The following is a 112,079-nucleotide window of genomic DNA, read 5'->3' on the forward strand; positions in this document are numbered from 1 at the left end:
TGTCCGCGTGGCTCAGCGAGTCCTCGCACTGACCGCCGCGGTGTGGCACAACTTCCACACCGGCCAGGCGGTCAGCCGCTCACTGACCGCCTACGACCACTGAACGTGTTCGGAAAGACTCGTCTAGTGCCCGGCCTCGGCGTCCTCGCGGGCCCGCTTCGGCATCAGGAACGCCGCGGCCCAGGTCACCGCGAGGACGCCGGCCATGATGAGCAGGCCGTTCTCGATGCCGTGGCTGAAGGCGGCGACCGGGCCGCGCGCCATGCGGTCGTCCGCGTAGCCGAAGAACAGCGTGCCGAGGACCGCGATGCCGGTCGCACCCGCGAGCTGCTGCACGGCGTTGAGGGTGCCGGACGCCGACCCGGTCTCCTCGTGGGTGACCCCGGCGATCGCGATGTCGAAGAACGGGGCCATGAACAGGCCGACGCCGAGCCCGGTCAGCGCCATCGCCGGGGTGAGCCCCCAGCCGGAGACGCCCGACGGGTGCCGGTCGACCGTGAACCAGATGGCCAGCAGGCCGAGGATCTGCACGACGAGCGCGAGGTGCAGCACCTTGCGGCCGAACTTCGGCGCGAGCAGCCCGCCGGACAGTCCGGCGCCGACCGTGGTGCCGAGCGACCACGGGATGAGCGCGATCGCCGCGTCGGACGCCGACCAGCCGAGACCGAACTGCAGGTACACGGTGACGACCATCATGAAGGCGATCATCGTGCTGAAGAACAGCAGGCCGACGCCGAGCGCGCTGGTGAAGGCCTTGTTGCGGAACAGGCTCAGCTCGACGAGCGTGGACCGCTCGGCACGGCGGCGCCGCGCCTCCCACCACGCGAACAGCCCGAACACCGGCAGCGACGCCGCCATCGACACGAACGTCCAGACGGGCCAGCCCGCTTCGCGGCCCTGCACGAGCGGCAGGATGACCAGCACCATGGCGGCGCTCAGCAGCACCATGCCGACCAGGTCGAGGGTGACCGTGCGGCGCTGCCCCGCCGCGCCGTCGCCCTTGGGCAGGATGAGCAGGCCCGCCGCGAACGCCACGATGCCGACCGGCAGGTTGACGAAGAAGATCGCGCGCCACCCGAGGCCGAACAGGTCGGCGTCCACCAGGAAGCCGCCGATGATCGGGCCGGCCACCGCGCCCAGGCCCATCACCGGGCCGAAGATGCCGAACGCCGCCGCCATTTCCTTCGGCGGGAACAGGTCGCGCAGGATGCCGAGGCCTTGCGGGATCATCATCGCCGCCGCGATGCCCTGCAGGGCGCGGAAGGCGATGAGCGTCTCCGGCGATCCGGCCATCCCGCACAGCAGCGACGTCGCGGCGAAGGACGCGGTGCCGACCAGGAACATCGTGCGGCGCCCGAACATGTCGCCCAGGCGGGCGCCGGTGACCAGCAGCATCGCGAACGCGAGCGTGTAGGCCGCGGACATCCACTGCAGCTGGCTGTAGGTGCCGCCGAGCGCGCTTTCGATCTTCGGGCCGGCGATCCCGGTGATGGTGCCGTCGAGCAGGTCCATCAGCTCGGCGCCCAGGACGACCGCCAGGGCGAACCAGCGGAGCCGGTAGGGACTCCGCTCGGGCGGATCGGCCGCCGTGTCCGGTGCCGCGGAGGACTCGGCGGCGGGACCGCGTTCGGCGAGGTCGGTGAGGTCGTTGAGGTCGGTGCTCGTCATGGGATCCCCCTTGCGGGAACGAAGCTTGATCGAACACCGTTCCTATGACGAACGCTGTTCGTTCTACGAACACCGTTATAGGGACGAACGCTGTTCGCGTCAAGTACAGTGTTCGAAGAACCTCCGGAGGTGACCGATGCGTGCCGAGCCCCCGCCCACCGCGGACCAGCCCGAAGTCCCCACGCCCGGGTGGCGCACCCCGCGCAAGGCGGCCCGGCCGCCCCGCCGCGCGCCGCTGACCGTCGACGCGATCGTGGACGCGGCCTTGGAGATCGTCGACACGGAAGGGCTGGACGCGCTGTCGATGCGGCGCGTCGCGCAGAAGCTCGACACCGGCGCGGCGTCGCTCTACGCACACGTCGCGAACAAAGAGGACCTCATCGAGCTGGTGCTCGACCGGGTCAGCGGCGAGATGTCCTTCCCGGAACCGGATCCGGAGCACTGGGGCGACCAGATGCAGGACGGCATGCGGCAGGTCCGCGACATCTACGCCCGGCACCGGGACCTGGCGAAGGCGAACTTCGGGCGCATCCCGACCACGCCCCACTCGCTGGAGGCCATGGAGGGGATGCTCGCCATCCTCAAGGCCGGCGGTCTCCCGGACAAGGTCATCGCCTGGTCCGCCGACCTCATCGCGCTGTACGCCACGTCCGCCGCCTACGAGATGGGGCTGCGCGAACTGCGCGAGGAACAGGATCCCGGCTGGACGGAGCGCTACTTCGGACAGATCGGCGCGTTCTTCGCGTCGCTGCCGAAGGAACGTTTCCCGGTCTCCGTGTCGATGCTGGACGCGCTGACCCAGGGCGACGACAACGACCGCTTCGGCTTCGGCCTCGACGTGATCATGCTCGGCATGCAGGCCTATGCCGACCGGATGCGCGCGAACGGCGAGGCCTGACATGGCCGTCAAGCTGCCGCCGCCGGGGCCCGGGGCGCGCAACGCACTCACCGACGTGCCGGGGCTGCGGGTCGGCCACGCGACGCGGATCGGCGGCGGCGCACTGACCGGGGCGACCGTGGCCCTCGGGCCGCCCGGCGGCATGGTCGCCGCGGTGGACGTGCGCGGCGGCGGCCCGGGCACCCGGGAGACCGACGCGCTCGACCCGCGCAACCTCGTCCCCCGCATCGAAGCGGTCGCCCTCACCGGCGGCAGCGCCTACGGACTCGACGCGGCCTCGGGTGTCATGGCCTGGCTGGCCGACCAGGGCCGCGGCTTCCCGGTAGGCGCCGAACCGCACGAAGTCGTCCCGGTGGTGCCCGCCGCGACCATCTTCGACCTGGGCCGCGGCGGCGACTTCCGGCAGCGCCCGGACGGCGCCCTCGGCCGCGAAGCCGTCGAGGCCGCGGCCGGCACGCCGGAGCACGCCCCGGTCCGCACCGGTGTCGTCGGCGCGGGGGCGGGGGCTATCGCCGGCGGGCTCAAGGGCGGTGTGGGCACGGCCAGTTGCCTGCTCGACGGCGGTGTCACCGTGGCCGCGCTCGCGGTGGTCAACGCGGCCGGGTCCGCCGTCGACCCGACGACCGGACTGCCGTATGCAGCCGCCCTCGGCCTGCCCGGCGAATTCCCGCTCGACCCGCCGTCGCACGACGAACACGCCGCCGCCCTCGCGCAGTTCGCCGAAGCCGATCCGCCGCTGAACACCACGCTCGCCGTGGTCGCCACCGACGCGGTGCTGACCCGGGCGCAGGCCCACAAGACGGCCGGCGCCGCGCACGACGGACTTGCCCGGGCGCTGCGGCCCGCGCACACCCTGTACGACGGGGACACCGTCTTCGCGCTGTCGACCGCCGTGCGGCCGCTGCCGCCGGTCGACGCCGAGACCCCGTACGGCGTCGACGCGGAAGCCGCCGCGCTCACGGCCATACACGCCGCCGCCGCGGACGTCGTGGCCCGCGCCATCGTGGACGCGGTTCTTGCGGCGGAATCGACGGATATGGTGCTCGGCGGAACGCGCGTCACGGTGCCCTCTTATCGCGCGCTGTACCCGCGCGCGACAGCGCGTTACCGCCCGCGCGGCTGAATTCGCCACCATTCCCCGGAGTTCGGCCGAGACACGGACGAATTCCGCCGCGGAACGGAATCCAAATTTCCGGTATCCGGCCCGACTGTCGGGCCTTGGCGGTCGATTTCCCGACGCACGTTTGGTGCAGTGCACAACTGCTTCGCCACGCCCTATTATCGGCGCGCACGGCGGCTTTCCCGGTTATCCACCACACCCCCCGCGGCACCGGACACCGCCTCGATATCTGCGCGCTTCGGGGGAGTCGGCGCGCGCATGATCGGGAATTGACCCGTGGAGGTCGGCGAATTGGGGACCATCGACCATTTCTCCGCAGGACCGCTGACACCGGTACTCGCGTATGTGATGTCCTGCCTGGGCTCCGGTCTCGGGCTGCTGTGCACGGCCCGGGCCCGCGCGGCCGTGGGCTGGGCGCGCGGGCGGTGGCTGATTCTCGCCGCGGTGTCCATCGGCGGAACCGGAATCTGGGTCATGCATTTCATCGCGATGCTCGGCTTTTCGATCCAGGGCATGGCGATCCGCTACGACGTCCAGCGCACGATCGCGAGCCTGATCGTCTCGGTCGGCGTCGTCGGCCTGGGGCTCACCATCGTCGGCTACGCCAAGCACCGCACGCCGGCGCTGCTGGTGGGCGGCATGGTGACCGGGCTCGGCGTGGCGAGCATGCACTACATGGGCATGTCGGCGCTTTGGCTGCGCGGTTCGGTGGACTACGCGACCGGCCTGGTGGCCGCGTCCGTGGTCATTGCCGTGGTCGCCGCGACGGCCGCGCTGTGGATGGCGTTCAACGTCCGCGGCACGACGGCCACCGCGGTGGCCGCGCTCATCATGGGTGTCGCGGTCACCGGAATGCACTACACCGCAATGTTCTCGATGAGCATCGACACCGGCGGGTCCAGCGGCATGCTGCACGGCGCCGAACCGGTGCAGTTCCTGGCGCCGCTGATCACCGGCATCAGCCTGTTCACCTTCGTCACGTTGTTCATCGTGGCTTTGTCACCGACCGAAGACGAAATGCAGGAGGAAGCGGAACTCGGTGCTCGACTTGATCGTCTGACGGAAGATCAGGACTTTCGGCGGAACGCCAGGGCCCGCGTGAATGCGACGAACCGCCCCAACGACTATTTCCGACGGTGACCATTCGTCACCCGTTGGTGTGAAGCAGGAGGTTATCCACAGGCTGGGTGGGCCTTCGGCCCGCGGAGGGCCCGATTGCGTCATGCTGACGGGGTCGGGTGCTGCGGGTCCGATGGCGGAGGGGGCGGGGGAGGGGCCACCGACGCGAGTGGTGGGAGGAGGGAGGGCCCTCTGGCGAGCCGGGCGAACTATACGCCGCCCACCGCCCTCCGCACACGAAATCGGGTACTTCACGAAAATCCCGACTCTCCCCCGGCCACGCTGTTGGCCGAGAGGAGGGCTGCCGCCGTCGTCTCGTGGAGGACGGGTCGGCCGGCGGCGCACATCATGGACCACTTCACGTATGGCCCGCTCACGCCCGGCCTGGCGTTCCTGATGTCCTGCACAGGGGCCTGCCTGGGACTGCTGTGCAGTGCGCGGGCCCAGGCCACCGCGGGCGCGGTGCGCGCGCGGTGGCTGGTCTTGGCCTCGCTGTCGCTCGGCGGCACCGGCATCTGGGTCATGCACTTCATCGCCATGCTCGGCTTCAGCATCCCCGGGCAGGAAATCCGCTACGACATCCCGTTGACCCTGGCCAGCCTGGCCATTTCCGTGATCGTCGTCGGCATCGGCCTGGCACTGGCGATCCGCGGGGGATCGCGCATGTCGACGCTGCTGGCGGGCGGGATCATCACAGGCACCGGGGTGGGGTCGATGCACTACCTCGGCATGTACGCCATGAAGAGCACGCAGCCGGTCTCGTACGACCCGAAGCTCGTGGTGCTGTCCATGGTGATAGCGATCGTCGCGGCAACGGCCGCGCTGTGGGCGGCACTTCACGTGCACGGCTTCAAGGCGCTGAGCGCCGCGGTGCCGATCATGGGGCTGGCCGTGTGCGGCATGCACTACACCGGCATGTTCGCGATGCACCGGGAAGGCGCCGCCGCCCAGGGGCACGTGCACGGCTCGGACATGACGCAGTTCTTCGCGCCGATGATCATCGCGATCAGCCTGGTGACGATGATCATCCTGGTCATCGTGGCGATCTATCCGAACGTCGAACAGATGGAAGACGACCGGGACTTCGAACACCGGATCACGCGCCTGACGGCGAACACGGCGCGTTCGACGGTGTGATCGGCCGCGGACGCGGCCGGCGGCGGAGGTGCTTCCCGAGCGCACCTCCGCCGCCGGCCTCCGTTCAGTCCTCGGACAGCAGCTTGCCGAGGCGCTCGGTGGTCTCGACCCACTCTTCTACCATGTCCAGGACGACCTCCTGGGTCGGCCGCACGCGGTCGATGGCGCCCACGATCTGGCCGACCGGCCAGCCGTTCAGCTCCTTGTTCTTGGTGCGGGTGAAGCGCCGCGAGGCCTTGTTGTAGATGAGGCCCTGGAGCGGCATGGGCAGCGGGTCCGGGTTGGCCGGGTCCTCCCAGGCCTCGGTCCACGCGGAACGCAGCTGGCGGGCCGGCTTGCCGGTCATCGCGCGCGAGCGCACGGTGTCGGTGGACTTGGCCTCGATCAGGTTCTGCACGGCGGTCTCGTGGGTGTCCGCCTCGGCGACGGTCAGCCAGATGCTGCCCGTCCACACACCCTGCGCGCCGAGTGCGAGTGCCGCGGCCATCTGCCGGCCGCCGCCGATGCCGCCCGCGGCGAGCACCGGGACGTCCGGGCCGACGGTGTCGACGACCTGCGGGATCAGCACCATCGTGGAGATCTCTCCGCAGTGGCCGCCGGCTTCGGTGCCCTGCGCGACGATGACGTCGACCCCCGCCGCGACCTGCTTCTCCGCGTGCCGCGGGCTGCCGCACAGCGCGCCGACCAGCACGCCCGCGTCGTGGCACGCGTCGATGATGTCCGCCGGGGGCGGGCCGAGCGCGTTGACGAACATCTTGACGAGCGGGTGCTTGAGCGACGTGGCGATCTGCGCCCGGGATTCGAGGTCGACGTTGAGGCCGGCCGCCTTCGCCGCCTTGTCCTCCAGGTCCGCGGGCAGCTCGGGGATGCCGTGCGCGGCGAGCAGGTCGTCGACGAACTTCCAGTGCGCCTCGGGGATGAGGGCTTCCAGGTTCTCCGGCATGGCGGCGTCGCCGCCGCCCTTGCCGAGGTAGTTCATCGGGATCGCCAGGTCGACGCCGTAGGGGCGCCCGTCCACGTGCTCGTCGATCCACGCGAGTTCGACTTCGAGCTGGTCCGGGCTGAAGGCGAGCGCGCCGAGCACGCCGAAGCCGCCCGCGCGGCTCACCGCGGCGACGACGTCCCGGCAGTGCGAGAAGGCGAAGATCGGGAACTCGATCCCGAGCTTTTCGCAGATGGGTGGCTTCATGCCCAGGAGCTTAGACAGGCTCCTTGACCAAATCAAGGTCAGGAAGCCTGACAATTCCCGTCCGGCATTCCCGCCGGGCGATTCCCGTCCGCCGCCTGCCCGTTCCCGGACGTGCGCCGGGCCGGAACGCTTCCCACGCGCGTTCCGGCCCGGCAAGCCCTATTGGGCTGATCCGCGGCCCCCGAGACCGGGGGGCCGCGGCGGAGGCGTCAGCTCGACGGGAGCTCCGAGCCGACCGCCCACATCGCGAAGTACTGCGCGGCGGCGCCGTAGGCCTGCGCCAGCGCCACCCGTGCGCCGTCCACCTGGTGCTCCCCCGCGGCGCCGCGCACCTGCAGCGCGGCCTCCAGGAAGCGCAGCATGCCGGACGCGCCGATCGGGTTCGACGACAGCACCCCGCCCGACGGGTTCACCGGGAACGAGCCGTCGAACGCGGTCTCGCCGCGGTCGACCATCTTCCAGCCCTCGCCGACCGGTGCGATGTCGTGGCCTTCCAGCCACATCGGCTCGTACCACGAGAACGGCACGTACAGCTCGGCCACGTCGATGTCGCGGCGCGGGTCGGTGATGCCCGCCTGCTTGTACACGTCCCACGCGCACTGCACGCCGGCCTGCGGGCGGATCGGGTCGCGGCCGTTGAACGACGACGGCTCCGAACGCATCGACGTGCCCAGCACCCACGCCGGCGGACGCCCGTCCGCCGCCGCGGCCAGGCCGCCTTCCTTGTCGGTCACGATGATCGCGCCCGCACCGTCCGACGACGGGCAGGACTCCAGGAAGTGCAGCGGGTCCCACATCATCGGCGACTCGCGGACCTTGTCGATCGAGATGTCCTTCAACTGCAGGTGCGCGTACGGGTTCCGCAGCGCGTTCTGCCGGTCCTTGACCGCGATCTGCCAGCCGATGTGCTCCGGCGCGCCGGACTTGCGGATGTACGCGCGGATCCACGGCGCGAACGCGCCGCCCGCGCCGATCGACCCGGACTTGCCGCCGCCGAGCCCGAACTGCGCGTTGCCCTCGGACTGCTTCTCCCACGCGACCGCCAGCACGCGCTTGTGCACGCGCGACGACACCAGGTGGGATGCGACGATCGCCGTCGACCCGCCGACCGAGCCGGCGGTGTGCACCCGGAACACCGGCTTGCCCGCGCCGCCGAGCGCGTCCGCGAGGTACAGCTCCGGCTTCATGACGCCTTCGAAGATGTCCGGCGCCTTGCCGATCACGACCGCGTCGATGTCCGCCCACGTCATGTGCGCGTCGTCGAGGGCGCGCTGCGCCGCCTCGCGCACCAGGCCGGCGATCGACAGGTCGTCGCGGCGCTTCTTGTGCTTGGTCTGGCCGATGCCGACGACCGCAACTGGTTCGTGGCCCATGTCAGTTGTCACCTTCCAGAATGCACACCAGGTTCTGCTGCAGGAGCGGGCCGGAAGTGGCGTGCGCCAGCGTGCGGTTGCGGCCGTGGGCCAGGATCTGCTCGGCCGCCTCGGCGACCCGGACCAGGCCGGTCGCCATGAGCGGGTTGCCGGTCAGGGCGCCGCCCGACGGGTTGACGAGGACGTCGTCGCCCAGGCCGAGGGCGCGGCGCAGGACGACCTCCTGCGACGTGAACGGCGCCATCAGCTCGGCCACCTCGACGCCCGCGATGCCGCCCGCGCGCTCCGCGGCGGTCCGCGTCGACGCCGAGTCGGTGAGGTCGCGCAGGGCCGGGTTGTGCACCTCGCTGCGGTGGTCGATGCCCGCGATCCACGCGGGGCGCGCGACCAGGTCGAGGGCCCGGCGCCGGGTGGCGAGGACGACCACGGACGCGCCGTCGGAGATCGGCGGCAGATCGCTCTTGCGCAGCGGTGTGCGCACGTACGGCTCGGCGAGGATCTTGTCCACGTCGGTCTCCGCCGAACGCACCTGCTGCTTCGGGTTGTTCGCGGCGTCGCGGCGCGACCGGGCGGCGATCTCGGCGAGTTCGCGCTCGGTGGTCTTGCCGCTGTCGATCAGCTGCCGGGCCTGGAGCGCGGCGAGCGACACCGGGTCGGGGCCGAGCGGCGCGAGGTAGTACGGGTCCAGCTCCAGCGGGTAGATCTCCGCCGGGTCGCCGGTGGAGGACTTGCCCGAGCCGAGCGCGACGGCGATCTCGACGTCGCCGTGCTTCATGCGCACGAACGCCTCGTACATCGCCCACGCGCCGTCCATCTCGACGTGCGACTCGTGGATCGGCGGCCAGGCGCCCATCGCGTCGAGGTTCGGCACGAAGGAGAAGGTGCCGCCGGAGATGTAGTCGCACGATCCCTGGCAGCTGAAGCCCACGTCGGACCGTTTGAGGCCGACCTTGCCGAGCGCCTCGTCGACGACCGCGATGAGCATCTCGGTCTCGGTGATGTGCTCGCGCCGCACGGCGGGCAGGTAGGCGGTGGACACCACCGCGATGTCGGTGTCGCTACGGGGGTCGTTGCTCACGTTGCCTGTCTCCAAGCCTGGTTCCTGAGTGGCCACGGTCAGAACACCCGGTTCAAGTACTGCTCGGCGGGCTCGTCGGGTTCGCCGGTGTGCAGCCAGCCCTCGATGAAGCCCGCGACGGTGCCCCAGCCCTTGCTGGTGATCTCCGCGGCGTCGCGCTCGGCCTCGGGGAACCACTGCGCCTTGACGCGCATGCCGACCCGGATCTCGCTCACCGGAATGCCGATGATCTGCTGCTGGGCGATGACCATTTCGTCGCCGTCGAGGACCACCGAGGCACGCGCGAACGGCTCGGTCTCCTTCTGCCCCGGGTACGGCGTCGGCGTGACGATCGTGTAGTTCGACACGACGCCGAAGTCGGGCAGGGCCTCTTCGTGCTCCTCGCCGAGGATGATGGCGTCGACCGAGCAGTAGCCGCGGCCGAGGAACACCCGGTTGCACTGCGGGCAGCGCTGGCCCTTGAGGACGCCCGCGCGCATGCTCGCCGCGTAGCGCTCCGCGGTCGGCGACAGCACGTCGGTGTAGGTGATCGTGGAGAAGAAGTCCATGGTCTGGACGTCCTGCGCCTCGCCCGCGGCGGGGCCCTCCGCGGTCTCGCCGGGGACGAACGCGACGATGTCGTCGATGCGGCCGACCGGCTCGTCCCGCCAGCGCGGCGCGACGCGCATGCCGGTGGACACCGCGTCCTCGCTGCCCGCGTCGAGCACGTGCAGCAGGTTGGTGTCCGCGCCGTCCAGCTTGATCAGCGCGTACGCGAACGGCCGGTCGAGCGGGTGGTGCTTGCCGGGCTCGGCGACCCAGGTCCAGGACACCACGGTGCCCGCCGGACCGACCTCGACGAACTCGCGGGCGAGTTCCTCACCGGTCTCCGGGTCGTACTCCATCGGCGGCACGATCACCCGGTCGCCGCTGCGGATGCCGACGATCCGCTGGGCGGTCAGCTCCGAGAAGAAGCGGCTGATGACCGGGCCCAGCGTCCGCTTGTACGGGAATTGGATGGTGCTGCTTGTCTGTGTCGACACGCGGTCGTCCTCTCGGCACTGCGCTTGGCGGGGTGCTGATGGCGGGTCAGGAGGCTCGGGTCAAGAGGCTTGGGCCGCCACGCGGGAGGCCCAGGCGTAGTCGGCCTTGCCGACGTTGGTGCGGCCGATCTCTTCGGCGAGGACGACCGCGCGCGGGACCTTGTAGCCGGCCAGCAGGGTGCGGCAGTGCTCGGCGATCTCGTCGTACGTCGGCGCCGCTCCGGCGCGCGGTGCGACGACCGCGACGACGCGCGACCCCCACCGCTCGTCGGGTACGCCGACCACGATGCAGTCGAAGACGTCGGGGTGCGCCTTCAGCGCCGCCTCGACCTCCTCGGGGTAGATCTTCTCGCCGCCCGAGTTGATGCAGACCGAGCCGCGGCCGAGCATGACGATCGTGCCGTCCGCCTCGATCAGGCCGAAGTCGCCCGGCACGACGTACCGGACGCCGTCGACGACCGGGAAGGTCGCGGCGGTCTTCACCTCGTCCTTCCAGTAGCCGAGCGGGATGTTCCCGGAGCGGGCGATCTTGCCGACCTGGCCGGAGCCGGGCACGACGGGCTTCATGGTCGTCTCGTCGAGGACGGTGACCTGCGGGCCCATCGCGAAGCGCGGGGCGTTGCCGGCCGCGCCGTCCTTGTCGCCGGCGTCCTTGGTGTCCTTCTGGACGCCGCTGCCGCCGGCTCCGAGTTCCGAGCTGCCGTAGCTGTCGTTGATCATCAGGTGCGGCACGACGGACTTGAGTTCGTCCTTCACCGCCTCGGAGAGGATCGCGCCGCCGGAGCCGACGACGTACAGCTTCGACAGGTCGTAGCCGCCGCCCTTGGCGGCGTCCGCCAGCGGGCGGCCCATCGCGTCGCCGACGATCTGGATCGAGGAGACCTGCTCCTTCTCGGCGATCGCCAGCAGGTCGTCGGCGTCGAACTTGCGCGACGTGTAGAGCACGATGCGGTTGCCCGCGAGGAGGCCGCCGATCGCGAACCACTGCGCGGCGCCGTGCATGAGCGGCGCGCTGGGCATGAAGGTCAGCCGGAAGTCGCGCTCGGCGTTGCGGGTGATCTCCTCGGGCGCCGCGATCGGGGTGCCCGGCCAGCCGCCGCCGCCCATCGCGCCGAAGAAGACGTCCTCGTGCCGCCACATGGTGCCCTTGGGCATGCCGGTGGTGCCGCCGGTGTAGACGACGTAGCGGTCGTCGGCACTGCGCGGGCCGAACTCGCGGGCGGGGGACGCGGCGGCGAGGGCTTCCTCGTAGTCGACCGCGCCGGGGACGTCGGCGACCTCGGGCTGGTCGTCGGCGATGGAGACGTACGTGGTCAGCGCGGGGAATTCGGCGGCGAGAGCGCTCAGCCGGTCCGCGTAACCGCGTTCGTACACCATCGCGACCACGTCGGCGTCGCCGAGCAGATACCGCAGCTCGGCCTCGACGTAGCGGTAGTTGATGTTCACCGGGACCGCGCGCAGCTTCCACGCGGCGAGGAGCGCCTCGACGAATTCCACGCGGTTGAAGCTGTAGAGCCCGATGTGGTCACCGGGGCCCACGCCGCGGGCGGCGAGGTGGTTGGCGAGCCGGTTGGCCCGTTCGTCGAGCTGTCGGTACGTGCGGCGCCGGTCGCCTGCGACCAGCACCTCCGTGTCGCCGCCCGCGTCGGCGAGCAGCTCCCAGAGGTCCGCGAGATTGAAGTCGGCCACGGCCGCACGATAGGTAAGGTTCCTTGACCACGTCAATGGTTATGGAAAACGCGTAGTCGTGAAGAACCCCACGCGGCCGAGCCGGTCCGGAGCGCTCCGGACCGGGTCGCGGCTGCGGCGGCGGCTACTCGAAGGTCAGCGGGACGACCTCGAAGGAGGCCGCGAAGCGGGTGCCCAGCCGGGTCCCCGCGGTGCGTGCGAAGCCCTCGAGCCACTCGGCGGCGTCGGCCATGTTCCCGGCGCTGCCGCCCAGGCCGGCCAGGTAGGCGGCGTGCGCTTCGAGCGACGCGACGCCCTTGGCGAAGGTCTCGGTGGTGTCGACGGCGTGCGCCGCGTCGGGCGATCCGGCGGCCCAGATCTGCTTGACGCCGTTCCACGGCTCCAGGCCCTCGTCCTCGGCCAGCTCGCGGAAGATCCACCGGTTGCCGGCGTCCCGGACGCCGTCGAGCACGGCGCGGCCGGTGGCGATGTGGTCGGCCTGGTTCGGCATGACGCCGCCGTAGGTCTCCCGCCAGTTGCCGGTGATCACGATGTCCGGGCGGTGCCGGCGCACCACGCGGGCGACCTCGCGGCGCAGCGGGAGACCGTACTCCAGGACGCCGTCCGGGAGGCCGAGGAACTCCACGGTGTCCACGCCGACCACCGCGGCCGAGGCGACCTGCTCGGCCTCGCGGACCGGGCGGGCCTCGTCCGGGTGCATGCCGTCGATGCCGGCTTCGCCGCTGGTGACCATGACGTAGACGACGGTCTTGCCCTGCCCGGTCCAGCGGGCGACGGCCGCGGCCGCGCCGTACTCCATGTCGTCGGGGTGGGCGACGATCGCCACCGCGGTCGACCAGTCCTCGCGGAGCGGTTCGAACGGCGGGGGTGCCTGGTCAGTCATGGTTCTGCCCTTCGTACGGGTCGGGAGCGGCGGCCCCGCGGCCCCGCCGGTCACTGTCCCGGACGCGGCAGCAGGCCCTGTTCCATGGCCGCGGTGACGGCGGCGGTGCGGTCGTCGACGCCGAGCTTGGCGAACGCGCGGAGCAGGTGCGTCTTGACGGTCGCCTCGCCGATGTACAGCTCGCGGCCGATCTCGGCATTGGTCATGCCCCGGGCGACCAGTCCGAGAACCTGGGTCTCGCGCGGGCTGAGCGCGTCGCGGGCCGGGGCGCGCATGCGGGTCACCAGCTTGGCGGCGACCGGCGGGGCGAGCACGGTCTCGCCGCGGGCGGCGGCGCGGACCGCGGCGGCGAGTTCGGCGCGCGGGGTGTCCTTGAGCAGGTAGCCGGCGGCGCCCGCCTCGACGGCGCGGACGATGTCGGTGTCGGTGTCGTAGGTGGTGAGGATCAGCACCTGGATGCCGGGCAGCTCGCGGGTGATCCGGCCGGTCGCGGCGACGCCGTCGGTGCCGGGCATGCGCAGGTCCATGAGGACCACGTCGGGGCGCAGTTCGGCGGCCAGCGCGACGGCCTGCGCGCCGTCGTCGGCGGCCCCGACGACCTCCAGGTCGGGTTCCCCGGCGAGCATGCCCGCGAGGCCTTCGCGGACCACCGGGTGGTCGTCGGCGAGCAGCAGCCGGATGGGGGTGCCGGCCATGGTCAGGGAACCTCCGCGCATACCGTCGTGCCCGCGCCGGGGGCGCCGGCGATGTCCAGGGTGCCGCGTGCCTGTTCGATCCGGGCCCGCATCCCCCGCAGACCGTATCCGGAGGTGCCGGGTGCCGCGGCGGCGTGGTCGCCGTCGCGCGGGACGGCGAATCCGCGGCCGTTGTCGGCGACGGTGAGGCGGACGCCGATCGGGCGGTAGGCGAGCTCCGCGTGCACCTCGGTGGCGGCGGCGTGCTTGCGGATGTTCGCCAGGCACTCCTGGAGGGTGCGGACCAGCACCACCTGGGTCGCGGCGGGCAGGTCGCGCGGCGTGCCGGCGACCCGGAAGTCCGCGGCGATGTCGAGTTCCTCGGCGAGCCCGGCGACCGCGCGGCCCAGGGCGTCGGCGAGCGAGCCGCCGGCCAGCTCGACCGGGTCCTGGGCGGCGACCAGCGCGCGTGCCTCGGCGAGGTTCTCGCGGGCCGTGCGGGCGGCGAGGTCGAGGCGCCGCCGGGTGCCTTCCGGGTCGGTGTCGAGGGACGCGTCGGCGGCCTGGACGAGCATCAGCAGGCTGGTGAAGCCCTGCGCGAGGGTGTCGTGGATCTCCCGGGCCATCCGCTGGCGCTCGGCGAGCACGCCGGCCTCGTGGTTGGCCTCGGCGAGCTCCGCGCGGGTGCGTTCCAGCTCGCCGATGAGCTTGCCGCGGCGTTCCGATTCGCGGATCAGCACCGCGGTGACGAACCCCATGCCGAGGCTGGTCAGCACGGCGGCGGTGACCGTCACGAACGCGTCCAGGACGGAGCCGCCGCTCGCGCCGTCGTGCGCGACCGACCCGGCGAACGCGGCGGCCGCGGTGGCCGCGACTCCGGCGAGCTTGGTGCGGAAGCGGTCGAGGACCGCGAAGAAGTGCGGGAAGGCCACGTACAAGATCACCAGGCCGCCGGGCGCGAGCAGCGCGAGGGTGGTGACCGTGGCGAACGTCAGGGCGAGGAAGACGTAGGCGCGGTAGCCCTCGGGCTTCTGCATCGCGGGGGCCATGAGGTACACGTAGCCGACCGCGTACGCGCCCATCACCAGGTAGGCGGCGGCGGGCGCGTGCCGGTCCACCATGATCAGCGTCGAGACGGTGACCACCATCGCGAACGAGAAGTGCCACACCGTGAGCACTTGCCGCCGCCACACCCCGGGGTCTACGGGGATGGACGTCTCCCAGGGAGTGGTCACCCTTCGTCACGGCCCTTCCATCGGAACCACTTCGTGCACACCACGAACCCGATGATCACCCATGCGGTCAAGACCAGGGCGATACGGCCGTGCTCCCAGGTCCCGGCGGGCTCCATCGTGGCGTACGCGTCGGGCAGGAACACCGACCGCATCCCCTGGCACATCCACTTGAGCGGGAACAGCGCGGACACCGTCTGCATGCCCTTGGGCAGCTCGGCGAAGACCACGAAGACGCCGGAGATGAACTGCAGCACCATGATCGGCAGCAGCACGATCGGGCCGCCGTTCTCGCCCCGGATCAGATTGCTCGCGCCGATGCCGAGCAGCGTGCACGCGGTCGCGCCGAGCAGGTAGACCCACACGAAGGTGACCCAGTGCCCCGGCGCGGTCGGCAGGTCGAGCCCGAAGAACGCGGCGCCCAGACCGAGCAGCACCGCGGCCTGCCCAAGACTGCTCACCACGACCAGCGCGATCTTGCCGAGGAAGTACGACGCGGGCGGCATCGGCGTGGCCCGCAGCCGCTTGAGGGTGCCGTTCTGACGCTCGCCGCCGATCTGCAGCGCCAGGCCCTGGAAGCAGGTGGACAGGATGCCGGTCGCCAGCATGCCGGTCACGTAGATCTGCTGGGTCGTGACCCCGACGTCCTTGTACGTCTCCCGGAAGATCGAAGCGAGGAGCAGGAACATCACGATCGGCATCGAGAACGTGAAGAAGACCTGCCGCCGGTCGCGGAAGAACTGGCGCAGTTCCAGGGCAGCCCGGGCCCGGCCGATGCGCAGCACCGACGGGGCGGCGTAGGCCGCCGTGCGCTGCCGCGGACGCGGAGTGCGGGGCTTCGAGTCCGCGGCGGGCGCGGGGGCGGTGGCCGGGGTCGCGGTCATCGGGCCTCTCCGATCAGCGTGAGGTAGACGTCTTCCAGGGACGGGCGGTACACCGACAGGCCGGGCACTTCGCCGCCGAACCGGGCGGACAGCGCGGCGATTTCCGCGGTCGGCGCGTCGGTGGCGATCTCCTGCGGCGCGCCGGCTTCGGTCCAGCGGACGGTCGCGGGGGCCAGGTGGCGGCCGCCGAGCCGGGCCGGGGTGTCGACGTCGACGAGGCGTCCGGCGGCGAGGACGCCGACCCGGTCGGCCAAGTGCTCGGCCTCGTCCAGGTAGTGGGTGGTGAGCAGGATCGTCGTGCCGTCCGCGCGCAGTCCGGCGATCAGGTCCCAGAAACGGCGCCGCACTTCGGGGTCGAAGCCGGTGGTCGGCTCGTCGAGGAACAGCAGCTCGGGGTCGCCGAGGATGCCGAGTGCGACGTCGAGGCGGCGGCGCTGCCCGCCGGACAGCTGCGTCGTGCGGCTGCCCGCCTTGTCGGCCAGGCCGACCGCGTCGATCACCTCGTCGGGGTCGCGCGGCGCCGGGTAGTACAGCGCGAAGTGCCGCACGATCTCCGCCACGGTCAGTTCGGCGAAGTCCTTCGACTCCTGGAGCACGATGCCGATCCGGGCCCGCCACGCGGCGCCGGCCCGCGCGGGGTCCTCGCCGAGCACGGCGACCTCGCCCGCGTCGCGGCCGCGCTGGCCTTCGAGGATCTCGGTGGCGGTGGTCTTCCCCGCGCCGTTCGGGCCGAGCAGCGCGAAGATCTCGCCGGTCCGCACGTCGAGGTCGACGCCGTCGACCGCCGTGTGCGACCCGTATGCCTTGCGCAGTCCCCGGACCCGGACCGCCGTGTTTCCCGGTGTCGTCTCCATGCCCTCGACTCTGCCGGGGGGCGGGGGTCCGCAGGGACGTCCGGCCGACGTACACCGGTTGTCCACCGATCGGTGGACAGAGGCGGTCCGGTGGACGCCGCGGTGATCCACGTCGTACCGATCCGCGGCATTCGGTGGCAGCATCGGCGGAGCAGGGGGAGTACCAGCACGGACCTGAAGGGGAGGCCATGGCGGCCATCGACCTGACGACCACGCAGCCGGCCGCGGACGCCGAGCTGTTCGACCCCACGGTGGCCGCGCCGCCGGTGGTCGACGTCGCCGAATACGGCTTCGAAGGGCGCCTCGACGCGCTCGCCGAAGACTGGTCGGCCGACGCCCGCTATTGGGAGTACAGCAAGGCCGCCAACCCGATCGGCGCCGGCCTCACCACCGAAGTCCCCGCCGTGGCCTTCCCCGCGGCCCTGCACAGCGGCGGCGAGACCCGGGTGGTCCCGCTCGACCTGTCCGGACCGCTGCGCATCGCGGGCGGCCCGGCGACGAGCCCGGCGCTGCTGGCCAACTTCGTGCGGATCAACCGCGGCGACCGGCTCGCGGTCGACGTCGACGCGACCTCGCAGCTGTACTACGTGATGTACGGGCGCGGCACGTCCGTCGTCGGCGGCCGCGTCGCGCGGTGGGAGAAGGGCGACTTCGTCGTGCTGCCCGCGGTCGGCGAGGTCGTTCACCACGCCGACGCGGACACCGTCATGTACTGGGTGCACGACGAACCGCTGCTGCGCTACCTCGGCGTCGTCCCCGCCGGTCCGCGCTTCAAGCCGACGAAGTTCTCGCGCGAGCGCGCCGTCGCGGAACTGACCGCGATCGCCGAAGCCCCGGGCGCCAATGCCAAGAACCGGGTCAGCGTGCTGCTCAACAACGCCGAGCAGGACCAGACGCTGACCGTCACACACGTGCTGTGGGCGATGTTCGGGCTGCTGCCGGTCGGCCAGATCCAGCGCCCGCACCGGCACCAGTCGGTCGCGCTCGACCTGATCCTCGACTGCAAGCCGGGCTGCTACTCGCTGCTCGGCGACCGGCTCGACGAGCGCGGCGAGATCGTCGACCCGGTGCGGGTGGACTGGGAGCCGGGCGGGGCCTTCGTGACGCCTCCGGGCAAGTGGCACGCGCACCACAACGAGTCGGGTGCGCCCGCGCACCTGATCCCCATTCAGGACGCGGGGCTGCAGACGTACTTGCGGAGCCTGGACATCCGGTTCACGGACCGCCGCTGACCAGGTCCCCAAGCATGCGGCAGGCCCGCCCGCACCCCGGTACGAGGATGCGGGCGGGCCTGTCGCGTTCCCGGCGGAAGCCGTGGGAACAGGGGTGCCCACGGGCCCGCCTCACGCCGCGGCCGACCGTCCCTCGGCGGCGGGTGGTCCGGGTGCGGCGGCGGCCGGGAACCGGCCTCCGCCTCGGCTCCTGGATCAGCCGGAGATACCTGCGTACGCGCCCTTGTAGAACAACAACGGGGCGGCGTCGCGGGGAAGTTCGAGTTCGCTGACGCGGCCGATCACGATCTCGTGGTCGCCGCCGGGCAGGATGTGGTCGACGTCGGCTTCGATCCACGCGATGCTGCCCGCCAGCCGCGGCGCGCCGTTGCGGGCCGGCGCCCAGTCCACGTCGGCGAACTTGTCGCCGCCGCTGCGGCCCATCGCCCGGCACACGTCCTGCTGGTCGGCGGCGAGGACGTTGACGACGAAGGTGCCCGCGGCGCGGATTCTCGGCCACGTGGTCGAGGTCAGCGCCGGGGCGAACGATATGTACGCCGGTTCGAGCGACAGCGAGGTGAAGGACTGGCAGGCCATGCCGACGGGTGCGCCGTCGTGGACGGCCGTGATCACCGTGACGCCCGTGCAGAAGTGGCCCATGACCTGGCGCATGCGCGCGGGGTCGATCGTGACGCTGGACATGGCGGCCCCTGAACTGTGGTGACCCGACACCCGACTATGACTATTAGTCATATGCCTTTTCGTTGCGTCTATGACACGGCATTTCCGGGGCGGCGTCAAGAGGGCGTGCCCGACACGCGGCCCGGGAACTTCACGGCCCCCTTCTGGCGTCCTGAGGATGGCAGTAGCGTCGGTCCGGCAATCCGGACCGAACCCGGCTTCCGGGACCCAAACCGGCCATCCGGCCACGCACGCACACACCTCGGAGGGGAAACCCCATGGCAGTCAGCCTCAGCAAGGGCGGCAACGTTTCGCTGACCAAGGAAGCCGCGGGCGGCACGCTCAGCGCGATCGTCGTCGGCCTCGGCTGGGACCTGCGCACGACCACCGGCGAGGACTTCGACCTCGACGCGAGCGCGATCGTCGTCAACCAGACCGGCAAGGTCGCTTCCGACCAGCACTTCGTCTTCTTCAACAACGCCGCGACGCCGGACGGCAACGTCCAGCACACCGGCGACAACAAGACCGGCGAGGGCGAAGGCGACGACGAGCAGATCAAGGTCAACCTCGCGGGCCTCCCGGCGGACATCGACAAGATCGTCTTCCCGGTGTCGGTCTACGACGCGGAGAACCGCAAGCAGTCGTTCGGCCAGGTCCGCAACGCGTTCATCCGCATCGTCAACGCCGCGGACAACACCGAGCTGGCCCGCTACGACCTCTCCGAGGACGCGTCCACCGAGACCGCGATGCTCTTCGGCGAGATCTACCGCAACGGCGCCGAGTGGAAGTTCCGCGCCCTCGGCCAGGGCTACGCGTCGGGCCTCGCCGGCATCGCGAAGGACTACGGCGTCAACGTCTGACCCGCCGCGCGGCGGTGACGTAGCGTCAAAAGCCGCTTACCGGGCGCCCGGTGGCCATCCGTATGGCTGCCGGGCGCTTTGCGTTACCCGAACGAGGGAAATCCCCTCCCTCACGGCACCCGACCCCGCCACACTGGTTTCGCTGTGCATGCCCATGCGCACGGGGCGGGGTCGGGCCGACCGGGGTCCGGGGAGACGCCCGCCCGTTCCGCGGTCGCCGCCGAGAGGTTCCTGTTGATGCCCGTCACGAGAAGCCGGTCGGACCGGTGGCGGAAGGCGCTTCTCGCCGCAATCGCCGGCCTGGTCCTGCTGACGTTCTTCGCCCCGTCCGCCGACGCCGCCGGCAAACGCTCGATCGTCCTCCTCATCGACACCTCCGGGTCGATGAGCGACGACAACAAGATGACCGACGCGCAAGCGGCGCTGCGCACCACGGTCTCCTCGCTGGCCGACAGCGACCTCGCGGGCCTCCACCAGTTCGGCGGCTCGTGCGGCGACGGCGGCGAGCAGCTCGTGCCGCCCGGCAAAGGCAACCGCGACAAGCTGCGGCAGCAGATCGAGCAGCTGACGCCCGGCGGCAGCACCCCCACCGGGGCGGCGATCCGCGCGGCCGCGGAAGAGTTCCCCAAGGACTCCTCCGACAAGATCCTCATGCTGGTGTCGGACGGCGAAAGCTCGTGCGACGACGACCCGCCGTGCGAAGCGGTCAAGCAGGTCCAGAAGGACCTGGGCATCACCTTCGTCGCCAACACCGTCGGCTTCCAGACCTCGAACCAGGCCAACACCGAGCTGAGCTGCATTGCCCAGGCCACTGGCGGCCAGTACTTCCCGGCGAGCGACGGCGACGGCATCCGCGAAGGCCTCAACAAGGCCCTGCATCCCGTCGACGAGAACGTCTCGACGATCCTCAACGCCCTGCCGCTGCCCAGCGACGTGCCGCTGGACGCCGAGAGCCTCGGCAAGAGCGCGGGCCTGGCCGCGGGCCTGGTGCTGCTGATCGGCTTCCCCGCCGAACTGTTCAACAGGACGCTGGAGGAGAACCGCGCGCGGATCTCGCGCTGGTGGCGGCGGCGCGGCGGCGGCGGCGCGAACCCGCCTGCCGCACCCGGTGCCCCGGGGGCGGCCGGATCCGGCCCGGGAGGGCCGGACAGCGGACCCGGCTCCGGCACCGGCGCGTACGTCACCGCGCCCGTGCAGGCCGTGCCCGTCAACCCGTTCCGGGCCCTGTGGAACTCCCGGTGGGTGCTGCCGATCTTCGTACTGATCAGCGCGATCCTGTCGACCGTCGTCGACCCCGACTCGGGGTTCAACGCCAAGACCGGGATCCTGCTGCTGGGCTTCCTGATCGCCGCGCCGATCGTGATCATCGCCTACGCCTGGCCCGGCGAGCAGGTCGCGAAGCGGGCGTCGCAGGTGCCCGGCGCGTTGAAGACGATCCCGCCCGCGCTGATCCTGGCGTTCTTCTGCACCTTGCTGTCCCGGCTGTCGGACTTCGTGCCCGGCTACGTCTTCGGCCTCGTGCTCGGCTATGTCGCCTTGCGCGAAAGGCAGTTGAGCCGATCCCAGGAAGGCCGCGGGGTGCTGTTCGGCGCGATCGCGGTGCTGGTGGTGTCCGGGGCGGCATGGGCCGGACTGGAGTTCCTCCACGACAAGGCGACCGAGCGGAACGCCAACACCGGCCTGCTGATCGCCGACACCGTGCTCGGCACGATCTTCATCATGGGCCTGGAGACGGTCATCTTCGGGCTCGTGCCGCTGCGCTTCCTCGACGGCGCCAAGCTGCGCAAGTGGAACCTGTGGGTGTGGCTGGGAACATACGCCCTCGCCATCGCCCTGTTCGTGCACGTGCTGGTGCTCAACTCGGGCACCGCCGGGTCGGACAACGACACGTCGACGACTGCCGCCCTGGTGCTGTTCGCCGGATTCGGCGGCGTGGCGGTGCTGTTCTGGGCGTACTTCCGGTTCGTGCCCGAGCCCGGGACGACACCGGCGTTCGCCGGGGCACCCGGGATGACGGGCATGGCGGGGATGCCGGGGATGACCGGAGGCCCGGCGGCCTACGGCGCCACCGGGCCGTACGGTGCGCCGCAGCAGCCGCCCACCGGCTCGTACGGCCCCCCGCCTGCGGCGCCGCCGCGGCCGGCCCAGGAGCCCGCGCCGACCGGCTGGGGACACCCGGCACCCCCTCCGCCGCCCCCCGCACCGCCGATGCCGACGCAGGCGCCGGTCTCCACAGGCTGGGGACACCCGACCGTCCCGCCGCAACCGACCGGCTCGCCGACTCCCCCGCCGCCGTCGCACCAGCCGTACGTGCCGCCGCCCGCGGCTCCCCCGATGCCACCCACCGCGCCTGCCACCCCGGCGGCCCCGCCCCCGCCGCCGAGCGCCCCGCCCGGCGTCCCGCCGACTGCCCCGCCGGCCGGCGAGCACTGGGGGAATCCGGCCACCGACGACGACTGACCCCGCACCACGGCCCGCGCGGCGCTCCGCAGCGCGGGCCAACCCTCCGCCGGGCACCGCGACTTGCCGTCGCGGTGCCCGGAACTGCCGCCGTCGCGACCGGGAACCGGGCGCGGCATCACGGCATCCGTATGAGGGAAGGGGAAACCGGGCAAGGGAGTCCTCGGAGGGATTCGCTGTGTCCATTGAACTGATCGTCATTGTGCTGGCGGCAGTCGTCGCGGCAGCGGCCGCGGCCGCCGGGTTGCCCACGGCCCGACGGCGCCGCCTGCGCCGCCGCTTCGGGCCCGAATACGAACGTGCGCTCGGCGAGTACGCGTCGCGGCGGGAGGCCGAACGCGTCCTCGCCGCCCGCGAACGCCGTTACCGGGACCTCGACATCCGCGATCTGCCCGCCGAGACGAAGACCAAGTACGAGGCGGCCTGGGCGGCTCTCCAGGAACGTTTCGTGGAGTCCCCGACCGATGCGGTAGCGGAAGCCGACGCACTCATCACGCGCGTCATGCACGACCGCGGGTATCCGACCGAAGAACGCACCGTCCGCATGGACATCCTGTCCGTCGTCTACAGCCGCCACCTGGACCGCTACCGCCAAGCCCACGAGATCGAACGGCTGGGCGCGGCGGGCAAGGCGTCCACCGAGGATCTGCGCCAAGCGCTGCTGCACCACCGGACCCTGTTCGACGACCTGCTCGGCCGCGCACCCGATGCCACTTCTCCGTCCCGTGGGAGCTGACCGACCATGACTGCGACCGACAAATCCGCCGAGGCCAAGCCCGTCATCGAACGCGACGACCGCGACGCGGCCGCCCGTCAGGCCAGGGTGAGCGAGAAGACCGGGTCGGCGCTGAAGCCGCCGCCGGTGATCCCCCTGCCCGCCAAGCCGTCGGCCGGACGCTCCTCTTCGTCCTCCGCCGCATCATCCGTCGGCAGTGGGACCGCGGGCGCGGACGCGCCGCAGCCCCCGCTGCTCGCCAAGTCGGCCGCCGACCAGTACCGCAGGCGGCTTCGGGAGAACCTCGCGGGCTTCGTGGACAGCCCGGCCGATGCGGTCGCCGGGGCGGATGTCCTGCTCCAGGAGGCCATAGACCGGGTCGCCGAGGCGATGGCGAAACGCCGTGAGGAGCTGTCCGCGGAACGCACCGCCGCGGGCGGCGACACCGAGCGGCTGCGCCAGATCCTGCTGCGCTACCGAATGGCGCTCGAAGGGCTCGTGACGATGTAGCCGACGCGCGAGCGATCCAGGGGGCGGGTCTTCGGACCCGCCCCCTGGCACGTTTTCGGACAAACTCTCTAGGCCTCGGCCTCGTCGGCCAACGCGCCCCACGACGCTTGTGCTTGCGCCTGCCACGCGCCGTGCAGCTCGGCGAACACCGCGGCGGCGCGCTCGCCGATCCATTCCGCCGGCAGGAGTTCCGGCGGCAGCAGCGGGTCGAGGAACGGGAAGCGGCGCCATTCGTGCACCAGCCGGACCTGCGCCAGCACGACCTCGGGGCCGGACGCCGGGCGCATTCCCGCGAACCGGTCGAGGAAGCCCTCGTACTGGGCGGCGATCTCGGCCAGGTCCCAGGCCTGGTCGACCATCGCACGCTGCGAGCCGATCCCGCCGTAGGCACCATGAAACGAGAACGCCGAGGCGTCGAGACCCAGTTCGCGGATGATCCCTTCCGCTTCGGGCCCGCGTTCGGCGTGCGGGCTGATCCACATCCCGGGTGCGGGGCTGCCGAAGCCGGCCCAGGTGAGCCGGGTGCGCAGTTGATGCCGCAACTTGCGCTGCGTCTCGGGCACGGTCGCCATCAGGACGAGCCAGCGGCCGTCCCACCCGGGCCCGGGCACGCCGAAGGAGTAGATGCGTTCGGCGCCTTCGGTCAGAAGGTGGCGGCCGGGCGGGGTCAGGACCCAGCGCACCCGGCGCCCGCTGCGCTCGGAGGCGATCCAGCCGTCGGCGGCGGTGCGGGCGAGTGCTTGGCGCGCGGACTTCTCTTCGATGCCGAGGCCGTCGAGGGCCTTGAGGACGGTGGACGTCCAGGCGGCGCCGCCGTGCGGGAGGACGTATTCCCCGAGCAGCGTCATCAGCAGGGAACGCGCGCTCGCCGCACCCACTTCCCGACGGCGCGAGATCGCCGGCTGTGCCGGTCCCACCGCGTGCGTCATGACCTCCGCCTCCCGTCGGCCGCTTTCGGAGCGCCGCCGAGTATCGCAGCCGCGATCGACTTCATACAGATGATTGACGTCACGACGATTTTCAGTAGAACATCGGAACCGCAGCACTGCAGCACGCACGCACCCCCCGAGGTTCCGTCGGCTGAGAGGCGCAGACATGGCACTGTCACCGGTCCGCTTCGACACGCATCCGGAGGCATACCGGCATTGGCGTTTGGAGGTGGCCGGCGGCACGGCGTACCTGACCCTGGACGTGGACGAACTGGGCGGTCTGGTGCCGGGCTACGAGATGAAGCTCAACTCGTACGACCTCGGCGTCGACATCGAGCTGCACGACGCGCTGCAGCGGATCCGGTTCGAGCACCCGCAGGTCGGGGCCGTCGTGGTGGGCAGCGCCAAGGACAAGGTGTTCTGCGCGGGCGCCAACATCCGGATGCTCGCGCAGAGCGCGCACTCCTGGAAGGTGAACTTCTGCAAGTTCACCAACGAGACCCGCAACGGCATCGAGGACTCGTCCACGCACTCGGGCCTCGCGTTCATCGCCGCGGTGAACGGCACCGCGGCCGGCGGCGGTTACGAACTCGCGCTGGCCTGCGACGAGATCGTCCTCGTCGACGACGGATCCTCGGCGGTGTCGCTGCCCGAGGTGCCGCTGCTGGGCGTGCTGCCGGGCACCGGCGGCCTGACCCGGGTCGTCGACAAGCGCGGCGTGCGCAAGGACCTCGCCGACGTGTTCGCCACCAAGGCCGACGGCGTGCGCGGCAAGACCGCGGTGGCCTGGAAGCTCGTCGACCGGACCGTGCCGCGCAGCCGGTTCGCGGAGGCGATCGCCGCCCGCGCCGCCGAAGCCGCCGCGGCGTCACCGCGGGCGGCATCGGGCCACACCGAGGGCGTCCGGCTGACGCCGTTGCAGCGCACCGAGAGCGCCGACGGCTTCGCCTACACCCATGTCGCCGTGGACATCGACCGCACCGCACGCACGGCCACCCTCACCGTCGCCGCACCGACCGCCCCCGTGCCGCCGGATGCCGCCGCGGCACAGCGCGAAGGCGACGCCTTCTGGCCGCTCGCGATGACGCGCGAACTCGACGACGCCATCCTGCACTTGCGGACCAACGAGAACGCCGTGGGCACGTGGGTCCTCAAGACCGCGGGCGACGCCGACGCGGTGGCCGAGTACGACGCCTTCCTGGCCCGGAACGCCGACCACTGGCTCGTCAACGAGATCCGCCACTTCCTCAAGCGCACCCTCAAGCGCCTCGACGTCACCAGCCGGACGCTCGTCGCCCTGATCGAGCCCGGCAGCTGCTTCACCGGACCGCTCCTCGAACTCGCCCTCGCCGCCGACCGGCAGTACATGCTCGACGGCGTCTTCGAGGACGAGCCCGACGCCGAGCCCGCCGGACTCCGGCTGACCGAGGCCAACTTCGGTGCGTACCCGATGGGCAACGGACTGACCCGCCTGGAATCGCGCTTCCACGGCGAGCCGGGCCGCACCGGCGAGCTGGCGGACTACCTCGGCAAGCCGATCTCCGCCGCGGACGCCCTCGCCCTCGGCCTCGTCACGTTCGCGCCCGACGACATCGACTACGCCGACGAGGTCCGCATCGCCGTCGAGGAACGCGCCGCGCTCAGCCCCGACGCCCTCACCGGCCTGGAGGCGAACCACCGCTTCGTCGGCCCCGAAACGATCGAGACGAAGATCTTCGGCCGCCTCACCGCCTGGCAGAACTGGATCTTCAACCGCCCCAACGCCGTCGGTCCGGAAGGCGCCCTGCGCCGCTACGGCACCGGACAGCGCGCCGATTTCGACCCCGAACGGGTGTGATGCGCCGTGGGCCTCATCGACTACCGCGAACGGATTCCCAACAACGTCGGCCTCTCCGACGACCGGCGCCTGCAGCGCGCCCTGGAGTCGTGGCAGCCGAAGTTCCTGTCCTGGTGGGGCGAAATGGGCCCCGCACTGCCGACCCGGGACGTGTACCTGCGCACGGCCGTGTCGGTGCAGCGGGACGGCTGGGCGGACTTCGGCCACGTCGCGCTGCCGGAGTACCGCTGGGGCATCTTCCTGTCCGAGCGGGCCGGGGACCGGACGATCGGATTCGGCCGCCACAAAGGCGAGCCCGTCTGGCAGCAGGTACCCGGCGAGCACCGCGCCGAACTGCAGCGGCTCATCGTCGTCCAGGGCGACACCGAGCCGGCCTCCGTCGAACAGCAGCGGCACCTCGGCGCGACGGCGCCCAGCCTGTACGACCTGCGCAACCTCTTCCAGGTCAACGTCGAAGAGGGCCGCCACCTCTGGGCGATGGTGTACCTGCTGCACGCCTACTTCGGCCGGGACGGGCGCGAGGAAGCCGAGAGCCTGCTGCTGCGCAACTCCGGCAGCGAGGACGCGCCGCGCATCCTGGGCGCGTTCAACGAGCCGACGCCCGACTGGCTCGCGTTCTTCATGTTCACGTACTTCACCGACCGGGACGGCAAGTACCAGCTCGGCACGCTCAAGGAGAGCGCGTTCGATCCGCTGGCCCGCACCTGCGACTTCATGCTCAAGGAAGAAGCGCACCACATGATGGTCGGCACCACCGGCATCGACCGGGTGGTCGCCCGCACCGCCGAGCTGATGCGCGAGCACGACACCGACGACATCGCACCGTACGGCGGCATCCCGCTCGGCGTCGTGCAGCGCTACCTCAACTTCCACTACAGCGTCTCGCTCGACCTCTTCGGCTCGGAGACGTCGACCAACGTGGCCAACTACTTCACCAACGGCCTCAAGGGACGCTGGCAGGAACAGCGACGCAAGGACGACCACGTCCTGACCGAGGACCACGTCGCGGTCGACGCGGTCGTCGACGGGCACATCGCCGCCGTCGATTCCGCCGCCCTGGTCGCGCTCAACCACGACCTGCGCGGCGAGTACACCGCCGACTGCCGGGGCGGCGTCACCCGCTGGAACCGCATCCTCGCCGACCACGGCGCGGACGCCGTCCTGACGCTGCCGCACCACGGCTTCAACCGCTCCGTCGGCGCCTTCGCGGCCCACCACGTCGCCCCCGACGGCACCCTGCTGTCCGCCGCCGCGTGGGAGGCCCGGCGCGCCGCCTGGCTGCCGAGCGACGAGGACATGGCCTTCGTCGCCTCGCTGATGCGGCCCGTGTACGAGCCGGGGCGGATCGCGTCGTGGGTGGCGCCGCCGCGGCAGGGCATCAACGGCCACCCGTTCGCGTACGAGTACGTGCACCTCGCTTAGGCCGTGTCCGGGAGACCGCGACACCGGACACGACCCCACTCCCCCCGGCCGAGTGCGCTGAGGAACCACGGCGTCCGCCTCGGCCCTCCCGTACGCGATCCGAAGGGGCCGCGATGCCAAAGCCGTTCAACGCCGCCAGCTACCTGGTGGACCGTCAGATCAGCCGGGGGCACGGCGGCCGCACAGCCGTAGCCGGCCCGCGGGGCACGCTCACTTACGCCGAACTCGGATCCCGGGTGCGGCGCGCCGCCGCCGGGCTGCGGGCGATCGGGCTGCGGCCCGAGGAACGCGTCATGGTCTTCTCCGCCGACGGGCCCGAGATGCTGGTGATGCTCCTCGCCGCCATGCGCGCGGGTGCGGTGCCCGTCCCGGTGTCGACGATGTACCGGAGCGGCGAACTCGGCGAACTGCTGCGCGACTCGCGGGCCCGGTTCCTGGTCGTCTCGGCGGAGTTCGCGGAGATCGCGCAGGCGGCCGCCCGCGAAGCGCCCGACCTGGCCGGCGTCGTCGCGATCGACGACGCGGACGTGCGGCCCGGCCGCGGCACGCGCGTGACGTACGAGGAACTGCTGGGCCTCGGCGCCGGCGAAGACGCCGGACCGGACGCCACCCACGACGACTCCCCCGCGCTGTGGCTCTACACGTCCGGCACCACCGGCACCCCCAAGGCCGCGATGCACCGGCACGCGAACATCCGGCAGGTGGTGGAGACGTACGGCGCCCAGGTGCTGGGCGCGACCGCCGACGACCGGTGCTTCTCGGTCGCCAAGCTGTTCTTCGCCTACGGCCTCGGCAACGCGGCGTTCTTCCCCCTCGCCGCCGGTGCCACGGCCGTGCTGGACCCGGCGCGGCCGACCCCGGCCTCGGTGGCGGCGCGGCTGGCCGAAGACCGGCCGACACTGTTCTTCGCGGGGCCGACGTTCTTCGCGGCGCTGCTGCACAGCCCGGACATCGCCGACGACGCGTTCGCCCCGGTGCGGTTCGCGGTCTCGGCGGGCGAGGCGCTGCCCGCGGAGCTGTTCACCCGGTTCCGGGACCGGTTCGGCATCGAGATCGTCGACGGCATCGGGTCGACCGAGGCGCTGCACATCTTCCTGTCCAACCGGCCCGGGGCCGTGCGGCCGGGCACCACCGGGACCCCGGTGCCGGGCTACGACCTGCGGCTGCGCACCGCCGACGGCCGGGAAGCGGCGGACGGCGAACCGGGCAACCTGTTCCTGCGCGGCCCCTCGCTCGCGACCGGCTACTGGGCACGCACCGACACGTCGCGCGCGGTCTTCCAGGGCGAGTGGCTGGCCACCGGGGACATCTACGTGCGGGACGCCGACGGCTACTACGCCTGCCTCGGCCGGGACAACGACATGATCAAGGCGGGCGGCATCTGGGTGTCGCCGTCCGAGGTCGAGGCGCGGCTGCTGAGCCACCCGACGGTCGCGCAGGCCGCGGTCGTCGCGGCACCGGACGCGGACGGGCTCGACAAGCCGGTGGCGTGCGTGGTGGCGGCCCCCGGGCACACGGTGGACGCCGAGGCGCTGGTGGCGCACTGCCGGGAAGGCCTGGCGGCGTTCAAGCGGCCCCGGCACGTGTTCGTGTTCGACGCGCTGCCGATGACGGCGACCGGGAAGCTGCGCAGATACGTGCTGCGGAGTGTGGTCGCCGAACGGTTGCGGGAGGAGGAGAAGGAAGAAGCGGCCGTGGCCGCCGGGACCGTTCCCGAGGAGCAGAGCACATGATCGACGGACATCTGCTGGTCGACGCCCACGTGCACGCGCCGCGGCTGCCCACGCTGGCACCCGCCTGGCTGCGCTGGGCCCACGAGTTCGGGCACGGGCACGACTGGCCGGCGGTGTACGACGCCGAGGGCACGGTCGTCCCCGAACTGCTGGACGCCCACTTCGCGGCGCAGGGCGTCGACCATGCGGTGCTTCTCTGCGAATACAGCCCCAAGGCCACCGGGATCCAGCCGGTCGAGGACCTGCTGCCGATCGTGAAGCACAACCCGGCGCGGTTCCGGTTCCTGGCGAACGTCAACCCGCACCTGCACTACCCGGTCGACGTCGAGGTCGAGCGGCAGGCGGAACTCGGCGCGGTCGGGCTCAAGCTGCACCCGGTGCACGCGGGGTTCTCGTGCGCTGATCCGATGCTGTACCCGGCCTACGCGGTGTGCCGGGAGCGCGGGCTGCCGGTGGTGGTCCACTGCGGGACCAGCACGTTCCCGGGCTCCACCAACGCGTTCGCGGATCCGACGCTGCTCGACCCGGTGCTCCGGGACTTCCCGGGGCTGACGGTGGTGCTCGCGCACGGCGGCCGCGGGTGGTGGTACGACGCCGCCGCGTCGATGGCGATGCTGCACCCCGGCGTGTGGATCGAACTGTCGGGCCTGCCGCCGAAGAAGCTGCCGGAGTACTACCGGCGCTTCGACTTCCGGCGGCTGGCCCGCAAGTTCGTGTTCGCCACCGATTGGCCGGGCATGCCCGGGACGGCCGCGAACGCGCGGGCGTTCGCGGAGACGGCCCGGGCGGCCGGGGTGGACGACGAGACCGTGCGGGGGGTGCTGGGCGGGAACGCGGTGCGGGTCTACGGACTGGACTAGGCGACGGTGACGTCCGGGGTCCTCTCGGGTGGCTGCTCAACCACACCCGTACACGCGCGTGACGTCGACCATGGTGCCCTTCTTGACCACGGTCCCCGCCGCGGGCGTGAACTCCCACATCCGGCAGTGGCTGTACGTGGCATCGTCGGCATTCCGCACCCACGTCGGGTCGAACGCCAAACCCGCCGCCTGCACGGCCGCACGCGCTTCCTTCGGATACATGTCCTTGATCGCCGGCACGGTGGTCGTCGTGTCGTCCGCCTTGGCGACGGTCACGGTCACGCGCGTGCCCTTCGCCACGGACGTACCCGACGGCGGATTGCTGCGCAGCACCGTTCCCGCGGGCCGGGACGACACCTCGTCGACGCGCGCCGCGGTGAGTCCGGCGGACGTCAGTCGCGCGGCGGCGTCGGCGTAGGCAATGCCGCCCACGTTCGGCACCGTCGTGGCGGCGTCCTGCGGGGGGCGCGCCGGCGCGGACGCGGCGGACGGGTGGGCGGACGAGGGCGTCGGGGTGGCTTTCGCCGCGCTCGGCGACACGCGCGGAGGTGCCGTGCCCGTCTGCGTCGTGACGCCTGCCGCGCTCGGATCCGGCGTGGGTGCCTCTGCGGAGACCGGGGCGGACGGGGACGCCGCGGTCGCGGGTACGGCGCTGCCCTGGGCGGCGGGTTTGGCACCACCGCCTCCGCCACCACCACAGCCCACCAGCACGACCATCGCCAGGGCCGCACCCGCGAGGGTTGCCACGCTCATGGGTGCCGCGCGGCGGCGTGCCGGGGGAAGCGGGACTGCGGCGGTGGTCGGCACGGCGGGCACCAGACGGCTCCTCGATGAATACCCGCGATGGGCAAGGGGGTTCGCGGTCGGGTCGGCAACGTAGCGTGCGGAGCGGCCGACATCCGAGGAGTTGGCCGGAATGCGCGGCAACGGCTGCTGATGCGCAGTGATCGAACCGCTCGGCGCCCATTCCGGTGTGGTCCGGCGCCCCGCGCGGCTGTCCACGCCCCCACGCGGTTCACCTGATGCTCAGGAACCCGTCCAGATGGGTCCGCACCCGCTCGGCCTGCTCGACGATGACCAAGTGCGCCGCATCGTCGATCACCGTGAGCGTCGCGCCCGGCACCCGGGCGGCGATCTCCTCGGCGAGCGGGAGCGGCGTCGACGGGTCGCGGTCGGCGGCCAGCACCAGCGTGGGCATGGTGATCTCGCCGAGGCGCGGGCGCACGTCGTATTCCGCGATCACCTCGCAGCACGCCGCGTAGCCGGCGGGCGAGGCCGCGCGCAGCATGGCCAGGGTGGCGGCGACGACGTCCGGCTCGCGCTCCGCGTACTCCGGCGTGTACCAGCGGCCGACCACCGTCTCGGCCACCGCGTCCATGCCGTCGGCGCGCACGAGGGCGGCGCGCTCGCGCCAGGGCTGCGGGTCGCCGAAGCAGGCCGCGCTGCTGCACACGACGAGCCGTTCGACGCGCTCGGGCGCCTCCAGGGCGAGGGTGAGGCCGAGGGCGCCACCGAGCGAGATGCCCGCGTAGGCGAACTGGTCGATGCCGTCGGCGTCCAGCATCGCGAGGACGTCGGCGGCCAGGTCTGCCATCGTCGGCGACTCCGGCGGCAGCTCCGATTGCCCGTGGCCGCGGGCGGCGAAGCGGACGACGCGGTGCGTGGCGGCGAGCGCCGGGACGAGCCGGTCCCAGACGCGGCCGTCGGCGCCGAGCGGCGAGCCGAGGACGAGGACGGGGGCGTCGGCGGCTCCGGAGGCGGGGCCGTCGAAGCGGTGGTCGAGTACGGCGGTCATGCGTCACCCTCCGTGGGGGCCGGTTGGTGGGGAGTAGGTCGGGGTGGGGTCGGTCGGGGTGGTGTCCGTCGGCATGGTGACCGTCGGTGTGGAGCCGGGGCCTTGCGGACCGGGTCGGTGGCGGTCGGGTCGTTGTGGGTCTGACGGGTCGTCAATAGCCTGGGCGCACCGTCCTGCCCACCCCGGAGGCTGCCATGAAGTACACGCTCCGCGCCGAACCGATCGAGTTCGTGCAGACCGCGCCGCGCCGGCGGGCCTGGTCGGCGGACCTGCAGGCGTCGCCGAAGCAGGTGTTCGCGGCGCTGACCGACGACCCGGCCACCTGGCGGGGCTGGTTCCCGGGGCTGACCGGCGCGCACTGGCTCGCCGAGGCGCCCGACGCGGCCGAGGGCGCACCGGCGCACGGCGTGGGCGCGCGGCGCGAGATCCGCCTGGTCAAGCCGGTGGTGTTCCACGAGACGATCATGGCGTGGGAGGAACCGTCGCGGTGGGCCTACCGCGTCGACACGGCGACGGTGCCGATGGCGAACGCGCTGATCGAGGAGTGGACGATCGCGGAGCGCGGCACCGGCTCGCGGGTGACCTGGACGTTCGCGTGCGACCCGAAGGCGGTCATCTCGCTGACGCTGCGGTTCTCGCCGTGGTTCATGGGCAACACGTTCCGGCGCGCGATGAAGAACCTCGACCGGAAACTGGCGCCGATCGCGGCGTGAGGCTCTCTGTGTCGAAGGTGTCCACAGGGCGGGGATATCCACACCCTGTGGACGCCGGCTAGAACGCGCAGGGCAGGTGTTTGACCCCGTTGATGAAGCTGGACCGCAGCCGCTGCGGCTCCCCCGCGACGCGGATGTCCGGGAGCCGCCCCAGCAGCTCGCGGAACATCACGGTGATCTCGCGCCGGGCGAGGTGCGCGCCGAGGCAGAAGTGCGGGCCGGGGCCGCCGTACCCGACGTGCGGGTTCGGGTCGCGGGTGATGTCGAACCGGTCGGGGTCCGCGAAGACCGCGGCGTCGCGGTTGGCCGACCAGTAGTACATCAGCAGCTTGTCGCCCTCGCTGATCGCCTGCCCGGCCAGCTCGGTGTCGCGGGTCGCGGTGCGGCGCATCCACACGACCGGGGAGGCGAGGCGGACGATCTCCTCGACGGCGGTCGGCGCGTACCGCTCGAAGTCGCTCAGCCACAGGGCCCGCTGGTCGGGGTTGTCGGTGAGCAGCCGGAGCCCGTGCGAGATCGCGTTGCGGGTCGTCTCGTTGCCGGCCACCACCAGCAGGATGAAGAACGACGCGAGTTCTTCGGCGGTGAGCTGCTCGCCGTCGATGTTGGCGTTGACCAGCGCGGAGATGACGTCGTCGGCCGGATGGCCGATCCGGTAGGTGCCCAACTCGGTGAGGAGATTCGCGAGTTCGCCGCCCGCGGTGAGCAGGACGGTGATGTGGTCGGCGTCCTCGGGCACGTACTCGGGGTCGGCGATGCCGATGATGGTGTTGGTGCGGTCGAGGACGAACTCGTAGTCCTTCTCCGGGATTCCCATCATGTCGCAGATGACCTTGAGCGGCAGGCGGGCGGCGACGTCGGTGACGAAGTCGCATTCACCGCGGTCGGCCACCTCGCCGACGATCCGTGCGGCGGCTTTCTCCACGTCGTGCTCGAACTTCTTGATCATGCGCGGCGTGAAGGTCCGCGACACGATGCGGCGCAGGCGGTGGTGCCGCGGGTCGTCCATCTCGATCATCGAGCCGAAGAACTCGGCGAACGCGGTGGGGAAGTCCGGGATGTGGGTGGCGCCTTGGCCGGAACAGAACTCCTCCGGCCGACGGCTGACCTCGACCACGTCGGCGTGCCGGGTCACCGCCCAGAAGCCCGGACCGGCCGGCAGCGGCGACACCGGCTCCGGGTAGTACGGCAGCGGCCATTCGGTCCGCAGGCGCTCGAACCCGCGGGCCCGGTCCTCGTAGGGGCCGGCCCAGAACTCCATGTCGGACAGGTCCACCCAGTCGGGGGCTGCTTTGCCGCGGGGAGTGCTGTTGCCGACCGTCATGCCCTGCCCCCGTCGTGTCGGAGTCGTCGGGGGCCAGGAAACCACGAACGCGGCCGGGGTAACCAGGTGTTGTCCAGCCTGTCAGGTCACCGGCGTGTCAGGCCGGCCGGCATCGCCGACCGGGCGTCGGCCGAGAAGGTGAGGTGGGGGCTGACGAGACGCTTGGCGGCTGCGCGTGTGAAGCGCGCTCGCGACTGGGCGCGGGTGTGGCTGGTCGAGCAGAAGGTCCCCGACGATGTGGCGGACTCGGTGGTCCTCTGCGTCTCCGAGATCCTCACCAACGCGGTCCGGCACCAGGGCTCCGGCGAAATCGTGGCGGCTCGCCTCGTCCTCTTCGACGACGCCGTTTCGGTGTCCGTCGAGGACTCGGGGTGCATCTTCCTCGAACATGCCGTATCTGCCGACGAGTTCGCCGAGGGCGGGCGCGGGCCGGCGGTCGTCCCGGCGGTCTCCGCACAGTGGGGCGTCCAGCCGCGGCCCGACGGCAAGGTGGTGTGGTGCGAGGTCGCGCGGCCTCACGAACCCCGGCCCACAGACCTCACCAACTCACGAAACGTGAACTAACTTTCCGCAAAGCCATTCCGGAAATCACGAACACGGCGGGGCAGCCGGACATCGTCCACAAACAGACGCAGCCCGGCTCCCCGCTCCGCCCCGCCTTCACGACGTCGGTGCGCCGCCGTTCAGCTGCCACGTCTGCCCGGTGATCCACTCCGCTTCGCGCGACGCGAGGAACACGCAAGTAGCGCCGATGTCTTCCGGGCGGCCGAGGCGGCCCACCGGGATACCCTTCGCCATTTCGGTCGTCACCGAGGCGGTGCGGCCGCTGGCGGCCGGGTCCATGAGGCCGAGGGCGAGGGTGTTGGCGGTGATGCCGTCGCGGGCGTTCTCCATGGCCAGGTGGCGGGTGAACGCGATCGCGCCGCCCTTGGCGGCGCCGTACAGGGAGATGCCGAAGCTCGCGCCGGTGATGCCGGCGCCGGAGGCGATGGTGATGATGCGGCCGTGGCGGCGGGCGCACATGCCGTCCAGGACGGCACGTGTCGTGTTCATGACACCGAACAGGTTGACGTCCGCGAAGCGCTGCCAGTCGGCGGGCTCGGTGTCACGGAACTTCGTCGGGCGGAAGCCCTCGGCGCCGCCGTTGCCCGCGTTGTTGACGAGGATGTCGAACGGTGCGACCCGGCGTTCGAACGCGCGCACCTCGGAGGCGACCGCGGTGCGGTCGGTGACGTCGAAGGGCAGCGCGTACGCGGTCCCGCCCGCCTCGGTGATGGACGCCACGGTCTCCGCGGCGCGTTCCGCCACGATGTCGTTGACCGCGACCACCGCGCCCTGCCGGGCGAGCGCCACGGCGATCCCGGTGCCCACACCCTGTCCCGCGCCGGTGACCAGCGCCGTCCTGCCGTCCAGCTCGAACATGCGAACCTCCTGTTCCGGGGCGGAGCCAACCACCCCCTACCGCCGGAGTCAATGGTGGAGTCAATCAAGTAAATGAATCGAGCCGGACCGTTTCGGCGGTGCGCGCCCGGCGGTCTTCGCACGTAGACTTCGCGGCACACCGGACGGCCGCGTACGGTGTCCCGGTCCCCACCGACCTTCCCGCGCCGCGTCCGCAGCCCGGGGCGGTCCCCGATCCGCATGCGGGAGTGAGCGTTCCCTTGCCGCCGGACGAGCAGAACACCCCCGACATGCTGGCCGCGCAGCGCCAGGTCCAGAGCGCGGTGGAGCGGCTGCTGCGCCTTCAGCAGAGCCGCAAGGTGCACGGGGAGCTGATGACGGCCGCCCGCGCGCAGATCTCCCAGCCCGCCGTGCTGCTGCTGTCCCGTCTGCAGACCGACGGCGGCCTGACCATCGGCGAACTCGCCCGGCGCACCCACATGGACATGTCGCTGGTCAGCCGCGAGCTGCGGAAGCTGGAGGCCGAGGCTCTGGTCACCCGCGCGACGGACGCCAACGACGGCCGGGTCACCCGGGTCGGGCTGACGCCGAAGGGCCGCGGCATCGTGCGGCGGCTGCGCAACGTGCGCGACCGGCACTTGTTCGAGGTGCTGTCGCACTGGTCGGCCGAGGAGCTGACCGCGCTGGGGTCGCTGATGGGGCGTTTCGTCGACGATTTGCAGGCGGTGCGCTACCGCGACGACGCGGAGGCCGAGGGCAAGTAGGCGGGTTGCCGGGCCGGCGCGGAGGGCGGACCGGCGTGTTCCCGGGCCGCGGTCACCCCGCCCTCTCGCCGCCTGCCCCCAGCAGCCCCGCCACCGCCCCGACCGCAGCCACCGCGTCCGGGCCTCGGCCGCGCACGGTCAGCGTCGTGCCCGCCCGGGCGGCGAGGCCGAGCACTTCGAGGACGCTCGCGGCGTGGGCGGTGCGGCCGTCCGGAGCGATCACCACGAGGTCCGCGCCGTACCCCGCCGCGGCGCGTACCAGGGCCGCCGCAGGGCGCGCGTGCAGGTCGGCGCCGAGCACCACCACGGCCTCGGCCGCCCCGTCCACCCCGGCCCCGGCATCCGCCGCCTCAGAACTTGCGGACATTGCGGGCCCCTTCGGCGGCCGCCACGACCGTCTCCAGGTTCGCGCCGGACGCGGCCGCCACGGCGGCGGCGACCGCGCCCTCGACGAACGGCGCGTCCGCCAGCCGCACGTGCCCCATCGGCTCCTCGTCGAGCAGCGCCTGCACGGTCAGCACCGCGCTGCCCAGGTCCGGGATCACCACCACGCCGCTGCCCTGGTCGGCGTCGAGCAGCGCGGCCCGCACCCGGTGCACCGACGTGCCCAGCCCGCCCACCTGGTCGCCCGCGGCGAGCGCCACCACGACCTCGTCGCCGCCCAGCTGCGCCAGCAGCTCGTGCACTCCCGCGGCGAGCGTGCCACTGTGCGAAACCAGGACGATTCCTACGAGATTGCCCATGATCGGGCATGCTACGAGAGATCACGGGCGGCGTCATGGCGCCGCGCATGCCGGGACACAACCGTCCGCGGATAAACGACCCGGACCGACGAGAGAAGGGCGAAGGAAGCCGGTGAAGAAGTTCCTGAACGCGCCGGAGACCGCCGTCGACGACGCCTTGGCCGGACTGGCCGCCGCGCACCCCGAGCTGGCCGTGGACCGCGCCCTGCGCGTCGTCGCGCGCGCGTCCGGCGCCCGGCCCGGCAAGGTCGGCCTGGTGTCCGGCGGCGGATCCGGGCACGAACCGCTGCACACCGGCTTCGTCGGCCCCGGCATGCTGGACGCGGCGTGCGCGGGTGAGATCTTCTCGTCGCCGACCCCGGACCGGATCCTCGCGGCGACCCGCGCGGCGGCGGCGGGCGCGGGCGTCGTGCACATCGTGAAGAACTACACAGGCGACAACCTCAACTTCGACATGGCCGCCGAACTCGCCCGCGAGGAAGGCATCGAGGTCGCGAAGGTGACGGTGGCCGACGACGTCGCCGTCGAGGACGCCGGCACCGCGGGCCGCCGCGGCACCGGTGCGGCGCTCATCGTCGAGAAGACCGCGGGAGCCCGCGCCGAGGAGGGCGCGGACCTGGCGGCGGTGGTCGCCGTGGCACGGCAGGCCGCCGAATCGTCGCGCTCGTACGCGGTCGCCCTCGCCGCGGGCACCGTCCCGACGACCGGCCGCCCGAGCTTCGAACTCCCCGACGGCCTGGTCGAATCCGGCGTCGGCATCCACGGCGAACCCGGCCGCGCCCGGGCGCCGCTGCGGCCCGCCCGCGACCTCGCCGCGGCGATCGCCGACGCCGTGCTCGCCGACCTGCCGCGCCGCAACGAACCGGTGATCGCCCTGGTCAACGGCCTGGGCGCGACCCCGCTGATGGAGTTGTACGTGGTTTACGGCCACGTCGCCGAGGAACTCGCCCACCGCGGTATCGCCATCGCACGCAACCTGGTCGGGACCTACGTGACCAGCCTCGACACGGCCGGCGTGTCGCTCACGCTGTGCCGCGCCGACCCGGCGCTCCTGCGGCTGTGGGACGCTCCCGTGCGCACCCCGGCATTGCGCTGGGGCTGAACGAGAACCGCCGGAGGACCACCGTGGGAGAACTCGACACCGCCGCCGTGCTGGTGTGGATGCACGCCGCCACCGCGGCCGTCGCCGCACACGAGGCCGAACTCACCGCTCTCGACACGGCGATCGGCGACGGCGACCACGGCACGAACCTGAGACGCGGCTTCGCGGCGGCCTCGCTCGCCGCCGAGGACGCCGCCGCGGCAGGCACCGACCCGGGCCCGTTCCTGATCGCCGTCGGCGGCGCGCTGATCTCCAGCGTGGGCGGCGCCGCGGGACCGCTGTACGGCACGGTGCTGCGGACCGCGGGCAAGGCCCTCGAGGGCCCGACGGCCGACACCGCGGCGCTGGCGGTGGCCCTCGGCGCCGGGCTGGACGCGCTGCGCCGTCTGGGCGGCGCGGAGGTCGGCGACAAGACGATGGTCGACGCCTTCGCCCCCGCGGTCGACGCCCTGCGCGCCGCGGGCGACCTCCCGCTGGCCGAGGCGGCCCGCCTGGCGGCCGACGCCGCCGAGGAGGGCATGCGCTCGACCACCCCGCTCCGGGCCCGCAAGGGCCGCGCGTCCTACCTCGGCGACCGCAGCATCGGCCACCAGGACCCGGGCGCGACCTCGACGGCATTGGTGTTCCGCGCGCTGGCCGAGTCCCTGACGACGACGGTGGCGACGTGAGGGGCGGGGAAGACGGGGGGAACGACCCGGAGGGGCGAGGGGGCTCGGCGGGCGCGGACCCGACGGACGCGGCGGAGGGAACCGCGGGCAAGGCCGGTCGCGGCGACCAGCGGGCACCGGCGGTCGCCGACCCGCACCGGCCGGACGGCGCGGAAGGCGCGGAAGGCGCGCCGGAACGCGTGGCCGAGGGGCACGCCGCGCGCGCCGAACGTACGGGTCCGGGCGCGGGCGGCGGCCGCGGAAACGCGGTCCCCGGCGGGTTGTCCGCCGGCGACTCCCCGGCGCGCGGCCCGATCACTGCCGGGTCGTCGGCCGTCGCGGGGATCGCGGCAGCACCCGGCGTGGCCGTGGGGTGGGCGATGTCGGTGGACCGGTCCGGTCCGGACTCGCCGCACGCGGCCTCCCGCACCTGTGCGGCAGCGCCCGCGGACCGAACCGACCCCGCCGGCAGCACGCACGCCCGCCCGGACACCACCGCGTCGGCCACCGAGCCCCCGGCAGGCCACCCGTCCCCGCCCGCCGCCGGTCCCACTCCCGCCGTGCCCGACCCCGACACCCGCTCGGCAGCCGAGCGGGTGTCCCACACACCCGACGGCGGCCCCGCCCCGTCCCCCCGCTCCTCCGTCCCCACCGTCCCAACTGCCGCCGAAGCACTCCAAGCCGTCGCCACCGAGCTGTCGGCCTTGGCCGAACACCTCCGCGCCGACGGCCAGTCCGCCGAGTCCGACATCGTCGCCGTCACCGCGCTCATCGCCACCGATCCCGCGCTGCGCGCCCTCGCCGAGGACCTGGCCGACGGTGGCCTCACCCCCGCCGAAGCCGTCGTCGCGGCGGCGAACCGGCACGCCGACGCGCTCGCCGCGCTGGGGGATCCGCTGTTCGCCGACCGGGCCGCCGATGTGCGGCATATCGGGCGTCGCACAGCCGCAATTCTGGCCGGAAACGATCGCCGCGAGCCCGTCGGCGACCTCGTCCTGCTCGGCGACGAACTCGCCGCCGCCGACCTCCTCGCACCCGGCCGCTCCCCCGTCGCCGCCGTCTCGGCGCGCGGCGGGCCTACCGGGCATCTCGCTGTGGTAGCACGCTCGTTGGGGATCCCTCTGGTGCTCGGCATCGCGCCGGAGGTCCTCCGTGGCGCGGACGGGCACCGGGTGCTCGTGGACGGCGGCCGCGGGTCGATCGCCGTGGACCCCGATGTCGCGGACATCGCGCCGCAGTTCCCGGTCCCCGACGAGAGCCCGCACCCGCTCCCGCCCCGGGCCACCCGCACCCGCGACGGGCAGCGCATCCGCGTGGGCGCCAACATCGGCAGTCACCGCGAGGCGCTCGCCGCCCGGCAGCACGGGGCCGAGTACGTCGGCCTGCTGCGTACCGAACTCCCGTTCCTCGGCGCCGACCACTGGCCCGATGCCGACGAACACACCGCCGCGCTGGTGCCGTTGCTGCGCGACGGCCCCGCCGGACCGGCCGTCGTGCGCACCCTCGACTTCGCCGCGGACAAACGCCCTGCCTTCGCCGCCGACGACCCGGCGGCCTGCCGATCGGACGACGTGCTGCGTGCCCAGTTCGCGGGGATCCTCGCCGCCGCGGCGACGACCGCCCACCCGGTGCACATCCTGCTGCCGATGGTCGCCGACGCGGTGGAATTCGCGCACTGCCGCCGCCTGCTCGCCGACGCCTGCCGCGCCGCGGGGACCCGGGAGCCGCCGCTCGGCGCGATGGTCGAGCGGGAGAGCGCCGTCGCCGACGCGGAAGCCCTCGCTGCGGCCGCCGACTTCCTGTCCGTCGGCACCAACGACCTGACCCCGGCGCTGGTCGGCCTGCCGCGCCACGATCCGCGGCTCGTCCCCGCCATGGCGGGGACGCCGACCGTGCTGCGCGCCCTCCAGCGCGTCGTCGCCGCCGGGCACGCGCACGACCGGACAGTGTCCGTGTGCGGGGACGCGGCCGCCGACCCGAGCGTGCTGCCGCTGCTCGTCGGGCTCGGCGTGGACGCCGTCTCCGTCGCCCCGCCCGCTCTCGCCGCGGTACGTGCCCAGATCGCCGGACTCGACGTCACCCGCTGCACGGAATCGGCCCGCCGCCGCCTCGCCGCAGACCACTGACCGCGCCGCACGCCCCGGCAGGACGCGCTCGCGCGGGCAGCTGTCGGACCAGCGCCCCCGATCAGGTCGACGGTCCTTGGCCCGGCCGGGGTCGGGCGAGTCCGGGCCGCCGGACGCACCGGCCGATCGCGAGCCCGCTCGTCCCCTTCCCCGGGGCTTACCGCGTCGGGTCGAACAGCACCTTCAGGCAGCCGTCGGTCCGGTCCGCGAACGCCTCATAGCCCGACGCGGCCTCGGTCAGCGGCAGGCGGTGGGTGAACACGTCGACCGGCTTGAGGCGGCCGTAGCGGATCAGCGGGATCAGCTCCGGCCACGTGGCGGCGACCGGGGCGGTCGTGAAGCGCAGCGTGACGTTGCGGATCAGCAGCAGCGGCGCGGCGATCGGGAAGGCGAAGTTGGCGTTGACGCCGACCACGGAGACCGTGTGCGAGGTCCGCACCGCGTTGATCGCGGCGGTCATGGTGGCGTCGTGGCCGACCGCTTCGATGACCGAGTCCGCCCCCAGGCCGCCGGTCAGCGCGAGGACCTGCTGGGCGATGTCGCCCTTCGACGCGTCGATCGGCTCCGCGCCGAGCGCCTCGGCCATCGCGAGGCGCTCCGGGACGCGGTCCGCGGCCAGCACCCGGCCGGCGCCGAGCACCTGCGCGGACTGCAGCGCGTACAGGCCGACCGGGCCGAGGCCGATCACGAGCACGGTCGCGCCGGGGCGGATGTCGGCGCGGGACGCGGCCGTCCAGCCGGTCGGCAGCGCGTCGGTGAGCAGCACGGCGTTGTCGACCGAGATGTCGTCCGGGATCGGCATGAGCGCCATGTCCGCGACCGGGATCTCCACCGCCTCGGCGTGCCCGCCGGGCAGGTCGGGGCCGCTGCCGAGGACCCGCAGGCCGCCGCCGGTGCAGTCGATGCCGTTGCCCGCGTGGCAGCCCGCGCACTTGCCGCAGCCGAACACCGGCGAGACCAGCACCCGGTCGCCGGCCTTGACGCGGGAGACCGCGCTGCCGGTCTCCAGCACGGTGCCGACCACCTCGTGCCCGGGGCGCAGCCCGCTGACCGCGAAGTCGCCTTCGTAGAAGTGCAGGTCGGAGCCGCACAGCGCACTCGCGGTGACCTGCACGATCGCGCCGTCCGGGCCGCTGAGGACCGGATCGTCGACCTTCTCGACGCTGACGTCGCGAGTACCGTTGATGACGACAGCGCGCATGGGCCGTCCCTCCCGAAAACCGTCCCGAAATCCGTGCAGTAACACTGTTACAGAGCTGCTCGTGAATCTAACCCACCGCCCGCTCCGATGGCAGGGCCGCGGCGTGACCTTCGTCCCACCCGCGGCCGCCCGGTACGGCGCGATCGCTAGCGTGTCGGCCATGTCGATCGCTCACGCGCTGCGGGCCCGCGGCCGCCGGGCGTTGTCGAAGGCCGTGCACCGGGTCTGGCAGGCCGTCCAGAAGGCGGGTGCGGTCACCCCCGAGACCCCCGGGCTCCTCGACTTCGCGGCCCTCGGGCCCAAGAGCAAGCTGATGTTCCCGACCGGCACGATCTTCGGCGAACGCAACATCCGCATCGGCGCGGACTGCGGCATCGGCGACCACGTGAGCCTGTCCGCGGGCCTCGCCCCCGGGCACGACCTCGGCAGCCGCCCGATCGTCACCATCGGCGACCGCTGCACGATCGGCCGCGGCAGCCACATCGTCGGCCACCACTCCATCTCCATCGGCGACGACGTGTGGACCGGGCCGTACGTCTACATCACGGACCAGAACCACAGCTACGCCGACCCGGACCGCCCGATCGGCCTGCAGTGGCCGGTCAACGACGCGGTCGTGATCGGCGACGGCAGCTGGCTCGGCGCCGGCGCCATCGTGCTGCCCGGCGCCAAGCTCGGCCGCAACGTCGTGGTCGCCGCCGGGTCGGTGGTCCGCGGCACCATCCCCGACCACAGCGTGATCGCGGGCGTCCCGGCGAAGATCGTCCGCCGCTACGACCCGGCCACCGGCTGGGATCCGCCGCTGCGCAGCGTGCCCGTGGAAATCCCCGAGGGCATGACGCACGAGCAACTCGTGGCGCTCATCGACGAGATGGAGAGCCGCGCGGCGGACTGACCGCCGCGCGGCACACCGTCGCGGGCCTGAGGCGCTGGTGTTACGCGGTCAGACCGCTCAGCCGCAGCCGCAGGCTGAGGTTGTCGAGGATCGAGACGACCTGGCCGAGCGCCCAGCCGGGCGTGGTCCAGTCGCCGTCCAGCAGCGACAGCGAGACGCTGCCGTTCGCCAGCGCGGTGGTGTCCGCGTTGCCGACCGGCTCGCTCTGGTCCGGGTTGAGGCCCAGACCGATGCGGTAGCAGGTGGCGCACTGGTCGGGCGCCGGCACGTACTGCGTCTCGACGGCCTGCGCGCGGCCGACGTTGGTCAGCGCGACCTTGCCGGTCGGGCGCACCGGGTAGTTCGCGTTGATGGTGGCGTGGCCGGGCATCAGCCCGCCCTTCGCCGGCGCGGTGGCGACGAGGCGCTCGACGAGCTTGACGGTGAACCCGACGGCCTGCGGGATCTGCGGGAACGGGTTCTTCGGGTTCGTCACGTCGTATTCGGCGCTCACCGCGATCGACGGGACGCCGAACTCGGCCGCGGTGATCGCCGCGCCGACCGTCCCCGAGTGGTTCGTGGTCGCCGCGATGTTCTGGCCCGCGTTGATGCCGGTGATCACCAGGTCCGGCTTCTTGCCCGCGAACACGTTCTTCAGGCCGAAGCCGACCGAGTCGGCCGGGGTGCCCTCGACCGACCAGATGCCCGGCTCGGTCTGCTGGGCCTTGAACACCGCACCCGGCGAGGCGTTGATGCCGGTGCCCTTGCCGGACTGGTCGGTCGCCGGGGCGACGATGACCGCGTTGTGGCCCGCGGCCTTGAGCGCGCCCTGCAGCGCGCGGATGAACGGGAACTGGTACCCGTCGTCGTTGCTGAGCATGATGTCGAGCCGCTTCGGCGGCGCCGCGGCGCCGGCCGCCGCGGCCGCGGTCGGGGCGGCGGTGCCCGCCACCGCGGCGCCGACGGCGAGAGCCGCCAGGAACCTTCTGGCTCGCGTACCGATCCGTGCCATCTTTCCTGCCTCCAAGAAACCAAAAGAATCCGGGCCGGACACGACATCCGGCCTGGTCTTCGTGGTGCGGCGGCAACCCGGTGGACGGTACGGGCAGCGCAGAAGAGCGCGTGCGAAATCCCCCATGCGGTCGGCTGACGAAGAACCGACCAGTGGCAAGGGAAAATAGGGTCAGGGCGCGGACAAATCAATGGTTCGCGCACGGGAGTTCACGCGGAACCCGATCCGCATGCGGCGCGGGCGCCGCCGGTCAGGCCGCGGGATACCGCTTCGCCCAGTGCGTCTCCGGCCCGTCGGCGCCGTGCAGGGCCGCCGCCTGGGTCATCTCCATCGCGAAATCGTCGGCCAACTGCAGGATCGTGCCCCGGCCTTCGAGTTCGGCGACCAAGTCGGCGGGCAGCGCCGTCTCGCCGTGCATGGCGCCGAGCAGGTTGCCGCAGATCGAGCCGGTCGAGTCGCTGTCGCCAGAGTGGTTGACCGCCAGCAGCAGCCCGGAACGCACGTCGGGCGCGACCAGCGCGCAGTACAGGCCGATGGCCAGCGCCTCTTCGGCGGTCCAGCCCTGGCCGAGCTCCTCGACGCGGCCGGAGTCCGGCGTACCCGCGCGCACCATGCGCAAAGCCGCCTCGACCGCGGCGACGGTCTCCTCGTGCCCGTCGTACGCCGCCGTGAGTTCCAGGGCCTGCTGCACGCCCTGCTCGACGGTGGCGCCCTGCATGACCGCGTGCACGACCACCGCGAACACCCCGGCGGACAGGTAGCCGGTCGGGTGGCCGTGCGTCAACACCGCGCACTCCACCGCGAGTTGGAAGACCAGCTCGGGGTTCCAGCCGACCAGCAGGCCGAACGGCGCGGACCGCATGACCGCGCCGCAGCCCTTGGAGTCGACGTTCTTGGGCTTGTCGAGCGTGCCCATCACCCCGTCGTCGAGGCCGCGCAGGCAGGCGTGGCCCGGCGCGCGGGAGCTGTAGAGCCACTCCTCGCGCACCAACCAGCCCTCGTCGCGGCGCTCGTCGGGGCCCCACTCGCTCTGCGTCGCCTTCCAGCGCAGATACGCCCGGTGCACGTCGGTCGGCGGATGCCAGGTCCCTTCGTCCCGCCGGACGTGCGCGCGTATCAGCCCCTCGACGGTGAACAGCGTCATCTGGGTGTCGTCGGTGATCGCCCCGCGCCGGTGGTACGCGGTGACGAACCCGGTGACGCCCTCGGCCCCGTGCTGCGCGCGTATCTCGTCGAGGGCGAGGAACTCGATGCCCGCGCCGAGCGCGTCGCCGACCGCCCCGCCGACCAGGCAGCCGCGGACGCGGCTGCGGAAGTCCTGCTGCTGTTCCCGCGACCACAGCGCGGCCATGCGTGTCCCCCCTGCTCCGGCAGTACGGTGCCCCGCGTCGGCAGCGTACCCACACGGGAGCCGCTGCCGTCCGCTTACTGACGATCTGTCAGGTTCGGCTTCCGGATCCCGGTCAGCCGAGGATCGGCAGCATGATCTTCTCCACCTCGTCGTCGTGCCGCCGGGCCACTTCCCGCCGCTCTTCGCCGACCTCGCCGTACGTCGTGGTGCGCTGGCGCGCCCGGCGGCCGAGCGAGGCCGCCATCGACTCGAGTTCGGCGATCGACTTGCGCGACCCGTTGTCCGCGCCGGCCATGCGGGAGATCGTCTCCTCCATGAGCGTGCCGCCCATGTCGTTGGCGCCGCCTTCGAGCATCAGGTTCGTGCCGTCGACCCCGAGCTTGACCCAGCTCGTCTGGATGTTGGAGATCTTGCCGTGCAGCAGGATCCGCGCCATGGCGTGCACGGCGCGGTTGTCGCGCAGCGTCGGGCCCGGACGGGCGATGCCCGCCAGGTAGACCGGCGCGTTGGTGTGCACGAACGGCAGCGTCACGAACTCCGTGAAGCCACCGGTCCGGTCCTGGATGCGGCCGAGCAGGCGCAGGTGGGCGAGCCAGTGCGCGGGCGTGTCGACGTGGCCGTACATCATCGTCGAGCTGGAACGGATCCCCAGCTCGTGGGCGGTGCTGACGACCTCGACCCAGGTGGCCGCGGGCAGCTTGCCCTTGGTGAGGATCCACCGCACGTCGTCGTCGAGGATCTCCGCCGCGGTGCCCGGGATCGTGTCGAGTCCCGCTTCCTTCGCGGCCTGCAGCCACTCGCGGATCGAAAGGCCGGTGCGGGTCGCGCCGTTCACGACCTCCATCGGCGAGAACGCGTGCACGTGCATCTCCGGCACGCGCTTCTTCACCTCGCGCGCGATGTCGAAGTACGCGGTGCCCGGCAGGTCGGGATGGATGCCGCCCTGCATGCACACCTCGGTCGCGCCGACCGCCCACGCCTGCTCGGCGCGCTCGCCGACCTGGTCGAGGGACAGCGTGTAGGCGTCGGCGTCGGTGCGGCGCTGCGCGAAGGCGCAGAACCGGCAGCCGGTGTAGCAGACGTTGGTGAAGTTGATGTTCCGGTTGACGATGTACGTGATGTCGTCGCCGACCGCCTCGCGCCGCAAATCGTCGGCGATCCGTGCGAGTTCGTCCATGGCCGGGCCGTCCGCGTGGAACAGCGCGAGCGCCTGGTCGTCGGTGAGCAGCGTGGGGTCGGCGGCGGCCTGCGCGAGCGCGGCCTTGACGTCGCCGTCGATGCGCTCGGGCGCCTTGCCGTCGCGGCCGTAGACGGCCTGGCCGCGCAGTTCGTCCCAGTCGCCGTAGACCTCGTCGAAGTCGTCGCGGCGGTCGGAGGTGCGGCCGGTGGTGTCGATGGTGACGTGCAGGTCGGTGCGGCCGGAGGCGGTGAACACGTCCTCGGGCTCCTGCCACGGCAGGCCTTCGGGGTTGCGGCCCTCGACGGCCAGGCCGTCGGCGTCGGCCAGCGCACGCACGTGCGGGATGACCCGCGGGTCCAGCCACGGCTCGCCGCGCTGGATGAACTCCGGGTAGATCGTCAGGCGTTCGCGCAGCGTGAAGCCGGATTCCGCGGTCTTCTCGGCGAGTTCGTCGATGTGCGGCCACGGGCGCTCGGGGTTGACGTGGTCCGGGGTGAGCGGCGAGACGCCGCCCCAGTCGTCGATGCCGGCCCGGATCATCAGCGCGAACTCGTCGCCGACCAGGTTCGGCGGGGCCTGCACGCGCGCCTTCGGGCCGAGCACGATGCGGGTGACCGCGATCGCCGCGGCGAGTTCCTGGAGGTCCGCGTCGGCGACCGACCGCATCGCGGTGTCCGGCTTGGCGCGGAAGTTCTGCACGATGACTTCCTGGATGCCGCCGTACTGGCGGTGCACCTTGCGCAGCGCGAAGACCGATTCGGCGCGCTCGGCCATCGTCTCGCCGATGCCGATGAGGATGCCGGTGGTGAACGGGACGTTGGACCGCCCCGCGTCCTCCAGCACCCGCAGCCGCACGGCGGGTTCCTTGTCCGGCGAGCCGTGGTGCGGGCCGCCCGGCTCGGACCACAGCCGCGTCGCGGTGGTCTCCAGCATCATGCCCATCGACGGGCTGACCGGCTTGAGCCGCTGCAGGTCGGTCCACGACAGCACGCCCGGGTTGAGGTGCGGCAGGAGGCCGGTCTCCTCGAGGACGCGGATCGCCATCGCGCGGACGTACGAGAGCGTGTCGTCGTAGCCGTGCGCGTCGAGCCACTCGCGGGCCTCCGGCCAGCGGTCCTCGGGCCGGTCGCCGAGCGTGAAGAGGGCTTCCTTGCAGCCCATCGCGGCGCCCTCGCGGGCGATCTTCAGCACCTCGTCGGGGGTGAGGAACAGCGAATGCCCGTCGCGCTTCAGCTTGCCGGGGACGGTCACGAACGTGCAGTAGTGGCACTTGTCGCGGCACAGGCGCGTCAGCGGAATGAACACCTTGCGGGAGTACGTGATGACCCCCGCCCGCCCGACCGCGTCCAGACCGGCGTCCCGCACCCGCGCCGCCGACCCGCACAGGTCGTCGAGGTCGGCGCCCTTCGCGTGCAGCAGCACCTCGGCTTCGGCGGCGTCCAGCATGACCCCGTCACGGGCACGGCGCAGGGCGCGCCGCATCGCGTTCTCGGTCGGAGTCTGGGTCATGCGACACCCCTCGCTGTCGTGCTGGTTTTCCCGGTCTGTCCAGGGCAATTGGGCCGTGAACAGACCAACTGTAGGCGCGCATGTTCGAAGGTTTCTTTACTCGTGTCGCACATCACGCGGGGGCGGATCCGGCATGCCGAAGGCCCGGCCGCACGGGGCGGCCGGGCCTTCGGATGGTGCCGGGTCATACGGTGTCGTGCGGGGTGGCGCGCCGGGCGCCGGGGGTCACTTGGCGATCGCCGGACCGAAGGTCACCGAGTCGGGGGTGACCGTCACGGTGTCCTTGCCGGAGCGCAGGACGCTGCCCGCGAGGGAGCCGGTGACCTGGCCGTCGCGCACCGTCTCGACGCCGTTGACGCGGACCGACACGATGCCCTCGGACTCCGAGGTCAGGCGGGCGCTGTCGCCGGGCAGGTCGTTGACCATGCGGGCGTTGGCCGAGTTGACCGTCTGCGGGTCGAACAGCACCAGGTCGGCGTGGAAGCCCTCGGTGATGCGGCCGCGCTCCTTGAGCCCGAACAGCTTCGCCGGGTCGCTGGTGAGCATCTGCACCGCGCGCTCCAGCGAGACCAGCTTGCGGCCGCGCAGCGTGTCGCCGAGGAAGCGGGTGGTGTAGGTGGCGCCGCACATGCGGTCGAGGTGCGCGCCGGCGTCCGAGCCGCCGAGGATGACGTGCTCGCTCTCCCACACCTCCTGGCGCAGGTCCCACGACGCCTGGTCGTTGTCGGTCGGCATCGGCCACAGCACGGTGCGCAGGTCGTCGGCGGCGCAGATCTCGACCAGCGCCTCGAAGTCCTCCTGGCCGCGTTCGGCGGCGATGTCCGCGACCTTGCGGCCGGACAGGCCCTTGTTGGCGTCGCTGTAGGTGTCGCCGATGACGTAGCGGCCGAAGTCCACGAGGCGGCGGAAGACGCCCGCCTCCGGGCTGTTGGCGCTGTGCAGGAGATCGGCGCGGGTCTCCGGGTCGCGCAGCTTGGCGATGCGCTCCGGGACCGGCAGCGACAGGATCTTGCCCCAGGCGCCGGGCAGCAGGTTGAGCGCGCAGTAGGTGAGGAGCGACATGTTCATCGGCACCAGCACCGGGAGGGTGAGGATGACGATCTTGCCGCCGGCTTCCGCGGCCTTCTCGGACGCGTAGATCTGGCGCGGGACGCGGTCCGGGTCGGCGGAGTCGACCGTGAGCACGTTCCAGTTCATCGGCCGGTTCGCGGTGACGGTCATCTGCGTGAGCAGGTCGATTTCGTCGTCGCTGAACTTGTCGAGGCAGCCGGCGACGATGACCTCGAGCTGGGTGCCCTCGTGGCGGCCGACCTCGGCGCAGAGCGCGATGACCTCTTCGGGGCTGGCGTGCCGGGAGGGGACGGGGTTGCCGTCGCCGTCGGTGTGGTTCGAGCGGCCGGTGGAGAAGCCGATCGCGCCGGCCTCCATGGCCTTCTTCAGCTCGGCGACCATCGCCTCGACCTGCTCGGGCGTGGCTTCCTTGCCGAAGTCGGCGCCCATGACGTAGCGGCGGATCGCGCAGTGGCCGGCCATGAAGGCGGCGTTGACGCCGATGTTGCCTTCGAGCTTGCCGAGGAACTCGGCGAAGGTCTCCCAGGACCAGTCGATGCCGTTCTCCAGGGCCGGCAGCGCCATGCCCTCGACCTTGGCCATCATGCGGCGGGTGTAGTCGGCGTCCTCGGCCTTGATGGGGGCGAGGGTGAAGCCGCAGTTGCCGCCGACGATGGTGGTCACACCGTGGTTGACGGACGGCGTGGCGTAGCCGTCCCAGTGCAGCTGGGCGTCGTAGTGCGTGTGAGGGTCGATGAACCCGGGGGCCAGGACCAGGCCGGAGGCGTCCTCGGTGGACGCGGCTTCCTCGGTGATGCTGCCGGCCGGGCCGACGGCCACGATGCGGCCGTCGCGGATCCCCACGTCACCCCGGAAGGAAGGCGCGCCCGTTCCGTCGACGACGGTTGCTCCGGTGATGAGGTGGTCGAGCATGACCGGGACTCCCTACTTCTAGGTGCCTGCGTTGCCTGTGCCGCGGGTGTTCCCCGAGGCTCGGGGCACCGCACCGCGATTTCCTGATGGTACGTCAGATTTCGGTTTTGGCGAGGGTTCGGGAACCGTGAGTTCAGCCTCACCAAGCCTTGCCTAAGTGCGCCGGTGCACCCCGGAACGCGCCCGTCCGGTCGTCACGTGTCGACCGGACGGGCGGTATACCGCGTGGTGGCGGTAGTGCGTTCGGGCTACTTGTTCAGCAGCGGGGCGACCTGCGTGGAGAACGCCTCGATCTGGTCGGTCAGCTCGTTCAGGTTCCGGCTGCGGAAGCGGATCTGGATCTGGTTGGCGCCCTGGTCCCCGTACCAACGCAGCGACTCGGCGAGCTGTTCCGGGCCGCCCGCGAGGGTGTTCTTGCCGACCTCCCAGTCCGGGGTGCCGACGTACAGCGTCTCGGTGATGGCGCCGATGTCCATGGGCTCGTCGCCGCGGCCGCACTCCTCGCGCAGCCGGCGCAGCTCGGCGACCTGGACCGGGAACGTCTCGCGGGGGCTGCCCTGCGGGAGCCAGCCGTCGGCGTACTTCGCGACGCGCTTGAGCGCGGCGCCGGCCGAGCCGCCGATCCAGATCGGCGGGCGGGGGCCCTGCACCGGACGGGGGCGCTGGCCCATGTCCCGCACGTTGTAGCGCTTGCCCTCGAAGGTGGTGAACTCTTCGCGCAGCGCGAGGTCGAGCAGTTCCAGCGCCTCGTTGAGGGCGGCGCCGCGGTCCTTGAAGTCCAGGCCGAACATCTCGAACTCGGCCTCGACGTGCCCGGCGCCCGCGCCGATGATCGCGCGGCCCTTGGAAATGACGTCCAGGGTCGCGAACGCCTTCGCGGTCATCATCGGGTGGCGGTACGCGAGCACGGCCACGTGGCTGACGAGGCGCACGTTGTCCGTGACGGCGGCGAGCCAGCCGAGGGTGGTCATGGTGTCCCACCACTCGGTGCCCATCATCGGGGCGTGGCTGCGCGGGATCGCGGTGTGGTCGCAGACCGCGATGTAGGCGAACCCGCCGCGGTCGCAGGCGCGGGCGATGGCGGCCAGCTCGTCGGGGCCGGCGGTCTCCTCCCAGGACTCCGCGTAGAGCTTGCTCTGCGACTGGATCGGGAGCTGCATCCCGTAGTGCAGGACTCCGGGGGGCAGGATCGCGGCCATCGGGGACTCCCTCGTCTCACCTTGTGTCATCTCAAGACCGGTCACATACTCCGATCTAACGCACCGTCAGACAAGACCGATGGGGCGGCCGACGAGGGGATACGACGTGATCAACACCACCGACCCGACCATCGCACCCGGCGAGGAGCGGATGCGGCTCGACGTCGAGGACGGAATCGGCGTGCTCACCCTGTGCCGCCCCGACAAACTCAACGGATGGAGCTGGGAGTCGTCCCGCCAGCTCGGCATCATGGCCGAGCGGATCCGCTTCGACGACGCCATCCGCGTCGTCCTGCTGCGCGCCGAGGGCCGCGCCTTCTGCGCCGGAATCGACGTCACCGCCCCCGGCGGCAACATCAGCGGCCGCTCCGGCGCCGAGCGCACCCGCAACTACTACGAGGGCCTGCGCTGGATGCACGAGCGCTTCCGCAACTTCGCCCGCCTCCCCCAGCCCGTGGTGGCCGCCGTCCAGGGCTACGCCCTCGGCTTCGGGTTCGAACTGGCCCTGCTCGCCGACATCCGCATCGCCGCGGACAATGCGGTCTTCGCCCTTCCGGAAGCCCAGCTCGGCGTCGCCGTCGACGCGGGCGGCGACATGCGCATCGCCCGCGAGGCGGGCGCGGGCTGGGCCAAGTACCTCGCCCTGACCGGCCGCCGCATCGACGCCGCCACGGCGGAACGCCTCAACCTCGTCCAGCAGCTGGTCCCGGTCGACGACCTCGACAAGACCGCCCGGTCGATCGCCGCGGACATCGCCGCCAACGCCCCGCTCGCCGTCCAGGGCATCAAGCGCTCCGTGGACTCCTACGCCGACGCCGCCCTGGACACGGCCCTCGCCCAGACCGCCCTGACCGCGGCCGTGACGCTGGCCTCCGAGGACATCACCGAGGGCTACAGCGCCAAGGCCGCGAAGCGTTCGGCGCTGTTCGAGGGGAAGTAGCGCCGCAGGGAGGGCTGCGCGTGTTCCCGACGCGCGACTAGGCTTTTCGTCCTCGTCAGGACGGCAGCGGAGCGCCTGTGGACACGACGCAGCCCCCTCCCGGCGCACCGCCGCTCCCGGACCGCTACACGGTCGTCGGCCATCTGGCGCGCGGCGGTACGGCGGACCTGTGGCGGGCGCACGACGCGGACCTCGGCCGCGAGGTCGTGGTGAAGGTGCCCACCTCGCACGAGCCCGCCGACCGAGCGGCGCTCGCGCACGAAGCGCGCATGACCCGCAAGGCGCGCGGCGACGGTGTGCCGGTCGTCCACGACATCGATGTCCAGGGGCCGGTCCCCTACCTCGCCATGGAACGCATCGCGGGCGAGAACCTGCGTGCGGCGAGGGACGAGCAGACCGCGGAACCACCGGACCGTGCGGCCGTGTTCGCCATTGGCATCGCCAAGGCGCTGCAGAACGTGCACTTCGCCGACGTCGTCCACCGCGACCTCAAGCCGGAGAACCTCGTCGTGCGGCCGGACGGCCGCATCGGCATCCTCGACTTCGGCAACGCGGTGATCCTGGGAACACCCCGGGAACGGGACGGGGACCGGTTCGCCACAGGGACCCCCGGCTATACCGCGCCCGAGCGCCTCATCCCCGGCAACAGCGCGGGGACGTTCCAATCGGACCTCTACGTACTTGGCGTCATCATGCGCGACATGCTCACCGGCGAGCACGCCTTTCCTCCCACGGAGAGCCGGCGTGCCACCGTGATCCGGCAAATCGACGGCGATGTACGCCCCTTGGCCGAGGTCCGCCCCGATCTGCCCCGGCCGCTGACCACGTTGGTGGACCAGCTGATGAGCGTCAATCCGCGCGAACGCCCGCTGCACGCGGGCGAAGTCGTATCGCGGCTGGAGGGCATGCTCCCCGATCTGCGCCGCGCGGCCGAACGCGAGGCGACGAGGGCGCGGGCGTCGAGACTCGCCGTGCAGGGCTTCGCCCGCCTGGGCCGTCCGCCCGCCGTCCGGCAGGACGGGACGCCGCCGGGCCCCCGCACCCACGAGCCCACGCCCGAACACGACCGCGCGCCGCCGCCGACGCGCGGAGCGGTGCGGGAGCCGCGGGACCACGGCTTCGGGTGACCCGGCCACGGCGGGCTCCCGGACGAGCACCGAGCCCGTCACTCCTTTCGCCGCGGTGTGCTTGGCGGACGGCCGAGCGGCGGCGCGGTCAGCTGTAGGCACGCAGGATCAGCAGGGCCTCCACGGTCACGATCGGACGGGCTTCCACGCGGATGGTCGGGGACCACTGGGCCCAGCGGATCGGCCAGCCGCCGTCGTCCTCCTGCTCGGCGGCGAGGGCGGTGAGGCTCGCCGCCATTTCCTCCTCGGTGAACCAGCGGCGGGCGAGGCTTTCGGGGCGCGTGGCGTAGTCGTGGGGGTAGTGGTACTCGGCGGGGGCGTAGCCGGGCGGGATCACGGTGTCTTCGGGGTGGGCCGGGTCGAGGGGGACGAGGCGCCGCTCCCGCACGAGCTTCCCGAGGCGGGCCGCCTCGGCCTCGGCCCACGCGCGGCGGCCGGGGGCGCCGGCGGCGACGCCGTCGAGGTAGGCGACCGCGGAGTGGACCTCGTAGGGGTGCGTCTCCCCCGTCAGCGCCTCGACCGCGGACCGGCAGAACGCGTCCGCACCGGCGACCCACGGGTGGTCGAGCCCGGCGGCGAGCATCGGCCCGACGATCCAGCCGGTCGGCAGCAGTCCCCCGGCCGGGGCGTCCGGGATCTGCACCCACGGCGGGCGCGGGTACGGCCGCAGACTCGGCAGCGCCGCCGGCACCCCGCCGTCGGCCGCGGAGACCCCGGCCAGCCAGTCGCACAGCGCCGTGCCCGGCGGTCCGGCGAGCGCACCCGTCTCCGCGAGGATCGGCACCGCCGTGCGCAGCGTGGCGGGCTGCGGCGCCGGCCCCCGGACGTCGGGCTCCAGCCCGTACGCGTACCCACCTTCGTCGGCCCGGTAGCCCGCCAGCACCGCCAGCACGCCCTCGGGCCCGCCTTCGCCCCGGAAATGCCAGGCGTACCGCCGCTGCTCCAGCACCCGCCCGCTCGTCCACAGAAACCGCTCGGCCTTGGCCCGCATGTCGTCGTTCAGCTCCATACCCCGACGCTAGGCGCCGCCCGCCCTCCGGGTATTGAACGAATCGGACGCGTCGCCGCCGGATACGGGCCGACCGTGGGCATCGTGCCCCGAAAGCCGTGCGGCCCGCCTCCCGATACCTCGGGAGACGGGCCGCACACGCGAGCCGGGTCTACTGCTGCGCGGCGAATTCCTCCGCCGCCTGGGCGCGCAGTTCGAACTTCATGACCTTGCCCGTGGGGTTGCGCGGGAGCTCGGTGACGATTTCGACGTAGCGCGGGACCTTGTAGTTCGCCATCTCCTTGCGGCAAAAGTCGACGATTTCGTCCGGGGTCACGGACGCGCCGGCGCGGAGGATCAGGTAGGCCTTGCCGACCTCGCCCATGCGGGCGTCGGGGACGCCGATGACGGCGGCCTCGGACACCGCGGGGTGTCCGGCCAGGGTGGACTCGATCTCCGCCGGGTAGGCGTTGAAGCCGCCGACGATGTACATGTCCTTGATGCGGTCGGTGATCCGCAGGTTGCCCTGCTCGTCGAGGACGCCGACGTCGCCGGTGTGCAGCCAGCCGTCCGCGTCGACCGCCTTCGCGGTCTCCTCGGGGTCCTCGAAGTAGCCCTTCATGACGTTGTAGCCGCGCACCAGGACCTCGCCCGGCTCGCCCGGCGCGGTCGGCTTGCCGGACTCGTCGGCGGTGATCAGTTCGACGCCGTCGATGGCGCGGCCGGACGTCGCGGCGATGATCTCCACCGGGTCGCCCTGGCGGCACATCGTGGCGGTGCCGCACGACTCGGTCAGGCCGTACGCGGTCAGCACCGTGCCGAAGCCCAGGTCCGAGCTCATGCGCTTGACCAGCGAGATCGGCACCGACGCGGCGCCGGTCACGGCCAGCCGCAGCGACGACAGGTCGTACTTGCCGCGCTGTCCGGAGTCCAGGAGCGAGGTGTAGATGGTCGGCGCGCCCGGCAGCACGGAGACCTTCTCGGTCTGGATCAGCGTGCAGGTGGCGTCCACGTCGAAGACGGCCTGCGGGATCATCGTGGCGCCCTTGATGAGGCTCGCGAGGATGCCCGACTTGTAGCCGAAGGTGTGGAAGAACGGGTTGACGATCAGGTAGCGGTCGCCCTCCGCGAGGCCGACGGTGCTCGCCCACGTCTCGAAGACCCGCAGCGACTGGGCGTGCGTGGTCATGACGCCCTTGGGGCGGCCGGTGGTGCCCGAGGTGAAGATGATGTCGCCGATGTCCTCGGGGGTGATCGAGGCGGCCCGGGCGGCGGTGTCCGCGGCCGGGACGTCGGCACCGGACGCCAGGAAGTCCGGCCACGCCACGCAGGTCTCGGGCGCGCTGTCGGCGAGCACGACGGCGGTGGTCAGGTCCGGCAGCGCGGCGAACGGCTGTCCGGGACGGCCCTCGCCGGCCGACGAGCGCAGCATGGCGACGTACGACGCGCCGAGGAAGGTCCCGGAGACGAACAGCAGCTTGGCGCGGGTCTTCTCCAGCACGTACTGCGCCTCGGCGCCCTTGTACCGGGTGTTCATCGGGACGATGGTCGCGCCGGCGGCCAGCGCGCCCAGCCCGGCGACGATCCAGTCCTTCGAGTTGGGGGCCCACACCGCGACCCGGTCGCCGCGCTCGACGCCCGCGGCGACGACCGACGCCGCCGCCGCACGCACGCGGTCGCGCAGCTCGGCGAAGGTGATGCGCGCGGCTCCGTCGACGACGGCCTCGCGGTCGCCGAACCGCTCCGCCGCGCTGTCCACGAGAGCGGGGATGGTGCCCCACTCCAGATCACCCTGCATGATCGCTCCTGAGAGGTCCGATGACGAGGTACGACAGAGCCCGTCGGTGCCGTTGCTAATCTGACCTGACGGTACGTCAGATCAGGGCGGCGAGGGAAGCTGCCGACCGGGAGATCGCGACCACGCCCGCAGGACACCGCACCAAAGACCGCTTACCCGAGGGCCGCAGCAACGGAGGTTGGGCACCATGCGCAAGTTCGAGACGCTCGGATACGAACAGGCCGACGGCGTCGCCTGGGTGACCCTCAATCGGCCCGACCGGCACAACGCCGTCGACATCGTGATGATCGAGGAGCTGCACGGTCTGTGGCGTGAGCTGCGGCACGACGACGACGTGCGTGTGATCGTCCTCACCGGCTCCGGCGACAAAGCGTTCTGCACCGGTATCGACCGCTCGGTGGACATCCCCCAGCCGTCGTCGCCGTTCATGATGGACGACCCGATGCTGAAGATCGGCCCGAAGTTCTCCGACCTGTGGAAGCCGGTCATCGTCGCGGTCAACGGCATGGCCTGCGGCGGCGCGTTCTACCTGCTCGGCGAGTGCGAGTTCATCATCGCGAGCGAGAACGCCACCTTCTTCGACCCGCACACCACCTACGGCATGGTGTCCGGTTTCGAGTCGATGCACCTCGCGCAGCGCATGCCGCTCGGCGAGGTCATGCGGCTCACGCTGCTCGGCAACGCGGAGCGGATGAGCGCGCAACGCGCCTACGAGACCGGCCTGGTCTCCCAGGTCGTCCCGGCGGACGAGCTGCACGAGACGGCGAAGTGGGCGGCCGAGACTATCGCGTCCTACCCGCCGCACGGCGTCGAGGGCTCGGTGCGGTCGATCTGGGCCGCGCGCGACATGACCCGCACGCAGGCGCTCACCATGGCCCCGTCGATGATCACCCTCGGCAACCTGCCGTGGTCCGAGCAGGCGGGCCTGTTCCAGCAGCGCAGCAAGGACTACCGGGTGCGCTGAACCGCGCCACGACGACACGCGGCGGGGGTGGGGCTAGCCCCACCCCGATCGGGGCGGTTCCACCATGTCGGCGGACCGCCCCGCGGCGGTTGACTCGGAGTGTGGACAGGAACGCATTCCCCGCACCGGGAGCCGCCTCGTGAGCGCATTCGTCGGAGTCGCCCAATCCGTCGGCCTGTGGCCCGTCCTGATCGTGCTCGCCGGGGCCTGGGCACTCGAAATGTGGGCCTCGGGCCGGCTGCGGCAGGCCGCCCGGCGCCGCGCGGCCGTGGGCGGCCGCGCGCATCCCGCGCGCCACCGGGCCCGCGCGCACTAGGCAGCGTGCGCCGAGGCGGCGGCAAGCCCGCGCACGGGCGGGTCGCACCCGCCGAGCCCGCCCCCGGCGGTCAGGCGGGCAGCCGCAGCGCCAAGCCGTCGAGGACGACCGCGAGGGCGTTTGCGAACTTCTCCTCCCGCTGCGTGGCCGGGTCCGCCGCCAGGTCCCGCGTCCGTTCGTACGCCTCCGCCAGCACCCGGTGCCCCGCCGCCGCCTCCCGCGCGGCCGGCATCAGGCGCGCGATGAAGTCGGCCTCCGGCTCCCCCGAACGCGCCACCGTGGCCAGCCACGCCGTCTCGGTGGTGGCCATGCCCACCACATACGCCAGCACCGCATCCGTCGCGATGGCCGGGTCCGCGAAGCCCGCGTCGGCGAACAGCTCCGCAAGGCCCGCCATGTAGGCCATGAGGTTCGGGCCCAGGTAGGCCAGCCCCATCTGGCCGAGCACCGACATCGTCCACGGATGCCGCAGCAGCCAGCCGCGGAACGCGTGCGCGGCCTCCTCCGCGGCGCCCCGCCAGTTCGCGTCCCCGCGCGGAATCGGCAGCTCCGCGACGATCGCGTCCACCGCCAGCTCCATCAGTTCGTCCTTCGTCGCCACGTGCCGGTAGAGCGACGTGGCGCCCGCGTTCAGCCGGGCGCCGAGCTTGCGCATGCTGAGCGCCTCGATCCCGTCCGCGTCGAGCATCGCGATCGCCTCACGGACGATCGACTCCCGGTTCAGCGCGGGCTGTTCGGCATCGGACCGCGACCGGGCCCAGACGGACGGAAGCGGCTTCTGCGTGCTGCCGGCGGCCATGACACTCCTTCACATGCGTACACCGTTCGCATCCAGCGTACAGGGGAGACTTCTTGCGCACACTGTTCCGCGCTGCGTACAGTGTGCGCAACGCCGGAACAGTGTGCGCACCCGACCAGGGAGACCCCGATGGAAGCCCGCAACCCCCGCCGCTGGTGGATCCTGATCGTGCTGTGCCTCAGCACCATGGTCCTGGTGGTCGACAGCATGGCGCTGACCGTCGCGGTCCCCGCGATGACCGAGGACCTCGGGGCGAGCGCGCAGCAGACCCAGTGGATCCTCGACTCCTACGTGCTGGTCTTCGCCGGCCTGCTGCTGACCTCGGGAAGCCTGGGCGACCGGTTCGGACGGCGCCGGGTGATGCTCATCGGGCTGGTGCTGTTCGGGGTGGCGTCACTGGCCGCGCTGTTCGCCGCGAACCCGGGCGAAGTGATCGCGGTCCGGGTCGCGATGGGCGTCGGCGGCGCGCTGATCATGCCGTCCACCCTGTCGATCCTCATCACCGTGTTCGACGAGGACGAGCGCCCGAAGGCGATGGCCGCGTGGAGTTCGGTGTCGATGCTCGGCCTGGTCGGCAGCCCGGTGCTCGGCGGCGTGCTCATCGACCACTTCTCGTGGCACGCGATCTTCCTGGTGAACGTCCCCGTCGTGGTGCTGGCCGTCGCCGCCGGGCTCGCGCTCATGCCGGAGTCCCGGGGCCCGTGGCAGAAGCCGGACCCGCTGGGCGCGGTGCTGTCCGCGGTGGGCATGACCGCCCTGGTCGGGTGGATCATCGAGATCCCGCAGCGGGGCGCGTTCGGCGGCACTTCGCTGCCGATCCTGGCCGCCGCGGTCGTCGGCTTGGCCGGGTTCGTGGTGTGGGAGCGCCGGACCGCGTCGCCGATGGTGCCGCTGGCGCTGTTCAAGCACCGCAACTTCAGCGGCGGTTCGCTGTCCCTGACGCTCGTGCAGATCGGCAACGGCGGACTGCTGCTGGTCCTCACCCAGTACCTGCAGTTCGTGCTGGGCTACTCGCCCGTCAAGGCCGGCATGGCCTTCCTGCCGCTCGCCGTCACCGCGCTGGCAGGCAACGTGGCCGGTGCCGGACTCGCGGCGCGGATCGGCAACCGGGTGCTGGTGCTGGTCGGCATGCTGGTGATGGCGGCCTCGTTCGCCCTGCTCTCCACCGTGGGCGCGGACGGCGGCTTCGCGGTCCCGGCGGTCGCCCTCGGCCTCCTCGGTCTGGGCGCGGGCCTCGCGATGCCCGCGGCCATCGGCGCGCTGATGGGCACCATCCCGGCGGAGAAGGCCGGGGTCGGCTCGGCGCTGAACGACACCATCCAGCAGGCGGGCACCGCGCTCGGCATCGCGATCCTCGGCTCGATGCTGGCCGGCGGCTACAAGAACCACATGCCCTCCGACGCGCCCGCCGGGGCCAAGCACTCGATCGGCGAAGCGCTGGCGGCGGCGAACGGCGACCAAGGCCTGGTCCACGCCGCCCGCGAAGCGTTCACCACCGCGATGTCGACCACGTTCCTCGTCTCGGCGATCGGCGTGGTCGCCGCGGCACTCCTCGCGGCGGTCGTGATGCAGGACGGGAAGTCCGAGACGGCGAAGGCCGGTTCGCCGGAACCCGCGGACGCCGAGCGGACCGGCACCGAGGCTCGGGCCAACGTGGGCTGACGTCGGGGGCAAGCACACGACCGGCGCGGAAAGGCCGGTGTCCGCAAGGACACCGGCCTTTCGCGTCGCACAACAGCGGCAGCGACCGCGCCGCCGTCAGAACGTCGGCGTCAGCTGCGCCGGAGCCCCGCCCAGCAGGTCCGCGGCCACCCGGTCGCGGTGGTGGCCCGCGTCGCCCCACGCCGCGCCGAGCGCCCACGCGCGCTTCATGAACAGCTGGAGGTCGTGCTCCTCGGTGTAGCCGATCGCGCCGTGCACCTGGAGCGCGTTGCGGGCGGCCAGGTCCGCGGCCTCGCCCGCGTAGATCTTGGCCATCGACACGTCGCGCGCCGCCGACGGCAGGTCGCGGGCGAGCGAGTACGCCGCGCGCATCACGACCGGGCGGGCGAACTCCAGCTTGATCAGCACGTTCGCGAGGTGGTGCTGCACCGACTGGTGGGTGCCGATGAGCACACCGCGCTGCACGCGCTGCTTGGCGTAGTCCACCGCCATGTCCAGCATGCGCTTGGTGAGGCCGAGCAGCAGCGCCGCCGCGCCGAGCGCGCCGCGGTCGGCAGCCCGGGCGAGGGCCTTCGCGGCCGCGTCGCCGGACGCCACGAGGGTCTCCGGCGAAGCCGCGAACTCGACCTTGTAGAGCTTGCGGCTGCGGTCGACCGAGCGCTGCGCGGTGAGCGTGCAGTCGGCCGGGTTCAGCACGTGGATCTCGCTGACCCCGTTGTCCGTGGTGCCGACGACCAGCACATCGGCCTGCGCGGCCTCGATCGCGAACGGCTGCCCGGGCAGCAGCACCGCCGCCGTGGCCTCGCCGGAGGCGATGCGCTCCAGCCGGCCCGCGCCGGGGGCGAACTCGGCCAGCAGCCCCGCGGCCACCGCGGATTCCAGCAGCGGCTCGGGCAGCGCGGCGTAGCCGGCCGACTCCAGGACCGCGGCGAATTCCTCGTCGGTCAGGCCGAGGCCGTCCTGCTCCTCGGGCACCACCAGGCCGGTGACGCCGATCTTGGCCAGCTCGGTCCAGCGCCCGGTGATCGCGGTGTCCGCGGCCCACGCTTCGCGGAGCTTGTCCGTGGTGCAGGCGCCTTCCAGGAAGTCGCGCACCGTCTCGCGGAACAGCTGCTGGTCTTCGGTGTATGCCAGACGCATCGTCAGTTTCCTTTGCTCGCTAGGCCCGTGCGCTCACTTGGCCCGGGGCAGGCCGAGGATGCGTTCCGCGATGGTGTTGCGCTGGATCTCGTTGGTGCCCGCGTAGATCGGGCCGCCGAGCGCGAAGAGGAAGCCGTCGAGCCAGCGTGCGCCGTCGACCGCGTCCGGGGAGCCCTCGTCGAGTTCGCCGTAGCCGCCGAGGAGCTTGAGCGCGGTGGCGTGCAGCTCGACGTCCATCTGCGACCAGAAGACCTTGTTGATCGACGAGTCGGCGCCGATCTGGCCGCCGTCCAGCAGCTTGGTGACGGTGCCGAAGGTGAACAGGCGGTACGCCTCGGCGTCCATCCACGCCTGCACCGCGGCGTCGCGCAGCACCTGGTCGCCGTTGCCGCGCTCCTGGTACAGCGCGAGCAGCCGGTCGGCCGGGGCCAGGAAGCGGCCCGGGCTGCGCAGGTTGAGGCCGCGCTCGCTGCCGGTGGTGGCGATCATGATCTTCCAGCCCTCGCCGGGGCCGCCGAGCACGTCGGCGTCGGGCACGAAGACGTCGTCGAGGAACACCTCGGCGAAGCCGGGCTCGCCGTCGAGCTGCGGGATCGGGCGGACGGTGACGCCCGCGCTGGCCAGGTCGACCATGAAGTACGTCAGGCCGTGGTGGCGCTTGGACTCCGGGTCGGTGCGGAAGAGGCCGAAGAGGCGGTGCCCGTAGGTGCCGCGCGAGCTCCAGATCTTCTGGCCGTTGAGCACCCAGCCGCCGCGCTCGTCGTCGCGGTCCGCGCGCGAGCGCACGTTGGCCAGGTCGGAGCCCGCCTCGGGCTCGGACCAGCCCTGCACCCAGATCTCCTCGCCGGAGGCCATCTTGGGGAGGTAGCGGTCCTGCTGTTCCTGGGAGCCGAACTCGAATACCGTCGGGGCGAAGAGGAAGATGCCGTTCTGGCTCACCCGGCCGGGCGCGCCCGCGCGGTAGTACTCCTCTTCGAAGATCAGCCACTCGGTCAGGCCGGCCTCGCGGCCGCCGTACGCCTTCGGCCAGGACACGACCGCCCAGCGGGCGTCGAAGAGCTTCTTCTCCCACTCCTGGTGGAGCCGGAAGCCTTCCTCGGTGTCCATCGACGGCAGAGGCGTCGCCGGAACATTGGCCTCCAGCCAGGAGCGGACCTCCTGCCGGAACTCCTGCTCCTTCGGTGAGAACTCCAGATCCACCGGGACACTCCTCACACTGCGCGCGTCTTGGGCGATGCGGCGGGCACGGTTAGCATAACTGACGGACCGTCAGGTTAGCGGTTCACGCCCAGACCGCAAGATCGCGCAGGTCACACCCGATACCGGGGGTGACCTGCACCTCAAGATCACACGGATCACGCAGGGGAGAGCACATGCCCGAGGCATACATCGTCGAGGCGGTCCGCACGCCCGTGGGCCGCAAGAAGGGGTCGCTGGCGAGCGTGCACGCCGCCGACCTGGGCGCGCACGCGCTGAAGGCGGTCGTGGAGCGCAGCGGCATCGACCCGGACGTGGTCGAGGACGTGATGTTCGGCTGCGTCGACGCGATCGGCCCGCAGGCCGGCAACATCGCGCGCACGGCGTGGCTCGCCGCGGGCTACTCCGAGGCCGTCCCGGGCGTGACGATCGACCGCCAGTGCGGCTCGTCCCAGCAGGCCATCCACTTCGCCGCGCAGGCGGTCATGTCGGGCACGAACGACGTGGTCATCGCGGGCGGCGTGCAGAACATGAACCAGATCCCGATCTCCGCGGCCATGACCTCGGCCAAGCAGTTCGGCTTCGAGGACCCGTTCTCCGGCTCGCACGGCTGGGTCGCCCGCTACGGCGACGAGCCGGTCGACCAGTTCTACGGCGCCGAGCTGATCGCCAAGCGCTGGGGCCTCACCCGCTTGGAGATGGAGGAGTTCGCCCTCGCATCGCACGAGCGCGCCCTGCACGCGATCGACAACGGGTACTTCACCAAGGAGATCGCCCCGATCGAGGTCGACGGCACGGTCGTCGACACCGACGAGCCGCCGCGCCGCGGCACGACGCTGGAGAAGATGGCCGGCCTCCAGGTGCTCATGGCGGACGGCACGATGACCGCCGCCGTCGCGTCGCAGATCTCCGACGCGTCGGCCGCGCTGCTCATCGTCTCCGAGCGCGCGCTGCAGCAGTACGGCCTCACCCCGCGGGCCCGCATCCACCACCTGAGCGTGCGCGGCGCCTCCCCGATCGAGATGCTGTCCGCGCCGATCCCGGCGACCCAGTACGCGCTGGAGAAGACCGGCCTGACCATCGACGACATCGACACCGTCGAGATCAACGAGGCCTTCGCGCCGGTCGTCCTGTCCTGGATGAAGGACATCAAGGCCGACCACGCCAAGGTCAACCCGGACGGCGGCGCCATCGCCCTCGGCCACCCGCTGGGCGCCACCGGCGCGCGCCTGATGACCACGATGCTGCACCGCCTGGAGCGCACCGGCGGCCGCTACGGCCTCCAGACCATGTGCGAGGGCGGCGGCCTGGCGAACGTGACCATCATCGAACGCCTCTGACCCACCCGCCGGGCTCTCCCCCGGCACAGCGCTCCCCCTGAGGGCGGTCGGCACCACGTCGACCGCCTTCACGGCGTTTACGGGACGAACAGCCCGGAGGGGTCGGCGGCTTGGGGGCCGGGACGGGCGGCCCGGCGGCGGGCATCTTATACCCACCCCCCACCCCCTCCGCTGGAAAACCCCGAATTTCACTCCTTCGCGGCATCGCCCTGCGTAGCTTCTCGGTCACTGTTGCCGCGCAGGAAGGGGAGCCGGCGTGCCCGGGATCGACGAATGCCTGGACGAGGTCATGGCCTTGCCGGGGGCCAGGGGAGCCGCGGTGGTCGAGTGGATCAGCGGGCTCGCCCTGGGCGCGGTCGGCGCCTCACCCAACGACGACCACGAGGTCACCGCCGCGGAGACCGCCGAAATCGCCCGACTCGCCTCCGAATACGCCGCCTTCGCCCACGACCCGGCGTCCCCCGCCGCGCCGTTCTCGCCGTATGCCGACTTCGCCGACGACGCCCCGCTCCCACCCGGCGCGGACGGCGACACCGTCCGGATCGGCACCCCCGTCGAGGACATCATCGTCACCACCCGCACCGGCCACCACCTGCTGCACTTCGTCGACACCCCCTTCGACAGCGGCGTCTTCCTGCACCTCTGGCTCGACCGGGCGGACGGCAACCTCGCCCTCGCCCGCCTACGGCTGCGCGACTTGGCCGAGCGGCTGGCGCTGCGGTGACCGCCATCGCCCCGGAAGCCGCGCCACCCGCCCGCACCGCGGTCCCCGGCATGCCCGAGGACGGGGTCGCCGACGCCCTTCTGCGCCTCTCCGCCGCGCGGGCCGGCGGCGCGCTGTTCGGCGCCCACGGCACCGTTTACCTGCGCGACGGGGCCGTGGTGCACGCGGAGAGCCCGGATGCCCCGTCGCTCGACGTGCTGCTCGACGGCACCGCACACGTCGCCCCCGGGGTCCTGGAGATCTGCCGGCTCGAAGCGCTGTTCGACGCGGCGTTCTTCGTCCTCGGCCCGGACTCCGGCCCCGCCCGCTTCCGTCCCGGCGCCGCCCACCGGTCCGGCCCCGGACACCCGGTCGCCGCCGCCACGGTCGCCCGCGAGTCGCACCGCCGCCGGGCGATGCTCGACCGGGTCTACCCCAACCCCCGGCTGGACGGCGCACCCGTCCGGCGCCACGCGCGCCCCGCGGCCCGGGTCACCCGCCGCCAGCGCGCCGTCCTGCGGCTCGCGGACGGCGTGCGCACCCCAAGCGCGATCGCGCTGGCGCTGGGCTGCCCCGCGTTCCACGTGCTCGTCGAGGTCCGCCGCTTGGCGGCCGCCGGGCTCGTCGACGTCCGTCCCCCGGACCCCGATCCGGAGCCGCTCGCACCGCCCCCGTGGCTCACCGCCGCGGCGGCGCCCACCGCACCGCCCGACGTGGCCCTGCTGATCCGGCTCCGCGACGCCCTGGCGGCCTGGTGAGCGCGCCGCACCGCGGGCCCCGCGAATTTCGCGGGCCCCAGGCCCCGGCGATCCGGTCATGAAGCGCGCGCTCTGGCAGCGCGCCGGAAAAAGGAAAGGACGAACTGTGCCCGCGGCGGACGCCGAAGTCCTCGACGAGCTGCGCCGGTTGCGCACTCGGCTGCCCCAGGTCACCGGTGCCCTCGCGGCCGCCGCGGACGGCCTCGTCATCGCGCAGGACGCGGACGGCACGGAGGCCGACGCGGTCGCCGCACTGACCGCCGCCTCACTCGCCGTCGCGGTGCGGATGGCCGCCGCGACCGGCCGCGGCGAGTTCCGCGAACTGCTGGTGCGCGGCGTGGACGGCTACGTGGCGACCTACGCCGCCGGCCCGCTCGCCGTGCTGACGGTGCTCGCCGAACCGCGCGTCAACGTCGGCCGCCTGCACCTGGAATCCCGCCAGTCCGGCGCCCGGATCGCCGAACTCGTCGGACGGCACTACGCCCGCGACCCGGCGGAACACGGCACCGACGACCCCATGCCGCGCCGCATCCCGCGGTCACTCCCGCCCCCGACCGGCGAACGGCCCGGAGGCCGCTCCTGATGGCCGCACGACGGTCGGCACCGAACCGATCACCTTCACCTGCACAGTCACGTTCGCAGTCACGTTCGCAGTCACCTTCGCAGTCACCTTCGCAGTCACCGAGGAAAGGAAAACCCGCCATGGCCGGCATGAACACCGAGACCGCGCTCAAGGAAGCCATGACCACGATCGAGGGCACGATCGGCGTCGCCCTCGTCGACTACACGAGCGGTATGGCGCTGGGCACGCTCGGCGGCGGAAAAGACCTCGATCTCACCGTGGCCGCGGCCGGCAATACCGACGTGGTGCGGGCCAAAGTCCGCACCATGGAAATGCTGGGCCTGAAAGACGAGATCGAGGACATCCTCATCACCCTCAGCGGCCAGTACCACTTGATCCGGATGCTCAAGGGCCGCGGAAAGACCGGGCTGTTCCTGTATCTGGCGCTCGACAAGAACCGCGCCAACCTCGCAATGGCCCGGCACCAGCTCAAGCGCGTGGAAGCCGAACTCGAGGTCTGATCCCGCGCGGCCGGCACCGCCGGCCCGGAGACCCGCCCGAAGGCGGCCGGCAGGGGAAACGGCCGCGGGGGGAAGGCCGGGCCGGGTACGGAATCCAACTCCCGTACCCGGCCCGCCTGTTTGCCCGAAGCGGCGGCTTTCAGCGCGCCAAGTGCGCGCCGCCGTCCACCGCGAGCGTCGCGCCGGTGATGTACGACGCGGCGTCCGACGCCAGGAACAGCACCGCGTCGGCCACTTCATGGCGCGTCCCGTGCCGCCCGAGCGGGCTGTGCGTCTTCGTCCCGGTCACCGCGGTGATGCGGCTGTAGCCCTCGGTGCCGGTCATCCCACCCGGCGCGACGACGTTCACGCGCACGCCGTTCTTCCCCCACTCGATCGCGCTCGTTCGGGTGAGCGCGTCCACGGCGGCCTTCGCCGACGCGACGTGGGCCTGCAGCGCCATCCCGGTGTACTGGATGGTCGCGGAGATGTTGACGATCGACCCGCCGTGCGCGCCGAGCCACGCGTCGTAGGCCGCCCGCGACACGTTGAAGGTGCCGAGCAGGTCGATGTCCACCACGGCCTTGAACCCGTTGGGGCTCAGGCCGGTCAGCGGCGCCGGGAAGTTCCCCGCCGCGTTGTTCACCACCACGTCGAGCCGCCCGTACGCCTCCACCGTCTCGGCGACGACGCGCTCCACCTGCGCCATGTCCCGCACGTCGCACACGCCGTAGCGCGCCTCGATGCCCTGCGACACGAGTTCGTCCACCGCGGGACGGAGGTTGTCCTCCTTCCGGCTGCAGATGGCCACCTTGGCACCGTGCCGCCCGAGCGTCCGGGCGATCTCCAGACCGAGCCCGGTGGCTCCGCCGGTGACCAGGGCGACCCGCCCGTCGAGGATGCCGTCGCGAAAGACACTCATCGGCTGCCGCCTCCCGTCGATCTCACCCCATGCTGTCCAATCCGCCCGAGCCTAGGCACGACGCCGTCGAACGGACAGAGGTTCGGGCACATTCTCCGCCGCACCGACCTGCGGTTTCGACCGCCCCGGCAGCGCGAAAGCCGCGACGACCCCCGCCATCGTGCCGACGGCGACAACCGCCATCGCGGTCCGGACGCCGTCCAATGGCACCAGCAGCGCGAGCCCCGCACTGGCGCCGAACTGCAAGGCGGTGGAAGCAAGTCCGGATGCCACGCCCTGCTCGTGCGCGACCACCCCGGTGCCCGCCGCCATCCACATCGTGCTGAACGAGACACCACCGCCGAGCCCGTACGCCACGATCCCGGCGAGCAGCTTCGGATACGTTGCCGAATCCGTCATCGCCCATGCGAACAGCGCGCTGCCGACCGCCGTCACCGCCAGTCCCGACGCGAGCGTTCCCCGCAGGCCCAACCACGGAAGCAAACGCTCCCCCAGCACATTTCCACACGTCAGCGCCAACGTCGGGCCAAGGAAGGCGATGCCGGTCCGCAGCGCCGAGAAACCCATCTCCGCCTGGAAGAACATCGTGAGGAAGTACGGCACGGACTGCGCAGTCGCGCCGAACACCAGGATCACGGCCGCCGACGCGGTGACGTTCCGGTTGCGGAACAGCCGCAGGGGCAGCAGCGGATGCGCGGCCCGCGTCTCGACCGCCGCGAACACGCCCAGGAGCAGCGTCCCGACGAGAGCCGCCCCCACGACCCGGGCACTCGCCCACCCCCACACCGGGCCTTGCGCGAGCGTGCACACCAGCAGCGTCAGCCCCGCCGTACCGGTCAGCGCCCCGGGCACGTCGAAGCCGCCGCCGGACCCGCGTTCCCCGCGCCGGGCGCCGTCCGTCGGCAGCAGCCGGAACGCCGCCGCCCCGCCGATCACCACCAGCGGCACGTTCACGAAGAACACCGCCGACCACCCGAACGCACCCGTCAGAACCCCGCCGCTCAATGCCCCGAGCGACAGGCCCGCGGCGCCGGACACCGCCCACACCGTCATCGCCCGGGTCCGCTGCGGTCCTTCCGCGAACATCGTGCCCACCAACGACAGCGTGGCCGGGAACAGCACCGCGCCCCCGGCACCCTGCACCGCCCGCGCCGCAATGAGCGGCCCCGGCGCGGACGCCAGGCCGCCGAGCAGCGAGCCGAACCCGTACAGGGCCATTCCGGCGACGAACATGCGGCGCCGGCCGAGAAGATCCGCCAGCCGACCGCCGAGCAGCAGCAGGCCGCCGTATGCGACCGCGTAGGAACTCACCACCCACTGCAGCGAATGAGGGGTGAACCCGACGTCGTCGGCGATGTCCGGCAGGGCGACGTACACGATGGTGAAGTCGAGCGCCGTGATCAGCCCGGCGAGCGCGAGCAGCGCGAGACTCCAGGCGGGACGTTGCGGGCGGGCGGCCGCGAGGGCGGAAACGGCAGGCATGGCGGACTCCTGGCCACAAAGAGTGAGGGAACGGGCGGGCGACGGCCCGCACCGGACTCCAGCCTGTCCGCCGGCGCCGGATCCTCCCATGGCCGCGTCGTGCCTACGCACGCCGTGATCAGGAACAGCCGCGTCCGCGTATCGTCCTGGTGTGGACGTCCGCACCGAACTCGGCGACTTCCTGAAGTCGCGCCGCGCCCGGCTCCGCCCGGAGGACGTCGGAATCCGCGACTACGGCGGCTTCCGCCGGGTCGCGGGCCTGCGCCGCGAGGAACTCGCCCGCCTGGCGGGCGTGAGCATCGCCCACTACACGCGCCTCGAACAGGGAAAAGGCGGCAGTGTCTCCCCCGAAGTCCTGAACGCCATCGGCAACGCCCTCCGCCTCGCCCCCGACGAACTCGCCCACCTGCACCGTCTGGCCCACCCGCGGCACCGCACCGGACCCGGACCCGGCCGCCCCGAGGTCCGCCCGGGCCTGCGCCACCTCATCGCCTCCTTCACTCTCACCCCCGCGCTGCTCACGGGCGGCCACACCCAGGTGCTCGCCTGGAATCCGCTCGCCGCCGCGTTGTTCGGCGACTTCGCCGAGGTGCCGGAAGAACAACGCAGCATCACGCACCTGATGTTCGTGATCCCCGGCATGTGCGCGCTGCACGGCGAGCGCTGGGAGCAGGTCGCCCGTGAGCACGTCGGCCACCTCCGCTCCCTCGCCGGCCGTCGCCCGGAGGACACCGGCTTCGCCGAGCACATCGACGAACTGCGCGCCGCCAGCCGTGTCTTCGACCGCATGTGGGTGGAACACCCGGTCGCCCAGGTGCGCAACCGCGTCTACCATCTCGACCACCCCCGCGTCGGCCGCCTGGTCCTGTTCGGCGAGCTCCTCCCCCTCCCCGACGACCCCGATCTGAGCGGCCTCGACCTGTTCGCCGCCAAACTGGGGTCTCCGTCGGAGGCGGCACTGCGCCGCTTGGCGGAGACCGCGTGACCCTGCCGTACCGTCACGACGGCGAACGAGAGTGTGACGTCCGGCAGCCGCGACCCGGCACGCACTTTCCCGCCGCGACCGTGTCCGGGTGCGGGACGGAGGGGCGCGGCGGGAGACTGGTGAGCATGACCACCACGATCCACCTGGCCCAGCAGCCCGAGGCGGACGCGCTGCTCGGGCGCAGTCCGCTTGCCGCGTTGGTGGGGATGCTGCTGGACCAGCAGATCCCCATGGAATGGGCGTTCGCCGGGCCGTACACGATCGCCCAGCGGATGGGATCGGACGATCTCGACGCGCACGTGATCGCCGCGTACGAGCCCGAGGCCTTCGCCGCGATCCTGTCCGACAAGCCCGCGGTGCACCGCTACCCGGGGTCGATGGCCAAGCGGATCCAGCAGCTGTGCCAGTACCTCGTCGAGCACTACGACGGGGACGCCGCGGCCGTGTGGAAGGACGCGAAGACCGGCGCCGAGCTGTTCAAGCGCCTCACCGACCTGCCCGGATACGGCGAGCAGAAGGCCAAGATCTTCACCGCGCTGCTCGGCAAGCAGTACGGCGTGCGGCCCAAGGGCTGGCGCGAGGCCGCCGGAGCGTACGGCGCGGACGGCTCGTGCATGTCGGTCGCCGACATCACCGGCCCCGATTCGCTGCAGAAGGTGCGCGCGCACAAGCAGGAGATGAAGCGCGCGGCCAAGGAAGCCCAAACGGCCAAGACCGCCAAGACCGCCAAGGCGAAGAAGTAGAGCACCCCGCACGCGCGAAGGGCCGGTACGGACATCCGTACCGGCCCTTCGCGGTGGACGGCACCGCAAGCGGTTCAGCCTTCCAGCTCCCGCAGGATCTCGCTCGCCTGCGCGGTGATCCGGTCGATCAGCTCCCGGCAGCTCGGCAGGTCCTCGATGACGCCGACGACCTGGCCGGACGCCATCACGCCGAGGTCCGGACGCCCGTCGACCATCGCCGCCTTGAGCAGCATCGGGGTGTTCGCGGCCATGAGCACCTGCGGCCAGGAGAGCCCCTGGGACTTCTTCATGGCCAGGCCCTCGCGGACCATGTCCTTGACCGGGATCCCGGACAGCTTCTGGAAGCGCAGGCCGTTGGCGATCGCGCGCGGGTAGCGGGCGACGACCGAGCGCTGCTCCAGCTTCTTGACGAAGTCGGTGGCGAGCACGCGGTGCGGCACGCCGTCGACCTCCTTCGACACGACGGTGCCGTTGACGTCGGTCTTGAGGTAGACCTCCTTGACCGCGACCGCCACCGGGCTGTCGCTGGTCAGCAGGAAGCGCGTCCCCATCGCGATCGCGTCGGCGCCGTAGGCGAGCGCGGCGACCAGGCCGCGTCCGTCGAAGAAGCCGCCCGCCGCGATGACCGTCACGTCGGTGCCCTTGAGCACGTCGGTGACCTGCGGCAGCAGCAGCGTGGTCGGGATCGAGCCGGTGTGCCCGCCGCCCTCGCCGCCCTGCACGATCACGCCGTCGACGCCCCACTCGGCGACCTTCTGCGCGTGCCGCTTGGCGCCGATCGACGGGACGACCAGCATGCCCAGGTCGTGCGCGCGCTTGATCAGGTCCTTCTTGGGGGCCTGCGCGAACGACGCGACCTTGATGCCTTCGCGGCCCATCAGCTCGATGCGGTCGGCCGCGTCGGGCGCGTCGGCGCGCAGGTTGACCGCGAACGGCTTGTCCGTGGCCTTCTTCACCGTGGCGATCGCGTTGACCAGCTCGTCGTACGTCATGGTGGCCGACGCGAGGATGCCGAGACCGCCGGCCTCCGCGGTCGCCGCGACCAGCTTGGGGTACGACACGTAGCCCATGCCGGTCTGCACGATCGGGTACTGGACGCCGAACTTCTCGGTGAACCCGTTCTTCAGGGCCGGGTGCAGCGCCGTCATGCCGGGACCTCGCGCAGGCGCATGCCGCGCGGGTCGACGACCTCGCGGATGAGCCGCAGCTCTTCCTCGGTGGGCAGCCGGGTCTCCGGCACGTCCGCCGGGACGACCAGCTCGAAGCCGGTGTTGGCGACGACCTCGTCGACCGTGACGCCCGGGTGCACGGACGCCAGGCGCATGACCGCCGGGGCGCCGTCGACCGACACGAAGTCGAGGACCGCGAGGTTGGTGACGACCCGGCGCACCTCGTGGAAGCGGCCGGCCGCGCCCACCTCGGCGGCGCGGTCGTAGCCGACGCACGAGACCATGTCGACCTTCGCCGTCAGCACGCGCGACGAGTGCTTGGGGATCCAGTAGCTCGTCGTGTGGTTGATGGTGTTGCCGGGGCCGCCGCGCGAGCCGAGGACCTGGCGCTTGGGCTTGGCCCAGTCGCCGATCGCCGAGATGTTCGCGTTGCCGTGCTTGTCGATCTGGACCGGGCCCATCATGACGTGCCGGCGCCCGGAGGCGAGCACGTCGAGGACCTGGCGGTAGGGGATCCAGCCGACGGCCGCGAACTCGTCCGGCTTGGCGCCGAGGCGGTGGGTGCCCTCGAAGAACAGCGACTCGCCGTTCGACAGCACCAGGTCCGGCTCGAAGGTGGCGCGGGCCACGCGGGCGCCGATCGTGGGGATGGTGCCCATCGGCGAGCCGATGATCTCGCCGTCGCCGCGGAAGCAGTCGGCGACCGCGGCCACGCACACGTCGGCGCGGGTGATCTCCGTCAGGGTGTCGGTCACTTGGAGTTCTCCTCACGGAACTTGGCGACCTCGGCCTGGTAGGCGGCCTCGTCGGCGACCTTCAGGAACCGCTGCTCGAACGCGGCCCACGTCTCCGGGTCGCCCGCGGCGGCCGCGTACGCCTTCTGGAACGCCTCGTCGCGGTTGTACTCCGGCGGGCACTCGGTGAAGTGCGCGCCGTTCGGGGTCTCCACTACGCCGTGCGTCATGTAGCGGTGCAGGACGAGCGTGTGGAAGCAGCCGGCTTCCTTGAGCAGGTCCTCGCTGGACACGACGCGCTCCGCCGAGACGTACGCCTTGTCGGCGGCCAGGCAGAACAGGTCGTCCATGAACTGGTCGGGGCCGGTGAGCGCGGCGTTGCCCTTCTCGTCCGCGACGTTGGCGTGCACGAGGGCGACGTCCAGCTTCAGCGCCGGCATGGCGACCAGCTCTTCGCCGTCCCCGTAGGGGGAGGCGACGGTCTTCAGGTGCGGCGACACCTTGAGGATGTCCGAGCCCAGGCCCGCGCGGGTCGGCAGGAACGGCAGGCGCTGCGCGGCCGCGCGCAGGCCGGTGAGGAACATGCCCTCGTCGTACTCGACCGCCTCGACGAGCGCGTTCTCGCGCACGTACCGGAAGTTCGGCTCCAGCGCGATCGAGTCGAGCGACACGAACGCGTACACGAGCTTCTTGGCCTTGCCCGCGCGGGCGAGCAGGCCGACGTCCGGGCCGCCGTACGAGACGACGGTCAGGTCCTTCAGGTCGGACCGCAGGATGGCGCGGACCAGGGCCATCGGCTTGCGCCGGGAGCCCCAGCCGCCGATGCCGACGGTCATGCCGTCTTCGAGTTGGGCGACGACCTCGTCGGGCGTCATGCGCTTGTCAGCCATGGATTCCTCTGCCCTACTTCCGCTACTTGGAGGTGTCCGCGTCGCGGTTCTCGACGAACGCGTCGCGCAGCTCGTCGGACACGCCGGTGAGGTTCAGCTCGAACGTGAAGCCCTGCTCGTAGCGGTAGCTGCGCTTGACGTCGACCGGGTCGATGCCGTTCAGCGAGGCCTTCGCGGCACGGATGACGGTCGGCGACTTCGCGGCGATGCTGCGCGCGACCTCGAACGCGGTGTCCACGAGCTTGTCGCGGTCGACGAGCTTGTAGATCGACCCGTAGGCGTGCAGCTCGGACGCGGGGGCGTTCTCGCTCGTGTAGACCATCTGGCGCATGCGGTGCTGCGGCACCAGGCGGGCCAGGTGGGTGGCCGCGCCGAGCGCGCCGCGGTCCACCTCGGGAAGACCGAAGAAGGCGTCGTGGCTGGCGACGATGATGTCCGCGTTGCCGACCAGGCCGATGCCGCCGCCGACGCAGAAGCCGTGCACCGCGGCGACGACCGGGACCTCGCACTCGTACACCGCGGCGAACGCCTCGTAGCAGCCGCGGTTGGCGCCGACGAGGGCGTCGTAGCCCGTGGTGTTCTGCATCTCCTTGATGTCGACGCCGGCGTTGAAGCCGCGTCCCTCGGCGCGCAGCACGACGACCCGCACCTGCGGGTCGCGGCTCGCGCGGCGCATCGTGTCGGCCAGCTCGAACCAGCCGGCGACGTCGAGGGCGTTCACCGGGGGAGCGTCGAGCACCACCTCGGCGATGCCGTCGCGCACCTCGTAGCGGATAGCCATGGCAATCGGATCCATTCGGCCGCGGCGTCAGTCGGGAGCGGGGCGCCCCGTACCGGCTGCCTGTCCCCGGGCGTCGCTCGGGAGCAGGGCATGATGTCCGGTCTGCTCCGGTCTGCCGGAGAATCCGACGGGCCGAAGTGTGGTACCTCACCCTCCGATCTGACTGATCGTCAGATTTCTGCCACCATAGTTGACTCTTGACGGGCCGCGCCAGACGGGGCGGCCGTGGCCGACGACACCTTGAACCCCATCCGGAGCGTGCGATGACGGCACCCGCCAACCCCCTGGACCTGACCGGCAAGGTCGTGCTCGTCACCGGCGGCGCCAAGGGCATCGGCCGCGGCATCACCGAGCGCTTCCTCGCCGCCGGCGCGGACGCCGTGGTGTGCTCGCGCTCGGAACCCGAGTCGCTGCCGAGTGCGGGCGGACGCACCGCGGTCTACCACCCGGCCGACGTGCGCGACCCGGACACCGCGTTCGCCACGGTGGCGTTCATCGAGGAGAAGTTCGGCCGGCTCGACGTGCTGGTGAACAACGCGGGCGGGGCGCCGTTCTCCGATGCGGCCACCGTGTCGCCGCGGTTCAGCAAGGCGATCATCGAGCTGAATCTCCTCGGCCCGCTGTACTTCGCGCAGGCCGCCTTCCGTCTGATGAACGGTCAGGAAGAAGGCGGCTCGATCGTCAATATCAGCAGCGTCTCGGGAGTCCGGCCGTCGCCGGGGACCGCCGCGTACGGTGCCGCCAAGGCCGGTATGAATTCGCTGACCAAGACGCTCGCCGTCGAATGGGGCCCGAAAGTCCGGGTCAATTCGATCGTGGTCGGCTTGGTGAAGACCGAGCAGGCCCACCTGCACTACGGCGACGACGCCGGCATCGCCGCGGTGGGGGCCACGATTCCCCTCGGCCGAATGGCTGAACCTGACGACGTGGCAGATGCGTGCCTTTTCCTCGGGTCGCCGATGTCGCGCTACGTCAGCGGTGCCGAAATCCTTCTGCACGGAGGGGGCGAAAAGCCCGCGTTCCTCGGTGCCGCGAACAGCGAGCCCGATCATGCGCCCGTAAACTGACGGCATGACAGGACAAGTTCGCACCGTCGACGGCCGCGTCGCCGGGCGACGCGGCCAGGCCACCCGGCAGAAACTGCTGGACTGCCTGCGCGAGATGCTCGACACGTCGCCGTACCGTGACGTCAAGGTCATCGACGTCGCCCGGATGGCAGGCACCTCGCCCGCAACCTTCTACCAGTACTTCCAGGACGTCGAGAGCGCGATCCTCGAGATCGCCAACGACATGGCGAAGGACGGCGCGCGCCTCAAGGCGCTCACCGAGGACCAGGGCTGGACCGGCAAGGGCGGCTACGCCGCGGCCGAGGCGCTGGTCGACGGATTCCTGGACTTCTGGCGGGAGTACGAGCCGATCCTCCGCGTCGTGGACCTCGCGTCCGCGGAGGGCGACAAGCGCTTCTACAAGGTCCGCCAGTCCATCCTCAACGCGGTGACCACGGGTCTGACCGAGGCCATCGAAGAGGTGCACACCAAGGGCAAGTCGGCCGACGAGGTCGCCCCCAACGCCATGGCGGGCACGCTCGTGGCCATGCTGGCGGCCGTCTCCGGCCACCAGAAGGGCTTCGAGACCTGGAAGATCAAGATGAAGGACGTGCGTCCGGCGCTGTCCACGCTCGTCTACATGGGCATCACGGGCAAGAAGCCGCCGCGCTGATCCCGCCGCCCCGGTCGGCAGCACCGACGAGGTCCGCATGACCGGGGCGAGCCCGCGAGGATCCGGCACACCACCGCACCGTCCTCGGGCGGGTCGCACGCACGCGGCGGGAGGGCAGCATTCCACTCCCCCGCCATCCGGGTGGTTTCATGTGAAACCACCCGGTTCGTCCGTTTTTGGACCCGTGTGGATTTCCCGGCGTCAGATCCCGGCCAGGGCGGCGATGCGCTCCCGCTGGCGGGTCCGCGGACCGAACAGCAGGGCCGACGTGGTGGCGCGCTTCAGGTACAGGTGGACGTCGTGCTCCCAGGTGAAGCCGACGCCGCCGTGCAGCTGGATGGCCTCCTCGGCCAAGTGCCGGTAGGCGGCGGTGGCCTGCGTCGTCGCGAGCGGGGCCATCAGCGCCAGCTCGCCGGCGCCGGGCGCGGCCGGGTCGACGTCGAGGCCCGCGGCCTCCGCTTCGGCGGCTGCCCAGGCGGCGTAGTAGAGCGCCGAGCGGGAGGTCTCCAGCGCCACGTACAGGTCCGCGCAGCGGTGCTTGAGCGCCTGGAACGAACCGATCGCGCGGCCGAACTGCACGCGGATCTTGCTGTACTCGACGGTCATGTCGAGGCACCGCGCGGCGCCGCCGACCGACTCCGCGGCGATCGCCACCTCGGTCAGCTGCCGCACCCGCTCCAGCGCCTTCTCGGTCGCCGCACCCGGCGTGCCGAGCAGCCGCGCCGGGGTGTCCGCGAAGTCCAGCCGGGCCTGACGGCGCGTCTGGTCGAGCACCGGCAGCGCGGTGCGGGTCAGCCCGGCGGCGTCCGCGTCCACCGCGAAGAGCGCCGTCTCGCCGTCGAGGCGCGCGGCGACCAGGATCAGCCCGGCGAGCGCCCCGTCGACCACGTGCGTCTTGACGCCGTCCAGCCGGTAGCCGCCGTCCGCCGTCGCGGTGGCGGGCAGGGCGATGGCGGCCAGGTCACGGGTGCCCGGCTCGGCGAGCGCGAGAGCGGCGAGCAGCGAGCCCTCGGCGATCCCCGGCAGGTACTCGGTGCGGGCCCCCTCGTCGGCGCCGTGCAGCAGCGCGGACGCGGCCATCACCGACGACGCGAGGAACGGCGACGGGAACAGCGCCCGGCCCATCTCCTCCAGCGCGATCACGACCTCGGTGAAGCCGAAGCCGACGCCGCCGTACTCCTCGGGGATGCCGAGGCCGGCGAGCCCGGTCTGGTCGCACAGCCGGCGCCACACCTTGGCGTCGTAGCCGTGCTCGGTCGCCATCGCGGCACGGACGGCCGGAGAGTCGCTCTGCTTGTCGAGTGCGTCGCGGAGAGCCCTGCGGATCTCCTGCTGCTCCTCGCTGAACTCGACGTCCATTGCCCTGCTCCCTGCCTGAGTCCGGACTGCGGCTCGCGACCGGCCCCATTGCCGATCCGCGGTCGGAGGACCAGTATCTGACACACCGTCAAATCATGCGAACATCGCCTTCGTCACACTCTCGGACCGTGGTGCGCCGCACCCGATCCGTGCTGTCCTCGAAGGCGAAGCCAGGCAGGAGGGTCCTGATGACCGTAGTCGCCGCAGTCCTGCGGGAGGCCGCACGACGCTTTCCGGAGCGGCGTGCGCTGGTCCAGGGCGGCACCGCCTTCACGTACGCGGGGCTCGACGCGCTGACCGACCAGGTCGCCGCCGGGTTCGCGCAGCGCGGCGTGCGGGCGGGCGACCTGGCGGCCCTCGTGCTGCCGACCGGGCCCGAGTACGTGGTCGCGTACCTCGCGCTCGCCCGGCTGGGCGCCGTCACGACCGGCGTCGGCCCGCGGTACATGGCCGCCGAACGCGCCAAGGTGCTCACCCAGGCGCGGCCCGAACTCGTCATCGCCACCGAGGAATTGGCCGAGGGCGTGCCGTCGGGCCCGGAACTCCTGCTGTGCACGCCGGCCAAGGAAGCCGCCGAGGTGTGGCGCGACTTGCGCACCGACGCGATCCCGCCGGTGCCGCGGGTCACCGGGGTCGACGACCCCGACCTGCCGGAGACGGTGGTGTTCACGTCCGGGACCACCGGCACCCCCAAGGGGGCGCTGTTCACGTCGCGGCAGATCGCGGCGATCACCGAGATGGACACCGGCGGCCGGTGGGGCGAAGGCGGCCCGCAGCTGGTCGCCACCGGGCTGCCGCACGTCGGCTTCATGACCAAGCTGGCCGGCTACCTCAAGCTCGGCGCCACGATGCACCTGCTGGGGCGCTGGCGGGCGGAGGACGCGCTGCGGATCGTCGCGCGCGAGCGGATCCCGTACATCGGCGGCGTGGCCGCGCAGGTGTCGCTGCTGCTGCGCCGGCCGGAGTTCGACACGTACGACTTCTCGCACGTCAAGGGCCTCATCGTGGGCGCGGGCCCCTCCCCCGCGCCGGTGGTGCGCGAGGCCCGCGAGCGGTTCGGCGCGGGTTACTCGATCCGGTACTCGATGACCGAGTCGGGCGGCCTGGGCACGCTGACCGCGTTCGACGCTCCCGAGGAGGAAGCCCTGCACACGGTGGGCCGGCCGCGGCCGGGCACCGAGCTGGAGATCCGCGACCCGGAGACGGGCGCGGTGCTGACCCAGGGCGAGGCCGGGCAGATCTGCCTGCGGGCACCGTCCGTGATGGCCGGTTACTGGCGCAACCCCGAGGACACCGCCAAGGCACTCGACCCGGACCGCTGGCTGCGCACCGGCGACCTGGGCCGGATCGGCGAGGACGGCTGCCTGCGGATCACCGGCCGCATCTCGGACATGTACATCCGCGGCGGGTACAACGTCTTCCCGCTGGAAGTCGAGTCCGTCCTGCTCGCCCACCCGTCCGTCGCGTCCGTCGCGGTGACCCCGCGGCCCAGCGCGGTGATGGGCGAGATCGGCGTGGCGGTCGTGGTGCCCCGCGCGGGCACGCCCACGCCGACGCTGGAGGACCTGAGGGAGTTCGCGGGCCCGCGCCTCGCCGCCTACAAGCTGCCCGAGGCGCTGCGGATCGTCGACGAGCTGCCGCTCACCGGCATGGACAAGATCGACCGCAAGGCGCTGGCCGCACGCGAGCGCACCGCCGGCGACATCTGAGCCGGACCGGGCGCGCACCGCACGGCATAGCACGCAGAGCACGGCACGGAACGGCAAAGCACGGCAGAGCACGGCACGGAACGTGGCAAGACGGCACCACCCCGCACCACCCCGCACCATGGGGCCCACCAAACGGCGTACCTACCGTTCGGTCGGGATCACCCCGCTGACCGGCGGTTTCTCCGAGAAACATTGACCAAGTCAGCAGAAATCCCCATGATCGGACAGAAATACGCGACCACGGGGGGATGAGACGCTAGACAGTCCTGACGTCCCATCAGCAAGCTAACTGACTGACCGTCAGGTCAGATGATTCACTGATGGATCGAAAGACGAGGGACGGGCCAGACGATGCTTCGTGACAGCAGGGAACAGCACGCTCCGGGACACGCCCGTACCGGTTCCGCAACCACCCCGATACGCTCCGTCGACCAGACCCTCCCGGTCGACCTCACCGGCAGGCCGCTGCAACTGCGCCCCGCCGACCTCGACCGGTTCTTCCGGCCGCGTACCGTCGCCGTGATCGGCGCCTCCGACACCGAGGGGCGCCCCGGCGCCCGTATCACCGCCCAACTGCGGGCCTGGTCCGAGCGCGTGGGCGCGCGGATGTTCCCGGTGAACCCGAAGCACGCGACCATCGGCGGCCAGGCATGCCACCCCGATATCGCGTCGGTCCCCGAAGTGGTCGATCTGGCGGTCATCCTGGTGGGCGACCCGCAGGAGGTGCTCGCCGACCTCGCCGCGGCGGGAGTCTCCTTCGCGGTGGTGTTCGCGGCCGGCTTCGCCGAATCCGGCGCGGCCGGCGCCGAGGCCCAGCAGCGGCTCGCCGAGCTCACCTCGGGCGGCCCGCTGCGGCTCCTCGGGCCGAACACCAACCTCAACGCCTTCGAGGAGTTCCGCGAGGACCTGGAAGGCCGCTCCATCGCGCTCATCACGCAGAGCGGGCACCAGGGCCGCCCGGTCTTCGCGGCACAGGACATCGGCATCCGGGTCTCGCACTGGGCCCCGGTCGGCAACGAAGCCGACCTGGAAACCGCGGACTTCATCCGGTACTTCGCCGACCAGCCCGAGGTCGGCGTGATCGCCGCGTACATCGAAGGCTTCAAGGACGGACGCACGTTCGCCCTCGCCGCCGACTACGCCGCGCAGCAGCGCAAGCCGATCGTGATGGTCAAGGTCGGCCGCAGCGAGGCCGGCGCGCAGATGGCCGCGTCGCACACCGGCAAGCTCACCGGCCAGGACCGCGTCGCGTCCGCGGTGTTCCGCCAGTTCGGGGTGACACGCGTCGACGGACTCGACGAACTCATCGACACGTCGCAGCTGTTCGCCCGCGCCGACCGGCCGAAGGCGAACGGCGTCTGCGTGTACTCGATTTCCGGCGGCACCGGCGCGCACATGGCCGACCTGTCCGCCGCCGCGGGCCTCGAACTGCCGCCACTCGCCGCCACCACGCAGGAGTCGCTGCGCGAGTGGATCCCCGGGTACCTGACCATCTCGAACCCGGTCGACAACGGCGGCCACCCGGCCGGCGACGAGCGCGGCCGCAAGATCATCGACGCCATCCTCGCCGACCCGAACATCGGCGTGCTCGTCTGTCCGATCACCGGGGCTTTCCCGCCCATGAGCGACAAGCTCGCCCAGGACCTGGTCGACGCGGCGGAGGCGACCGACAAGGTCGTATGCGTGATCTGGGGATCGCCGGTCGGCGACGAATCGGCCTACCGTGACATCCTGCTCAAATCGAACCGGATCGTTGTCTTCCGTACCTTCGGCAACTGCGTCACCGCGCTCAAGGCGTACTTCGACTACCACCGGTTCCGCGACAACTACGACTCCCCGTTCGACGACGTCGCCCGTACCGCCTCCCCCGCGGCGGCCAAGGCGCGGCGCCTGCTCACCGCCGGGAAGCCGCTGTCCGAGCACTCCGCGAAGCAACTGCTGCGCACCTACGGCATCCGTGTCCCGCGCGAACAGCTCGTCACCTCGGCGGCCGCCGCGGTCCGCGCCGCCGGGCTCATCGGCTACCCGGTGGTCATGAAGGCGTGCGCTCCGCAACTGCCGCACAAGAGCGACCTCGGCCTGGTCAAGCTCGGCCTGCGCTCGGCCAGCCAGGTCCGCGACGCGTACCGCGAGATCGTCGACGCGGCCCGCGACAACGGCGCCGGGCGGCTGGAAGGCGTGCTGGTCTGCCAGCAGGTCGACAAGGGCGTCGAGATGGTCGTCGGGATCTCCCACGACGAGCTGTTCGGCCCCACCGTCACGGTGGGACTCGGCGGCATCTTCGTCGAGGTGTTCGACGACATCGCCATCGGTGTGCCGCCCTTCGGCCCCCACGAGGTCCGCCGTATGCTCGGCGAACTGCGCGGCCTCAAGTGCCTGCAAGGCATGCGCGGCCAGCCGCCCGCCGACCTCGACGCGCTCGTCGACGTGGTCATGCGGGTCCAGCGCATGGCCCTGGAACTCGGCGACGACCTCGCCGAACTCGACATCAACCCGCTGATGGTCATGCCGCGCGGCGGCGGCACGGTCGCCCTGGACGCGCTGGCGATCCCCCGCTGACACGCTCCGGCGGCCCCGAGCGGCCCCGATCCCGACCGCGCCGATCCCGACCGCGCTGATCCCGAGTCCGGGACAGCGACCCGCCCCACCCGCCCGAGAGGAACGCTTCCTTGAGCACCACGCCTGAAGCCACCGAGCCCGAACTCCTGCACCGCGTCGAGAACGGCGTCCTGTGGATCACGCTGAACCGCCCCAAGGCGAGCAACGCGATCACCTGGGACCAGCGCGAAACGATCATCACGCTGCTCGGCGAGGCGTCGGCGAACGAGTCGGTCCGCGCGGTCGTCCTCGGCGCGGCGGGCGAGAAGCACTTCTGCACCGGCATGGACCTGCGCAGCTCTCCCGGCACCAAGTCGCTCCTCGCCGCCGCCGAGGAGACCGACGACGGCACCCCGAAGCCGCCCGCCCGGCCGACCGGCTACGCGTCGCGCATGATGAAGACCGGCGTGCTGCGCCTCACCACCGCGATCCTGGACTGCGAGAAGCCGGTCATCGCGGCGGTCAACGGCACCACGGCGGGCTACGGCATGGCGCTCGCGCTGGCCTGCGACCTGGTCGTGGCCGCCGACACGGCGAAGTTCATCCAGATCTTCACGCGCCGCGGCCTCATCCCGGACGGCGGCACGGCGTACATCCTGCCGCGCCTCATCGGGCCGCAGAAGGCCAAGGAACTGATGTTCTTCGCCGACGACCTGCCGGCCGACGAGGCGCTGCGCCTCGGCCTGGTCAACAAGATCGTCGCGGGCGACGAGCTGCAGGCCACCGTCAAGGAGTGGGCGGAGCGGCTGGCGAACGGTCCGACCCGGGCGTACGCGATCACCAAGCGCCTGGTCAACCGCTCGCTGGACAGCGACCGGGCGACCGCGTTCGGCGAGGAAGCGGACTCGGTCGAGCTGAACATGACCACCCGCGACGCGAACGAGGGCGTGGCGAGCCTCATGGAGCGCCGGAAGCCGGAGTACTACGGCTGGTAGTCCCCCAGGTGGTTTCCGGGGCCTGGAGGGCCTTCAGGCGCCTTCCGGACCCCCGTCGGGCCTTGCGGCCCGCATCGAGCGAGGCCCGCGCCGTCCGCGGCGCGGGCCTGGCCCCGATCGACACGTGACGACCGCCACAATGGCTCGTCGATTTTCCCCAGGGATACGCGTATTCCCTTTCCGCACAAGCCAACTGACTGCGTGTCAGGTGTGACGCACGCCCTGTCGCGTATTGATTGACGCACCGTTTTTGGCTGGCATAGCGTCGTCGCACCGCCAGACGACGACTTCGACGTATGAGGCATTCCGGGATCTCTCCCGACAATTTCCCCAGCGTCGCCGACGAACCCCCTGCGAGGACCCCATGGGCCAGCTCGACGCACCCGCCGTCGACCCCGCCGCTTTCCGGCACGTGCTCGGGCACTTCTGCAGCGGTGTCACCATCATCACCGCGAACGACGGCGACGAGCCGGTGGGCTTCGCCTGCCAGTCGTTCTCGTCGCTCTCGCTCGACCCGCCGCTGGTCACCTTCTTCGTCGCGAAGACGTCCACCACGTGGCCGCGCATCCAGCCGGGCGGCAAGTTCTGCGTCAACGTGCTGGCCGACGACCAGGAGCAGCTGTGCCGCGGCTTCGCGGTCAGCGGCGCCGACAAGTTCGCCGGCGTCGCCCACAAGCCCGCTCCGGCCACCGGCTCCCCGCTGCTCGAAGGCACGCTCGCCTACATCGACTGCACCCTGGAGCAGGTCGTGGACGGCGGCGACCACGAGATCGTCGTCGGCCGCGTCCAGGCGCTGGAAGCCCCGCGCGACGACGCCGGCCCCCTCCTCTTCTACAAGGGCAAGTTCGGGCACCCCGCCCAGAACGCCTGAAACCGGGAGCGCTACGCTTCCACCATCCCGTAGGCCCCGGACGCGCCCGACGCTCCGGGGCCTATGCGCGTCCCGGCCCCGGACACGCCGCGGCCCGCCCCGGCCGAGCCGGGACGGGCCGCCCGGTGCCGGGCCGGGCTACGGCTTGGTGCCGGCCGCCGGAGCGGTGATCGAGAAGCCCTGTCCGGGTGCGAAGGTCGTCACGTTCGGCGGGATGGACTTCATGATGTCTATCTGGGCGCACGCCGGGCAGGCGGTGTAGCCCTTCTGGCGGGCCTCGTTGGCTTGGGCTTCGGCCTGGGCCTGGGCGACGAGGGCCTGGGACTGGGCGGCCTTGGCCTGCATTTCGGAGACCTGGGCGTAGGCGGCCTGGGCCTTGTTGACCGCGTCCTGGACGTTCTGCGGCATGGTGATGCGGACCAGGTTGAAGCGCAGGTTCACGATGAACTCGTCGCCGAGGGTCTCCTTCAGGTCGGCGGCGAGGCTCGTGTTGATCGCGTCCTGGATCTTGCTGATGTTGTTGTTGTTCGCGGTGCCGTTGGCCTGCGGGGCGGCGGCCGGGGTCTGGCCGGGCACCGCGGCGGAGTTCTGTACGAGGGCGCAGCTGCTGACCAGGTCCGCGCAGCGGAAGTTGCCGATCTGGACGCGCAGGTCGTTGTCGATCACCGGGCGGATGATCTGGTCGAGGAACGCCGACCAGCCTTTGTCGCCGTCCCAGGGGTAGTAAGTGTCTTTGCCGAGGGTGAACTTGCGCGTTCCGAACTTGTCGTCGAAGCGCTTGATGACGTCGTGCTTGAGGTTCAGGTTGAAATACAGCGTCCCCTCGATGCCCATGTCGACGCCGTCGCTCGACGGCACGTGCACGATGTCGACGCCGGGCTTGTCGCCGCTGCCTTGTGCGGTGATCGTGTAAAACCGCTGCTGCGCCGGGTACTTGTGCACGGACGAGTACAGGCCGGTCCAGGTCAGCCCGCTGCTCGGGTCCATCACCTGGCGGATGTTGTTGTTGTCGAGCGGTCCGCCGTTGCGGACCACGCCGATCTCGCCGGCGTTGGTGCGCGCCATGCCGCCGAAGATGGCGGACATCGCATTGACGAGGACGATCAGCAGGACGATTCCGGCGGCCAGCCAGGCCCAGGCTTTGCGGCCCCGGAACAACCCCGGTACGGAGATGGAAGGCATCGTTGCTCCCGTATGGATCGGTGTCGATCGCGTCGATTTCCCGCTCAGGATCGCGGAGCGCAACCGCCCGGGTACGGGGCTTTTCCCTCAGGTTTTATGGAGGGAAGTCCATGATCCGCCGCCCTGTCCCGCCTGTTAGGTTTACCAAGTCATTACCCAGCTCCCTTGGGGGATCGGAACATGCGCAACCGCACCGTCGGAACTGCCATAGGCGCCCTCTGCCTCGCCGTCGTGGCCACGGGCTGCTCCAGCGGCAGTGATTCGAAGTCGGCCGATGCGGCGAAGGACGCGTCTCCGTCGGCGGCCCCGTCGGCGTCGGGCGACGCCAAGGCGGACGGCACCGGACGCGGACCCGCTGCCAAGGCGCTGTCCGGGGTGCTCGGCGAATCGCGCAGCAAGCTTTCCGCGTCGAACTCGTTCCAGACGACGATGACCACGAAGATCGACGGCCAAGCGATGATGACCGTGACGTCGCAAATGCAGTACAAGCCGGAGCTGGCGATCCGGATGTCGATGAAGTTCGAGCCGTCTTTCATCGAGCAGGCCGGCGGCGACCCCTCGGACATGACGAGCATCCAGTACCTGATGACGCCGGACGTCATGTACATGAACATGGGTCCGAAGGTGGCCGCCGAGAACGGCGGCAAGCCGTGGGCGAAGATCGACATCGCCGCGCTCGCGAAGGCCGACAAGTCCGGTCAGGGTGCGAAGCTGCAGAAGATGTTCGACCAGGCACAGGACAACCAGTCCGATCCCGCGTCGCAGCTCGCCCTGCTCCAGCAGTCGGGCGACATCCGCGAGGTCGGCAAGGAGACCGTCGGCGGTGTGCAGACGACGCACTACAGCGGCACGGTGAACCTGGCCACGCTGCAGAAGAATTCCGCGGACAGCATGGGTCTTTCCGCGAAGGAGTACGACAAGCTGGTCAAGCAGTACGACAAGCTCGGTATGGGCGACATGCAGATGGACATGTGGATCGGCGCCGACAACCTGCCGGTCAAGCAGAAGATCGTCATGCACCTGGAGGCCGACGGCGAGAAGGCCGACATGGAGATGACGTCGACGTTCTCGAAGTGGGGCACGAAGGTCGACACCACGCCGCCGCCGGCGTCGCAGACGCGTGATGTGACCGCGGAGATGGCCGCCGGGAAGTCCTGACCGGCACACACGAGCCGACGCCGGAAGAAGCCGAAGCGAAAAGAAGCCGACGCCGGAAAGCCGCGGCCGAAGGGGAACTCCCCCTCGGCCGCGGCTTTCTGATGCCGGGTCAGACCTGTGTCGGCGCTGCGGTCAGCAGAACGCCAACACCACCGACACCACCGTGCACGACGCGCTCGCGCTGTCGTTCGCCGGGTTCGGGTCCGTCGGCGAGGACGCGGTGCGGGTCGCGGTGGCCTTCACCGGGCCGAGGCTCAGCAGGTTGAGCGGGACCCGGAAGGACGATGTGGCGGTCGCGCCGTTGGCCAGCGCGGGGTAGGTGCAGGTGACCACGTTGGCGACCGCGGTGCAGCCGGTGCTCAGGTTCGTGGCGGCAGCGCCGGCGGGCAGGGCGGTGCGGACCGTGGTGCCGTTCGCGGCGGACGGGCCGTTGTTGCGCGCGGTGAGGGTGTACGCGACGTAGGTCGGGATCAGCCCCGGCGCCTGCGCCGTCAGCCCCACGGCGACATCGGCCTTCGGCAGCACGGGGACGAACGCGACGGCGGCCGGGGTGCCGCCCGCGGGCACGGTGGCGGTGGTCGCGTAGGTCGAAGCATCCACCACGGCGAGGGTGTTGGCGGAGGCCGACACGACGTAGAGGAAGCTCCCGGACGGGTGGACGTCGAGCGCGCTCGGCGAGGCAACGGTGGGCACCGTGGCGGTGACCGCGTTGGTCGCGGTGTCGAGCACCGAAAGCGTGCCGTCGGCGTAGTTCGCCGCGTAGACGCGGGTTCCGGCGCGGTTCACCGCGATCGCGTGCGGGAGTTGGCCGACCGCTGGAGTGGCCGTCACGGCGAAGGTGGCGGTGTCGACGACGGACACCGTGGAGTCGTCCGCGTTGGCGACGTACAGGCGGGCGCCGTCGGGGCGCACGGCGGCCGCGTAGGGGCCCGCTCCGACCCGCACGGTGCCGGTCACGGTGTTCGTGGCGGTGTCGACGACGGAGACGGTCGCGTCGGCGTAGTTCGTGACGTACGCGCGCGTCCCCGTCGGGTCCAGCGCGACCGCGCTCGGCCACACGCCGACGGGCACGGTGGCGGTGACCGTGTTGGTGCCGGTGTCGATGACGGACAGCGTGTTCGCGTTGCTGCCGACCACGTAGACGCGGCTGCCCGAGGTGTTGACGGCGAGGGAGTTGGGGAACGCGCCGACGGGCACGGTGGCGGTGACCGTGCGGCTCGCGGCGTCCACGACGGACACCGAGTCGCCGAGCAGGTTGGCGACGTACACCCGCGTGCCGGCGGGGTCGACGGCGACGGCGCCCGGGGTGTGACCGACCGGGACCGAGCCGACGATGCCGTGCGAGGTGGTGTCGACGACGGCCAGGGTGTCGTCGGCGCTGTCCGCGATATAGGCCCGGTCGGCTATGCCTCCGGCGGCCTGCGCGGTGCCGCCGGTGAGGCCGGTGAGCGGGGCGGCGGCGAGCAGGGCGGCGGCCACCGCGGCGGTCCAGCGGGGACGTCTGCGGCGGTGCTCGGGGCGTTGGGGCACGGCGAACTCCTCGTCTGCCTCGGGCCGGGGGTACCGGCCGTCATGACGGTGCGAACGGCGTGGCCGAGCGTGGCAGCGGGAGTGGCGGAGACGCGCGGGGTTCCGGCAAGTCGGTGGAACTCGGTCATCCGGCGGGCAATCCGGGGCGCGGCATGATCTGTCGGATGATCGGATCGGGCGGGGCGGGGTTTCGGAGTGATCTGGTGGGGACGGGGGTGCGGTTGTCCTGGGGTGGTGTTGCCGTAGTGGGACGGGGGCGGGTGGCAGCGCGGGGGGGGTTGGGAGCGCGGGAGGGTAGCAGCGGGGGAGGGTGGCAGCGGGGGGTGCTGTCGCGCATAGCAGGGGCGGGTGCGGTGCGGTGGAGTGTCACCCGCACCGCCGGACAGGTCCGGTGCCTCACGCGCAGCCGGACCGGTTCGGTCCGCGGAGTCTCACGCGTAGCCGGACTGGTTCGGTGCGGCGGTGCCGCTGCTCGCGCACGGTCGCCCGCCGCTGATCGGGAACGCCGCAGGGCGGTGGGTGCACGTGCGCCCACCGCCCTGCGGAACCTGCCGAGTTTATTGCCGAAGCCTTAGAACACGAAGACGCCGCGCGCGACCTTGCCCGCCTCGGCGTCCTCGACCGCGTGGTGGAAGTCGTCCAGCGCGTAGGTCTGGGTGACCAGTTCGTCGAGCTTGATCGCGCCGGTCTGGTACAGGTCGGCGTACCGGGCGATGTCGTACTGCGGGCGCGACGACCCGTAGCGGCAGCCCATGATCGACTTGTCCAGGAACATCGAGGAGACGTGGAACGACGCCTCGGCGTCGGACGGCGCGACGCCCAGGATGACCGCCTGGCCGGCCCAGCCGAGCATGTCGATGGCGTTGCGGATGACCGCGACGTGGCCGACGCACTCGAAGGCGTGGTCGACGCCGCCCGGCACGATCGCCTTGACCGCGTCGACGGAGCTGTCCACGGCCTTGGCGTCGACGAAGTCGGTGGCGCCGAACTCGCGGGCCACGGCTTCCTTGGCCGGGTTCGCGTCCACTGCGACGATCTTGACCGCGCCGGCCAGCTTGGCTGCCTGGATCACGTTGAGGCCGATGCCGCCGGTGCCGATGACCGCGACGGTGTCGCCGGGCTGCACCTTGGCGCGGTTGAGCACGGCGCCGACGCCGGTGAGCACGCCGCAGCCGATCAGCGCGGCGGACGCCAGCGGGATGTCCTTGGGGATCTTCACCGCCTGAACGCCCTTGACGACGATCTTCTCGGTGAAGACCGAGAGGCCGGCGAAGTTGTAGACCGGCTTGCCGCCCCGGGTGAAGGGCTGGTTGAGCGCGCCGAAGCTCTTGGCGCACATGGTGGGGCGGCCGCGGTCGCACTGGCGGCAGGCGCCGCAGGAGGCGAGCGTCGACAGCGCGACGTGGTCGCCGGGGGCGACGTGCGTGACCAGCTCGCCGACCGCTTCGACGACGCCCGCGCCTTCGTGGCCGAGGACGACCGGGGGCGGGAAGGGGATGGTGCCGTTGATGACGCTGATGTCGCTGTGGCAGAGACCGGCGGCGCCGATCTTCACCAGCACCTCGTTCGGGCCCGGGTCGCGGACCTCGAGGTCGTCGACAATCAGGGCTTCCTTGCCGTCGAACAGAACGCCTTTCACCAGTTCTCCTCCGTGGTGGGGCTGATTCACCTCGTGCGGACCGGTGCTTCGTTCTTCGACGGCGGTCCGGCGGGATTCTGTCCCAACCTAGCGCCCATCTGACGATGAGTCATTCGATTGTGACAGTGCTCATGACGGGGGTGGGGCGGGGGCGCGTTCCCGCAGATCAGGTCGGGTGTGGGGCGGTCGGCAGGTGACACGTGTCGCATGCGCTCCGAGCCCCGGGGCGGAGCCCCGAAGGGACCGTCCCGCCTACGTGCGGTCGCATGCTGCTTCGGGAAATCGCTATTCGGAAAGCAGCTTTGGGGAAAGCGAGTTCACAAGTGGGTGGGGGTTAGGGCGAGGGCCCAGCAGACGGCTTTTCCGTCGCGGTACGGCGTGACGGTGCAGGTATCCGCGAGCGCGGCGACGATGGCCAAACCGCGCCCGGACTCCCCCGACGCGTCGCCGAGTTCGGAGCGGGACGGAAGAACGACACTCCCCACACCGTCGTCCTGCACCACCCCCATGAGCACCCCGACGGAGTCGAGGAGCACCACCGTCACCCGCATCACCCGAGCCCGCGCATGCAGGACGACGTTCGCCATCAGCTCATGCATCATCAGCACCGCGTCGGCAGCGACGGACTCCGAAACGACGGTCTCGACCACGAGCCGGTCCCGAATGACCCCCCGCAGGTGCCGAGCGGCACGGCCATCAGGCTCCACCTGATGGTCGACCAGGCAACGAGCCCCCCGCGGATCAAGCCGTAAGCCGGCACCCAACACAGACATACCAACCCCCACACGGAGAGTAATCAACCCTTCACGCAAGGACCATAAGGCTCGTGGATATATTCACGCTACCTACTCGACCAAAGTTACTTCTTTGGTGATCCGAGATCGCCGCCGATGCCTACCCTGGGGCAGGATGCGGGGGCGGATTGGTTCGGGAGGAGAGTGGCCATGGCCGGCGAACCGTCTTACGCCCGGCGGGAACTGGGCGCAGAGCTGAAGCGGTTACGTGAAGCCGCCAAGCTCACGCAGGCGCGCATCGGCGCCGCCTGCCACTGGAGTCAGAGCAAGATCGTGCGCCTTGAACGAGGCGAAGCCTCCCTCACCATTCACGACCTGCACCTACTGGCGGACCTGTATCGAGCCAACGACGAGCAGCGTGCCCACCTCGTCGTGCTGATGGAGCGCACCGAAGAGGGCCGCTGGTGGGAGCAATACGACGGCCTTGTGACCGCCACAATGGATGCGTTCCTGTCCCACGAGTCGCTGGCCTCACGAATCTCCGTGGCGAACATGTCGATCTACCCGGGCCTCCTGCAGAGCCGCGCATACACAACGGCCCTGTTCTCCAAGTCCCGGCACGTTCCCGATCCCGACCAAGCGGAAGCGCTGGTCGACATCCGCGTCCGGAGGCGGCATGTCCTCGACGCCGGCACCCAGTTCCATGCCGTCATCGGCGAGAACCTGTTGATCTCACCCGTCGGCGGCTACGGCGTCTTGCTGACGCAGTTGCAGCACGTGCTCGACTTGAGCCATCGTCCGAACGTCACCGTTCAGGCTGTCCCGCTGCTGGCCGAAGAGCCATTCACCTGCGGCGGCCTCATCCTTCTCGACTACACGGCGAACGCCACGAGCATCTCCTACCTCGAACACTCGGCCGGTATCGTCGGATACCAACTGCCTCTCGAAGTACGGCGCCACAGACGCGAGTTCGAACGAATGCGCAGCTTGGCCTGGTCGCCGGAAGAAACGCAGGCTCGACTCGAGACAAGGATTCAAGAGCTGTGAACATGCAGCAGATCCACTGGCGCAAGTCTTCGTACTCGAACACGCACCCCGAGGGTGATTGTGTCGAAGTCGCCCCCTTGGAAGCGCTTACCGGCGTCCGCGACACCAAGGCTCGCGATCGCGGTCACATCGAGGCCTCCCCCGCCGCCTGGTGCGCGTTCCTCACCGCACTCCGCACGTAACGAGAAACGCTCGGCTGGGGAGGTCCCCAGCCGAGCGTCCACCCGTCAAAAGCTACGCGCGCTGGCTGCTCACCGACACGACCTCGCCCGTCATGTACGACGAGTAGTCCGACGCCAGGAAGATCATCACGTTGGCGACCTCCCACGGCTCGGCCGCGCGGCCGAAGGCCTCGGCGCTGCTCAGCGAGGACAGCAGTTCCTCGGAGGAGGCCTTCGCCAGGAACGCGTGCATCGCGATGCTCGGGGCCACCGCGTTGATCCGGACGCCGAACTCCGCGGCCTCGACGGCCGAGCAGCGGGTCAGCGCCATCACGCCGGCCTTCGCCGCGGCGTAGTGCGCCTGCCCCTTCTGCGCGCGCCAGCCCAGCACCGAGGCGTTGTTGACGATGACGCCCTTGCCGCGCGGCTGCATGTGGCGCAGGGCGGCGCGGGTCATCCGGAACGTACCGTTGAGGGTCACGTCCAGGACGAGGTTCCACTGGTCGTCGGTCATGTCGACCAGGTCGACCTGGCCGCCCAGACCCGCGTTGTTGATGAGGATGTCGATGCCGCCCAGCTCGGCGGCCGCGGTGTCCACGAGGTTCTGGACGTCCGCCTCGACCGTCACGTCGCACGGCACCGCGAGCGGGCGGGCGCCGGTGAGCTTGGCCAGCTCGTCGGCGGCCTCGCCCAGGCGGCGTTCGTGCTTGTCGCTGATGGCGATCGTGGCGCCCTCTTCGGCGGCCTTCTTCGCGGCGGCGAACCCGATGCCGGTGCCCGCCGCGGCGGTGATCAGGACGGTCTTGCCGGCCAGCAGGCCGTGGCCGGGGACGTAAGCAGGCGCGGCGGTCACTTGGACTCTCCCTTGGGTTCGCGGGGCATGCCGAGGACGCGCTCGGCGATGATGTTGCGCTGGACCTCGTTCGACCCGCCGTAGATGGTGTCGGACTTGGTGAAGAGGAACAGGCGCTGCGCGTCGGTCAGTTCGTACGGCAGCTCGGCGGCCAGCGTGGCGTCGGCGCCGCCCACGTCCATGGCGAGGGTGCCGAGGCGCTGGTGCCAGTTGCCCCACACGAGCTTGGCGACCGACGGGGCGCCGGGGTCCGGGGAGCCGAGGGTGCGCAGCGCGTTGCAGCGCAGCACCTTCAGGTCGATCCAGGCCTGGAGCAGGCGTTCCCGCAGGTCCGGGTCCTCGATGGCGCCGTTGGCCTTGGCGACGTCGATCACCGTCTGGAGTTCGAGTTCGAAGCCGATCTGCTGGGCGAGCGTGGAGACGCCCCGCTCGAAGGCCAGGAGGCCCATCGCGACGCCCCAGCCCTGGCCCAGCTGTCCGACGACGTGCTCGTTCTTGGCGCGGGCGCCGTCGAAGAACACCTCGTTGAACTCGCTGGTGCCGGTGAGCTGGACGATCGGGCGGACCTCGATGCCCGGCTGGTCCATCGGCGCGAGGAAGAAGCTGATGCCCTTGTGCCGCGACGAGCCGGCCTCGGTGCGCGCCAGGACGAAGATCCAGTCGGCTTCGTGGGCCAGCGACGTCCACACCTTCTGGCCGCTGATCTGCCAGTCGCCCGTCTCCGCGTCCTGCACGGCGGAGGTGCGCAGCCCGGCCAGGTCGGACCCGGCGCCGGGCTCCGAATAGCCCTGGCACCAGAGTTCCTCGCCGCGGGCGATGGGCGGCAGGAAGCGGGCCTTCTGCTCGTCGGTGCCGAAGGCGAGGACGGTGGGGCCGAGGAGGTTCTCGCCCATGTGGTTGACGCGGCCGGGGGCCTTCGCGCGGGCGTACTCCTCGCCGAAGATCACCTGCTGCATGAGGGTGGCCTCGCGGCCGCCGTACTCCTTGGGCCAGTCGAGGCCGATCCAGCCGCCTTCGCCCATGCGGCGTTCCCACGCGCGGCGGATCTCGAAGTGCTCGTGCTCGCTGCCCGGGCCGCCGGTGCCGACGGCGGCGGCGAACTCGCCGGCGAGGTTCTCGCGGAGCCACTCGCGGACTTCCGCCCGGAACTCCTCATCCTCGTCGCTGTAGCGAAAGTCCACGGTTGTCACACCTTCTGACGATGCGGATACGCGGGTCCGCCCGGCCGCCCCGGCCCCAGGACCGGGGCGGGGCGACCGGGCGCGGAATCCGCGTTACGGGAGTGCGGGTCAGCCCTGCGCGGCGGCCTCGGCGGCCTTCTTCGCGGCGGCCGCGGCGGCGTACTCCTTGAGCTGCGCGAGCACCGGCATCGGGTCCTGGCCGATCGCGGTGGGCAGCGTGGCGGCGATGGACTCGGCCGTCCACTTCTCGTCGCTGTACATCGACTTGATCTCGTGCGGCTGGTCCCACAGGGCGATCTTCGGGCCGGCGGTGGTGTACACCTGGCCGGTGATCTCCTTGGCGTGGTCGGAGAGCAGGAAGACCACCAGCTCCGCGACGTCCTCGGGGTCGCCGATCTCCTTGAGGGTCATCGGGACGTTCTCGGACATGCGGGTGCGGGCGACCGGCGCGACGCAGTTCGCGTTGACGCCGTACTTGTTGAGGCCCAGCGCGGCGGAGCGGATGAACGACACGATGCCGCCCTTGGCCGCGGCGTAGTTCGCCTGCGCGACCGAGCCGAGCGCGTACACGCCCGAGGTGAAGCCGACGATCGAGCCGAAGCCCTGCGCCTTCATGACCTTGGACGCCGCCTGCACGACGGTGAAGGTGCCCTTGAGGTGGGTCGCGATGACGCTGTCCCACTCGTCCTCGGTCATGTTGAACAGCATGCGCTCGCGCAGGTTGCCCGCGACGGTGACGACACCGTCGATGCGGCCCCAGTTCTCGACCGCGGCGTTGACGATGCGCGCGCCGCCCTCCATGGAGGAGACCGAGTCGGCGACCGCGACGGCCTCGCCGCCGAGCGCCTCGATCTCCTTGACGACCGCGTCGGCGACCTCGCTGGTCGGCTCGGAACCGTCCATCGCGACGCCGTAGTCGTTCACGACGACCTTGGCGCCGTGCGCGGCGGCCGCCAGCGCCACCGCGCGGCCGATGCCGCGGCCCGCGCCGGTCACCGCGATGACCTTGCCGGTCAGGAAGTCACCCATGTTCTGCCCCTTCGGTCCGGTCGGCCCCAGTCCGCCGCGCGGTCTGTGCAACGACCTCGTTGGTCTTTAGCATGGTCGCCGTATCAAGATCGACGCCACGGTCAGACGCCGTGATCGACCCGTGTGAGAACTGCCTCTCCCGACAGTATCTGACGGTACGTTAGTTTCTACGGGTAGAGTGCCGCACCCCACAGCCAGGCCCGCCCAGGAGGTCCGCGATGCCACTGCCCGCCGAGTTCTACGAACTGGCCAAGCGCGTCAACAACTGGGGGCGTTGGGGCAAAGAAGACCAGCTCGGGACGATGAACCTCATCACCGACGAGGTCGTCAAGGCCGCCGCCGCCTGCGTCAAGACCGGCAAGCGCTTCTCGCTCGCCGTCGAGCTGCGCGAGGACGGCATCCAGAACGGCATGATCCCGGGCCGCGACAACCCCAAGCGCACCACCTTCCTCGTCAACCACGAGGTCTTCGGCCCGGGCACCGTCGCGACCAGCGACGACTCGGTCGTGATGGGTATCCAGGCGGGCACCCACTGGGACGGCTTCACGCACGCCACGTACGAGGACCGCCTCTACAACGGCTTCTCCGCCAAGGAGTCGGTCACCGCGGAAGAGGGCGCCGTCAACCTCGGCATCGAGAACATCAAGACGCTGGTGACACGTGGCGTCCTGCTCGACGTCGCGGGCGCCAAGGGCGTCGACGTCCTCGACCCGGAGTACGCGGTCACCCCGGCCGACCTGGAGGCCGCCGAGGAATTCGGCAGCGTCAAGGTCCGCGCGGGCGACGTCGTGCTGGTCCGCACCGGCCAGATCACCAAGTACTTCGCCGGCGAGAAGGACATGTACTTCTACGGCCCCGGCCTGTCGGTGCGCTGCCCCGAGTGGTTCCACGCCCGCGACGTGGCCGCGGTCGCCAACGACACGGTGACGTTCGAGGTCTTCCCGCCCGAGCTGGAGGAAGGCTTCATGGCGGTGCACGCCCTCCACCTCGTCGAGATGGGCATGCTCCAGGGCCAGAACTGGAACCTCGAGGAGCTGGCCGCGGACTGCAAGGCGGACGGCGTCTACGAGTTCCTGCTGGACGCGTCGCCGCAGCCGTTCAAGGGCGGCGTGGGCACCCCGGTGAACCCGATCGCGATCAAGTAGCAGCGCGCGCCCCACAACCACACGGCAAGACCCGCAGCCCGCCCGGTGCCTCCTCGGAGGCGCCGGGCGGTCGGCGTTTGTGCGGCCCGCTTCGCCGAGGAGGCCCCGGATCCTCCGAGCACCCGGGGCGCCTCGGCGTCCCCTCGCTCGAAGGCCGCCACACTCAGGGTGATCACCGTTCGACGAGCGGTCAACACCTGGCGGCGATCACAGATCGGCATCGTCCGCCCGGGACGGCGGGCGCGATTCCCGGGCATTAAGACCTCTTACCCGAACGGCCTACCGCGCAGACTTGCCGCGTCCGGAATTGTCCTCCCGGCGGAATGCGGGGTTCCGCGGAGCCATTTCGATCTTTCTTCCAAGATCGATGCGGCGACGCTGTATTTGATCTTGGGCCGGTGCTACGTTGACCTGACTGTCCGTCAGGTTTCCGTGGTGACCGGCGTACGTGCACCACTCGTCGGTCCCTGCACGTGCGCCCTCAGGAGCGTTGCCGTGGACTTTGAACTGACTGCCGACCAGCGCTCTTTCGCCGACGAAGTAGAGCGCTTCCTCAACGAGAACCAAGATCCCGAGGTCTTCGACGTCACCCGGGAGAACATGGCCCAGATCGTCGACACCCCCGCCCGCCGCGCCTTCATGCGCAAGATCGCCGACCGCGGATGGCTCGGCATCACCTGGCCCGAGGAATGGGGCGGCCAGAACGGCGACGGGATCTACGAGTACGTCCTCAACGAAGCCCTCGCCGGCCGCGGCGGCCCGCAGATCGGCAAGGGTGTGGGCATCATCGGCAAGACGCTCCTCGCGGTCGGAAGCGAGAAGCTCAAGGCCGAGTTCCTGCCCAAGATCCTGCGCAACGAAGTGGAGTTCGCGGTCGGCTACTCCGAGCCGGAGGCCGGTTCGGACGCCGCGTCGATGAAGCTGCGCGCCACCCGCGACGACGCGCGCGGCGGCTGGGTCCTCAACGGCCAGAAGACCTGGACCACTTCGGCGCACTTCGCCGAGTGGTACTGGGTCGGCGCGCGCACCGACTGGGACGCGGCCAAGCACTTCGGCATCACGCTGTTCCTGGTGCCGCTCGACCACCCGAACGTCACGGTGCGCGGCATCTGGACGATGGGCGACGAGCGCACGAACGACGTCTTCTTCGACGACGTCTTCGTGTCCGACGACTACGTCGTGGGCGAGCTGAACAAGGGCTTCCAGTACATATCCCAGGCCCTCGACCTGGAACGCTTCACGATGTTCTCGTTCGCGCCCATCGCGCAGCGCCTCGACCTGCTGACGGACTACGTCAAGACGGCCACCCGCGACGACGAGCCGCTCGCCGCCGACCCGGTGGTCCGGCAGAAGATGGCCACCCTCGCCACCGAGGCCGAGGTGGCCCGCCTGCTCGGCCTGCGCGTCGTGGACGCGGCCACCAAACCGGGGCCGCCGCCCACCACCGAGGCGTCCGAGTACAAGCTCTACGCCACCGAGCTGTCCAAGCGCCTCGCCAACGCGTCGATGGACCTCGGCGGACCGGGCACCCAGCTCAAGGTCGGCACCGAGGAAGCCCCCATGAAGGGCCGCGCCGAGTCGACGTACCGCTACACGGTCCTCGACACCATCGGCGGCGGCACCTCCGAGGTGCAGAAGAACATCATCTCCCGTCGCAAGCTCGGACTCCCGAAGAACTTCTGACGAGCCGGCTGATGGGGAGCGAGCTTCTCGAAGGCATCACCGTGCTGGATCTCGCGAGCGTGGGCCCCGCGGCCCGTGCCTCGCGCTGGCTCGCCGACTACGGCGCGGACGTGGTGAAGGTAGGCCCCGTCCCGGCGAAGAGCGGCGTGCAGATCGCACCTCCCTTCTTCTCGTACAGCGCACACCGCCGCATGAAGCGGGTCCTGCTCGACATCAAGGCCCCCGACGGCCGCGACGCGTTCCTCGCCCTGGCGGCGAAGGCCGACGTGGTCATCGAGAGCTTCCGGCCCGGCGTGGTCGACCGGCTCGGCATCGGGTACGACGCGGTCGCCGCGGCGAACCCGGGCATCGTCTACTGCTCGACGTCCGGGTTCGGCCGGACCGGCCCCAAGTCGCAGCAGGCCGGGCACGACCTGAACTACCTGGGCACCGGCGGGTTCCTCGCCCTCACCGGGGCCGGCCCGGACGGCAAGCCGCCGATCCCGGGCGCCACGGTCGCGGACAGCGCGGGCGGCGGCATGCACGCCGTCATCGCGATCCTCGCGGCCCTGCTGCACCGGCAAGCCGACGGCCGGGGGCGCCACTTGGACGTCTCCGTCGCGGACGGCGTGCTGGCGCTCATGGCCCTGTCCGTCGACGAGTTCCTGGCGACCGGGACCACCGTGGAGACCGGCTCCAACCTCCTGCTCGGCCGGTACGCGTGCTACGACACGTACCAGGCGGGCGACGGCAAGTGGCTGGCCGTCGCGGCGATCGAGCCGCGGTTCTGGGCCAACCTGTGCACGCTGCTCGGCCTGCCGCAGTGGGCCGAGCACCAGAACGACGACGCGGTGCAGGACGACATCCGCCGGGACATGGCACGGGTCTTCCGCACCAGGGACCGGGACACGTGGGTTGCCGAACTCGCGCCCGCCGACACCTGCGTCTCCGGCGTCCTGTCGGTCGGCGAACTCGTCGACGACGAACAGTTCCTGGCCCGCGGCGCGTTCGCGACCGCGAAGCACCCCGCGCACGGCACCTTCCGGCAGACCGGGGCGGTGCTGGCGGGCATGGTCGCGCAGGAAGACCCGTATCTGGTGCGGGAGTCCGGCGTGACCGACACCGACGAACTCCTCGCCGGAGCGGGGCTCGACCCCGCGCGCATCACCGAACTACGCGAATCGGGAGTGGTGGCATGACCGCAACCAACACGCCGCTGGACGACACCCTCCCCGAGGACGTCGCCGCGCAGATCGGCGCGTACCAGTACGAGAAAACCGCGGACTTCCCCGTCGAGCAGAGCTACGTGTGGACGTCGTGCGCCTCGGTCTTCAACGGCAATCCCATCTATTGGGACCCGAAGGCCGCCGAGGACATCACCGGCGGACCGATCTCGCCGCCGAGCCTGCTGTCCGCATACGCCCGCCCGCACTACTGGGCACCCGGCGCCGAAGGCGAACAGCTGTCCCTCCAGGTGCACTTCGATCTGAAGAAGCGGTTCGGGCTGCCCGAGGCGATCATGACGGACAACACCAACGTCTTCTACGAGCCGCTGCGCGTCGGCGACGTGGTGACGTCCCGCCAGGTCCTCAAGTCGGTCAGCGGCGAGAAGCGCACCAAGCTGGGCGTCGGCCGGTTCTGGGTGATCGACGTGGAGTACCACAACCAGAACGGCGAGCTGCTCGGCACCGAGTCCTACACCGGTTACGGCTACCGCAGGGAGGCGTCCGCATGACCGCCGCCACCGCGACGCTGACCCTCGACCGGGTCTCCGTCGGCGACACACTGCCCGAACTCACCCACGACGTCACGGCCACCACCGTCATCCTCGGCGCGATGGCCACCCGCGACTGGCGGCCGATGCACCACGACTCCAAGTTCGCGGTGGAACGCCAGGGCGTCCCGGACATCTTCCTCAACACCCCGAACCAGGCCGCCTGGTTCGAGCGCTACATCACCGACTGGGCCGGGCCGGCCGCCCGGATCGGGCGCGTGGTGTTCCGGATGACCTCGCCGGTGTTCCCCGGCGCGCCGATGACGTTCAACGCGACCGTCAAGGACGTCGCGACCGACGACGCCGGCTGCGGCTGGGTGACGCTGGACGTGTCGCTCACCGTGGACGGCGCGGTCAAGACGACCTGCGAGGCGCGCGTCGCCGTCCCCACCTCCGCCGACGACAACCCGTGGGCCCGGCGCGGCGAGCGCTGGATCCCGTAACGCGAGGGATATCCGATGGATCTGCAGTTCAGCGACGAGCAGGAGACCCTCCGCGAGACGGTGCGCGGCCTGTGCGGGCGGTACGCCGGCCTGGCGGTCGTGCGGGCCATGGAAGAGGACGCGGTGGGCTACTCCGCGGACTTCTGGGCCAAGCTCGGGGAGGCCGGGCTGATCGGCCTGACCATCCCGGAGAAGTGGGGCGGGTCGGAGATGACCCTCCTCGACGCGGCGGTCGTGTACGGCGAACTCGGCCGCGCGCTCTCGCCGTCCCCGCACTTCGCCAGCTCGGTCGTGGCGGGCGGCGTGCTGACCGCGGCGGGCACCGACGAGCAGCGCCAGGAGTGGCTGCCGAAGATCGCCTCCGGCGAGGCCGTGGTGACCACGGGCTGGCTGGAGCCGGACCGCGGATACGGGCCGAAGGGCATCGCGCTCGCCGCCGCGCGGGACGGCGACGGGTGGACGCTCACCGGCACCAAGCGCCATGTGCCGTACGCCAATTCGGCCGACCGCATCCTGGTGCTCGCACGCACCGGCGCGGGCGCCGAGGACGTCACGCTGTTCCTCGTCGACCCGGCCGCGGCGGGCGTCACGCTCACCGCCCAGCGCACGATCGCGTCCGACGTGCAGCACCGGGTGGACCTGGCCGGCGTCCGGGTCGGCCCGGACGCGGTGGTGGGCACCGTCAACGGCGGCTGGGCACCGTGGGCGGACACGCTCCGCGACGGCATCGTCCTGCTCGCCGCGCAAGCCGCGGGCGGGGCACGGCGGGTGCTCGAGATCACCGTCGACTACGCCAAGACCCGCAAGCAGTTCGACAAGCCGCTGGGCGCGTTCCAGGCGATCGCCCACGACCTGTCCGACGCGGTGACCGCCGTCGACGGGGCGGAGACGCTGGCCTGGGAGGCCGCCTGGGCCCGGGACACCGGGCGCCCGACGGCCAAACTCGCCCCGATGGCCAAGCTGTTCGCCGCCCGGACCTACCGGGAGGTGAGCGACTTGGCGGTGCACGTGCACGGCGGGATGGGCTTCACCGTCGAGTGCGACGTCCAGCTGTTCTTCCGCCGCGCGAAGGCCCTGCAGCTTTCCTGGTGGGACGACCGCTACTTGGAGGAGCTGATCGCCGCGGAGATCCTCGACGCGTGATCACTGCGCCCGGCGCGGTTGCCGACCGCGCCGGGCCGCAGGTGCCGACAGGAATTCTCCGATTTCCCGCCACCCCCTTCTCCGAATTACCGCGCTTTTCGATCGCCAATTGATCATTTACGACCGCGCCGCGCGGTGATTTCCGCATGCCCGGACGAAAGCAAACGATCAGACCCCGATCGCTGCGGTCAACCCCGATTCGCCGACCAATTCGAGTGAACTTTCCCAGTCGGCAAAGCATTTCGCCGTAGTCTGTCTGCCCGGCGAAGGGAGCGCTGATGGAGGACGAACCACTCGACGAATGGGCCGCGCGGCGGAGCCGTCGGCTGCGGCCGGCCGGCGCGCTCCGAGCCGTCATCGTCGGCCGCCCGGTCGCCACCGCCGCGCACCTGTTCCCCGACGAGCCCCGCGCCATCGAGGAGTGGGACGGCTACCAGTGGCTGCCGGTCACCCTCCTCGGCGACTACGCCTCCGCCTGCCGCTACCTCGACCCCAACGCCACCGCCGTCGCGCACGAAGCCGCCGAGCAGGCCGCCGCGCTCACTCCGCGCCCCATCCACCGCAAGGGCACCGGCAAGCACCGCAAGCCGTCGCCGGATGAGCAGCCGCCGCAGCCGGCCGCCGAGTAGCGCCTTCGGCCGGCCTACTTCGCCGCGGCGGGCTCGGCCGTGCGCTCCACCAGGAAGTCAGCCCATGTCCGGGTCCCCCGCGCCGCCGTGTCCAGGTTCAGGTTGTCGCCGTCGCGGTAGGCGCGGCCGACCTTGCCGGGCATCCGGACCGGGAGGGTGGGGCGGCGCTTGCCGTGCACCCGGAGGTAGGCGCGGGACAGGTCGGCCAGCGTGGCGACCTCGGGACCGGCCAGGTCGGCGACGCGGCCGGACGGTGCGCCCACGGTCAGTTCGACGAGGCGGTCGGCGACGTCGCGGGAGTCGACCGGCTGCCACCGCAGGCCGCCCGGGGCGGGCAGCACCGGCAGCTTGGCCATGGTGGTCGCGACCTTGAGCGTCAGATCGTGGAACTGCGCGGCACGCAGCGTGGTGAACGGGATGCCGGACTCGGCGATCGCGCGCTCCGCGGCGTACTTGGCCCGGAAGTAGCCGAGCGGGACGGTGTCCGCGCCGATGACGGAGATGTAGACGATGTGCCGCACGCCCGCCCGGGACGCCGCCGCGACCAGGTTCGCCGCCACCACGTCGTCGCCCTTGGGACCGCCTGCCAGATGGAGCACGGTGTCGATGCCGTCCAGTGCCGCGTCCAGGCCGTCGCCGGCCAGCAGATCGCCCGCGGCGTACTCCACGCCGGGCTCCGGATCGCGCGCCCGGCGGCTCAGCACCCGCACGTCGCGCCCGGCCGCGCGCAGGCGCGGCAGCACGTGCCCGCCCAGGGTGCCGGTACCGCCGGTGACCAGAAGGGATGTCGCCATGACCGCCTCCGTGAGACTCGCCGCGTCCCGGGAGTCCGTGCAGTCCTTGCTGTCCGGCTCCCGGCCGCCCCGTTTCCCGGGGACACCGCGCTGACGGAGCGCGCGCCGGAAGTGTGACAGCAGGAGTCCGACAATCTCTCTGGGCAGTTGCGCCGGTGATCAGTACGCTCCGCGCACCGATCACGTGGGATCTTGGGGGGACCTGTGCATGCCGTCTGGTACCGGCAGACCTGGGCGCTCGTCGTCTGCGCCGTCATAGGGTTCGCGTTCTTCGCCATTCCGGCGGTGGCGCTGGTCATGTCACCCGGGCGCGCGACGGTCGTGACCGGCGTCCTCTTCATCCCCTTCGGGCTCTTCCTCGGGCTGCGCAGCCTGCGTGTCGCGACCGCCGCCAACCACCACGGCTTCGCGATGCACACGCTCGGCCACTCCCGCTTCGTGCCGTGGTGCCACGTCGCCGACCTCCGCATTGGGCAGGTCAAGGGAAGCGGCAACGCCAACACCGTGACCATGCACTGCGCGGTGGCCACCCTCACCGACGGCAAGCGCGTCGACATCGCCCCCGGCCTCGCCACACCCGCGCAGACCGTCAAAAGCGAGCGCCGCCTGCACGCTCGCGTCGACGCGCTCCACCGGCTGCGCGCCGGACACCAGTGCCTGGGACGGTGCGTCCAGGAACGGTGGTATTTCGGGCATCACGCGCCCAGCACGCGCGCCGTCATCCCCGCCTGAACTACTCCGACCACGCCAGCCGCAGCCCGAACCCCGCGATCAGCGTCCCCGTGATCCGGTCCAGCACCCGCCGCGCCACGGGCTTGGCCAGCCACGACCGCAGGACCCGGGCAAAGCCGATCAGGACCGACGACCAGACCAGTCCCAGCGCGATGTGGATCGCCGTCAGCGCGACCCCGAAGGCGACGTGCGGGGCGCCCTGCGGAATGAACTGCGGCAGCAGCGCGACATAGAACGCGCCGACCTTCGGGTTGAGCAGGTTCGTCAGCGCCCCGCGCCGCCACGCGGCGAACATGCCGCCGGAGGAAGCCGGTTCCGCGGAGACCACGGCAACCGGTCGGCGCCGCCAGGTGTCGTACAGCATCCGCGCACCCATCACCACGAGGTACGCGGCACCGGCCCACCGCAGCACCGTGTACGCCGCATGCGACGCCGTCAGCAGCGCCGTGATGCCGAGGGACGTCAGTACGCCCCAGACGAAGGTGCCCGTCTGTATCCCGAGCACGACACCCCATGCCTGACGGCGGTCGCCCAAGGCCGCGGTGCGCAGGATCAGTGCGGTGTCCAGCCCCGGGGTGAGGGTCAGGAGACCGACCACGAGGGTGAAGGACCACAAGGCGGTGGCGGTGCCCATTACAGCCGCACCGCCGTGAACGTGTTGTCGGCCGTGCCGAAGTACACCGCGTCGACGCCGGTCGCCGGGGTCTGGACGGCGCCGGACGCCTGGTACTTCCAGCGCGCCTGCATCGTGGCCGTGTCCACGGCGTAGAGGAACTGGTCGCTGCTGCCCACGTAGGCGACCGCCCCCGCGACCGTCGGAGCGCCCACATCGCCGCCCGCGTCGAACACCGCGCGCTGGGCCCCGGTCCCCGCGTCGAGCGCGAACAGCTTCGTCCCGCCGCCGATGTAGACCGACCCGCCGGCGGACACCGGCCCGGCCTTCGCCCCGACGCCCGCGAACTTCCACAGCGGCTTGCCCGCGGCGGCTTCCACCGCGTACAGCACGCCGTCGGTGCTCGTGAAGTACACGACGCCCCGGTCCACGACCGGGAAGCCGGAGACCGCGCCGCCGGTCGGGGCCACCCACTTCTTGGCACCGGACGCGGCGTCGAGCGCGTACAGATTGGTGTCGCTGCTGCCGACGTACACGGTCTCCCCGGCGACCACGGCGTGGTGGGTGTCGTTGCCGATCACCGTGCGCCAGCGCTGTCTGCCGTCCGCGTCGACCGCGTAGAGGGCGCCGTCCGCGCTGCCCGCGAACACGAGTCCGCCCGCGAACGCGGGCGAGTGCACGATGCCGCCGGTCGGGAACACCCAGCGCTGTTTGCCGTCGGCGGCGTTGACCGCATAGAGGTTCTTGTCGTCGCTGCCCAGATAGACCGTGCCGCCGACGACCGCGGGCGCCGATCCCAGCGCCGCGCCGGTGCGGAACGTCCAGCGCTCGCCGCCGTCCTTGGCGCCGAACGCGTACAGGGTCCCGTCGTTGGACGCGGCGTAGACCAGGTCGCCGGCCGGCTTGGGGGACGCGAGGACCGTGCCCGCCGTCGCCACCCGCCACTTCACCGTGCCGGGGGGCGGGGTGCTTCCCGGGGAGTCCCCGTGCGTCTTGGCGCCGCCGGAGCCGTCGTCCCGCAGCAGCGCCCAGGCGCCCGCGCCGGCCGCGGCCGCCCCGACCAGCCCGGCGGCGCCCAGCAGGAAGCGGCGGCGGCCGGGTCCGGGCGACGGGGATATCCGCTCGGTCGGGGCCACCGGCGGGGGTATCCGCTCGGTGGGGGCCGCGGACCGGGCGTCGGGCACGGTCTCCGGCCGGGTCCGGTCGTGCGGCGGAACCACCACGGTGGCCGCCTCGTTCGCGACCGTGGCGAGCCCGGGGACCGCGGCGGGCAGCCAGCCGGCGGTGAACATGTCGGTCGACACGTGGCCGCCGACCAGGCCCGCGGTCAGCTCGTCGAGCGTCGGCCGCCGGGCCGGATCGGTCGCCAGACAGGCCTCGACCAGGTCGCGCAGTTCGGCGGGGACACCGGTCAGATCGGCCTGCCCGGCCACGATCCGGTAGACGATCCCGGCGACGGATCCACCGCCGAACGGGCCTTGGCCGCTGGCCGCGAACGCCAGGACCGAGCCGAGCGAGAACACGTCGCTGGGCGGGCCGATCTCGGCCTCGCCCATCGCCTGCTCCGGCGACATGAAGCCGGGGGTGCCGACCATCGCGCCGGTCTGCGTCAGTTCGGAGCCGCCCAGCGCGCGGGCGATGCCGAAGTCGATGACCCTCGGCCCGTCGTCCGCGAGGATCACGTTCGCCGGCTTCAGGTCCCGGTGCACCAGCCCGCACGCGTGGATGGCGGCGAGGCCCTCCGCCAAGCCCGCGCCCAGGCTGCGCACGGTGTCGACGGCGAACGGGCCGGACCGGACCACGGCGTCGTGCAGGGAGGGCCCGGGCACGTAGGCGGTGACCAGCCAGGGCGGGTCCCCGTCCGGGTCCGCGTCCACCACCGGCGCGGTGTAGAACCCGCCGACCCGGCGGGCGGCCTCGATCTCCAGACCGAAGCGCCGCCGGAAGTCGGGGTCGACCGCCAGAGCGGCGTGCACGACTTTGACCGCGACGGGGCGGCCGCCGGGCGAGCGGCCGAGGAAGACCTGTCCCATGCCGCCGCCACCCAGGCGGCCGAGCAGCAGATAGTTGCCCACCTGGGGCGGATCCGTGGGCTGGAGCGGTTCCATGGGCGGCGGACTCCCGTCCGTACGAGGCGCGCGTGCGACGCCTGACCATCCTCAGGTCGGCGGGAATTCTCGCAGGAAACGGCAGCGAGCGGGCCCGTCCGCAAGGACGAACCCGCTCGCCGCCTTCCCACGGCCGCGGCGGTACAGGGAGGACCGCCGCGGAGTCGGATCGGCGCACGAAGGCCACCGGCGCTCGGCAGCCCGCTCCGGCGACCGGCTTCCGGTCGCCAGGTGCCGCCTACAGCGTCAGCGCCAGCGCTTCCTCGTTCTCCTCCGCGCCGCCGAACTGCGTCGCGTGGACCCACGCGCGCTTCAGGTAGAGGTGCACGTCGACCTCCCACGTGAAGCCCATGCCGCCGTGCACCTGCGTGGCGTCCTTGGCGTTGCGGGTCGCCGCGTCGTCGGCCATCAGCTTCGCCGTCGGCACCGCCACCGCCGCGTCGCCGACCACCGGGTCGTCGAGCGTGACGGCCGCCGCGTAGACCGCGGCGCGGGCGATCTCGGTGCGCACCAGCATGTCCGCGCACAGGTGCTTGACCGCCTGGAACGAGCCGATGATGCGGCCGAACTGCTCGCGCTCCTTGGCGTACTGGGTCGCGAGTTCGGTGAGCTTCCCGGCGATGCCGAGCTGGATCGCGGCGGTGAGCACCGCGCCCTCGCGCCGGAACCGGGCCGCGGTCTCCGCGTCGCCGACCGGCTCGCCGGCGGGCAGCGCCTCCACGTGGTGCAGCGGCGTGAACGGGTCCACCGGGTTCGCGATCGCGGTGCCGGACACGGCCGCCGGGTCGACCCGGCGCAGGCCGTCCGCGTCGAGGACGAGCAGCACGTCGAGCACGTCGAGGTGTTCGACGAGCAGCGGCGTCGCCTCGCCGTCCACGAGCCCGACGATCAGTTCACCGGACGCGGCGCCCGCGCCCAGGTCGCCGTCGAGGGACGCGGCCAGGTGGGTGGCGACCAGCGGGCCGGGCAGCAGCACGCGCCCCGCCTCTTCGTAGACGAGCGCGGCTTCGGCGGTGCCGAGGCCGACGCCGCCGTCCGCCTCCGGGACGCGCAGCGAGAAGAAGCCGGTCTCGGCCAGTTCCGCCCACAGCGCCTTGTCGACCATGCCCGGCACCCGGGCCTTGTCGACGAGGTTGCGCATCCGGTCGCGGTCGAAGCGGCCCTCGCAGAAGTCGCGGACGCCGGTGGCCAGGTCGCGCTGGTCCTCGCTCAGCTGGAAGTCCATCAGCGCTCCTTCGGCAGGCCGAGGATGCGCTCCCCGACGATGTTCCGCTGGATCTGGGAGGTGCCCGCCGCGATCGTGTACGAGAACGACGACAGCCGCTCGTCCATCAGCTCGCCGCTCGGCAGCCCCGCCACGTCCTCGACGCACAGCGCGGCCCGGTCGAGGAGCCGGTGCGCCAGGTCGTAGATCTTCTGCTTGGTCTCGGAGAAGCGCAGCTTGAAGACCGAGCCGCCGACGCCCGGCATGCCGGAGCGGGCCGCCTCGGAGACGTTCCACTTGGTGAGCGCCCACAGCGCTTCGAACTCGGCGGTCAGGTGCCCGAGTTCGCGGCGCAGTGCGACGTCGTCCCACGCGGTGGCGTTCTTGCGGGTGACCTTCTTGGCGAGTTCGGCGAGTTCGCGCAGCAGGCGCTGGCAGGCGACGACCTCGGAGACGAAGGCGGTGCCGCGCTCGAACGAGAGCGTGACCATGGTGACGCGCCAGCCGTCGTTCTCCTCGCCGACCCGGTTGGCGACCGGCACGCGGACGTCGTCGAAGAAGACCTCGGCGAACTCCGACGTGCCCATGATCGTCTCGAGCGGGCGGATGGTGATGCCCGGCGTGTCCATCGGCACGATGAGCCAGGTGATGCCCTTGTGCTTGGGCGCGTCCGGGTCGGTGCGCACGAGCATTTCGCAGTAGTCCGCGACCTCGGCGTGCGAGGTCCAGATCTTCGCGCCGTTGATGACGTACTCGTCGCCGTCGCGCACCGCGCGGGTGCGCAGCGACGCGAGGTCGGAGCCCGCGCCCGGCTCGGAGAAGCCCTGGCACCACACGTCGTCGCCGGACAGGATGCCCGGCAGGTACTTGCGGCGCTGCTCCTCGTTGCCCGCCGCGTTGACGGTCGGGCCGGCGTGCAGGAGGCCGACGAAGTTGGCGCCGACGTACGGCGCGCCCGCCCGCTCGGTCTCCTCCAGGAAGATCAGGTGCTCGGTCGGCGTCGCGCCCTTGCCGCCGGCCTCGACGGGCCAGTGGATGCCGGCGTATCCGGCGTCGAAGAGCATGCGCTGCCACGCGGTGTCGTACGCGCGGCGGCCGGGCCAGTCGTTGCGGTCCGGCTTCGGCGGCAGCTTGGGCAGCGCCTCGGCGAGCCACGCGCGCAGTTCGCCGCGGAACCGCTCCTCGGCTTCGGTGTACCTCAGGTCCATCGCTACTACCTCTCAGACCTCGTCAGACCTCAGACCTCAAGGGACCGGCGGAGCGGTCAGGCACCGTAGACCGGCGTGGGGGCGGGCGCCTCGTCGACGAGCTTGGCGACGACGGGGCCCAGCTCGGCGGGCTGCCAGCGGCGGCCGGCGCGGGCCTCGGGGCCGTGCTGCCAGCCGACGGCGACCGAGACCTTGTCGCCCTCGATCTCGAAGCAGCGGCCGGTGACGTCCTTGGACTCGGGCGAGCCGAGCCAGACGACCAGCGGCGAGACGTTGGCCGGGTCGTAGAAGTCGAAGGAGCCGTCGGTCGGCGCGGCGACCATGTCGGGCATGGCCTCTTCGGTCATGCGGGTGCGCGCGGCCGGGGCGATGGCGTTGACGGTCACGCCGTAGCGGCCGAACTCGACCGCGGCGATCTGCGTGAGGGTGAGGATGCCGCCCTTGGCGGAGGCGTAGTTGCCCTGGCCGACCGAGCCCATGAGGCCGGCGCCGGAGCTGGTGTTGATGATGCGGGCGTCGACCGGGTTGCCGGCCTTGGCCTGCTCGCGCCAGTAGGCGGCGGCGTGCCGCATGGTCGCGAAGTGGCCCTTGAGGTGGACGCGGACGACCGAGTCCCACTCGGCCTCGCTGAGCGAGACGAGCATGCGGTCGCGCAGGAAGCCGGCGTTGTTGACCAGCACGTCGAGGCGGCCGAAGGTGTCGATCGCGGTCTGGATCAGGCGCCCGGCGCCGTCCCAGTCGGCGACGTCGTCGGCGTTGATGACGGCCTTGCCGCCCATCGCCTCGATCTCGTCGACGACCTGCTGGGCCGGGCCCGGCGAGCGGCCGTCGCCCTGGCGGGAGGCGCCGATGTCGTTGACCACCACGGATGCGCCCTCGCGGGCGAACGCCAGCGCGTGCTCGCGGCCGATGCCGCCGCCCGCGCCGGTGACGATGACGACGCGTCCCTCGCAGATACCCATGTCGACCCTACCGGTCCCCTCTGGAAGTACCCCTGACCTGACCTGGCCTTGGAGTCTAGATCTGACGACTAGTCAAATACCCGCGAACGGCCTGCCGGACGCGTCACATTCGCGCGTCCGGCAGGCCGCCGTCGGGTGGTGCCGATGTCTTGCGCTACCGGTCGGCCTCCCGCCGGTGACTCCGCGTGCTACTTGTCGAAGTCCAGGTTGAGCATCCTGATGGCGTTGCCGCGGATGATCTTGTAGACGGTCTCCTTGTCGAGGCCGGCCAGGTGCTCTTCGGCGACCTTCTTGGTGTGCGGCCAGGTCGAGTCGACGTGCGGGTAGTCGGTCTCGAACGTGACGTTGTCCACGCCGATCGCGTCCAGCGAGTTGACGCCGTGCTGGTCGCGGAAGAAGCACGCGTACATGTTCTGGTGGAAGTAGAACGACGGACGCTCGGCCAGGCCGTCGCCGACGCCCGCCCACGCGCGGTGCTCCTCCCACACGTCGTCCATGCGCTCGAGGGCGTAGGGGATCCAGCCCATCTGGCCTTCGGAGTAGGCCAGCTTGAGCCGCGGGTAGCGGGCGGGAATGCCGGCGAAGATGAAGTCCGCCATCGACGCCATCGCGTTGTTGAAGCTCAGCGACGCCTGGACGGCCGCGGGCGCGTCGGGGGACGCGGCGGGCATCGTCGAGGACGAGCCGATGTGCATGTTGATGGTGACGCCGCGCTCTTCGCAGATGCGGAAGAACGGGTCCCAGTAGCCGGTGTGGATGCTCGGCAGGCCCAGGAACGCGGGGATCTCCGAGAAGCACACCGCGGTGACGCCGCGGTCGGCGTTGCGGATGATCTCGGCGACCGCGAGGTCGACGTCCCAGAGCGGGATGATGATCAGCGGGATCAGGCGGCCGCCCGAGTCGCCGCACCACTCCTCGACCATCCAGTCGTTGTAGGCGCGGACGCAGGCGAGGGCAACTTCCTTGTCCTTGGCCTCGGAGAACGTCTGGCCGCAGAACCGCGGGAAGGTCGGGAAGCACAGGGAGGCCTCGACATGGTTGAGGTCCATGTCCTTCAGGCGCTCCTTCGGGTCGTACAGACCCGGGCGCATCTCCTCGCGCGTGATGCCTTCGAGCGTCATCTGGTCGCGGCTGAAGCCGACCGCGGCGATGTTCCGCTTGTAGGGGAAGCGCAGGTCCTCGTAGAACCACCAGTCCGCGAGCGGCCCGTCCGGGTCGGTCGTGATCTTGTAGCTCGCACCGACGTACTCCAGCTGCCCGATGCCCGTCTGGACATGCTTGGGGCCCCGGTCGTGGAACTTGGCCGGCAGCCAACGCTCGAACAGGTGCGCCGGTTCGATGACGTGGTCATCGACGCTGATGATCTTCGGAAGCTCTCCGAAGCTGTTGCCGGACTCGGTGGCGTCCTGCTCGGGCAGGTTGGCGCTCATCGGCCCCTCCTACGGACTGAATCTGATGGACCGTCAGATTTAGCGTAATCTCTCCCTGCAGGCAACAGCAAGCGGCTGGTCCGTCAGGAGGCTCACATGGCACTCGATATGGGTACGTTGCTCGCTCCCGGGACGACCGCCCTGGTCACCCAGGAATGCCAGAACGGCGTGATCGGGAAGCAGGCGGTTTTCCCCGCCCTCGCCGAGCAGACCCAGGGTCTGATTCCGGCCATCGACACACTGTGCAAGGCCGCGCGCGCCGCGGGCGCACCCGTCCTGCACTGCCTCGCCGTGCGGCGCCCGGACGGCCAAGGGGCCAACCGAAATGCGCGGATGTTCGGCGCGGCGGCCAAAGCCCCCGTGCAGTTGCTTCCCGGGTCGACCGCGGCAGACGTCGCAGACGGCATCGAAGTGGCCGAATCCGACCTCGTCCTGACGCGCTATCACGGCCTGGGCCCGATGGCCGATACCGGTCTGGCGGCGGTGCTCCGCAACCTCGGCGTGCAGACCGTCGTGGGCGTCGGCGTGTCCCTCAACGTCGGCATGCTCAACTTCGCGATGGACGCCGTGAACGCCGGATTCCAGTTCGTCATCCCCCGCGACGGCGTCGCCGGCTTCCCCCCGGAATACGCGGAAGCCGTCCTCGCCAACACCCTGAACGCGGTGGCGACGATCACCACGACGGACGAGATCCTCGCCGCCTGGCGGTGACCGAGGGACGACGAGGCGACGGCGCGGCGCGAAGGCCGCGCCAACGCCGGGGCCGTGTCGGCGCCTCCGGCCTTCGGGACTCCCCCGCAGCTCCCCCGCCCTCGTCCTGCCTCTCCCGCGGTCCCGTCCCGCGGCCCCCGACGCGAAACGGCCGGGCGGCCGGAGGCGCGCAAGCGCCCCGGCCGCCCGGCCGTTTCGTTCGTCTGTCCGCCTACCGCCGCGGGGTCCACGGCTTGGCGTTGTACTCGTCGCGGATCTTGAACTTGAGCACCTTGCGGAGCGTGTCGTTGCGCGGCAGCGCGTCGACGACCTCCAGCTGCTCCGGGATCTTCTGCACCATCAGGCTCGCGTCCTTCAGGTACCGCACCATCTCGTCGAACTCCAGGTCCGGCTGCCCCGGCTGACGCTCGACCACCGCGCACACCCGCTCGCCGCGCTCGCGGTCGGTCAGGCCGACCACCGCGACGTCCGCCACCTTCGGGTGGGCGAACAGCAGGTCCTCGATCTCCCGCGCGGAGATGTTCTCGCCCTTGCGGATGATCACGTCCTTCAGCCGCCCGGTCAGCGAAAGGTGCCCGTCCGCCCGGAGCTTGCCCAGGTCGCCCGTGCGGTAGAAGCCGTCCTCGTCGAACGCCTCCTTGGTCAGCTCCGGGTCGGTGTAGCCCTTGAACACCATCGGGCCGCGCAGCCGGACCTCGCCCTCCTCGTCCGGACCGGCGGGCGTGCCGTCCGCACGGACGATCCGCACCTCGATGCCGAACACCGGCTTGCCCTCGGTGAACTTCAGCTGGTCCGCGGAGTCGTTCGGGCCGCCCTGCGCGATCATCGGCGACTCGGTCATGCCGTAGCCGTGGCACAGCACGGCCTGCATCTCGTCGACGACCTCGTGGTACAGCTCCGGCGGCTTCGGCGCGCCGCCGCCGGACACGATCCGCAGCGACGGGATGATCTTCTCGCCGGGCTGCTTGCGCTGCTCGTTGAGGAACGCGACGTAGAACGCCGGGCCGCCGCCGACCATCGTGACGCCGAGCCGCTTGTAGACCGGGATGACCCCGGCCGGGTCGAACGTCTCGATGATGACCGCCGGGAAACCGGTGATCAGCAGCGTGTTGACGTAGTCGGGGCCGGCGATGTGCGCGTACGGGAACGCGATCGAGCCGACGTCCGTCTGCGCCATGTCGAGCGCCTTCGCCAGGCCGATGCCGCCCGCGATCAGCGTGCCGTCGGTGTGCTGCACGCCCTTCGGGTCCGACGTCGTGCCCGACGTGTAGTACAGCCAGCGCACCTCGTCGCCGTCGGTCGGCGCGGGCGGCAGCGACGCGGGGTCGCCCTCGGGCAGCTCGTCGTATGCGACGAGGACCGTGAGGCCGCCCGGCTGCTCCTTGCCCAGCGCCTCGCCCATCGCGACGAAGTCGAAGCCCTTCCAGATGCCCGGCGTCAGATAGAACTCGGCGTCGGTCTGCCGGAGGCAGAAGCCGACCTCCTTCTCCCGGTAGAACGGGATGATCGGGTTCTGCACCGCACCCAGCCGCGCGAGGGCCGTCGCGGCGACGATCGACTCGATCCGGGTCGGCAGCTGCCAGGTCACCCGGGTGCCCGCGGTGATCCCCAGCGCGTGGTAGCCCGCCGCAACCCGCTCCGCCCACGCCTTGAACTCGCCGAACGTGACCGTGCGGTCCGCCGGGTCGAGCAGCATCGGGGTGTCCGGTGTGGCCGCGGCACGGCGCTCCACCAGCTCCCAGAGCGTCTTGGCGTCGTAGATCGGATCAGACACGTGCCCTCCACGTGAGATGGTTCGCCAACCCGGCTGCGGCCGCCCGCACGACAGGCACGGCATGCGAACCTGACGGTACGTCAGAATCGGGGCGGACCGGAAGGGTGGGGCAGGTCACTCCCGACCCGCAACGTGAATTCGATCACGCCCGGTCGGCGCGGCTCTGTCATTCCCACGAAGGCATGCCTACCCTGCCCGCTATGAAGGTGCCGTTCCGCCGGGACCGCCGGGAGCCCCCGCCCTGCGTCCCCGAAGGCGCCGTGAACGCGGGGCCGCTCACCGCCGTGCCCGAAGGCCGCATCCACCGGATCAGCGACCACCCTCCGGTCGCGGTCGTCCGCCACGGGGACACCGTCCACGCCTTCGAAGACCGCTGCCCGCACCGAGGCGCTCTCCTGTCCCGCGGCTCCCTGTCCGGCGAAGAGGTCACCTGCCCCTCCCACAAAGGCGTCTTCCGGGTCGACACCGGCAAGTCCATCGGCGAGCTGACCTGCCGCGATGTGCGCACATACACAGCCACGGTGGTGGACGGCGTGCTTTACATCGCATCGGCGCCGCGCACGCCCCGCGAATCGCGTCG

103 protein-coding genes and 1 pseudogene (1 of these 104 running past the window's edge) are annotated in these 112,079 nt (G+C 71.5%); 52 read left to right on the top strand and 52 right to left on the bottom strand.

Translation table 11 applies throughout. The annotated features are described in order from the left end of the window. Positions 1-103 (top strand): annotated as a pseudogene (locus ABEA93_RS27305) (IS982 family transposase); the annotation flags it as partial. A gap of 20 nt (positions 104-123) precedes the next feature. Here the strand turns inward: ABEA93_RS27305 and ABEA93_RS27310 are convergent. After that, positions 124-1,668 carry an MFS transporter gene (locus tag ABEA93_RS27310; protein WP_345678453.1) on the bottom strand — a complete coding sequence of 515 codons (1,545 nt, stop codon included), beginning with the start codon at positions 1,666-1,668 and terminating at the stop codon, positions 124-126. Positions 1,669-1,804: 136 nt separating this feature from the next. On the opposite strand from ABEA93_RS27310, the gene ABEA93_RS27315 reads away from it, so the two are divergent. From ABEA93_RS27315 to ABEA93_RS27330, 4 genes are all read left to right on the top strand, one after another. Beyond that, positions 1,805-2,566 carry a TetR/AcrR family transcriptional regulator gene (locus tag ABEA93_RS27315; protein ID WP_345678454.1) on the top strand — a complete coding sequence of 254 codons (762 nt, stop codon included), beginning with the start codon at positions 1,805-1,807 and terminating at the stop codon, positions 2,564-2,566. Position 2,567: 1 nt separating this feature from the next. Next, entirely contained in the window at positions 2,568-3,689 is a 1,122-nt protein-coding gene (locus ABEA93_RS27320; RefSeq protein ID WP_345678455.1) for a P1 family peptidase, read from the top strand. Positions 3,690-3,962: 273 nt separating this feature from the next. Continuing rightward, positions 3,963-4,826 (top strand): MHYT domain-containing protein, encoded by an 864-nt coding sequence (locus ABEA93_RS27325; protein ID WP_345678456.1) that lies wholly within the window; start codon positions 3,963-3,965, stop codon positions 4,824-4,826. A gap of 327 nt (positions 4,827-5,153) precedes the next feature. After that, positions 5,154-5,942, top strand: a complete 789-nt coding sequence (locus tag ABEA93_RS27330; RefSeq protein ID WP_345678457.1) for an MHYT domain-containing protein — start codon at positions 5,154-5,156, stop codon at positions 5,940-5,942. A 64-nt stretch (positions 5,943-6,006) separates the two neighbouring features. Here the strand turns inward: ABEA93_RS27330 and ABEA93_RS27335 are convergent, their stop codons facing one another. The 10 genes from ABEA93_RS27335 to ABEA93_RS27380 form a co-directional block, all read right to left on the bottom strand. Then, complete coding sequence (locus ABEA93_RS27335; protein WP_345678458.1) at positions 6,007-7,131, bottom strand: NAD(P)H-dependent flavin oxidoreductase; 1,125 nt, start codon at positions 7,129-7,131, stop codon at positions 6,007-6,009. A 209-nt stretch (positions 7,132-7,340) separates the two neighbouring features. Next, complete coding sequence (locus ABEA93_RS27340) at positions 7,341-8,504, bottom strand: thiolase domain-containing protein (protein WP_345678459.1); 1,164 nt, start codon at positions 8,502-8,504, stop codon at positions 7,341-7,343. Between the two features lies 1 nt (position 8,505). Continuing rightward, entirely contained in the window at positions 8,506-9,582 is a 1,077-nt protein-coding gene (locus ABEA93_RS27345) for a lipid-transfer protein (protein ID WP_345678460.1), read from the bottom strand. Between the two features lie 38 nt (positions 9,583-9,620). After that, a complete protein-coding gene (locus ABEA93_RS27350; RefSeq protein ID WP_345678461.1) occupies positions 9,621-10,604 on the bottom strand; it encodes a Zn-ribbon domain-containing OB-fold protein in 984 nt (327 codons plus the stop codon). Between the two features lie 60 nt (positions 10,605-10,664). Then, positions 10,665-12,293 carry an acyl-CoA synthetase gene (locus ABEA93_RS27355; protein WP_345678462.1) on the bottom strand — a complete coding sequence of 543 codons (1,629 nt, stop codon included), beginning with the start codon at positions 12,291-12,293 and terminating at the stop codon, positions 10,665-10,667. A gap of 124 nt (positions 12,294-12,417) precedes the next feature. Further along, positions 12,418-13,176 carry a PIG-L deacetylase family protein gene (locus tag ABEA93_RS27360; RefSeq protein WP_345678463.1) on the bottom strand — a complete coding sequence of 253 codons (759 nt, stop codon included), beginning with the start codon at positions 13,174-13,176 and terminating at the stop codon, positions 12,418-12,420. Between the two features lie 50 nt (positions 13,177-13,226). Then, positions 13,227-13,871 carry a response regulator transcription factor gene (locus tag ABEA93_RS27365; protein WP_345678464.1) on the bottom strand — a complete coding sequence of 215 codons (645 nt, stop codon included), beginning with the start codon at positions 13,869-13,871 and terminating at the stop codon, positions 13,227-13,229. 2 nt (positions 13,872-13,873) lie between these two features. Beyond that, entirely contained in the window at positions 13,874-15,085 is a 1,212-nt protein-coding gene (locus ABEA93_RS27370; RefSeq protein WP_345678465.1) for a sensor histidine kinase, read from the bottom strand. Next, a complete protein-coding gene (locus ABEA93_RS27375; protein ID WP_345678466.1) occupies positions 15,082-15,966 on the bottom strand; it encodes an ABC transporter permease in 885 nt (294 codons plus the stop codon). Before ABEA93_RS27375 ends, ABEA93_RS27370 begins: the two co-directional genes overlap by 4 nt. Beyond that, the gene (locus tag ABEA93_RS27380) at positions 15,963-16,820 is read right to left on the bottom strand and encodes an ABC transporter ATP-binding protein (RefSeq protein WP_345678467.1); all 858 of its coding nucleotides are present in this window, start codon (positions 16,818-16,820) and stop codon (positions 15,963-15,965) included. Before ABEA93_RS27380 ends, ABEA93_RS27375 begins: the two co-directional genes overlap by 4 nt. A gap of 188 nt (positions 16,821-17,008) precedes the next feature. Here ABEA93_RS27380 and ABEA93_RS27385 point away from each other — a divergent pair, with 188 nt between their 5' ends. After that, entirely contained in the window at positions 17,009-18,052 is a 1,044-nt protein-coding gene (locus tag ABEA93_RS27385; protein ID WP_345678468.1) for a cupin domain-containing protein, read from the top strand. Between the two features lie 195 nt (positions 18,053-18,247). Here ABEA93_RS27385 and ABEA93_RS27390 read toward each other — a convergent pair whose 3' ends face one another. Continuing rightward, positions 18,248-18,733, bottom strand: coding sequence for a flavin reductase family protein (locus tag ABEA93_RS27390; protein ID WP_345678469.1), 486 nt, complete (start codon positions 18,731-18,733; stop codon positions 18,248-18,250). A gap of 257 nt (positions 18,734-18,990) precedes the next feature. Here ABEA93_RS27390 and ABEA93_RS27395 point away from each other — a divergent pair, with 257 nt between their 5' ends. The 4 genes from ABEA93_RS27395 (at position 18,991) to ABEA93_RS27410 (ending at position 23,257) form a co-directional block, all read left to right on the top strand. Further along, a complete protein-coding gene (locus ABEA93_RS27395; protein WP_345678470.1) occupies positions 18,991-19,572 on the top strand; it encodes a TerD family protein in 582 nt (193 codons plus the stop codon). 237 nt (positions 19,573-19,809) lie between these two features. After that, positions 19,810-22,032, top strand: coding sequence for an FGLLP motif-containing membrane protein (locus ABEA93_RS27400; RefSeq protein ID WP_345678471.1), 2,223 nt, complete (start codon positions 19,810-19,812; stop codon positions 22,030-22,032). 178 nt (positions 22,033-22,210) lie between these two features. Further along, entirely contained in the window at positions 22,211-22,768 is a 558-nt protein-coding gene (locus ABEA93_RS27405; RefSeq protein ID WP_345678472.1) for a hypothetical protein, read from the top strand. A gap of 6 nt (positions 22,769-22,774) precedes the next feature. Beyond that, a complete protein-coding gene (locus ABEA93_RS27410; RefSeq protein WP_345678473.1) occupies positions 22,775-23,257 on the top strand; it encodes a hypothetical protein in 483 nt (160 codons plus the stop codon). Positions 23,258-23,325: 68 nt separating this feature from the next. Here ABEA93_RS27410 and ABEA93_RS27415 read toward each other — a convergent pair whose 3' ends face one another. Continuing rightward, a complete protein-coding gene (locus ABEA93_RS27415; protein WP_345678474.1) occupies positions 23,326-24,186 on the bottom strand; it encodes a PaaX family transcriptional regulator in 861 nt (286 codons plus the stop codon). 166 nt (positions 24,187-24,352) lie between these two features. Here ABEA93_RS27415 and boxC point away from each other — a divergent pair, with 166 nt between their 5' ends. From boxC to ABEA93_RS27435, 4 genes are all read left to right on the top strand, one after another. After that, the gene (gene boxC / locus ABEA93_RS27420) at positions 24,353-26,023 is read left to right on the top strand and encodes a 2,3-epoxybenzoyl-CoA dihydrolase (RefSeq protein WP_345678475.1); all 1,671 of its coding nucleotides are present in this window, start codon (positions 24,353-24,355) and stop codon (positions 26,021-26,023) included. Between the two features lie 6 nt (positions 26,024-26,029). After that, positions 26,030-27,445 (top strand): benzoyl-CoA 2,3-epoxidase subunit BoxB, encoded by a 1,416-nt coding sequence (gene boxB, locus ABEA93_RS27425; RefSeq protein ID WP_345678476.1) that lies wholly within the window; start codon positions 26,030-26,032, stop codon positions 27,443-27,445. Between the two features lie 113 nt (positions 27,446-27,558). After that, positions 27,559-29,178, top strand: a complete 1,620-nt coding sequence (locus tag ABEA93_RS27430) for a benzoate-CoA ligase family protein (protein ID WP_345678477.1) — start codon at positions 27,559-27,561, stop codon at positions 29,176-29,178. Beyond that, positions 29,175-30,038: an amidohydrolase family protein gene (locus ABEA93_RS27435; protein WP_345678478.1), complete on the top strand. Its 864-nt coding sequence runs from the start codon at positions 29,175-29,177 to the stop codon at positions 30,036-30,038. Before ABEA93_RS27430 ends, ABEA93_RS27435 begins: the two co-directional genes overlap by 4 nt. Before the next feature lie 36 nt (positions 30,039-30,074). Here the strand turns inward: ABEA93_RS27435 and ABEA93_RS27440 are convergent, their stop codons facing one another. Continuing rightward, the gene (locus tag ABEA93_RS27440) at positions 30,075-30,854 is read right to left on the bottom strand and encodes a PASTA domain-containing protein (RefSeq protein ID WP_345678479.1); all 780 of its coding nucleotides are present in this window, start codon (positions 30,852-30,854) and stop codon (positions 30,075-30,077) included. 199 nt (positions 30,855-31,053) lie between these two features. Continuing rightward, positions 31,054-31,833, bottom strand: coding sequence for a 3-oxoadipate enol-lactonase (gene pcaD, locus ABEA93_RS27445; RefSeq protein ID WP_345678480.1), 780 nt, complete (start codon positions 31,831-31,833; stop codon positions 31,054-31,056). Between the two features lie 194 nt (positions 31,834-32,027). Here pcaD and ABEA93_RS27450 point away from each other — a divergent pair, with 194 nt between their 5' ends. After that, entirely contained in the window at positions 32,028-32,546 is a 519-nt protein-coding gene (locus ABEA93_RS27450) for an SRPBCC family protein (RefSeq protein ID WP_345678481.1), read from the top strand. Between the two features lie 58 nt (positions 32,547-32,604). Here ABEA93_RS27450 and ABEA93_RS27455 read toward each other — a convergent pair whose 3' ends face one another. Then, the gene (locus ABEA93_RS27455; protein WP_345678482.1) at positions 32,605-33,870 is read right to left on the bottom strand and encodes a cytochrome P450; all 1,266 of its coding nucleotides are present in this window, start codon (positions 33,868-33,870) and stop codon (positions 32,605-32,607) included. A 177-nt stretch (positions 33,871-34,047) separates the two neighbouring features. On the opposite strand from ABEA93_RS27455, the gene ABEA93_RS27460 reads away from it, so the two are divergent. Beyond that, on the top strand, positions 34,048-34,434 hold the full coding sequence (locus ABEA93_RS27460; RefSeq protein WP_345678483.1) for an ATP-binding protein: 387 nt from the start codon (positions 34,048-34,050) through the stop codon (positions 34,432-34,434). Positions 34,435-34,530: 96 nt separating this feature from the next. Here ABEA93_RS27460 and ABEA93_RS27465 read toward each other — a convergent pair whose 3' ends face one another. Further along, on the bottom strand, positions 34,531-35,292 hold the full coding sequence (locus ABEA93_RS27465; protein ID WP_345678484.1) for an SDR family NAD(P)-dependent oxidoreductase: 762 nt from the start codon (positions 35,290-35,292) through the stop codon (positions 34,531-34,533). A gap of 227 nt (positions 35,293-35,519) precedes the next feature. Between ABEA93_RS27465 and ABEA93_RS27470 the strand changes: the two genes are divergently transcribed. Beyond that, a complete protein-coding gene (locus tag ABEA93_RS27470) occupies positions 35,520-36,035 on the top strand; it encodes a MarR family winged helix-turn-helix transcriptional regulator (protein ID WP_345678485.1) in 516 nt (171 codons plus the stop codon). 52 nt (positions 36,036-36,087) lie between these two features. Here the strand turns inward: ABEA93_RS27470 and ABEA93_RS27475 are convergent, their stop codons facing one another. Both ABEA93_RS27475 and dhaM read right to left on the bottom strand, forming a co-directional pair. Beyond that, a complete protein-coding gene (locus ABEA93_RS27475; RefSeq protein ID WP_345678486.1) occupies positions 36,088-36,402 on the bottom strand; it encodes an HPr family phosphocarrier protein in 315 nt (104 codons plus the stop codon). Continuing rightward, complete coding sequence (dhaM, locus tag ABEA93_RS27480; RefSeq protein ID WP_345678487.1) at positions 36,386-36,778, bottom strand: dihydroxyacetone kinase phosphoryl donor subunit DhaM; 393 nt, start codon at positions 36,776-36,778, stop codon at positions 36,386-36,388. Before dhaM ends, ABEA93_RS27475 begins: the two co-directional genes overlap by 17 nt. A gap of 112 nt (positions 36,779-36,890) precedes the next feature. On the opposite strand from dhaM, the gene dhaK reads away from it, so the two are divergent. From dhaK to ABEA93_RS27495, 3 genes are read left to right on the top strand one after another with little or no spacing between them, the layout of a single operon-like run. Beyond that, complete coding sequence (gene dhaK, locus ABEA93_RS27485; RefSeq protein WP_345678488.1) at positions 36,891-37,880, top strand: dihydroxyacetone kinase subunit DhaK; 990 nt, start codon at positions 36,891-36,893, stop codon at positions 37,878-37,880. A gap of 59 nt (positions 37,881-37,939) precedes the next feature. Continuing rightward, complete coding sequence (gene dhaL, locus ABEA93_RS27490; RefSeq protein WP_345678582.1) at positions 37,940-38,548, top strand: dihydroxyacetone kinase subunit DhaL; 609 nt, start codon at positions 37,940-37,942, stop codon at positions 38,546-38,548. Then, positions 38,545-40,653: a putative PEP-binding protein gene (locus ABEA93_RS27495; RefSeq protein ID WP_345678489.1), complete on the top strand. Its 2,109-nt coding sequence runs from the start codon at positions 38,545-38,547 to the stop codon at positions 40,651-40,653. The genes dhaL and ABEA93_RS27495 overlap by 4 nt, the downstream gene beginning before the upstream one ends. A gap of 157 nt (positions 40,654-40,810) precedes the next feature. Here the strand turns inward: ABEA93_RS27495 and ABEA93_RS27500 are convergent, their stop codons facing one another. Next, positions 40,811-41,854 (bottom strand): zinc-binding dehydrogenase, encoded by a 1,044-nt coding sequence (locus tag ABEA93_RS27500; protein WP_345678490.1) that lies wholly within the window; start codon positions 41,852-41,854, stop codon positions 40,811-40,813. Positions 41,855-42,014: 160 nt separating this feature from the next. Between ABEA93_RS27500 and ABEA93_RS27505 the strand changes: the two genes are divergently transcribed. After that, entirely contained in the window at positions 42,015-42,749 is a 735-nt protein-coding gene (locus tag ABEA93_RS27505; protein WP_345678491.1) for an acyltransferase, read from the top strand. A gap of 40 nt (positions 42,750-42,789) precedes the next feature. On the opposite strand, the gene surE is transcribed toward ABEA93_RS27505, so the two are convergent. The 5 genes from surE to ABEA93_RS27530 form a co-directional block, all read right to left on the bottom strand. Then, positions 42,790-43,740: a 5'/3'-nucleotidase SurE gene (gene surE / locus ABEA93_RS27510; RefSeq protein WP_345678492.1), complete on the bottom strand. Its 951-nt coding sequence runs from the start codon at positions 43,738-43,740 to the stop codon at positions 42,790-42,792. A gap of 250 nt (positions 43,741-43,990) precedes the next feature. Then, positions 43,991-45,091: an ADP-ribosylglycohydrolase family protein gene (locus tag ABEA93_RS27515; RefSeq protein WP_345678493.1), complete on the bottom strand. Its 1,101-nt coding sequence runs from the start codon at positions 45,089-45,091 to the stop codon at positions 43,991-43,993. Positions 45,092-45,203: 112 nt separating this feature from the next. Continuing rightward, positions 45,204-47,753, bottom strand: a complete 2,550-nt coding sequence (locus ABEA93_RS27520; RefSeq protein WP_345678583.1) for a bifunctional FO biosynthesis protein CofGH — start codon at positions 47,751-47,753, stop codon at positions 45,204-45,206. Positions 47,754-48,005: 252 nt separating this feature from the next. Continuing rightward, on the bottom strand, positions 48,006-49,763 hold the full coding sequence (locus tag ABEA93_RS27525; protein WP_345678494.1) for an N-acyl-D-amino-acid deacylase family protein: 1,758 nt from the start codon (positions 49,761-49,763) through the stop codon (positions 48,006-48,008). A 248-nt stretch (positions 49,764-50,011) separates the two neighbouring features. Beyond that, positions 50,012-50,962, bottom strand: coding sequence for a TIGR03619 family F420-dependent LLM class oxidoreductase (locus tag ABEA93_RS27530; protein ID WP_345678495.1), 951 nt, complete (start codon positions 50,960-50,962; stop codon positions 50,012-50,014). A gap of 106 nt (positions 50,963-51,068) precedes the next feature. Between ABEA93_RS27530 and ABEA93_RS27535 the strand changes: the two genes are divergently transcribed. After that, entirely contained in the window at positions 51,069-51,902 is an 834-nt protein-coding gene (locus tag ABEA93_RS27535; RefSeq protein WP_345678496.1) for an enoyl-CoA hydratase/isomerase family protein, read from the top strand. 77 nt (positions 51,903-51,979) lie between these two features. After that, positions 51,980-53,029 (top strand): serine/threonine-protein kinase, encoded by a 1,050-nt coding sequence (locus ABEA93_RS27540; RefSeq protein ID WP_345678497.1) that lies wholly within the window; start codon positions 51,980-51,982, stop codon positions 53,027-53,029. An 88-nt stretch (positions 53,030-53,117) separates the two neighbouring features. Here the strand turns inward: ABEA93_RS27540 and ABEA93_RS27545 are convergent, their stop codons facing one another. Both ABEA93_RS27545 and ABEA93_RS27550 read right to left on the bottom strand, forming a co-directional pair. After that, the gene (locus tag ABEA93_RS27545; RefSeq protein WP_345678498.1) at positions 53,118-54,038 is read right to left on the bottom strand and encodes a hypothetical protein; all 921 of its coding nucleotides are present in this window, start codon (positions 54,036-54,038) and stop codon (positions 53,118-53,120) included. Positions 54,039-54,189: 151 nt separating this feature from the next. Further along, positions 54,190-55,815 carry a FadD3 family acyl-CoA ligase gene (locus tag ABEA93_RS27550; RefSeq protein WP_345678499.1) on the bottom strand — a complete coding sequence of 542 codons (1,626 nt, stop codon included), beginning with the start codon at positions 55,813-55,815 and terminating at the stop codon, positions 54,190-54,192. Between the two features lie 187 nt (positions 55,816-56,002). Between ABEA93_RS27550 and ABEA93_RS27555 the strand changes: the two genes are divergently transcribed. Continuing rightward, positions 56,003-56,779 (top strand): enoyl-CoA hydratase/isomerase family protein, encoded by a 777-nt coding sequence (locus ABEA93_RS27555; RefSeq protein ID WP_345678500.1) that lies wholly within the window; start codon positions 56,003-56,005, stop codon positions 56,777-56,779. Positions 56,780-56,918: 139 nt separating this feature from the next. Further along, positions 56,919-57,095 (top strand): hypothetical protein, encoded by a 177-nt coding sequence (locus ABEA93_RS27560; protein ID WP_345678501.1) that lies wholly within the window; start codon positions 56,919-56,921, stop codon positions 57,093-57,095. 70 nt (positions 57,096-57,165) lie between these two features. On the opposite strand, the gene ABEA93_RS27565 is transcribed toward ABEA93_RS27560, so the two are convergent. Next, positions 57,166-57,894: a TetR/AcrR family transcriptional regulator C-terminal domain-containing protein gene (locus ABEA93_RS27565; RefSeq protein ID WP_345678502.1), complete on the bottom strand. Its 729-nt coding sequence runs from the start codon at positions 57,892-57,894 to the stop codon at positions 57,166-57,168. Between the two features lie 129 nt (positions 57,895-58,023). On the opposite strand from ABEA93_RS27565, the gene ABEA93_RS27570 reads away from it, so the two are divergent. Next, positions 58,024-59,556 carry an MFS transporter gene (locus ABEA93_RS27570; protein ID WP_345678503.1) on the top strand — a complete coding sequence of 511 codons (1,533 nt, stop codon included), beginning with the start codon at positions 58,024-58,026 and terminating at the stop codon, positions 59,554-59,556. Between the two features lie 96 nt (positions 59,557-59,652). Here the strand turns inward: ABEA93_RS27570 and ABEA93_RS27575 are convergent, their stop codons facing one another. Both ABEA93_RS27575 and ABEA93_RS27580 read right to left on the bottom strand, forming a co-directional pair. Then, positions 59,653-60,696, bottom strand: a complete 1,044-nt coding sequence (locus ABEA93_RS27575; protein ID WP_345678504.1) for an acyl-CoA dehydrogenase family protein — start codon at positions 60,694-60,696, stop codon at positions 59,653-59,655. 33 nt (positions 60,697-60,729) lie between these two features. Next, a complete protein-coding gene (locus tag ABEA93_RS27580) occupies positions 60,730-61,896 on the bottom strand; it encodes an acyl-CoA dehydrogenase family protein (protein WP_345678505.1) in 1,167 nt (388 codons plus the stop codon). A 173-nt stretch (positions 61,897-62,069) separates the two neighbouring features. Here ABEA93_RS27580 and ABEA93_RS27585 point away from each other — a divergent pair, with 173 nt between their 5' ends. The 5 genes from ABEA93_RS27585 (at position 62,070) to ABEA93_RS27605 (ending at position 65,777) form a co-directional block, all read left to right on the top strand. After that, on the top strand, positions 62,070-63,233 hold the full coding sequence (locus ABEA93_RS27585; protein ID WP_345678506.1) for an acetyl-CoA C-acetyltransferase: 1,164 nt from the start codon (positions 62,070-62,072) through the stop codon (positions 63,231-63,233). Between the two features lie 256 nt (positions 63,234-63,489). Continuing rightward, positions 63,490-63,957 carry a roadblock/LC7 domain-containing protein gene (locus ABEA93_RS27590; RefSeq protein WP_345678507.1) on the top strand — a complete coding sequence of 156 codons (468 nt, stop codon included), beginning with the start codon at positions 63,490-63,492 and terminating at the stop codon, positions 63,955-63,957. 50 nt (positions 63,958-64,007) lie between these two features. Next, on the top strand, positions 64,008-64,694 hold the full coding sequence (locus ABEA93_RS27595) for a transcriptional regulator (RefSeq protein ID WP_345678584.1): 687 nt from the start codon (positions 64,008-64,010) through the stop codon (positions 64,692-64,694). 106 nt (positions 64,695-64,800) lie between these two features. Beyond that, entirely contained in the window at positions 64,801-65,277 is a 477-nt protein-coding gene (locus tag ABEA93_RS27600; protein ID WP_425585121.1) for a roadblock/LC7 domain-containing protein, read from the top strand. 128 nt (positions 65,278-65,405) lie between these two features. Continuing rightward, positions 65,406-65,777 (top strand): hypothetical protein, encoded by a 372-nt coding sequence (locus ABEA93_RS27605; protein WP_425585128.1) that lies wholly within the window; start codon positions 65,406-65,408, stop codon positions 65,775-65,777. A 139-nt stretch (positions 65,778-65,916) separates the two neighbouring features. Here the strand turns inward: ABEA93_RS27605 and ABEA93_RS27610 are convergent, their stop codons facing one another. Both ABEA93_RS27610 and ABEA93_RS27615 read right to left on the bottom strand, forming a co-directional pair. Beyond that, positions 65,917-66,678, bottom strand: a complete 762-nt coding sequence (locus ABEA93_RS27610) for an SDR family oxidoreductase (protein ID WP_345678510.1) — start codon at positions 66,676-66,678, stop codon at positions 65,917-65,919. 51 nt (positions 66,679-66,729) lie between these two features. Continuing rightward, the gene (locus tag ABEA93_RS27615) at positions 66,730-68,160 is read right to left on the bottom strand and encodes an MFS transporter (RefSeq protein WP_345678511.1); all 1,431 of its coding nucleotides are present in this window, start codon (positions 68,158-68,160) and stop codon (positions 66,730-66,732) included. A 151-nt stretch (positions 68,161-68,311) separates the two neighbouring features. Here ABEA93_RS27615 and ABEA93_RS27620 point away from each other — a divergent pair, with 151 nt between their 5' ends. Next, positions 68,312-69,145, top strand: a complete 834-nt coding sequence (locus ABEA93_RS27620) for a helix-turn-helix domain-containing protein (protein WP_345678512.1) — start codon at positions 68,312-68,314, stop codon at positions 69,143-69,145. 125 nt (positions 69,146-69,270) lie between these two features. Next, a complete protein-coding gene (locus ABEA93_RS27625; RefSeq protein WP_345678513.1) occupies positions 69,271-69,888 on the top strand; it encodes an HhH-GPD-type base excision DNA repair protein in 618 nt (205 codons plus the stop codon). A 74-nt stretch (positions 69,889-69,962) separates the two neighbouring features. Here ABEA93_RS27625 and ABEA93_RS27630 read toward each other — a convergent pair whose 3' ends face one another. Genes ABEA93_RS27630 through ABEA93_RS27645 form a run of 4 tightly spaced genes read right to left on the bottom strand, consistent with a single transcriptional unit; the run spans position 69,963 to position 73,462 of the window. Beyond that, positions 69,963-71,036, bottom strand: a complete 1,074-nt coding sequence (locus ABEA93_RS27630) for an NAD(P)H-dependent flavin oxidoreductase (protein WP_345678514.1) — start codon at positions 71,034-71,036, stop codon at positions 69,963-69,965. Beyond that, positions 71,033-71,812 (bottom strand): CoA-transferase subunit beta, encoded by a 780-nt coding sequence (locus tag ABEA93_RS27635; protein WP_345678515.1) that lies wholly within the window; start codon positions 71,810-71,812, stop codon positions 71,033-71,035. The genes ABEA93_RS27630 and ABEA93_RS27635 overlap by 4 nt, the downstream gene beginning before the upstream one ends. Further along, complete coding sequence (locus tag ABEA93_RS27640; protein ID WP_345678516.1) at positions 71,809-72,681, bottom strand: CoA transferase subunit A; 873 nt, start codon at positions 72,679-72,681, stop codon at positions 71,809-71,811. The genes ABEA93_RS27635 and ABEA93_RS27640 overlap by 4 nt, the downstream gene beginning before the upstream one ends. 22 nt (positions 72,682-72,703) lie before the next feature. Then, positions 72,704-73,462 (bottom strand): enoyl-CoA hydratase family protein, encoded by a 759-nt coding sequence (locus ABEA93_RS27645; protein WP_345678517.1) that lies wholly within the window; start codon positions 73,460-73,462, stop codon positions 72,704-72,706. Between the two features lie 263 nt (positions 73,463-73,725). Here ABEA93_RS27645 and ABEA93_RS27650 point away from each other — a divergent pair, with 263 nt between their 5' ends. After that, on the top strand, positions 73,726-74,529 hold the full coding sequence (locus tag ABEA93_RS27650) for an SDR family oxidoreductase (RefSeq protein ID WP_345678518.1): 804 nt from the start codon (positions 73,726-73,728) through the stop codon (positions 74,527-74,529). Positions 74,530-74,533: 4 nt separating this feature from the next. Beyond that, the gene (locus tag ABEA93_RS27655) at positions 74,534-75,181 is read left to right on the top strand and encodes a TetR/AcrR family transcriptional regulator (protein WP_345678519.1); all 648 of its coding nucleotides are present in this window, start codon (positions 74,534-74,536) and stop codon (positions 75,179-75,181) included. 201 nt (positions 75,182-75,382) lie between these two features. Here ABEA93_RS27655 and ABEA93_RS27660 read toward each other — a convergent pair whose 3' ends face one another. After that, positions 75,383-76,540, bottom strand: a complete 1,158-nt coding sequence (locus ABEA93_RS27660) for an acyl-CoA dehydrogenase family protein (RefSeq protein ID WP_345678520.1) — start codon at positions 76,538-76,540, stop codon at positions 75,383-75,385. Positions 76,541-76,728: 188 nt separating this feature from the next. Here ABEA93_RS27660 and ABEA93_RS27665 point away from each other — a divergent pair, with 188 nt between their 5' ends. The 4 genes from ABEA93_RS27665 (at position 76,729) to ABEA93_RS27680 (ending at position 82,653) form a co-directional block, all read left to right on the top strand. After that, positions 76,729-78,249: a class I adenylate-forming enzyme family protein gene (locus tag ABEA93_RS27665; protein ID WP_345678521.1), complete on the top strand. Its 1,521-nt coding sequence runs from the start codon at positions 76,729-76,731 to the stop codon at positions 78,247-78,249. 351 nt (positions 78,250-78,600) lie between these two features. Further along, on the top strand, positions 78,601-80,808 hold the full coding sequence (locus ABEA93_RS27670; RefSeq protein ID WP_345678522.1) for an acetate--CoA ligase family protein: 2,208 nt from the start codon (positions 78,601-78,603) through the stop codon (positions 80,806-80,808). A gap of 110 nt (positions 80,809-80,918) precedes the next feature. Beyond that, the gene (locus ABEA93_RS27675; RefSeq protein WP_345678523.1) at positions 80,919-81,782 is read left to right on the top strand and encodes an enoyl-CoA hydratase/isomerase family protein; all 864 of its coding nucleotides are present in this window, start codon (positions 80,919-80,921) and stop codon (positions 81,780-81,782) included. 364 nt (positions 81,783-82,146) lie between these two features. Then, positions 82,147-82,653, top strand: a complete 507-nt coding sequence (locus ABEA93_RS27680; protein ID WP_345678524.1) for a flavin reductase family protein — start codon at positions 82,147-82,149, stop codon at positions 82,651-82,653. A gap of 138 nt (positions 82,654-82,791) precedes the next feature. On the opposite strand, the gene ABEA93_RS27685 is transcribed toward ABEA93_RS27680, so the two are convergent. Continuing rightward, complete coding sequence (locus ABEA93_RS27685) at positions 82,792-83,835, bottom strand: SPFH domain-containing protein (protein ID WP_345678525.1); 1,044 nt, start codon at positions 83,833-83,835, stop codon at positions 82,792-82,794. 180 nt (positions 83,836-84,015) lie between these two features. Between ABEA93_RS27685 and ABEA93_RS27690 the strand changes: the two genes are divergently transcribed. Beyond that, positions 84,016-84,993 carry an SCO4651 family lipoprotein gene (locus tag ABEA93_RS27690; RefSeq protein ID WP_345678526.1) on the top strand — a complete coding sequence of 326 codons (978 nt, stop codon included), beginning with the start codon at positions 84,016-84,018 and terminating at the stop codon, positions 84,991-84,993. A gap of 132 nt (positions 84,994-85,125) precedes the next feature. Here the strand turns inward: ABEA93_RS27690 and ABEA93_RS27695 are convergent, their stop codons facing one another. From ABEA93_RS27695 to ABEA93_RS27705, 3 genes are all read right to left on the bottom strand, one after another. Beyond that, positions 85,126-86,523 carry a YVTN family beta-propeller repeat protein gene (locus ABEA93_RS27695; protein ID WP_345678527.1) on the bottom strand — a complete coding sequence of 466 codons (1,398 nt, stop codon included), beginning with the start codon at positions 86,521-86,523 and terminating at the stop codon, positions 85,126-85,128. A gap of 571 nt (positions 86,524-87,094) precedes the next feature. Continuing rightward, positions 87,095-88,162 (bottom strand): Zn-dependent alcohol dehydrogenase, encoded by a 1,068-nt coding sequence (locus ABEA93_RS27700; RefSeq protein WP_345678528.1) that lies wholly within the window; start codon positions 88,160-88,162, stop codon positions 87,095-87,097. Between the two features lie 317 nt (positions 88,163-88,479). After that, entirely contained in the window at positions 88,480-88,935 is a 456-nt protein-coding gene (locus ABEA93_RS27705) for an ATP-binding protein (protein WP_345678529.1), read from the bottom strand. A 171-nt stretch (positions 88,936-89,106) separates the two neighbouring features. Here ABEA93_RS27705 and ABEA93_RS27710 point away from each other — a divergent pair, with 171 nt between their 5' ends. Together ABEA93_RS27710 and ABEA93_RS27715 are read left to right on the top strand one after the other, a co-directional pair. Then, positions 89,107-89,943 carry a helix-turn-helix domain-containing protein gene (locus ABEA93_RS27710; RefSeq protein WP_345678530.1) on the top strand — a complete coding sequence of 279 codons (837 nt, stop codon included), beginning with the start codon at positions 89,107-89,109 and terminating at the stop codon, positions 89,941-89,943. Between the two features lie 2 nt (positions 89,944-89,945). Beyond that, a complete protein-coding gene (locus ABEA93_RS27715) occupies positions 89,946-90,125 on the top strand; it encodes a DUF397 domain-containing protein (RefSeq protein WP_345678585.1) in 180 nt (59 codons plus the stop codon). Positions 90,126-90,177: 52 nt separating this feature from the next. Here the strand turns inward: ABEA93_RS27715 and ABEA93_RS27720 are convergent, their stop codons facing one another. From ABEA93_RS27720 to ABEA93_RS27730, 3 genes are all read right to left on the bottom strand, one after another. After that, positions 90,178-90,957 carry an SDR family oxidoreductase gene (locus tag ABEA93_RS27720; RefSeq protein ID WP_345678531.1) on the bottom strand — a complete coding sequence of 260 codons (780 nt, stop codon included), beginning with the start codon at positions 90,955-90,957 and terminating at the stop codon, positions 90,178-90,180. Beyond that, positions 90,954-92,138, bottom strand: coding sequence for an acyl-CoA dehydrogenase family protein (locus ABEA93_RS27725; protein WP_345678532.1), 1,185 nt, complete (start codon positions 92,136-92,138; stop codon positions 90,954-90,956). The genes ABEA93_RS27720 and ABEA93_RS27725 overlap by 4 nt, the downstream gene beginning before the upstream one ends. Positions 92,139-92,246: 108 nt before the next feature. Then, the gene (locus tag ABEA93_RS27730) at positions 92,247-93,167 is read right to left on the bottom strand and encodes an SDR family oxidoreductase (RefSeq protein WP_345678533.1); all 921 of its coding nucleotides are present in this window, start codon (positions 93,165-93,167) and stop codon (positions 92,247-92,249) included. A 218-nt stretch (positions 93,168-93,385) separates the two neighbouring features. Here ABEA93_RS27730 and ABEA93_RS27735 point away from each other — a divergent pair, with 218 nt between their 5' ends. From ABEA93_RS27735 to ABEA93_RS27765, 7 genes are all read left to right on the top strand, one after another. Continuing rightward, complete coding sequence (locus ABEA93_RS27735) at positions 93,386-94,312, top strand: cyclase family protein (protein WP_345678534.1); 927 nt, start codon at positions 93,386-93,388, stop codon at positions 94,310-94,312. 495 nt (positions 94,313-94,807) lie between these two features. Next, positions 94,808-95,995 (top strand): acyl-CoA dehydrogenase family protein, encoded by a 1,188-nt coding sequence (locus ABEA93_RS27740; RefSeq protein WP_345678535.1) that lies wholly within the window; start codon positions 94,808-94,810, stop codon positions 95,993-95,995. Positions 95,996-96,006: 11 nt separating this feature from the next. Further along, complete coding sequence (locus tag ABEA93_RS27745; RefSeq protein WP_345678536.1) at positions 96,007-97,173, top strand: CaiB/BaiF CoA transferase family protein; 1,167 nt, start codon at positions 96,007-96,009, stop codon at positions 97,171-97,173. Next, positions 97,170-97,709, top strand: coding sequence for an FAS1-like dehydratase domain-containing protein (locus ABEA93_RS27750; RefSeq protein ID WP_345678537.1), 540 nt, complete (start codon positions 97,170-97,172; stop codon positions 97,707-97,709). The genes ABEA93_RS27745 and ABEA93_RS27750 overlap by 4 nt, the downstream gene beginning before the upstream one ends. After that, entirely contained in the window at positions 97,706-98,191 is a 486-nt protein-coding gene (locus tag ABEA93_RS27755; protein WP_345678538.1) for a hotdog family protein, read from the top strand. Before ABEA93_RS27750 ends, ABEA93_RS27755 begins: the two co-directional genes overlap by 4 nt. Before the next feature lie 15 nt (positions 98,192-98,206). Continuing rightward, the gene (locus ABEA93_RS27760; protein ID WP_345678539.1) at positions 98,207-99,334 is read left to right on the top strand and encodes an acyl-CoA dehydrogenase family protein; all 1,128 of its coding nucleotides are present in this window, start codon (positions 98,207-98,209) and stop codon (positions 99,332-99,334) included. 278 nt (positions 99,335-99,612) lie between these two features. Further along, positions 99,613-99,963 (top strand): DUF6087 family protein, encoded by a 351-nt coding sequence (locus tag ABEA93_RS27765; protein WP_345678540.1) that lies wholly within the window; start codon positions 99,613-99,615, stop codon positions 99,961-99,963. 14 nt (positions 99,964-99,977) lie between these two features. On the opposite strand, the gene ABEA93_RS27770 is transcribed toward ABEA93_RS27765, so the two are convergent. Continuing rightward, entirely contained in the window at positions 99,978-100,757 is a 780-nt protein-coding gene (locus tag ABEA93_RS27770; protein ID WP_345678541.1) for an SDR family oxidoreductase, read from the bottom strand. A 204-nt stretch (positions 100,758-100,961) separates the two neighbouring features. On the opposite strand from ABEA93_RS27770, the gene ABEA93_RS27775 reads away from it, so the two are divergent. Next, positions 100,962-101,489, top strand: a complete 528-nt coding sequence (locus ABEA93_RS27775; protein WP_345678542.1) for a hypothetical protein — start codon at positions 100,962-100,964, stop codon at positions 101,487-101,489. 1 nt (position 101,490) lies between these two features. Here the strand turns inward: ABEA93_RS27775 and ABEA93_RS27780 are convergent, their stop codons facing one another. The 6 genes from ABEA93_RS27780 to ABEA93_RS27805 all read right to left on the bottom strand — a co-directional run bounded on the left by ABEA93_RS27780 (position 101,491) and on the right by ABEA93_RS27805 (position 109,014). Beyond that, positions 101,491-102,123, bottom strand: coding sequence for a LysE family translocator (locus ABEA93_RS27780; protein ID WP_345678543.1), 633 nt, complete (start codon positions 102,121-102,123; stop codon positions 101,491-101,493). Further along, positions 102,123-104,210, bottom strand: coding sequence for an outer membrane protein assembly factor BamB family protein (locus ABEA93_RS27785; RefSeq protein WP_345678544.1), 2,088 nt, complete (start codon positions 104,208-104,210; stop codon positions 102,123-102,125). Before ABEA93_RS27785 ends, ABEA93_RS27780 begins: the two co-directional genes overlap by 1 nt. Positions 104,211-104,448: 238 nt before the next feature. Further along, positions 104,449-105,435 (bottom strand): acyl-CoA dehydrogenase family protein, encoded by a 987-nt coding sequence (locus ABEA93_RS27790; protein WP_345678545.1) that lies wholly within the window; start codon positions 105,433-105,435, stop codon positions 104,449-104,451. Further along, positions 105,435-106,622: an acyl-CoA dehydrogenase gene (locus ABEA93_RS27795; RefSeq protein WP_345678546.1), complete on the bottom strand. Its 1,188-nt coding sequence runs from the start codon at positions 106,620-106,622 to the stop codon at positions 105,435-105,437. Before ABEA93_RS27795 ends, ABEA93_RS27790 begins: the two co-directional genes overlap by 1 nt. A 56-nt stretch (positions 106,623-106,678) precedes the next feature. After that, positions 106,679-107,584 (bottom strand): SDR family oxidoreductase, encoded by a 906-nt coding sequence (locus tag ABEA93_RS27800; RefSeq protein WP_345678547.1) that lies wholly within the window; start codon positions 107,582-107,584, stop codon positions 106,679-106,681. 188 nt (positions 107,585-107,772) lie between these two features. Beyond that, positions 107,773-109,014 (bottom strand): amidohydrolase family protein, encoded by a 1,242-nt coding sequence (locus tag ABEA93_RS27805; protein ID WP_345678548.1) that lies wholly within the window; start codon positions 109,012-109,014, stop codon positions 107,773-107,775. A gap of 96 nt (positions 109,015-109,110) precedes the next feature. On the opposite strand from ABEA93_RS27805, the gene ABEA93_RS27810 reads away from it, so the two are divergent. After that, the gene (locus ABEA93_RS27810; protein WP_345678549.1) at positions 109,111-109,725 is read left to right on the top strand and encodes a cysteine hydrolase family protein; all 615 of its coding nucleotides are present in this window, start codon (positions 109,111-109,113) and stop codon (positions 109,723-109,725) included. A 211-nt stretch (positions 109,726-109,936) separates the two neighbouring features. Here ABEA93_RS27810 and ABEA93_RS27815 read toward each other — a convergent pair whose 3' ends face one another. Further along, positions 109,937-111,499, bottom strand: a complete 1,563-nt coding sequence (locus ABEA93_RS27815) for a class I adenylate-forming enzyme family protein (protein WP_345678550.1) — start codon at positions 111,497-111,499, stop codon at positions 109,937-109,939. A gap of 200 nt (positions 111,500-111,699) precedes the next feature. Here ABEA93_RS27815 and ABEA93_RS27820 point away from each other — a divergent pair, with 200 nt between their 5' ends. Beyond that, positions 111,700-112,079 carry the 5' portion of a Rieske (2Fe-2S) protein gene (locus tag ABEA93_RS27820; protein ID WP_345678551.1) on the top strand. It continues 34 nt past the right edge of the window, so the window shows 380 of its 414 coding nt (coding positions 1-380); the start codon lies at positions 111,700-111,702; its stop codon lies beyond the right edge, outside the window.

The sequence above is a fragment of the Yinghuangia aomiensis genome (assembly GCF_039542225.1).
Taxonomy (GTDB): Bacteria; Actinomycetota; Actinomycetes; order Streptomycetales; family Streptomycetaceae; genus Yinghuangia; species Yinghuangia aomiensis.

What these genes read in the sequence shown, in the direction of transcription:
- ABEA93_RS27800 (WP_345678547.1), bottom strand. Translation starts at nt 107,584, where the DNA reads ATGGGTATCTGCGAGGGACGCGTCGTCATCGTCACCGGCGCGGGCGGC.
- ABEA93_RS27430 (WP_345678477.1), top strand. Translation starts at nt 27,559, where the DNA reads ATGCCAAAGCCGTTCAACGCCGCCAGCTACCTGGTGGACCGTCAGATC.
- ABEA93_RS27530 (WP_345678495.1), bottom strand. Translation starts at nt 50,962, where the DNA reads ATGGCCGCGATCCTGCCCCCCGGAGTCCTGCACTACGGGATGCAGCTC.
- ABEA93_RS27400 (WP_345678471.1), top strand. Translation starts at nt 19,810, where the DNA reads ATGCCCGTCACGAGAAGCCGGTCGGACCGGTGGCGGAAGGCGCTTCTC.
- ABEA93_RS27615 (WP_345678511.1), bottom strand. Translation starts at nt 68,160, where the DNA reads ATGCCTGCCGTTTCCGCCCTCGCGGCCGCCCGCCCGCAACGTCCCGCC.
- ABEA93_RS27610 (WP_345678510.1), bottom strand. Translation starts at nt 66,678, where the DNA reads ATGAGTGTCTTTCGCGACGGCATCCTCGACGGGCGGGTCGCCCTGGTC.
- ABEA93_RS27780 (WP_345678543.1), bottom strand. Translation starts at nt 102,123, where the DNA reads ATGGGCACCGCCACCGCCTTGTGGTCCTTCACCCTCGTGGTCGGTCTC.
- dhaM (WP_345678487.1), bottom strand. Translation starts at nt 36,778, where the DNA reads ATGGGCAATCTCGTAGGAATCGTCCTGGTTTCGCACAGTGGCACGCTC.
- ABEA93_RS27650 (WP_345678518.1), top strand. Translation starts at nt 73,726, where the DNA reads ATGACGGCACCCGCCAACCCCCTGGACCTGACCGGCAAGGTCGTGCTC.
- ABEA93_RS27710 (WP_345678530.1), top strand. Translation starts at nt 89,107, where the DNA reads ATGGCCGGCGAACCGTCTTACGCCCGGCGGGAACTGGGCGCAGAGCTG.
- ABEA93_RS27625 (WP_345678513.1), top strand. Translation starts at nt 69,271, where the DNA reads ATGACCACCACGATCCACCTGGCCCAGCAGCCCGAGGCGGACGCGCTG.
- surE (WP_345678492.1), bottom strand. Translation starts at nt 43,740, where the DNA reads ATGGCACGGATCGGTACGCGAGCCAGAAGGTTCCTGGCGGCTCTCGCC.
- ABEA93_RS27415 (WP_345678474.1), bottom strand. Translation starts at nt 24,186, where the DNA reads ATGACGCACGCGGTGGGACCGGCACAGCCGGCGATCTCGCGCCGTCGG.
- ABEA93_RS27320 (WP_345678455.1), top strand. Translation starts at nt 2,568, where the DNA reads ATGGCCGTCAAGCTGCCGCCGCCGGGGCCCGGGGCGCGCAACGCACTC.
- ABEA93_RS27545 (WP_345678498.1), bottom strand. Translation starts at nt 54,038, where the DNA reads ATGGAGCTGAACGACGACATGCGGGCCAAGGCCGAGCGGTTTCTGTGG.
- ABEA93_RS27645 (WP_345678517.1), bottom strand. Translation starts at nt 73,462, where the DNA reads ATGGCTATCCGCTACGAGGTGCGCGACGGCATCGCCGAGGTGGTGCTC.
- ABEA93_RS27450 (WP_345678481.1), top strand. Translation starts at nt 32,028, where the DNA reads ATGAAGTACACGCTCCGCGCCGAACCGATCGAGTTCGTGCAGACCGCG.
- ABEA93_RS27380 (WP_345678467.1), bottom strand. Translation starts at nt 16,820, where the DNA reads ATGGAGACGACACCGGGAAACACGGCGGTCCGGGTCCGGGGACTGCGC.
- ABEA93_RS27410 (WP_345678473.1), top strand. Translation starts at nt 22,775, where the DNA reads ATGACTGCGACCGACAAATCCGCCGAGGCCAAGCCCGTCATCGAACGC.
- ABEA93_RS27310 (WP_345678453.1), bottom strand. Translation starts at nt 1,668, where the DNA reads ATGACGAGCACCGACCTCAACGACCTCACCGACCTCGCCGAACGCGGT.
- ABEA93_RS27465 (WP_345678484.1), bottom strand. Translation starts at nt 35,292, where the DNA reads ATGTTCGAGCTGGACGGCAGGACGGCGCTGGTCACCGGCGCGGGACAG.
- ABEA93_RS27730 (WP_345678533.1), bottom strand. Translation starts at nt 93,167, where the DNA reads ATGGGTGACTTCCTGACCGGCAAGGTCATCGCGGTGACCGGCGCGGGC.
- ABEA93_RS27340 (WP_345678459.1), bottom strand. Translation starts at nt 8,504, where the DNA reads ATGGGCCACGAACCAGTTGCGGTCGTCGGCATCGGCCAGACCAAGCAC.
- ABEA93_RS27785 (WP_345678544.1), bottom strand. Translation starts at nt 104,210, where the DNA reads ATGGAACCGCTCCAGCCCACGGATCCGCCCCAGGTGGGCAACTATCTG.
- ABEA93_RS27755 (WP_345678538.1), top strand. Translation starts at nt 97,706, where the DNA reads ATGACCGCCGCCACCGCGACGCTGACCCTCGACCGGGTCTCCGTCGGC.
- ABEA93_RS27585 (WP_345678506.1), top strand. Translation starts at nt 62,070, where the DNA reads ATGCCCGAGGCATACATCGTCGAGGCGGTCCGCACGCCCGTGGGCCGC.
- ABEA93_RS27790 (WP_345678545.1), bottom strand. Translation starts at nt 105,435, where the DNA reads ATGGACTTCCAGCTGAGCGAGGACCAGCGCGACCTGGCCACCGGCGTC.
- ABEA93_RS27565 (WP_345678502.1), bottom strand. Translation starts at nt 57,894, where the DNA reads ATGGCCGCCGGCAGCACGCAGAAGCCGCTTCCGTCCGTCTGGGCCCGG.
- ABEA93_RS27735 (WP_345678534.1), top strand. Translation starts at nt 93,386, where the DNA reads ATGCCACTGCCCGCCGAGTTCTACGAACTGGCCAAGCGCGTCAACAAC.
- ABEA93_RS27365 (WP_345678464.1), bottom strand. Translation starts at nt 13,871, where the DNA reads ATGGCCGGCACCCCCATCCGGCTGCTGCTCGCCGACGACCACCCGGTG.
- ABEA93_RS27375 (WP_345678466.1), bottom strand. Translation starts at nt 15,966, where the DNA reads ATGACCGCGACCCCGGCCACCGCCCCCGCGCCCGCCGCGGACTCGAAG.
- ABEA93_RS27335 (WP_345678458.1), bottom strand. Translation starts at nt 7,131, where the DNA reads ATGAAGCCACCCATCTGCGAAAAGCTCGGGATCGAGTTCCCGATCTTC.
- ABEA93_RS27750 (WP_345678537.1), top strand. Translation starts at nt 97,170, where the DNA reads ATGACCGCAACCAACACGCCGCTGGACGACACCCTCCCCGAGGACGTC.
- dhaL (WP_345678582.1), top strand. Translation starts at nt 37,940, where the DNA reads ATGCACGCCGCCACCGCGGCCGTCGCCGCACACGAGGCCGAACTCACC.
- ABEA93_RS27515 (WP_345678493.1), bottom strand. Translation starts at nt 45,091, where the DNA reads ATGGCCGCGCTGTGGTCGCGGGAACAGCAGCAGGACTTCCGCAGCCGC.
- ABEA93_RS27575 (WP_345678504.1), bottom strand. Translation starts at nt 60,696, where the DNA reads ATGCGTCTGGCATACACCGAAGACCAGCAGCTGTTCCGCGAGACGGTG.
- ABEA93_RS27680 (WP_345678524.1), top strand. Translation starts at nt 82,147, where the DNA reads ATGGGCCAGCTCGACGCACCCGCCGTCGACCCCGCCGCTTTCCGGCAC.
- ABEA93_RS27630 (WP_345678514.1), bottom strand. Translation starts at nt 71,036, where the DNA reads ATGACGGCGCTGCACCCGGCCCTGAAGAACGGGTTCACCGAGAAGTTC.
- boxC (WP_345678475.1), top strand. Translation starts at nt 24,353, where the DNA reads ATGGCACTGTCACCGGTCCGCTTCGACACGCATCCGGAGGCATACCGG.
- ABEA93_RS27505 (WP_345678491.1), top strand. Translation starts at nt 42,015, where the DNA reads ATGTCGATCGCTCACGCGCTGCGGGCCCGCGGCCGCCGGGCGTTGTCG.
- ABEA93_RS27315 (WP_345678454.1), top strand. Translation starts at nt 1,805, where the DNA reads ATGCGTGCCGAGCCCCCGCCCACCGCGGACCAGCCCGAAGTCCCCACG.
- ABEA93_RS27690 (WP_345678526.1), top strand. Translation starts at nt 84,016, where the DNA reads ATGCGCAACCGCACCGTCGGAACTGCCATAGGCGCCCTCTGCCTCGCC.
- ABEA93_RS27640 (WP_345678516.1), bottom strand. Translation starts at nt 72,681, where the DNA reads ATGGCTGACAAGCGCATGACGCCCGACGAGGTCGTCGCCCAACTCGAA.
- ABEA93_RS27670 (WP_345678522.1), top strand. Translation starts at nt 78,601, where the DNA reads ATGCTTCGTGACAGCAGGGAACAGCACGCTCCGGGACACGCCCGTACC.
- ABEA93_RS27395 (WP_345678470.1), top strand. Translation starts at nt 18,991, where the DNA reads ATGGCAGTCAGCCTCAGCAAGGGCGGCAACGTTTCGCTGACCAAGGAA.
- ABEA93_RS27745 (WP_345678536.1), top strand. Translation starts at nt 96,007, where the DNA reads ATGGGGAGCGAGCTTCTCGAAGGCATCACCGTGCTGGATCTCGCGAGC.
- ABEA93_RS27360 (WP_345678463.1), bottom strand. Translation starts at nt 13,176, where the DNA reads ATGACTGACCAGGCACCCCCGCCGTTCGAACCGCTCCGCGAGGACTGG.
- ABEA93_RS27705 (WP_345678529.1), bottom strand. Translation starts at nt 88,935, where the DNA reads ATGTCTGTGTTGGGTGCCGGCTTACGGCTTGATCCGCGGGGGGCTCGT.
- ABEA93_RS27385 (WP_345678468.1), top strand. Translation starts at nt 17,009, where the DNA reads ATGGCGGCCATCGACCTGACGACCACGCAGCCGGCCGCGGACGCCGAG.
- ABEA93_RS27555 (WP_345678500.1), top strand. Translation starts at nt 56,003, where the DNA reads ATGCGCAAGTTCGAGACGCTCGGATACGAACAGGCCGACGGCGTCGCC.
- ABEA93_RS27595 (WP_345678584.1), top strand. Translation starts at nt 64,008, where the DNA reads ATGCCCGAGGACGGGGTCGCCGACGCCCTTCTGCGCCTCTCCGCCGCG.
- ABEA93_RS27765 (WP_345678540.1), top strand. Translation starts at nt 99,613, where the DNA reads ATGGAGGACGAACCACTCGACGAATGGGCCGCGCGGCGGAGCCGTCGG.
- ABEA93_RS27810 (WP_345678549.1), top strand. Translation starts at nt 109,111, where the DNA reads ATGGCACTCGATATGGGTACGTTGCTCGCTCCCGGGACGACCGCCCTG.
- ABEA93_RS27715 (WP_345678585.1), top strand. Translation starts at nt 89,946, where the DNA reads ATGCAGCAGATCCACTGGCGCAAGTCTTCGTACTCGAACACGCACCCC.
- ABEA93_RS27500 (WP_345678490.1), bottom strand. Translation starts at nt 41,854, where the DNA reads ATGCGCGCTGTCGTCATCAACGGTACTCGCGACGTCAGCGTCGAGAAG.
- ABEA93_RS27770 (WP_345678541.1), bottom strand. Translation starts at nt 100,757, where the DNA reads ATGGCGACATCCCTTCTGGTCACCGGCGGTACCGGCACCCTGGGCGGG.
- ABEA93_RS27570 (WP_345678503.1), top strand. Translation starts at nt 58,024, where the DNA reads ATGGAAGCCCGCAACCCCCGCCGCTGGTGGATCCTGATCGTGCTGTGC.
- ABEA93_RS27475 (WP_345678486.1), bottom strand. Translation starts at nt 36,402, where the DNA reads ATGTCCGCAAGTTCTGAGGCGGCGGATGCCGGGGCCGGGGTGGACGGG.
- ABEA93_RS27665 (WP_345678521.1), top strand. Translation starts at nt 76,729, where the DNA reads ATGACCGTAGTCGCCGCAGTCCTGCGGGAGGCCGCACGACGCTTTCCG.
- ABEA93_RS27655 (WP_345678519.1), top strand. Translation starts at nt 74,534, where the DNA reads ATGACAGGACAAGTTCGCACCGTCGACGGCCGCGTCGCCGGGCGACGC.
- ABEA93_RS27525 (WP_345678494.1), bottom strand. Translation starts at nt 49,763, where the DNA reads ATGCTCGACCACCTCATCACCGGAGCAACCGTCGTCGACGGAACGGGC.
- ABEA93_RS27685 (WP_345678525.1), bottom strand. Translation starts at nt 83,835, where the DNA reads ATGCCTTCCATCTCCGTACCGGGGTTGTTCCGGGGCCGCAAAGCCTGG.
- ABEA93_RS27455 (WP_345678482.1), bottom strand. Translation starts at nt 33,870, where the DNA reads ATGACGGTCGGCAACAGCACTCCCCGCGGCAAAGCAGCCCCCGACTGG.
- pcaD (WP_345678480.1), bottom strand. Translation starts at nt 31,833, where the DNA reads ATGACCGCCGTACTCGACCACCGCTTCGACGGCCCCGCCTCCGGAGCC.
- ABEA93_RS27795 (WP_345678546.1), bottom strand. Translation starts at nt 106,622, where the DNA reads ATGGACCTGAGGTACACCGAAGCCGAGGAGCGGTTCCGCGGCGAACTG.
- ABEA93_RS27330 (WP_345678457.1), top strand. Translation starts at nt 5,154, where the DNA reads ATGGACCACTTCACGTATGGCCCGCTCACGCCCGGCCTGGCGTTCCTG.
- ABEA93_RS27435 (WP_345678478.1), top strand. Translation starts at nt 29,175, where the DNA reads ATGATCGACGGACATCTGCTGGTCGACGCCCACGTGCACGCGCCGCGG.
- ABEA93_RS27520 (WP_345678583.1), bottom strand. Translation starts at nt 47,753, where the DNA reads ATGCGGCGCGCCCTGCGCCGTGCCCGTGACGGGGTCATGCTGGACGCC.
- ABEA93_RS27605 (WP_425585128.1), top strand. Translation starts at nt 65,406, where the DNA reads ATGAACACCGAGACCGCGCTCAAGGAAGCCATGACCACGATCGAGGGC.
- ABEA93_RS27390 (WP_345678469.1), bottom strand. Translation starts at nt 18,733, where the DNA reads ATGTCCAGCGTCACGATCGACCCCGCGCGCATGCGCCAGGTCATGGGC.
- ABEA93_RS27760 (WP_345678539.1), top strand. Translation starts at nt 98,207, where the DNA reads ATGGATCTGCAGTTCAGCGACGAGCAGGAGACCCTCCGCGAGACGGTG.
- ABEA93_RS27550 (WP_345678499.1), bottom strand. Translation starts at nt 55,815, where the DNA reads ATGCAGGGTGATCTGGAGTGGGGCACCATCCCCGCTCTCGTGGACAGC.
- ABEA93_RS27805 (WP_345678548.1), bottom strand. Translation starts at nt 109,014, where the DNA reads ATGAGCGCCAACCTGCCCGAGCAGGACGCCACCGAGTCCGGCAACAGC.
- ABEA93_RS27660 (WP_345678520.1), bottom strand. Translation starts at nt 76,540, where the DNA reads ATGGACGTCGAGTTCAGCGAGGAGCAGCAGGAGATCCGCAGGGCTCTC.